Raw genomic sequence first — 113,154 nt, 5'->3', positions numbered from 1 at the left:
ACCCCGCCAGCGCGGGACAGGACGCGGCATCCGCCACCAGCAGCACGCAGCCGCTGTTGGCCAGGATGTGCCGCAGCTGCATGCCGCGCGACGCGGTATTGATGGGCACCACCACCGCGCCCAGCCAGCCGCAGCCCAGCACCACCGACAGGAATTCGATGCGGTTGCCGGCCATGAGGCCGACGCGATCGCCGCGCGCCACGCCGGCCGATGCCAATAGCGCCGCCCAGCGGGCCGCTACGGCCGGCGCCTCGGCATAACGCAACGCGCCACCCGGCGCCTGGGCCCACAGCCGGCCGCCCTGGCGGGCGGCCTGGTCGCGTAGCAGCGACGGCAATGTCAATGCGTGCATGAAGCGTGCTTCCCCTTGTCGAAAGCGGCCGCGGGTCCGTTGCCCCGGCTCGTGAAAATTAGTCTAGGAATCAACTATTTATGTGTCAAATTTATGGGTATTATTTCCTGCATAAATCACACTGATATCAAGGGCAAGCGTGGACTTCGATTTGAATCTCATGCGGGTTTTCCTGACGGTGCTGCATGAACGCAGCGTCACCCGCGCGGCCGAACGGCTGCAGTTGACGCAGCCCGCAGTCAGCTACGCGCTGGGACGCCTGCGCGAGAAATTCGATGACCCCTTGTTCGTGCGCACGCCGGCCGGCATGCAGCCCACGCCGGTGGCGTTTGCGCTGGCCGGCCCGATCGAGCGCGGCATGAACAGCTTTGCCGAAGCCGTCAGCCTGCGCCAGCACTTTGAACCGGCGCGCAGTACGCGGCGGTTCCGCCTGTCGATGTCCGACATCGGCGAAATGGTGTTCCTGCCGCTCTTGATGGAACGCGTGCACGCGCGGGCGCCGCGCCTGCAGATCGAAGTCGTGGAAGTTGCGCTGGAACGCCTGCCCCAGGCCCTGCAAGAGGGTGAAGTCGACCTGGCGATCGGCAACCTGGCCGGACTGGGCCGGCACACGCATCATGCCGACCTGTTCAGCGAGCGCTATGCCTGCATGGGGCGCCGCGGCCATCCGGTGCTGTCCGCGGGCCTGACGCGCGGCCAGTTCAAGCGGCTGGACCACATCCTGGTGGCCTCGCGCGCCAGCGCCCACCGCTTGCTGGACGATGTCCTGGGCGAAGCCGGGCTGCATCGCCAGCCCTACCTGACGCTGCCGCATTTTTCGGCCGCCGCCGAGATCGTGCGCCGTACCGACCTGACGGTGACGCTGCCCTACCGCGCCGCCGTCTGGTTCAACCGCGACGGCGCCTTCGAGATCCGGCCGTTGCCGCTGGCGCTGCCGCCCTTGAGCGTGACGGTGCACTGGCACCCGCGCTTTGAAAGCGATCCGGGTACGCGCTGGCTGCGCCTGCTGGTGGTGGACACGCTGGCGGATCGGCCCGCCGCACCGGCCGACGCCTAGCGTTGGCCGGCCGCGTCCGTCGCCTGATCAACCGCCCTGGCGCCTGTCATCAGGCCCGGGCGCATCGACGATCACAGGGGCCACCGGCATCCCCAGCGCCAGGTGCCGCAGATGCCACACCTGCGACAGCGTACCGCCCCAGAACATGCCGTCGACCAGCCCCGACACACCGCCAAACGCCGCCGAGAACGCAGCGTTCGCAGCCAGCCCGTGGTCTTGCGCCAGCATCGCCATCAGGGCGAACTTGGACAGGAAAGCCAGCACCAGCAGCACCAGGGTCAAGGGCGACCCGGGGCGTTCGATCATCTGCGTGTCCGGGTAATAGGTGGCGCGGCCGGCGCGCGCCCACAGCATCCAGCCGATCACGCCGCCCGCGACAGCGCCCGCCACGAAGGCCTCGTAGGCCGATTGCAGGTCGGTGACTTCACTGTGAATGGACACCAGCACCCAGACCAGGAACAGGATGGGCAAGAGAAAGGTCCGCGCCACCGACATGCGGCGCGGACGCAGCGCGCGTATGCCGCGGTACACCAGCACGGCGAACAGCGCCCATACCCAGGGCGGGGTGCGATGCAGCAGGATGTCGAGGCTCATGTGCGCTCCGAAGGTCGGGGCCGGTGGCGTCATTGATCCCGCCAGTTGAGCAGGAATTTCCTGACAAACGGCTGTGGGGGGTCAGGTCAGGCTTCGGCCAGCGCCATCGCCTGAATCATCAGGTCCAGGTTCTGTACCGCGGCGCCCGACGCGCCCTTGCCCAGGTTGTCGAACACCGCCGTCAGCAGTACCTGCCCGTACGCATCGTTGCCGTACACCGCCAGGCGCAGATTATTGGTGCCATTGAGCACCTGCGGATCCAGGTGCGTATGCGCGGCGGCCTCTTGCTGCGCCACCACCTGCACGTACTGCTGGCCGTCGTAATGGCGCGCCAGGCAGTCGTGCAACTGCTGGGCCGTGACCCCGGCGGGCAACAGGCGCAATTGCAACGGCACGGTCAGCGCGATGCCCTGGCGGAACGAACCGTACGACGGCACGAACACCGGCCGGTGGCTCAAGCCCGCATGGCGCTCGATTTCCGGGGTGTGCTTGTGCGCCAGGCCCAGGCCATAGACCTGAAAGGCCGGGCCGCCCGTCGCGCCCGGCGCCTCGTAGGCGTCGACACTGGCACGGCCGCCGCCCGAATAGCCCGACACCGCCTGCACGGCCAAGGGGTAGTCCGCGGGCACCAAACCAGCCTGCACCAACGGGCGCAACAAGGCGATCGCGCCAGTGGGGTAGCAGCCGGGGTTGCTGACCCGCTTGGCCTGGGCAATGCGCTCGGCCTGGCCCTCGCCCATTTCCGGAAAGCCGTAGACCCAGCCCGCCGTGGTGCGATGGGCCGAACTGGCGTCGATGACGCGCACATCGGGATTGACGATGGACGCCACGGCCTGGCGCGCCGGCTCGTCCGGCAGGCACAGGATGGCGATGTCCGCCGCGTTGATGGCGTCGGCGCGCCGCTGCGGGTCCTTGCGGTCGGCGGCAGGCAGCGTCACCAGGCGCAGGTCGGTGCGGCCTTGCAGCCGTCCATGAATTTGCAGACCGGTGGTGCCCTGGTCGCCGTCGATGAATACAAGGGGGTGGGTCATGAGCGTGGCCATCCTGAAATGCCGGCGCGGCCGGCGGGTCGTCGATAAAGTCCAGAGCCCTCAGGCTCCCGGGTACGTGCTCATCATTGCCCAATGCGCTACATAGTAAAAGTCGAATATCATGACGATTCAATTCAGCTTTACTGAACGTCGTCACCATGCGTGAAATCAACCTGGACCGCCTGCGCACCCTGGTCGCCATTGCCGACCTGGGCTCGTTCGCCGACGCCGCCCGCGCGCTGCATCTGGCCCCGCCCACCGTCAGCCTGCACGTGGCCGACCTGGAAGCGCGCATCGGCGCCCCGCTGCTCACGCGCAAGCGCGGCCAGGTGCGCCCCACGCCCATTGGCGACACCCTGCTGGAACGCGCGCGCCGTCTGCTGGCCGAAGCCGACCAGGCGCTGGACGACGTGCAGCGGCAGGTGCAGGGGCTGGGTGGCCGGGTACGGCTGGGCGCGTCCACCGGCGCCATCGCGCACCTGCTGCCGCAGGCGCTGGAAGCCTTGGGGCGCGACCATCCCGGCATCGACGTGCAGGTGGCCGTGCTGACCTCGCAGGAAACCTTGCAGCAGTTGAATGAAGGCGCGCTGGACGTCGGCCTGGTGGCGCTGCCGCAACCGCCCGTGCCGGGGCTGGTGCTGCGGCCGTGGCGGCGCGATCCCATCATGGCGTTCCTGCCCGCGGGCTGGAAGGCGCCCGCGCGCATCACGCCGGCCTGGCTGGGCGAACGGCCGCTGATTCTCAACGATGCCAGCACGCGGCTGTCGCGCCAGACCGGCGAGTGGTTTGCCGGCGCGGGCCTGAACCCGCGGCCGCGCATCCAGCTGAACTACAACGACGCCATCAAGAGCCTGGTGGCGGCAGGCTACGGCGCCACGCTGCTGCCGCACGAAGCCACCGCGCCGCAGCCGGATCCGCGCATCGCCATGCGGCCGTTGCGCCCGGCGCTGTGGCGGCCGCTGGGCATGGCGCACCGGGCCGGCCAGGTCGAACGCGCCACGCAGCATGTGCTCGATGCCTTGTGGGCGCTGCGCGAAGCGGGTGGCTCGGCGGCGTAACGCTCACCCTTCGCCCTTGCCCGCCACCGCAGGCGCACGCCGGAAGAACGCCGCCCGTTCGCTTTCCTCGCGCAGCCGCCGGGCGCGGCTGCGGAACAGATCCTTGCGGCCCACGATGCCCAGCACCCGGCCGCTGGCGCGATCCAGGATGGGCACGCGGCCCGCGCCCGACAGCGCCATGCGGTCGGCGATCTGGCTGGCCAGTTCTTCCGGATAGCCGTAGACCAACTCGCGGCCTTGCAGCGCCTGCGCCAAGGTCTGCGCCTGCGAGGCCGGGTCCAGCGCCCAGGCCAGGCTGTCGGCGCGCGTCACTTCGCCCACCGCCGCGCCGTCGGCATCCACCACCGGATAGCTGGTGTGCACCGGCTGCGTGTGCGTGAAATGCGCGATGGCCTGCGCCACCGTGAGCATGTCGGGCAGCGTTTGCGCCGGGCTTGTCATGACCTGGCTTGCCCGCAGCAGATCGAACGGATCGACCCGATATTCGCGGTTGATGTGATGGCCGCGGCGCGCGATCTTTTCGGTCAGGATCGACCGGCGCAACAGCAGCACCGTCACGCCGTAGGCAAACACGCAGGCCGCCAGCACCGGCAGCAACGCGCCCAGGTTGCCGGTCAGTTCCACCGCGAACAGCGTGGCCGTGAGCGGCGCGCGCATCGTGCCGCCCATCATCGCGGCCATGCCCACCAGCGCCCAGAAGCCCGGATCGGCCTGCGGCAGCAGCGGCGCGGCCAGGGCGCCCAGCGCGCCGCCAAAGATCAGCAACGGCGCCAGCACCCCGCCCGACGTGCCCGAGCCCAGCGCGATCGCCCAGATCGCCACCTTGACCGCCAACAGCAGCAGCACGGCCTGCATGGGCAGGTCGCCCGCCAGCAGGTGGCGGATGTTGTCGTAACCCACGCCCAGCGCGGCCGGGTCGATCAGCCCGCCGATGCCGATGGCCAGGCCGCCCAGGGCCGGCCACCACATCCAGTGGATCGGCAACTTTTCGAACAGGTCTTCGGCGGCATACACCAGCGACGTCAGCACGCCCGACCCCAGGCCGGCCAGCACGCCCACGGCGGCGCAGGCCACCAGGTGCCATGGCGTGAATGGCAAGGCGCCGGTGAAGGCGAAGATGGGGCCGCCATCCAGCACGAAGGCGCGCGCCACGGCGGCCACCAAGGCGGCCGTGGCCACCGGCAGGAAGCTGCGCGGCTTCCATTCGAACAGCAGCAGTTCCACCGCCAGCAGCACGGCCGCCAGGGGCGTGGCGAAGATGGCCGTCATGCCGGCCGCCGCCCCCGCCACCAGCAGCGTCTTGCGCTCGCCGTCGTTCAGGTGGATGGTCTGCGCCAGCAGCGAGCCGATGGCGCCGCCCGTCATGATGATGGGCCCTTCGGCGCCGAACGGGCCGCCGGTGCCGATGGAGATCGCCGACGACACGGGCTTGAGCACGGCGACCTTGGGTGCAATGCGGCTCTTGCCGATCAGGATGGCTTCCATGGCTTCGGGAATGCCGTGGCCGCGGATCTTTTCGGACCCGTAGCGCGCCATCAAGCCGATGATGAGGCAGCCGATGACGGGGATGGCGACCGACGCCAAGCCCAGGCGCCCGGTCGTGATCGACAAGTCGGCAAACGAGAACAGGCCGTGATAGGCCAGGTTGGTGCACAGCGCGATCAGGCGCAGCAGCACCCAGGCGGCGGCCACGCTGGCCAGGCCCACCGGCAAGGCCAGCGCCATCAGCAGCACGACGCGCCGGTCGGTGGTGAAGTCGCCCAGCCGCAAGGCAGCGCGGGCGGAAGTCGAAACGGGAGGCATGGTTCTTGAGCCAGGAGATTGGGCGCAAGGCCCGGAAACCGGCGCAGGCGTTTTCTGCGCGGCGTTTGCGAAAGATCAAATATATCGTATCACGACATATATTAGAATCGGCCCGTGAAACGATCCCCGCCCCCCGCCCTGCCGTCCGCGTCCGACTACGAATTGCTGGCCGAATTCCGCTACGCGCTGCGCAAGTTCGCCGCCTTCAGCGAAAACGCCGCCGCCAGCCTGGACCTGATGCCGCAACAGCACCAGGCGTTGCTCGCCATCAAGGGCAGCCGCGCCGGCGCCCCCGCGCGCCGTGGCCTGTACGTAGGCGAAATCGCCGATCGCCTGCTGATCCGGCCCCACACAGCGGCTGAACTGGTCAACCGCCTGGAACGGCTGGACCTGGTGCGCCGCGAGCCCGACCCCGAAGACGGCCGCCGCGTGGAAGTGGTGCTGACCGCCAAGGCCGAACGCATCCTGGAAAGCCTGTCGGCCTCGCACCTGGAAGAGCTGCGCGCCATGCGGCCGCTGCTGACCCGCCTGTTGACCCGCATCGACGACGACCCGCCTGCGCGCTGAATTTCTGACCATTACCTGACTCCGTCCAGCCCGCGCCACGTGATAAATTATCGTCCCCCGATATATTTCACGGGGGCAAGGAGAGGGTTTTGGTTGTGGGTATCAAGCGCTGGCTTGGCGCGTTCGCACCGGCGCCGGTCGGCGTCAACGGGCGCGAGAAGCTCTATGGCGCCGTGGGCGCGCTGGTGGGGCTGTTCTGCACCGAATGGGTCGGCCGCCATGCGTTGGGCGTGGCCAGCCCCTGGTTCATCGCGCCGATGGGCGCGTCCGCCGTGCTGCTGTTCGCCGCGCCTGCCAGCCCGCTGGCCCAGCCCTGGTCCATTCTGGCGGGCAATCTGGTGTCGGCGCTGATCGGCGTGTTCTGCGCCCAGCACATCGGCGACCCCGGCCTTGCCGCCGCCACCGCCGTGGCGCTGGCCATCGGCGCCATGTTCTGGCTGCGCTGCCTGCACCCGCCCAGCGGCGCGGTGGCCCTGACCGCCGTGCTGGGCGGCCCGCCCGTGGCCGCGTTGGGCTACGGTTTCGTGCTGTGGCCGGTGGGGCTCAATACCGTCATCCTGCTGTGCATCGCCGTGGTCTTCAACGGCCTGCTCAAGCGCAATTACCCGCGCCGCCATGCCGAGCCGGCCGCCGGCCACCGCACCCGCGACCCCGTTCCCAGCGCGCGGCTGGGCTTTTCGCGCGCCGACCTGGACCAGGCGCTGGCCCAGCGCGGCGAGCTGCTGGACATCAGCAAGGAAGACCTTGAAGACATCGTGCTGGCCGCCGAGCTGCGCGCCAGCACCCGCCGCTTTGGCGACGTGCGTTGCGCCGACATCATGTCGCGCGACGTGGTCACCGTGCAGCGGCACGACCCGCTGGATTACGCCGTGCGCCTGTTCGACAAGCATCGGCTGCAATGGCTGCCGGTGCTGGATTCGTCCGGCCACTACGCCGGCATGCTGGCGCAGGGCGACGTGCTGGCCCGCAAGAGCCGGCCGGCGCCCGTGGTAGCGGCGGGCGGCGCGCCAGCCGACCTGCTGGTGGCCGACTGCATGCGGTCCGAAGTGCCGTTCGCCACGCCGGGCCTGCCCGCCATCGAACTGGCGCGGCCGATGTCCGACCATCTGCATTGCGTGCCGGTGCTGGGCGAAGACCGCACGCTGGTCGGCCTGGTGACCCAGTCCGATCTGGTGGCCGCGCTGTACCAGATGACGGTGTCGGCCGCGGCACAGACCGCGCCGGACCAGGACATCGGCTCTCGGCTGGCGGCCTGAGCGCCCCGCTCAACCCTGCGCGCATGGGCGCGCCGCGCGGGGGGGCGTCGTGTGCGGCCCTCCGTAGCCCTACGGATTCCGGTCCGGATGATCCGCAGGGCATAATTCCAGGCGTGAATCCCCCCTTGCGCCATCGCGCCCTCTTCTACTGGCTGGTGCTGTTCCTGCTTGGCGCCCTTTGGCTCGGCCGCCAGGATTACATCGGCCAATACGACCGTTTTTTCCAGGACACCAGCATCGCCCAGCGCATGCTCAGCCAGAAAACCGGGCAGCACGAAGCCGTGCTGGCCACGCTGTCCGCCCTGTCGCATCCGCCCGCCCCCGAACGCCTGTTTCCCAGCCTGCAACCGGCGATGCCGCAGTTGCAGGGGCTGGGCTACCTGCCTGACGGCGCCTGGGCCGGCAGCACCGACGAACCACCCGGCCTGCGCACCGCGGTCGAGCAGGCCCGCACGCTGGGCCGCCCGGTCGTGCTGCCGCTGGACACGGCCCGTTATTGGCTGGTGGCGCCCTCCAGCTGGAGCCTGCTGGTCGATGCGCGCCACCTGGTCGCCCCGGCCGACCTGCCCGCGGGCCTGGCCAACCTGACCCTGGCGATCGGCCAGGCGCCGCTCACGCTGCTGGCGCGCCAGCCGGACCCCGCCGGCCCGGGCTGGCCGTTGGTACTCGCCAAGCCGCTCGGCGCGGCCAGCCAGCCCTTCATGCTGCACAGCGCGCGCACGCTCACGCCCGCATCGTGGCCCTGGCTGCCGTGGCTGCTGTGGGGCCTGACCAGCGCGCTGCTGGTGGCCGGCGTGACGGCCATGCGCCGTTCGCGCGCCGACGCGCGGCGCCAGCAGGAACAGGCCCGCCTGGCTGCCATGGCGCGCCTGAGCACGCTGGGCGAAATGGCCGCCGGCATCGCCCACGAACTGAACCAGCCCCTGACCGCCATCCTGGCGCAGACCCGCGCCGCGCAACGCCTGCTGGACGACGAAGACGAACGCCCGTCGGTACGCCGCGCCCTGCTTGCCAGCGCCGAGCAGGCCAAGCGCGCCGCCGACATCATCAGCCGCATGCGCGCGCTGGTGCAACCCACCACGCCCAGCCGGCGCGAAGCGCTGGACCCGGACGCGCTGGTGGCCTCGTTGCGCTTTCTGCGCGAGCCCGAACTGGCCCGCCACGGCATCCGCCTGACCTGGCGCAACGCCAGCCCGGGCGCGCGTCCTTTGGGCGACCGCGTGGCGCTGGAACAGATCCTGCACAACCTGGTGCAGAACGCGGCCGATGCCCTGGTGCACACCGCGCCCGAAGGCGCCGGCACCGCCGTAGCGACCGCCCATCCCGCCAGCCGCGCGCCCCGCCCGGCCGCCGACGCCGCGCCCGAAATCACGCTGGAAGGCCGCCTGGAAGGCGACGCCTATGTCTTCACCGTCGGCGACAACGGCCCAGGCATCGCCCCCGACGCGCTGGCGCGCCTGTTCACGCCGTTCTACACCACCCGGGCCCAAGGCATGGGCCTGGGCCTGGCGCTTTGCGAAACGCTGGCCGGTGCCATGGACGGCCGCCTGTCCGCGCACAACCTGCAGCCGTCGGGCGCCTGCTTCACCCTGACCCTGCCATTGGCCAAGGCCCCGGTATGAACGCCCCCGATCATTCCCCGCTGGTCTACCTGGTCGATGACGACGACGCGGTGCGCGATGCGCTGGCGCTGCTGCTGCGCAGCGTAGGCCTGCGCAGCGAAGGCCACGCCGATCCGCAGGCGTTCCTGGCCGGCCTGTCGCAGCACACCATCGGCTGCGTGGTGCTGGACATCCGCATGCCCGGCATCAGCGGGCTGGACGTGCTGGCACGCTTGGCCGACACGTCCGACCTGCCCGTGGTGATGCTGACCGGCCACGCCAACGTCGATCTGTGCCGCCGCGCGTTCAAGGGCGGCGCCATGGAATTCCTGCAAAAGCCGGTGGACGACGACGTTTTTCTGGATGCCGTGCAGGCTGCCGTGCGCACCCACATCGCCAGCCGTGAACGCCTGGCCGTCACCCAGGCCGCGGCCGACCGGCTGGCACGGCTGTCTGCGCGCGAACGCGAGGTGCTCGAACGCGTGGTGCAAGGCCTGAGCAACAAGGAAATCGCACGCGAATTCGACCTGTCGCCGCGCACCGTCGAAACCTACCGCGCCAATGTCTTCGCCAAACTCGAAGCCGACTCGCTGGCGCAACTGATCCGCCAGTACGCCACGCTGCTCGACTAGCCGCGTCGCGGCACGCACCGCACCCTTGCCCGGCCGTCATCAGCCCTGCCCTCCGTAGCGCTACGGAGGCGCCAGCGTAATCGGGCGTATACCGCCGATTCCCCCTTTTGGCCACACTGACTGCTCCTGACTTTCACTCGATAAAAGGACGCAGACATGACCCGCCACACGCTCGCCGCACTGGTTTCCACGCTGGCTTTCACGGGCGCCGCCCACGCCGCCGTGCTCAGCGAAAGCAACATCTCGACCGCCGACGCGCAGAAGCTGGCCACCGCCGCCGTTGCAGCATGCCAGGCCAAGGGCTACAACGTCAGCGCCTCGGTGGTTGACCGCGCCGGCCTGCTCAAGGCCTTCGTGCGCGGCGACAACGCCGGCCCGCACACCATCGAAGCCAGCCGTGCCAAGGCCTTCACGTCCGCCTCCGCCAAGGCGCCGACGCTGGCCATGATGGAAAACGCGCAAAAGAACCCCGGCGCCGCCAACCTGACCGACATCCCCGGCTTCCTGCTGCTGGGCGGCGGCGTGCCCATCAAGGCCGGCGCCAACGTCATCGGCGCCATCGGCGTGGCCGGCGCCCCGGGCGGCAACCTGGACGCGCAATGCGCCGACGCCGTGCTGGAAGAAAACGCCGCGCTGTTCAAGTAAGCCGCGGTCTGTTTTCAACAATGGCGCTCCGGGCCTGAATAGTTATAATAGGAACCATTCCCATTATTCTTTCAGGTCTGGAGTTACCGTGCCGCCCGGCGATCTATCGGCTCCGCATGCCGTCGACACGCTCTACCGCTCCCATCACGCCTGGCTGACTTCGTGGCTACGCCGCCGCCTGCGCGATGACCACGATGCCGCCGACCTGGCCCAGGACACGTTCGTACGCCTGATGGCGGCCCGCGACACGCCGGGCCTGCGCGAGCCCCGCGCCTTCCTGACCCGCATCGCCCACGGCCTGGTGGTCAACCTATGGCGCCGCCGCGAGCTGGAACAGGCTTATCTGCAAGCCCTGGCCCAGCGCCCCGAAGCCACCACGCCATCGCCTGAACGGCGCGCCCTGGTGCTTGAAGCCCTGCTCCAGATCGACGCCATGCTGCACCGCCTGCCGGCGCGCGCCCGCGAGGCCTTCCTGCTGTCGCAACTGGGCGGCCACACCTATGCCGATATCGCCCTGCGCCTGGAGGTGTCCGAGCGCATGGTCAAGAAATACATGTCGCAGGTGATGCTGCAATGCCTGCTGATCGCGGACGGCGTCTGGTGAGGGCCGCGCCGCTGACTGCCGCCCCCGATCGCCACGTGCTGCAAGCCGCGGCCGACTGGTTCGCGCGCCTGGGCGACGAACGCGCCAGCGCCGACGACACCCGCCAGTGGCAGGCCTGGCTGGCCGCCACACCCGAACACCGCCGCGCCTGGGATGCCGTCACGGCCATCAGCGCCCGTTTCGAAGCGGTGGCGGGCCAACCCGCGCTGGATGCCCTGACCCACGCGGGACAAGGGCGGCGCCGCGCCCTGCGCACGCTGATGCTGCTGGCCGGCGCGGGCGGCCTGGGCGCCGCCGCCTGGACCCAACCGGCCACCCGACGCCAATGGGCCGACCTGCGCACCGACGTCGGCCAGACGCGCCAAGCCACCCTGGAAGACGGATCGCGACTGTGGCTGAACACCGCCAGCGCGGTCAACCTGCGCTTTGACGACACGGCGCGCCGCGTGGTGCTGGTGGACGGCGAAACGCTGATCGACACCCATCCGGACACCCGCACGCCGGCGCGCCCTTTTCTCGTGGACCTGGGCTATGCGCAATTGCAGGCGCTGGGCACGCGCTTCGCGGTGCTGCGCGATGGCGGCCGCGCCTGGCTGGACGTGTATGCCGGCGCCGTGCAGATCCAGCCCGCCGACGCCGCCAGCCGCATCGTGCCCGCCGGCACCCGCACCGCATTCTCCGACCGCGCCATTGATGAGTCCCGGCCGCTGCACGCGGCGCGCGACGCCTGGACCCGTGGCGAATTGGTCGCTGACGGCATGCCGCTGGGCCACTTTGCCGCCGAATTGGCGCGCTACCGCCGCGGCTTCGTCACCTGTACGCCCGACATCGCGCAGTTGCCGCTGGTGGGCGTGTTCCCCCTGGCCGACACCGACCGCATTCTGCGTGTCCTGGAAGCCACCCTGCCGGTGCGCGCGCACCGCGTCTTGCCTGGATGGATACGGCTGGAGGCGGCGTAGCACTCGCGTTGGGCACCGCCGGCCGCGATCTTCGCTTGACCCGACGGCCCGGCCTGCGCCGCACCCGCCGCGCGTCTTTTTTGTAACAGCCGTCTTATCGCGGTTCCCCTTTTGCCATCTCGCTTGGCATGCCAGATGTACGCCGCGTTTTGCGCGTCCTGTCGCCAAGGAAATCCATGCACGTCCCCACCCTACGCTCTCCGCTCCTGGTCCGCGCCCTGGCCGCCGCGTTGGCCGCCCCGGCTTTCGCCCTGGCTACCGCGCCGGTCCAGGCCCAGGTCTCTACCGGCTTCCAGGTGTCCGCTGGCCCGCTGTCGCAGGCGCTCAGCCAATTTGCCAGCCAGGCAGGCGTGACGCTGTCGCTGGACGGCCGCCTGGTGGCCGGCAAAGAGAGCGCGGGCCTGTCGGGGCCCTACAGCGTCGACCAGGGCTTTGGCCGTTTGCTGGACGGCACCGGCCTGCGCGCCGAGCGGCGCTCGGACAACGTCTACACCGTGCGGCCGCTCTCATCGGCCGACGACACGGCGCAACTGGACGCGGTGACGGTGGTCGGCGCCTCGGTCCTCAACCCCAGCTACCAGCCTGAGCCGGTCGCGGGCGTCAGCCGCTCGCCGCTCGCGGTGCTGGACCAGCCGCAGGCCGTGAACGTGGTGCCCGCCCAGGTGCTGCGCGACCAGCGCCCGCGCAACCTGGACGACGCGCTGACCAACGTCAGCGGCATCACTCAGGGCAACACGCTGGCCGGCACGCAGGACACGCTGATGAAGCGCGGCTTCGGCGCCAACCGCGACGGTTCGATCATGCACAACGGCATGCCGCTGGTGCAGGGCCGCGGCCTGAACGCGGCCGCCGATTCGGTTGAGGTACTCAAAGGCCCGGCCTCGCTGCTGTACGGCATCATGGACCCCGGCGGCGTCATCAACATCGTCAGCAAGCGGCCGCTGCTCACGCCGTACAACGCCATCACCGTCACCGGTTCCAGCTACGCCCACAGCCGCACCGGCGCAGGCACCACGCTGGATTCCACCGGCCCCATCGGCGACTCGCGCCTGGCCTACCGCCTGGTGGTGGACACCATGAACGAAGACTACTGGCGCGACTTCGGCCGGCGCCGCGACACGCTGGTGGCGCCGTCGCTGGCCTGGTACGGCGAAGACACGCAGATCGTGGCCTCGTACGAACACCGCGACTATCGGTACCCGTTCGATCGCGGCACTGCCCTGGACCCCACCACCGGCAAGCCGCTGGATATCCCGTCGCGCCGGCGCCTGGACGAGCCCTACAACAATATGTGGGGCAGCACCGAGCTGGCGCAGGTCACCGTCGACCAGCGCGTCACCGAGAACTGGAAGGCCCACCTGGGCTACAGCTGGAACCAGGAACGCTACGACGCCAACCAGGTCCGCGTGACCAGCATCGATCCCGCCACGGGCACCCTCAAGCGCAGCAACGACGGCACCCGCGGGGCGCTGTCCACCGACCACTACGTGATCGGCTATGTCGACGGCCGGGTCGACCTGGGCGGGCTGCGCAACGATGTGCAGATCGGCGCCGATTATGAACGCCGCAAGATCTTCCGGTCGGACCTGATCCGCCAGAACCTGTCCAAGCCGTTCAGCTACGTCAACCCCGTCTACGACCTGCAAGACCCGGGCAACACCGTGGTCGCCAGCGACAGCGACCAGACCGACAAGCTGCGCGCCACCTCGTTCTTCCTGCAGGACTCGTTGCATCTGACCGATCGCTGGATCCTGGTGGGCGGCCTGCGCTACCAACACTACGAGCAACTGGCTGGCCGTGGCCGCCCGTTCAACACCAACACCGACATCGAGGGCGGCAAATGGCTGCCGCGCGCCGGCCTGGTCTACAAATGGACGCCCGAAGTCTCGCTGTACGGCAGCTACACCGAATCGCTCAAGCCCACGTCCACCATCGCCCCGCTCACCAGCGGCACCGTGATCGATTCGGGCGTGGCGCCCGAGCAGTCCAAGTCGTGGGAACTGGGCCTGAAATGGGACATGCCGGGGCAGACGACCGGCACGCTGGCGCTGTTCGACATCCGCAAGCGCAACGTGCTGGTGTCGCAATACAACGACGTGACCAAGCTGACCGACTGGCGCACCAGCGGCGCGGCGCGTTCGCGCGGCGTGGAACTGGACGTCAGCGGTTCGCTGTCGGCGCGCTGGGACTTCATGGCCAGCTACGCCTACCTGGATGCCCGCACCACCGACGACCCGCTCTACCAGGGCAACCGCCTGTGGAACGTGGCCCAGCACACCGGGTCGCTGGCGCTGGTCTACAACGCCGGCCAGATCGGCGAAGGCCGCCTGCGCCTGGGCGCCGCCGCGCGCTACGTGGGCACGCGGCCGGGCGATTCGGCCAATTCGTTCGAGTTGCCGGCCTACACGGTGATGAACGCGTTCGCCACCTACGACACGCGCGTGGCCGGGCGCAATGTGCAGTTCCAGCTGAACGTGAACAACCTGTTCGACCGCACCTACTACACGTCCAGCGCCAACCAGTACTTCATTTCCATGGGCGATGCGCGTCAGTTCGTGCTGTCGACCCGGGTGGAGTTCTAAGCATGACGCCGCAACGATATGCCGGCGTTTCGCCGACCGCCACACTCATGGCGCGGGTGGCATCCGGGCTGACGGCCGCCGCCCTTGCCATCCTGGCCGCGCCCGCGCATGCCGACGGCGATCCCATCGTCGCCGAACGCCACGCCACGGTGCTGCCCGGCAGCGGCCACGGCTGGGGTTTTGCCGCGCTGGCGCAGGACGGCCGGCAATTGCTGCTGGCCCGCCGCGAAAACGGCCTGACGATCTGGGACGCGGCACGCCGCGAGATCCTGGCGGACGTCCCCGGCACCGAAGGCGCCAATGCGGCCGTCGCCGTCCCCGGCGCGGACCGGCTCTATGTCGCGGCCATGGACGGCAGCGTCATCGTGATCCGCGCGTCCGACCGACAGGTACTGAAACGCTTGCCCGTTGACAGCGGCAATCTGAACAACGCGCTGTTCGATCCCGCCAGCGGCCAGGTGCTGCTGACCAGCGGCCGCCGCGGAGCCGTGTCGCGGGTGTATCGGCTGGACCCGGCCTGCGACTGCGTGCGCGCCAGCCTGGACCTGCCGGCCGCCAAGCTCGATGCCCCCGCGTTGCTGGGGCCGGGGCGGGTCGCGCTGCCGATGCGCGATGAAGGCCGCATCGCCGTCATCGATCTGCGCCGCATGGCCCTGCGCCAGGTCTGGGAACCGCCGCAATGCCCGCGCCCCAGCGCCCTGGCGGCCGACGCCTCCGGCAAGCGCCTGTTCGTGGCCTGCCGCGGCGCGACGCCGCGCATCTTGAGCCTGGATGCGCAAAGCGGCGCGGTGCTGGCCAGCGCGCCGGCCGGCCGCGACATCAATGCATTGGCCTACGACGGCCGTCGCGGCTGGCTGCTGGCCCCCAGCGGCGCCGACGCCCGGCTGTCGATCTACGACGCCAGCCTCCCGGACGCCTTGCGTCGGCTGGCCTCCATCGGCACCCGTCCCTGGGCTCACAACCTGGCCTACGACGCCGAACGCGGCATTGCATACCTGCCCAGCATGGACGACACCGAGGTGTATCCGGCCGGCGGCGGCGAGGCGCAGCGGCATTTCGCGGCGGACAGCTTCACGGTGACGACGTTGCGGTTGCAAGCGCTGCCCCCGCGAACGATGCCACGTCAAGAGGTGGCCCCATGAATCAGCCGATGACAGCCGCGCAGACGTCCGCGAAAACCGCGCGCTCGCGGCCGCAGAACCGACGCGGGATCTATCTGAAGGCGCTGCGCAAGGCGCATGGCTGGCTGGGCTTGTGGGGCGCGTTGCTGGGCCTGTTGTTCGGGGCCAGCGGCATTCTGCAGAACCACCGCGCGGTCCTCAAGATCGACATGCCCGGGCCTGTGGTCGAGACGCTGCACCTGCAGGCGCCGCCGGACCTGCCCCGCAGTGACGCCGCGGTGGGGCAATGGTTGCAAGCCGCCCTACAGCTGGACAAACCCGTGGAACGCATCCGTAAGGAACCCGCGCAAGACGTGCTCTGGGGCGACGTGACGGCGCGTCAGCCGGAACGTTGGCAGGCGCTGTTTCGAGCGCCCGGCTATCAAGTGCAGGTGGAGTTCTGGCCACAGAGCGGGGTGGCGAGCGCCCGGCGCAGTACGGCCAGTGGGTGGGGGGTGGTGCAGAACTTCCATCGAGCCAACGGGGTCGGCATCGGCTGGGTGTTGTTGTCGGATACGGTGGGCGGCGCGCTGATGGCGCTGAGCCTGACCGGGGTACTGCTATGGACCGAGCTGGAAAAACGCAAGCTTGTCGGGATGCTGATTGCCCTGGCGTCGGTGCTTGCCTGTCTGGCGGCGGCAGGTCTGTCCTGGGGGTGATGGTCCGCGGGCAGGCAGGTCCGCGCATGCCGCGCGGACCGTGCTTACTCGTCTTCGATGCCCAGCTCGCGCAATTTGCGCGTGATGGTGTTGCGGCCGATGCCCAGGCGGGAGGCGGCTTCCACCCGGCGGCCTCGACTGGCGTCCAGGGCGCTTTGAAGCAGGATTTTCTCGAACTGGCGGGTCAGCGTGGCCATGACGGCCGGCTCGCCGCGTTCCAGGCGGTATTGGGCGTCGCGCAGCAAGGAGTCTTGCCAGTTGCGTGGCGGGCCGTCGTCGACTGCGGCGGCGTTGTGCTGGACGACGGTGCCGATGGTCGAGATGCTGCCGCCGGGGTTGGCCAGGCGCACGGGCGTGGCACTGATGGCGGGCGGATGCTCCATGGCGCGGATTTCGGGCGGCAGGTCGGCGCGCTCGACCGTTTGACCGGGGGCCATCACGGTCAGCCAGTGGCAGAAGTTCTCCAATTGGCGAACGTTGCCCGGAAAGTCGAACTTGGTCAGGACAGCCAGGGCCTCCGGCGTCAGCCGCTTGACCGGCACGCCCAGGGCGCGGGCGCTGGCAGCCAGGAAGTGGTTGGCGAGCGCAGGGATGTCTTCGATGCGTTCGCGTAGCGGCGGCAGGCGCAGGCGGATGACGTTCAGGCGGTGGAACAGGTCTTCGCGGAACAGGCCCTGTTCGACGCGTTGTTCGAGCGGCTGGTGGGTGGCGGCGACGATGCGCACGTCGACGCGTACCGGTTGGGCGCCGCCGACGCGATAGAAGCTGCCTTCGGCCAACACGCGCAACAGGCGGGTCTGCAGTTCGATCGGCATGTCGCCGATTTCGTCCAGGAACAGGGTGCCGCCGTGGGCTTCCTCGAAGCGGCCGCGGCGCAGGGTGTTGGCGCCGGTGAAGGCGCCGCGCTCGTGGCCGAAGAGTTCGGCTTCGAGCAGGTCGCGCGGGATGGCCGCGGCGTTCAGGGCGACGAAGGGGCCGCTGGCGCGCACGCCGTGGCCGTGCAGGGCGCGGGCAACGAGCTCCTTGCCGGTGCCGGATTCGCCAGTGATGAGGACGGTGACCTTGGACTGGGCCAGGCGGCCGATGGCGCGAAAGACTTCCTGCATGGCGGTGGATGACGATTGGGTCATCATCCAGCGCTCGTTGTTCTGGGCTTCGCCCTGCCCTTCGGGGCTTTCGGGCTGGGCCGATTCCTGCATGGCGCGCTGGATCAGCGCGACGGCTTCGTTGACGTCAAAGGGTTTGGCCAAATAGTCGAAGGCCCCGCCCTGGAAGGCGGAAACGGTGCTGTCCAGGTCGGCAAAGGCGGTCATGACGATGACCGGCAAGCCGGGATGGCGCTCTTTGAGCTGGCGCAGCAATTCCAGGCCGTTGCCGCCGGGCATGCGGATATCGGACACCAGCGCAACGGGCGTGTCGTGGGCCAGGGCCTCGAGCACGTCGGCCGACTGGGAGAAACTGCGGGTGGGGACACCGGCGCGGGCCAGGGCCTTTTCGAGGACCCAGCGGATGGCCTGGTCGTCGTCGACGATCCATACGGGTTTCATCAGTGTGCGGGCTCCATCGGTAGGACCAGGCGAAACTCGGTACGCCCGGGTCGGGATTCAAATTCGATGATGCCGCCGTGCTGCTGCACGAAGTCCTGGGCCAGGCTCAGGCCCAGTCCGGTGCCGCCGGCACGCGCCGTGACCAGCGGATGGAAAATGCGGTCGCGGATGTGGTCGGGCACGCCCGGGCCGTTGTCGATGATCGACAGCTCAAGGGCCAGGCGGTGTTGGCGGTGCGCCAGCATGACTTGGCGCGCCACGCGGGTGCGCAGGGTGACGACGCCGGGCTCGACGCCAGGGCCTTGCGGCCGCGCGACCAGTTCCTGGGCGGCGTTGCGGGCCACGTTGAGCACGGCCTGCATCAGGCGGGCGGCGTCGCCTTTCAGGTCGGGCATCGACGCGTCGTAGTCACGCACCAGCGTGACGTCGTGGCGGAATTCGGCCTGGATCAGGGCGCAGACGCGCTCGCAGATTTCATGGATGTTGACCGGCCGCGCGTTCAGCGGCACACGTTGCGGACCGCTCAGGCGGTCCACCAGCGCCTGCAGGCGGTCGGCTTCGGAAATGATGACCTGGGTGTATTCGGCCAGGGCCGCGCTGGGCAGCTCGGCTTCCAGCAGTTGCGCGGCGCCGCGCAATCCGCCCAGGGGATTCTTGACTTCATGCGCCAGGTTGCGCAGCAATTCGCGGTGCGCTTCGATCTCGTCGACCAGGCGATGGTTGCGGTCGGCCAGCACGCGCTGTTCGATCTCGCGGGTTTCGATCAGGGCGGGCCAGCGTTGGCCGCTCAGGCCCACCGTGGTCACGGCCACTTCCACGGATTCCGTGGCGCGGCGCAGCGACGCCAGCTGGCGTACGTCGGCATATCGGCCGGCCGCGGCGCGGTCGATGGACGACTGGATATTCTCAGGGTTGTCGAACAGGGTGGCGGCGGAATGGCCGCACAGTTGCTTGCGCGAGCGGCCGAACAGGTCTTCGGCGGCCGCGTTGGCGTATTCGATGTGCCCGCGTTCGTTGACCAGGAAAACGGACGTGGCAAGCAGATCGAGAGCTTCTACATTCATTTTTCAACGTACCCGAATGACTACAGGGGGAAATCGGAACGCGGACCCGGACGGCGCCCGGGGGCGGCGCCCTGCCCGTCCGGCGCAAAGCCGGACGGGGCAAGCCATCGGTCAGCGACCTGGCGGTGCGCGTGGTGTGGGCCCTGGTTGGTTGCCTACATCATCGCGCTCCCCCAGCTACTGCCTCGGAATCAGAGGCTGTAGTACATGTCGAATTCGACCGGGTGCGTGGTCATGCGCAGACGGTTCACATCGCCCATCTTCAGGTCGATGTAGGCGTTGAGCATGTCGTTGCTGAAGACGCCGCCGCGGGTCAGGAACTCGCGGTCGCTGTCCAGGGCTTCCAGCGCTTGTTCCAGCGAGGAGCACACGGTCGGGATCTTGGCGTCTTCTTCCGGCGGCAGGTCGTACAGATTCTTGTCGGCGGGATCGCCGGGGTGAATCTTGTTCTGCACGCCGTCCAGGCCGGCCATCATCAGGGCCGAGAAGGCCAGGTACGGGTTGGCCAGGGGGTCCGGGAAGCGCGCTTCGACGCGGCGGCCCTTCGGGTTGCCGACGTACGGAATGCGGATCGAGGCCGAGCGGTTGCGGGCCGAGTAAGCCAGCTTGACCGGGGCTTCGTAGTGCGGAACCAGGCGCTTGTACGAGTTGGTGCCCGGGTTGGTGATGGCGTTCAGGGCGCGGGCGTGCTTGATGATGCCGCCGATGTAGTACAGCGCGAATTCCGACAGGCCGGCGTAGCCGTTGCCCGCGAACAGGTTCTGGCCATCCTTCCAGATGGATTGGTGCACGTGCATGCCGGAACCGTTGTCGCCAACGATGGGCTTGGGCATGAAGGTGGCGGTCTTGCCGTAGGCGTGGGCCACGTTGTGCACGACGTACTTGACGATCTGGGTCCAGTCGGCGCGTTGCACCAGGGTGCTGAACTTGGTGCCGATTTCCAGCTGGCCGGCGCCGGCGACTTCATGGTGGTGCACTTCGACCGGCACGCCCATCTGTTCCATCAGCAGGCACATTTCCGAACGCATGTCCTGGAACGAGTCGACCGGGGGCACGGGGAAGTAGCCGCCCTTCACAGCGGGACGGTGGCCGGTGTTGCCGCCTTCGAATTCCAGGCCGGTCGACCACGAGGCTTCTTCGGACTTGATCTTGACGAAGGTGCCCGACATGTCGGTGTTCCAGGTCACGCCGTCGAACACGAAGAATTCGGGTTCCGGACCGAAGTAGGCGGTGTCGCCCAGGCCCGAGGCCTTCAGGTAGGCTTCGGCGCGCTTGGCCAGCGAACGCGGGTCGCGGTCATAGCCCTTCAGGTCGGACGGTTCGACCACGTCGCACGACAGGATCAGCGTCGGCTCTTCGCGGAACGGATCCAGGTTGGCGGTCGACAGGTCGGGGATGAGCAGCATGTCGGAGGCTTCGATGCCCTTCCAGCCCGGAATCGACGAACCGTCGAAGGCCTGCCCGCTTTCCAGCTTGTCTTCGTCGATCGCGGTGGTGGGCACGGACACGTGGTGCTCACGGCCAACCGTATCGGTAAAGCGGAAATCCACGAATTTGACTTCGTTATCGGCGATCTGTTTCAGGACGTCTTTCGGGCTTGCCATGTCATCTCCATTAGATAAAAGGGTCGAGGGCTGTGCCGCTCTCGACTGGCATAAAAGAGGGAAGCAATAAGCGTGCCAGGTTCTACCCCCGGGATTGCCCGAGGACTGGCCAGGTCAGGGAAAAATGTAGCACCATTATGGTGCAAAGCATGGGGCACGAATGCCCCATTTTGGTGCCAGACTGCTACAGGAACATTTCCTGCAGGTCATTGAGGAAACGCCAGCCCAGGGGTGTGGCCCGCAGGCGAGTCGGATCGGCGTCCAGCAGGCCCCGTTTCGAGGCTGCCTCCAATTGGTGCGCAATGGCGGCCAGCGACAGGCCGGTGCGTTCGCTGAACATCGTGGTGGCCACGCCGTCCTTCAGCCGCAGCGCGTTCAGCATGAATTCGAAAGGCAGTTCGTCCGGGCCCACCTGGCGGTTTTCCGACAGGTGGCTGCCATCGCGGGCCGCGGCGGCCTGCATCCAGGATTCGGGGCTGCGCAGCCGCGCTTCGCGCACGATGCGGTCGTGGAAAGACAGCTTGCCGTGCGCACCCGGGCCCAGGCCCAGGTAGTCGCCGAATTCCCAGTAATTCATATTGTGGCGGCAGCGCGCGCCGGCCCGGGCGTAGGCGGACACCTCGTAGCGGGCCAGCCCGGCCGCGGCCAGTTCGGCCTCGACCGCGTCCTGCATCGCCGCACTGGTGTCGTCGTCCGGCAGGTCTTCGGGCGGAAACTTGGCGAACACCGTATTGGGCTCCATTGTCAGGTGATAGAGCGACAGATGTTCCGTGCCAAAGCCGATGGCCTGGCGCAGATCGGCCACACAGGCCTGCAGCGTCTGGCCCGGCAAGGCGAACATCATGTCCAGGTTCACGCGCGACGCGGCGCGCTGGGCCATCTCGATGGCGGCGCGGGCCTGGGCCGAATCATGGATGCGGCCCAGCTTCTTCAACTGGGCGTCGTCAAAGCTCTGGATGCCCAACGAAAACCGGGTCACGCCGCTGGCCGCGTAGTCGCGAAAGCGATCGGCCTCGGCGGTGCCGGGGTTGGCTTCCATGGTGATTTCGGCGTCGGGCCACAGGTTCAAACAGGCGCGCAGCATCGCCAGCAGCTCGTCCAGGCCGGCGGCCGACAAGAGGCTGGGCGTGCCCCCGCCAATGAATACCGACACCACCTGGCGGCCCCAGATGGATGGCAGCGCCTGTTCCAGGTCGCTGCGCAGCGCATCAAGATAGGCGCGCTCGGGGATTTCGCCCGGCGCCGCGTGCGAATTGAAGTCGCAATACGGGCATTTGCGCACGCACCAGGGCACGTGCACATAGACCGACAGGGGCGGCAGGCTGGTCAGCGTGGCGCCGGCCGGGGTGACCAGGCGCGTACGCGCGGCGCCCGTGTCGGGGCGGATGGGGATGGTGATGGACATGCGGTGTTCCTGGGCGGGGCGCGCCCGCCTTGCATCAAGCCTGGCTGATCTTGCCCAGCAGTTCGCGCAGGGCGCGGGCGCGGTGGCTGATGGCGTTCTTTTCCTCGGGATCGAGCGAGGCGGCCGTCAGCCCCTGGTCGGGCAGGTAGAAGTGCGGGTCGTAGCCGAAGCCGTTGGCGCCTTCGGGCTGGTCGATGATTTCACCGTGCCACAGCCCTTCGCCGATCAGGGGGCACGGATCGTTTTCGCTGCGCACCAGGGCCAGCACCGCCACGTACCAGGCGCGGCGGTCGGTCACCGACGCCAGCTTGGCCACCAGCAGCGCGTTGTTGGCTTGGTCGGATTTTTCACCGCCATGCAACTTGGCGTAGCGGGCGGAATACACGCCCGGGGCGCCGTCCAGCGCGGCCACGCACAGGCCGGAATCGTCGGCCAGCGCGGGCAGGCCCGTCAGGCGGCTGGCGTGGCGCGCCTTGGTCAGGGCATTTTCGACAAACGTGACGTGCGGCTCTTCGGCCTCGGGCACGCCCAGTTCGCCCTGCGGCACCAGTTCGATGCCCAGGGGCGCGAACAGGGCGGAAAACTCACGCAGCTTGCCGGCATTGTTGGAGGCCAGCACGACGCGGCGCAGGGAATCGGGAATATGGGGGGATGTCATAGGGCCAAATTGTATAGGGCGCGGTCGCGGTTGCAGGCCGCCTGTTACGTGTAACCGCAACAACACAGAAATATTCGATGGTCAATATCACTAATCTTGTCACTGATCGTATCTGAACGCTCCGGCGATGAACCCACCTCAAGCTTTGCCACGGCCGAACGCGGCCGGTGCACCTCCTGTTCCCGGCGGCGCGGCGGCCGCGTCCGTCAGCCTGGCGGGCATTCTGCGCGAACGGCTGCTGCGCCCGCGCTTCCAGCCCGTCATCGACCTGTCCCACAGCCGCATCTACGGCCATGAAAGCCTGATCCGCGGCCCGGTCGACACCGCCCTGCACTTTCCCGACGCCCTGTTCGCCGAAGCCCGCCGCCAGGGCCTGCATCCGCAGCTGGAACTGGCCAGTTTCCGGGCGGGCGCCCAGGGCTTCAACCAGAACGAGACGTCCGGCAAGCTGTTCCTGAACCTGTCGGGCTCGGCGCTGATCCACTACTGGACGCTGTGGGGCGACGAAATGCCGCTGCGCCTGCTCAAGGATTGCACGCTGGCGCCGTCCAACATCATCGTCGAACTCACCGAGCAGGACCCCCTGTCCGAACACATGGCCACGCTGGGCAGCGCCTTTGCCTGCCTGCGTGAATACGGCATGCGCATCGCGCTGGACGACTACGGCGTGGGCAATTCGAACCTGCAGCTGTGGTCCGAGATGCAGCCCGACCTGGTCAAGATCGACCGCTACTTCTTCAATGGCATCGGCCACGACGACCGCAAGCAGAACATGGTGCGCGCCATCCTGAAGGTGGCGCAGTACCTGGGCACCGCCATCGTGGCCGAAGGCATCGAGACCGCCGAAGACCTGGCGGTGGTGCGCGACCTTGAAATCCGCTACGCCCAGGGCTGGCTGCTGGGCCGCCCCGACGAGGCCCTGCTCACCGAACTGACGCCGCCCCTGCGCGATTCGCTGCGGGTGCGCGCGCCGGCCCCGCTGTCGCAGCGCTCGGCCGGCGGCACGGCCGCCAGCCTGCGGGTGGAAGCCCCCGCCGCCCTCCTGACCAAGCACACCAACGACGACGTGCATCGGCTCTTCATCGAACACAAGAGCCAGCATGCCGTGGCCGTGGTGGACGGCGACAACCGCCCGGTCGGCATCATCAACCGGCGCGACTTTTCCGAGCATTACGCCCAGCGCTATACCCGCGAACTGTTCGGCCGCGACGCCTGCTCGACCTTCATGAACGCCGAGCCGGTGCTGGTGGACCTGGACGTGTCCATCGACCAGTTGAGCCACGTGCTGATATCGGAAGACCAGCGCTACCTGATGGACGGCCTGATCATCACCCGCGACGGCCGCTACGACGGCCTGGCCACCGGCGAAACGCTGGTGCGCTCGGTGACCGAAATGCGCATCGAGGCCGCGCGCTACGCCAATCCGCTGACCTCGCTGCCCGGCAACATCCCCATCAGTCGCCACATCGCCACGCTGCTGGACGACGCCGCCGACTTCACCATCTGCTACGGCGACCTGAACAACTTCAAGCCGTTCAACGACGTCTATGGCTACTGGCGCGGCGACGACATGATCATGCTGACCGCCGACGTGATCAAGCGCCACTGCGATCCGCTGCGCGATTTCGTGGGCCATGTCGGCGGCGACGACTTCGTGGTGCTGCTGCGCAGCCCCGACTGGACCGAACGCATCCAGCGCATCATCGCGGAATTCAATGAACGCGCCATCGACCTGTACGACGACCAGGGCCGCCGCAACGGTGGCATCGAAGCCGAAGACCGTTACGGCGTGCCGCGCTTCTTCCCGTTCGTGACGCTGGGTGTCGGCGCGCTGACCGTCACCCCCTCTTTATGCGAGCGCATCCGCCCGGAGGACATCGCGTCGGCCGCTGCCCATGTCAAGCACAAGGTCAAGCATGGGAACCTGTCGCTGGTGTCCGAGCGCTACAGCGGCGGCGCCCTGCCGCAGCTCACTCCCTGACGCCTGCCCGGCGGCGTGCTGCGCCGCCTGGGCGATCTGGAACACCGACACCGCGCGCCGCAGGCCTTGCGCCTGCAATTCCAGCGCGGCGGCCGCGGCGGCGGTCTGCTCCACCATGGCCGCATTTTCCTGGGTCGAGCGTTCGATGTCCGCCACCGCATCATTGACCGACGCGATGCCGGCGGCCTGCTCGGCCGTGGCGCTGGAGATTTCCGCCACGATCTGGGTCACCTTGTCGACCGAGGCCAGCATGTCGCGCATGGTGTCGCCGGCCAGGTTCACCTGGCGCACGCCCACTTGCACCCGCGAGGCCGAATCCTCGATCAGGCCCTTGATTTCCCTGGCGGCCTGCGCGCTGCGCTGAGCCAGCGAGCGCACCTCGCCCGCCACCACCGCAAAGCCCTTGCCCTGCTCGCCCGCGCGGGCGGCTTCCACCGCCGCGTTGAGCGCCAGGATATTGGTCTGGAAGGCAATGCTGTCCACCACGCCCACGATCTCGCCGATGCGGCGCGCGCTGTCGGCAATGCCCTGCATGCTGGTCACGACTTCTTCCACCGCCTGGCCGCCGCGCTGGGCCAGCTGGGTGGCGCTGAGCGCCTGGCGGCTGGCCAGGTCGGCATTGCCCGCCGTCATCTGCACCGTATGCGCCAATTGCGTCATGTTGGCCGCCGCTTCCTGCAGCGAGCCGGCCTGGCGTGCCGTGCGGTCCGACATATCGGCCCCGCCCGCGGCGATCTCGCCCGACCCGGTATGGATTTCCTCGACGCCGTGGCGCACCGAGGCCACCGCCGCCGACAGCCCCGTCTGCATGCGGCGCATGGCCGAATACAGCACGCCGATCTCGTTATCGCCATGCACCGCGATGTTGCCGGTCAGGTCGCCGTCGGCAATGCGGTCGAAATGGGCGCCCGCCTCGTTCAGCGGCCGCAGGATGCGGCGCCGGAACCCCAGGCGGATCAACACCGCCAGCACCAGCACGAAGGCCAGCACGGCCGCCGCCACCACCGTCACCCGCTGCATCGTCTGGCTGGCGCCGGCCACCGCGGCCTGCCCCTGTTCGCGGGCATAGGCCTGGTAGGCGTCCGCCTGCTTCACATAGGCGGCGCCAGTCACCGGCAGCACCTTGTCCACCAGCCGGTTCACCTCGATGCCGTTCCAGCCCTTGATGGCCTTGAACATCGCCGCCAGCGTCTGGTCGGCAAACGCCGCGTTGGCCGCCAGCGCCTGGTCGAACAAGGGCGCGCCCTGCTCGCTGGTGTCCGCATTGGCGCGCAGCCGCGCCAGGCTGGCCGCGGCCTGCTTGAGCAGCCCGTCGGCGTGGGTCAGCGACTGGTCGCGGGCTTCTTCCAGCCCGCCTTCCATGGCCGTCTTGGCGTCGGTCAGCGCGGCGCGCGCCTGGAACAGGCGGCTGGTCATGTCCGACAGGTCGCTGGCGCGCTCGATGCTGCCACGGCCCAGCGCCTCGATATCGGCCCGGTTCTCGCGCAGCACGGCGATCCCGGCCGCCGCCGCCAGCGCAAACAGCGCCACAAACACCGCGAGAATCGCCGAAACCGCCGTCGTCACCCTGAGATTTTTCCGCATATCCATCCGTCTGTTGCATCGCCACATAGGCGTAACGGGCCGATTATGGGGATGCAGTTTGGCAATTTCTTGACACATCCCCGGCCCCGCATGACAAACGGCGGTCACACAAATGCGCTTTTGCGAACAGGAACCCCGTATTAATGAATTGTGAATTGGCAGGCGCGGCCCCTTGCGGCACATTCGATGCTGTACCGATTCATTCATAGACACCGACAACTCCATGCCCGACGCCTCCCACGCCTACCAGGACATCCGCGAAGCCGTGCGCGACCTCTGCGCGCAATTTCCCGCCGAATATTTCCGCAAAGTCGACGAAGAACGCGGCTACCCCGACGCTTTCGTCCGCGCGCTCACCGAAGCCGGCTGGCTGGCCGCCCTGATCCCCCAGGAATACGGCGGTTCGGGCCTGGGCCTGACCGAAGCCTCGGTCATCATGGAAGAAATCAACCGCAGCGGCGGCAATTCGGGCGCCTGCCACGGCCAGATGTACAACATGGGCACGTTGCTGCGCCACGGTTCCGAAGCGCAAAAGCGCGAATACCTGCCGCGCATCGCCGCGGGCGAACTGCGCCTGCAATCCATGGGCGTCACCGAACCCACCACCGGCACCGACACCACCAAAATCAAGACCACCGCCGTGCGCCGCGGCGACCGCTACGTCATCAACGGCCAGAAGGTCTGGATCTCGCGCGTGCAGCATTCCGACCTGATGATCCTGTTGGCGCGCACCACGCCGCTGGACCAGGTCACGCGCAAGTCCGAAGGCATGTCCATCTTCCTGGTCGACCTGCACGAGGCCGTCAAGCACGGCATGTCGATCCGCCCCATTCCCAACATGGTCAACCACGAGACCAACGAGCTGTTCTTCGACGACCTCGAGATTCCCGCCGACAACCTGATCGGCGAGGAAGGCAAGGGTTTCAAGTACATCCTCGACGGCCTGAACGCCGAACGCACCCTGATCGCCGCCGAATGCATCGGCGATGGCTACTGGTTCGTCGACAAGGTCACCGCCTACGCCAAGGAACGCATGGTGTTCGGCCGCCCCATCGGCCAGAACCAGGGCGTGCAATTCCCCATCGCCCGGGCCCACATCAACGTCGAAGCGGCCAGCCTGATGCGTTACGAGGCCTGCCGCCTGTTCGACGCCCACGAGCCCTGCGGCGCCCAGGCCAACATGGCCAAGCTGCTGGCCGCCGACGCGTCCTGGGAAGCGGCCAACGCCTGCCTGCAATTCCATGGCGGCTTCGGCTTTGCCACCGAGTACGACGTCGAACGCAAATTCCGCGAAACCCGCCTGTACCAGGTCGCGCCGATCTCGACCAACCTGATCCTGTCCTACGTCGCCGAACACATCCTGGGCCTGCCCCGCTCCTTCTGACTCCGCCCCTGACCATGCCCGCCGCCACAGACACCCGCCACCTCAGCGCCGAACTCGCCGCGTTCGCGGCCAACCTGCGCTTCGAAGACATCCCCGCCCCGGTGCTGCGCCGCGCCGAAGACCTGCTGCTGGACTGCCTGGCCTCGATCCTGGCCGGCGCGGCTGCCCGTCCCGTACTGGCCATGGACCGCTACGCCGCCGCCATGGGACCGGCTGACGGCCCCAGCGAAATCCTGATCAATCGGCGCCGCACCTCGCCCGTGTTCGCCGCCATGGTCAACGCCGCCGCCGCCCACGTGGTCGAGCAGGACGACGTGCACAACGGGTCGGTGTTCCACCCCGCCGCCGTGGTGTTCCCGCCGGCGCTGGCCGTGGCCCAGGCGCTGGGCAGCTCGGGCCGCGACCTGCTGGTGGCCGCCGTCGCCGGTTACGAGGTCGGCATCCGCGTCGGCGAGTTCCTGGGCCGATCCCACTACAAGATCTTCCACACCACCGGCACCGCCGGCACCCTGGCCGCCGCAGCCACCACCGGCCGCCTGCTGGGCCTGTCGCCCGAGGCCATGCTGCACGCGCTGGGCTCGGCCGGCACCCAGGCCGCCGGCCTGTGGGAATTCCTGCGCGACGCGGCCGACTCCAAGCAACTGCACACCGCCCGCGCCGCCGCCAACGGCATCGCCGCCGCCTACCTGGCCCGCGAAGGCTTCACCGGCGCGCGCCACATCCTGGAAGGCCCGCAGGGCATGGCCGCCGGCATGTCCCGCGACGCCGACCCCTCGCGCCTGACCGACCGCCTGGGCACGCGCTGGGCCCTGGCCGAAACCTCGTTCAAGTTCCACGCCTCGTGCCGCCACACCCATCCCGCGGCCGACGCCTTGCAACAGGTGCTACGCGACCACTCCCTCACCGAAGACGCCATCGACCGCGTCATCGCGCACGTGCACCAGGGTGCGATCGACGTGCTGGGGCCCGTGGTCGACCCGCGCACGGTGCATCAATCCAAGTTTTCAATGGGAACAGTGCTGGGCCTGATCGCCCGCAAGGGCCGCGCCGGCCTGCCGGAATTCGACGGCGCGCTGGACGACCCGGCGGTCGCCGCCTTCCGCGCCCGCGTCACGATGGAACTGGACCCCGAGGTCGACGCCGCCTACCCGCAGCGCTGGATCGGCAAGGTCACGGTGTACACCCGCGATGGCCGCCAGTTGCACGGCCGGGTCGACGAACCCAAGGGCGATCCCGGCAATACCCTGTCGCGCGATGAAATCGAGGCCAAGACGCTCAGCCTGGGCCGTTACGCCGATGCCGCGACCGACGCGGAACTGCGCGGCCTGATCGGCGCGATCTGGAATCTGGAAAAAACGGAACGGATCGGCGCGTTGCTGCCTTGACCGCCAACCGGGCTTGGCATCCCGGGCGTGATGGCTGCGCGCAGGGCTTGAGCCGCCGCAAGTTCAGCGGGACTGCCGCCCACCCGGGCGCAATCCCGCTTCTTGATGCCACCCCTTGATGCGGCTGCTTGATGCCGCGCCTTGATCGCGCCTCTTGCCTCAGCCGCCCAGCGCCGCGCGCTGTTCGCGCACCAGCCCGGCGATGCCGCCTTCGGCCAGCGCCAGCATGGCATCCAGCTCGGCGCGCGTGAACGTGGCGCCTTCGCCCGTGCCCTGCACTTCCACGAACGCGCCGCTGCCGGTCATGATGACGTTCACGTCCGCGTCGCAGGCCGAATCTTCCTGATAGTCCAGGTCCAGCACCGCGCGGCCGTCCACCAGGCCCACTGACACCGCCGCCACCGCGTCGCGGATCGGGTTCACGGCCAGATCGCCGCGCTGCATCAACAAGGCCACGGCATCGGCCGCCGCCACCCAGGCGCCGGTGATGCTGGCGCAACGCGTGCCGCCGTCGGCCTGCAACACGTCGCAGTCCAGGTGCAGCGTGCGTTCGCCCAGCGCCCGCATGTCGAACACCGCGCGCAGGCTGCGCCCGATCAGGCGCTGGATTTCCTGGGTGCGGCCGCTTTGCTTGCCGCGGGCTGCCTCGCGGTCGCCGCGGGTGTGCGTGGCGCGCGGCAGCATCCCGTATTCCGCCGTCACCCAGCCCTCGCCCTTGCCCTTCAGGAATGGCGGCACCTTTTCCAATACGCTGGCGGTGCACAGCACGTGGGTGTTGCCGGCCTTGACCAGCACCGAACCCTCGGCATAGCGCGTGAAGCCGCGCTCCAGGCTGAAGGGCCGCAGTTCGTCGACGGCGCGGCCCGACGGGCGGGCGATGGCATTGGCGGGGGTCATGGGGAAGCTCCAGTCAGATTTGATTGGCGGCATTGTACGGGCAGCGCCCTCGGGACCGATGCCCGCAGCGGCCGCCCGCCGCCGCCCTGCCCCGCGCCCAGTGCCATCTGCGTTTGGAGTATCCTGCGGCGATATACGGGCTGCATATACCCGCCCCCGCCCCGGCGGGCCGGCGGAACCGGCGCGGCCCGGCCCCAAAACAGCAAAAGGAAACCCACACCATGATCCGCAGCATGACCGCCTTCGGCAACGCCCGGGCAGACCTGGAACAAGGCACGCTGGCGCTGGAACTGCGCAGCGTCAACAGCCGTTTCCTGGACCTTTATTTCCGCCTGCCCGACGAACTGCGCCACGTCGAGACGCCGCTGCGCGAACTGCTGACCGCCCAGCTGGCGCGTGGCAAGGTCGAGATCCGGGTGTCTTATACGCGTAACGTCAGCACCGACCTGTCCAAGCTCGAACCCGCCTGGCTCGAGACCCTGGCCGAACAGCTGCAAGCCGCACGCCGCGTGCTGCCCGACATCGCCGCGCCGCGCCTGGTCGAACTGTTCAACTGGCCCGGCCAGCGCGGCAACGACGCGCTCGACCCGCAAGTCTGGGGCGCCGCCTGCCTGCAGGCTGCCCAGGAAGCCCTGAAGCAATTGCAGGACGGCCGCGAACGCGAAGGCGAACGCCTGGCCGGCATGATGCGCGAATGCGCCGACGGCGTCGCGGGCATCGTCGAACTGGTCCAGAACCACCTGCCCCAGCTGCTGGCCGATCACCGCGACAAGCTCGCCTCCAAGCTGCGCGAAAGCGTCGAAACCGCCTTCCCCGGCGGCTTCACCCACATCACGGGCGCCGAGCTGTCCGAACGCCTGTCCCAGGAAGCCAACCTGTTCGCGCTGCGCATCGACGTCGCCGAAGAGCTGTCGCGCCTGCGCTCGCACCTGGAAGAACTGCGCCACCTGCTCACCGACGGCAGCGGCAAGACCGGCGGCAAGAAAAACGCCGGCAGCGCCGGCAAGCGCCTGGACTTCCTGTTCCAGGAAATGAACCGCGAAGCCAACACGCTGGGCTCCAAGGCCGGCAGCATGGAAGTCACCCGCGCCGCCATGGACCTGAAGCTGCTGATCGAACAGATGCGCGAGCAGGCGCAGAACATCGAATAGCGCGGCAGGATTCCCGGTGTGATAAGGTGACGCCGCGGCTATGGGAGTCCTTCCTTCTACCCTCGATACCTAGGGTTCCCGCTTTCCGCATTGCGCCTGCCTTCGGCAGGCGTTTTCACGTGGACTTGCATCATGAATCCGATCTATCTGCGTCGCCGCTGCCGGCTCCTGCTGGGCAAGACACCTCCTGCCGGCAACGGGTCCGACACGCCGCCAGGCCCCGTGACCGCCGTCGAGCTGGCCGCCATCCAGGCGCAAGCCGAAGCGCTGGGCTACCTGTTGTCGGATGCGGTGTTGACTCGCCTGGCGGCGTGGCCGCGGCCGTCCGTGACGCTGGTCGGACGCCAACTGTTGAAGGTCCTGCGCGAAATGACGGGCGCGCATCGCCAGTACCGGCCGCTGTATCCGGATTTTCCGAAACAGGTACAGGACCTGAGCGATGCGCAGCGCTATCTGGATGCCATCACGCACTACGTGACCCTGCGCCGGATGCCCGGCGACGGCTCCGACCGCCCGCCGCTGTTCCATGGGCGCGAGCCGCAGATCATTGAATTGGGCGAGGCCTCCGAATGCGAAGCCATCTTCACCCAGCTGGCCGCGTCGGCCACCTCGCTGTCCGAGACGGATCGCAATGACCTGGCGTGGTACGTGAAGCAATATCGTGCGGACATCTTCCGTTTGATACCGGCGAAGATTCCGTTCAAAGAGACGCTTGCACTGGTCTGCGCCCACCTCATCCGGCACGTGCCGGGCCCCGCCACGGACGCCTTTCTGCATGACCGGCTGGACACCGCCACCGACGTGCTCCGCGTCGCGGTGGCCCTGGCGGACGGCGATGTGTCGCTTGCGTTGCCCACGCGCTTTGCCTCCCTTCCCCGCGCCCGGCGCAAGCAGTTGCTGGCGCTTGTAGAGCGGCACCCCAATGCAGCGCAGGACATGCCGCGCTGGAAAGAGCGCTGGAAGCGCCTGGGCGAAGTGTTGCACCCCGGCGAATACGCCGACCGCTTCCCGGCGACGGCCGCCGCCTTTGCCCAGCTGCGCAGCGGCCGCTCCCCGGCCACCTTCAACAGCGCAATCGAAACCTTGCTGGCCGCCGGCCAGACGGAGGACGCCGCCCAGCGCCTGGCCAGCCGTCCGGGCGAATTCGCGCGCCGGCTGGACCACCTGCTGCGTACCGCGGCAAACCCGCAGTCGGTACTGCAGGGCTTTGCCCATGTCGTCGATCAGGTGCCGACTCCGCTGCTGCTGCAGCTGCACACCCACGCGACGCACCGCGACGCGCCTGCCGCGCTGCGCTCGTTCTACCCCAAGGGCGAAGTGGCCAAGGTATTTGCGATGGCGGACGCCCGCGCGCCGCTGCCCGACGGATCGGCCGCGGCCCTTGGCGACCTGTGCCAGGCCACGCTACTGAAGCGGTTTGCCGCGCTGGCACCGCTGGGCGACTGCTATCTGGACCCGGCGCTGCGCGATCACGGGGTGCCCTTGGCTCAACGCGCCGCGTCGCGCAGCCTGCGCACGCTGGCGCGCGGCAGCAGCCTGCCCTTGCCCGACGCTGGCTTCGTCAGAATGTTCCTCTGGTGGAAGAACGGCCGGGGACGCGCCGATGTCGACCTGTCTGCGGCCATGTTCGGCGCCGACTTCGACTTCATCGACGCGCTGACCTACTACCGCCTTCAGAGCTACGGCGGCTATCACAGCGGCGATATCGTCGATGCGCCGGAGGGCGCGGCTGAATTCATCGACCTGGACTTGGAACGCCTGCGCGGCCGCGGCGTACGCTTCGTCGTCATGGTGCTCAATAGCTACACGGGCCAGCCGTATTGCGACCTGCCCGAGTGCTTCGCCGGATGGATGGCCCGCCATGACGTGAATTCGGGCGAACCCTTCGAACCGCGCACGGTCATGGATCGGGTCGACCTGGCGTCCAATACGATGATCAGCCTGCCGCTGGCGCTGGACCTGCACGCCGGGCGTGTACGCTGGATGGATGTCGCGCTGCGCGAACAGCCCCGGCTGAACAATGTGGCCAACAACCTGTCCGGCGTCTCGCTGATGCTGCGCGCGTTGATGACGCGCCCCCAACCCGACCTGCATACGCTGTTCACGCTGCATGCGCAGGCGCGCGGCCGGATCGTGGACGACCCGCAGGCAGCGCGAACTGTCTTTGGCGTGGACGGGGGAATCACCCCTTTCGACACCGACCGTATCCGCGCGGAATTTCTCGTATAGCGCGCTCGCGCTTCGTCAGCGCGGCGCCGCCTTTATGTCGCGCCTTGACTCAGGCGTTGCGGCCAGAGACTTCACCCGTCGCCGGTTCCCCCCGCAACGCCGAATCCAGGTACGCGCTGCGCGCCCGGGCGTCCGGGAAGGTCATGTCTTTGTAGCTCACGAAGCGCGAGCCCTTGGCCAGTCGGTAGCCCAGCCAGATCAGCAGGAACAGCGGAATACCGATGTACGTGGCGGCGACGCCGCCCCAGTCGATGCGCTGCTCGAGGAAAGCCTGGTAGTTCTGGCCCAGCGTGATGATCAGGCACAGCGCGAACGCGAAGATCGGGCCGAATGGGAAGAACGGCGACACATAGGGCAGATCGGCCAGGTTGCGGCCCTGCTTGACGTAGCCGCGGCGGAATCGGTAGTGGCTGATGGCAATGCCCAGCCAGGCAATGAAGCCCGTCATGCCCGAGGTATTGAGCAGCCAGATGTAGACGGCCTTGGGGCTGAACACGAACGTGAAAAAGCACAGCGCCGCCACCACCGTGGTGGCCACCAGCGCCCACAGCGGCACGCCCGACCGCGACACGCGGCCGAACACGGCCGGCGCCTTGCCGTCGCGCGCCAGGCTGTAGAGCATGCGGGTCGCCGCGTACATGCCGGAATTGCCGGCCGACAGCACCGAGGTCAGCACCACCGCGTTCATGATCGAGGCTGCGGCCAACAAGCCCGCGCGCTCGAAGATCAGGGCAAACGGGCTGACGCTGATGTCGGTGACTTCGTTGCGCAGCAGATGCGGATCGGTGTAGGGAATCAGCAGGCCGATCACCAGGATCGCCGCCACATAGAACAGCAGAATGCGCCAGAACACCTGGCGCACGGCGCGCGGCAGGTTCTTGGCGGGGTCTTTCGATTCACCGGCGGCAATGCCGATGAGTTCGGTGCCCTGGAACGAGAAGCCCACCACCATGGCCACGCCGATCAGCGCCGCGAAACCGCCCGCGAAAGGCGCGTCGCCCACCGTCCAGTTGGCCACGCCGCCGCTTTCGCCGCCACGGATGATGCCCAGCAGCATCATCACGCCCATCGCCACGAAGGCCAGTACCGCCACCACCTTGATCAGGGCGAACCAGAATTCCGCTTCACCGAACCCGCGGGCCGACAAGGCGTTCAGGCCGAAGGTGATCGCCAGGAACAGCGCGCTCCAGTACACCCCGGGCACGTCCGGAAACCAGTACGCCATCACCAGCTGCGCGGCCACCAGGTCCACGGCCACCGTAACCGCCCAGTTGTACCAATAGTTCCAACCCAGCGCGAAGCCGAAGCCCTCTTCCACGTAGCGCGCGCCGTAGGTCGAGAACGAGCCGGACACCGGCATGCTGGCGGCCAGTTCGCCCAGGCTGGTCATCAGGAAATAGACCATCACGCCGATCAGCACGTAGCCCAGCAGCGCGCCGCCGGGGCCGGCCTGCGCGATGGTGGCGCCCGAGGCCACGAACAGGCCCGTGCCGATGGAGCCGCCCACCGCGATCATCGTCAGGTGGCGCGACGACAAGGTGCGGCGCAATTCGGACCGCGCGAGTGTCGCCGCCTGGCCGCCGCTGCGGCGCGAGTCGTGTTCCGATAATGCCAAAGTCGTGTTCCTTCAGAGCGAAAAGACCCCGCCGGCCGGGGGGCAGGGGCTGCGGGTTTTCCCGGCAACGGCGGAGCATAGCGCAACTGCCCCCAGTCGGCGAAATCCCCAGGGAAATATCACTGCAGAAGTTCATTGCACCTGAGATTTGGTTCAATGACGTTCACGGGCCGCCCGGGGCGGCTTCGGTGTTCTCCGGCCTGTTATTGACTTGCCTGGCACGTCGCCATCGATCTTTCTGGCCGTCAGCGTCACGGTGAAAAACTCGAAATCGCAGCGCCAAGGCGGCTATTGGAACGCCGTTTCCATGAAGGTGCGCAGCTTGCGCGAATGCAGCCGCTCGGGCGGCATGTCGCGCAGTCGTTCCAGCGCCCGGATACCGATTTCCAGATGCTGGTTGACCTGCCGGCGATAGAAGGCGCTGGCCATGCCCGGCAGCTTCAACTCGCCATGCAGCGGCTTGTCGGACACGCACAGCAACGTGCCGTAAGGCACGCGGAAGCGGAAACCGTTGGCCGCGATGGTGGCCGATTCCATGTCCAGCGCAATGGCGCGTGACTGCGCGAAGCGCTCGACCAGTTCGACGTGATCGCGCAGTTCCCAGTTGCGGTTGTCGATGGTGGCGACCGTGCCGGTGCGCATGATGCGTTTGAGGTCCCAGCCGGACAGGCCCGCGACTTCCTCCACTGCCTGCTCCAGCGCCACCTGCACTTCGGCCAGGGCCGGCACCGGTACCCAGGTCGGCAGATCGGCATCCAGCACGTGGTCTTCGCGCACATAGCCGTGGGCCAGCACGTAATCGCCCAGCCGCTGCGAATCGCGCAGGCCCGCGCAATGGCCCAGCATCAGCCAGGCATGCGGACGCAGCACGGCGATGTGGTCGGTGATGGTCTTGGCGTTGGATGGCCCCACGCCGATGTTGACCAGCGTGATGCCGGAATGGTCGCCGCGCACCAGGTGGTAGGCCGGCATCTGCGGCAGCCGCTGGCCCTGGCCTTCGTCGGCCGGAGACGATTCGCCGCGCCGGGTGATGCGGTTGCCGGGTTCGACCAGCATCTCGTAGTCTTCGTTGCCGCTGGCCATCAGGGCGCGGGCCCGGGCGCAGAACTCGTCGACGTAGAACTGGTAGTTGGTGAACAGCACGAAATTCTGGAAGTGGCCCGGCGCCGTGGCGGTGTAGTGCTGCAGGCGGTGCAGCGAGTAGTCCACCCGCTGCGCCGTGAAGGGCGCCAGCGGCTTGGGTTCGCCTTCCTTGCCGCGCCACGAACCGTTGACGATCGCGTCATCGGTGACGGCCAGATCGGGCACGTCGAACAGGTCTCGCAAGGGGCGCTTGAGCGCTTCCAGGTGCTCGCCTTCGACATAGGCGCCTTCCGGGAAGGCGAAATGCAGCGGGATCGGGGAATCGGACTCGCCCACCTCGACCGCCACGCGGTGGTTCTGCAGCAATTGGCCCACCTGTTCGATCAGGTAGTCGCGAAACAGGGCCGGCTGGGTGACGGTGGTCTGGTAGATGCCGGGTTCGGCCACGTGGCCGTAGGACAGGCGGGTATCGATCGGGTCGTAGGTTTCGACGAGGATGCGGATGGCCGGGTAGTACGCGCGGGCCCGTTCGCGGCCATTGCCGGGGCCCTTCAGGACTTCACGGAACGCCGACCGCAGGAAGGCCGTGTTGCGCGCGTAGATTTCCACCAGCCGGTCGACCGCCGCCACCGCGTCATGGTAGGGCTCGAAAGGAATCGCCTCGGGCCGGTTCATGGAGGACAGGGGGTGTACTGCGTTCATCATTGAGCTTTACTCCGCTTTCTTATCTATCTTGTTTTAAGCGGCCGCTCTCGGCAATCAAGCCGGAAGAGGCCGATGCCGACGATTATGCACGACCCCGGGGCCGTATGAAGTGTCATATTCGCGCGCGTCTCGATGCGTGGTCACCGCGGCCGGCATCGCCAGCACAATAGAAACAATATATCATTCCGTTTTTCTGTTTTTCACGACCTGGCTGAGCAGCCTGCCTCGCCGTCTTCGCACTCCTGATTCATGCCCCCGGCCCTGCGTCCCTGCCTACGCCGCCCGCACGACATCGCCCGATGGGCGATGCTGTCGTGGCTATGCGCCTGCCTGCTGCTGGCGCCGCTGGGCGGCTTGCGTCACGTGCTGTCGCACCTGGGCGGCGGCCCGGCGCCGGTTCACGGCAGCCTGTCGCTGGCAAGCCTGGACCTTGCCCTCGCCGGCTCGGCCATCGAGCAGGCACCCGGTTCGACCTTCGGGCCCGACGACGCGCACAGCGCCGACAATCTCGGCCACTGCGACCTCTGCCATATCTGGGACCTGCTGGACGCCACCCTGCCCGCGTCATTCCCATTCATTGCCGGTGCGGCCCCGCGCATCGCCCCGGCTCCGTCCACGCCCGGCGGCGCCACGGTGGCCGCCGGCAGCTGGTTCCAATCCCGCGCGCCGCCCGCCGCGGCTTGAAATCCCGTACGCCCGATTTCAACCGCCGCCTCCTTGGCCGGCCTCCAGGATTGCCACCATGCCTTTTGCTGCCTCCCCGGCAGGGACGCGCTTGTCCCTGCGCGCCCTCAATGTTTCGCCGTTGACCGCTGCGTCATCAGCCCGTTCCTTGCGCGCCCGATCTTCATCGGCCCGCGCCCCGCTCGCGCTGACCCCGCTCGCCCTCGCCTGCCTGCTCGCCCTGCCTCACGCCGCCCTCGCCCAGGCCGCCCCGGACACCACCACGCTGTCTCCCGTCGTCATCACCGCCAACCCCCTGGGCAGCGAAGCGCTGGCCTCGCCGTCCACCATCGTGCAGGGCCTGGACCTGGACCTGCGGCGCGGCTCGAACCTGGGCGAAACGCTGAGTGGCCTGCCCGGCGTATCCACCACCACCTACGGTCCGATGGTCGGCCGCCCCATCATCCGCGGCCTGGATGGCGACCGCATCCGCCTCCTGAACAACGGCGTCGGGTCCCTGGACGCCTCGTCGCTGTCGTTCGACCATGCCGTGCCGCAAGACCCGCTGTCGACCAATCGCATCGAGATCCTGCGCGGCCCGGCCGCCCTGCTCTACGGCGGCAACGCCATCGGCGGCGTCGTCAACACCATCGACAATCGCATTCCCACCGAACCCATCGACGGCATCCACGGTGACGTGGCCGGCAGCTACGGCGGCGCCAACAACGACCGCAATGGCGCCGTGCAAGTCGAAGGCGGCGACGGCACCTTCGCCATCCACGCCGACGCCTTCAGCCGCAAGACGGGCGACCTGCGCATTCCCGGCTACGCGCGTTCGTCGCAGCAACGCGCCATCGACGACCCCGATCGCGACCAGCCGCGCGGCAAACTGCCCAACAGCGACGGCCAGGCCAGCGGCGGCGCACTGGGCATGTCCTGGACGAGCGACCGCGGCTATGCCGGCCTGTCCTATAGCGGCTACGACTCCGACTACGGCTCGGTTGCCGAACCGGACGTACGCATCAAGATGCACCAGGAACGCTTCGGCTTCGCCAGCGAGCTGCGCGACCTGGACGGCCTGTTCACCAGCGTCAAATTCAACTTCGCCTACACCGACTACCAGCACAAGGAAATCGAAGACGGAGAAACGGGCACCATCTTCAAGAACCGCGGCTACGAGGCCCGCATCGAGGCGCGCCACGCCGACATCGGCCCGCTGCACGGCGTCGTGGGCCTGCAATTGGGCCAGACGCGTTTCTCGGCGCTGGGCGACGAAGCCCTGGTGCCCACCACGGACACCGACTCGGCCGCCGTGTTCGCGCTTGAGGAATGGAAACTGAACGACCGCCTGACGCTGAGCGCCGGGGCCCGTGCCGACCACACCCGCCTGAACCCGTCAGCCAGCGGTAACGAACGCTTTGACGGCGCCGGCCGCAGCAGCTTCACGGCCGGCAGCTTCTCGCTGGGCGGCATCTACAAGCTGGACAGCGCCTGGTCGGTGGCCGCCAACACCGCCTACACCGAACGCGCGCCGACGTTCTACGAGCTGTACGCCAACGGCCCGCACGAAGCCACGGGCCAATACCTGGTGGGCGACCAGGGCCTGGGCAAGGAACGCGCCTGGTCCGGCGACCTGTCGCTGCGCTACAAGAAGGATGCCGACAAGGCGAGCATCGGCGTGTTCTACAGCCGCTTCTCCAACTACCTTGCTGAAATCAATACCGGCCGCTATCGCAATGACGATGGCGACGTGGTGGCGGCCGGCGACGACGGCGCGCTGCCCGAAGCCCGCTACCAGGGCGTGTCCGCCCGCCTGTACGGCCTGGAAGCCGAAAGCAGCACCCGTGTGCTGCAACGCAATGGCCACAAGCTGGACCTGGGCCTGTCGGGCGACTACACGGTGGCGCGCAACGACGACACCGGCCGCTCGCTGCCACGCATCCCGCCGCTGCGCCTGCGCGTGGCGCTGGATTACGGCTACGGCGCCTACAACGCCGGCGTCAGCGTATCCAAGGCCTTCGCCCAGCACAGCCGCCCTGACAACGACACCGCCACCCCCGGCTACTACAGCCTGGATGCCAACGCCGGCTACCGCTTCAAGGTCGCGGCGGTCCAGTGGCAGGCCTATGTTCGCGGCATCAACCTGACCAACCAGACCATCCGCTACGCCACTTCTGTCCTGCGCGACGTCGCCCCCGAGGGCGGCCGCGCGGTCATGGTCGGGCTGCGCGGCAGTTTCTGACGAGCCAGGTCTGGCACGGATCGGGCGACGCGTCCGCCCGATCCGCGCGCGACAACCCGTCAACCCTGTTTTCGACGGCTGGCCGTTACCTTTTTCCGACCGGGCAACGTAACGGCCGCCCCACCAGAATGCTGCATTGCACTACAAATGTAATGAAACTTTATTCCATTACAATACCGTGGCAGTCAGTGGGGCCTAAGGCCTGCCAACACCGCAAAAACACCGCGCTCGTGTTGGCAGACCCTAGGCTCACCTGCCTCCTTTCCGCCGGCTTGCCCCCACGGCAAAGCCATGCCGCCTACTCCGATTCTTGAAGTGACGTAATGACGCCGCCCACGCGAAAAGCACGATTTGCCTCGTTCCGCATTCCCGCCTTCCTGTCCGCCCCCCTGCTGGCCCTGACGTTCTCCTGGTTACCTGGCGCTGCCCAGGCTTCCCTGCCTTCCGCCGACGCCGCCCGTGGCTCGTTGTCCGGCCTGAGCCTGGCGCACGAACCCACCGTCCCCACCCTGCGCGAACGTGTCGTGCAGGCCGGCCTGGCCGCCATCGGCACGCCCTACAGCTGGGGCGGCGACGATGCCGCCGAAGGCTTCGACTGCAGCGGCCTGGTGCTGTTCGTGTACCGCGAAATCGCGGGCCTGGAACTGCCCCGCACTGCCCGCCAACAGCGCAGCCATGGCGACACGGTGTCCAACAAGCAGCAGCTCAAGCCCGGCGACCTGGTGTTCTTCGCCACCCGCGGCCGCGGCACCACCTCGCACGTGGGCATCTACATCGGCCAGAACAAGTTCGTGCACGCCCCGCGCCGCGGCGCCAAGGTCCGCGTGGACGAAATGAAAAACCCGTACTGGTCCAAGCGCTACGTCGGCGCGCGCAGCTACATCGACATGGCTCAGGGCCAGATGGTCGCTGGCCGATAAAAAAAGCGCCCAAAGGGCGCTTTTTTGCTGCCGCACAAGGTGGCTGCCTAGCCACGCCCCACGAATGGCATGTTGGTGGCCATGATGGTCATGAATTGCACGTTGGCTTCCAGCGGCAGGCGAGCCATGGCGGCGACGGCCTGGGCGACGTGGGCGACGTCCATGCGCGGTTCGACCTTGGTACTGCCGTCGGCCTGCAGGATGCCCGCGGCCATGCGCTCGGTCATCTCGGTGGCGGCATTGCCGATGTCGATCTGGCCGCAAGCGATGTGATACGGGCGGCAATCGAGCGAAATCGACTTGGTCAGGCCCGTCACGGCGTGCTTGGTGGCCGTGTAGGCGATCGAGAACGGACGCGGCGCGTGCGCCGAGATCGAGCCGTTGTTGATGATGCGGCCGCCCTGCGGCGTCTGCGCCTTCATGACGCGGATCGCGGCCTGGGCGCACAGGAACATGCCGGTCAGGTTGGTGTCGACCACCTCGCGCCACAGCGCCACGGGTAGCTCTTCGATCGGCATCGCGGGCGCGCCTCGCCCGGCATTGTTGAACAACACGTCCAGCCGGCCGTATTCGCGTTGCGCGGCATCGAACAGCTCGCGCACCGCCTGCTCGTCGGACACATCGGTCGGCACGACCAACGCCCTGACGCCGTCTTCGCCCGCCGCCGTGCGGGTAGCCTCGAGCGGTTCGCGCCGACGACCCGCCAACACCACGCGATAACCCTGCGCCAGAAACTCCAGCGCCACCGCGCGGCCTATGCCGGTGCCAGCGCCCGTGACCAGGGCAACGCGCGGGGGGTCGATCTCGTTCGAGTGCATGGGATTCTCCTTGTTATCGATCGGCGAAATGCTACCCGAATCGATCTGGCCATGCTGCAAGCGAACGTTCCATCGTTCCCTGTCGGACGCCCTGGCCACGCAAGCAAATGAAACGGCGCGCGCCACATCAATCACGATGCGATGCCCTGATCTGTCACAACCTTTTATATAATTTCTGGAAATTAGCTTATTACTCAAAATCAATAACTGGACGAAGACCTCCTCCATGCCTTTACGGCCCCTGTCTTCATGGCCCCAATCATTGCGGCCCCTGCCTGTCAGTTCGCAGCCGTTTCTTCTACGGTCCTGTACGGTCGCTCGCTAGGCGGGCGCGCTGGCCCTGGGCGCCGCCTACCTGGCCGAGCAGCTCGAAGCCATGGCCAATGGCTCGCGCGGCAGCCCGGTAATGGCACCCGCCGGCCCAGAAGGCCGATTACGTGCGCGGCAGCGAGGTCTACGGGCAGTACTGCGCCGTCTGCCATGGCGACAAGGGCCAGGGCCAGAAGAACGGTACGCATTGGGTCTTCCCGGCGCTGTGGGGCCCGGATTCGTTCAACTGGGGCGCGGGCATGCATCAGATCGGCAACGCCGCCGGCTTCATCAAGGCGAACATGCCGCTGGGCCAGGCCGGCATGCTGAACGACCAGGAAGCCTGGGACGTGGCGTATTTCATGAACGCCCACGAACGCCCGCAGGACCCGCGCTATACCGAATCGGTTGCCAAGACCCGCGCCAAGTATCACGACTCGGACGACTCGCTGTACGGTCTGGAAATCAACGGCCACCTGCTGGGCAGCGACTCGCCCGCGCCGGGCGGCAAACTGGTGCAGGCGGCCGCCAAATAATCCTCGACAGATAATCGGCAGCGCGCCACGCAAAATCGCGCGGCGCGGCGGGTTTTCCCCCTGCCGCGTCGCGCGATTTGCTATCCTTCGGGTCTCAGCATCACACGCACGTCATATTCATGCACGCCAACCCCGGAAATGTCTTCATGGTCGTCGCACCCAGCGGCGCCGGCAAGTCCAGCCTGGTCAAGGCCTTGCTCTCGCAAGATCCCGCCATTCTCCTGTCCGTCTCCTGCACCACCCGCGCCCCGCGCCCTGGCGAAGAAGACGGCCGCGAATACCGCTTCATCGGCGCCGACGAATTCAAGCAGTTGCGCGAAGAACAGCGCCTTCTGGAATGGGCCGAAGTGCATGGCAATTTCTACGGCACCCCGCGTGATCCCATCGACGCCGCCACCCGCGAAGGCCGCGACGTCCTGCTTGAAATCGATTGGCAAGGCGCGCGCCAGGTGCGCCAGCGTTTTCCTGCCGCGATCGGCATTTTCGTGCTGCCGCCGTCCATCGAAGAACTCGAAAGCCGGCTCAAGGCGCGCGGCCAGGATGCCCCGCAAGTCATCGCGCGCCGCCTGATGGCCGCGGGGGGTGAAATCGCCCACGCGCCTGAATGCGAATATGTTATTATTAATCAAGAATTTAGCGTAGCCTTGTCGGAACTGACTCAAATCGTCAGCGCCGCGCGGCTACGTTTTTCGTCTCAGGCCGCCCGCCACGCTGAATTGTTTGCGCAACTCGGCATCCCGGCCGCGCACTGAAACGAATCCGCATTCTCCCTATCCTCCATCAGCACCAGGTGTCCTAATGGCTCGCATTACCGTCGAAGACTGTCTGAATCAGATCCCCAACCGTTTCAAGCTCACGCTGGCCGCCACGTACCGCGCCCGCGAGCTGGCGCAAGGCCATGCCCCGCGCCTGGACAGCAAAGACAAGCCCACGGTCACTGCACTGCGCGAAATCGCGGGCGGCCTAACCGGCGTGGAAATGCTGCGTAAAGTTCCCACCTGATACTCTCCGGGGGGCGGCAAGCATGGCTTTTCCCGGGCTGAAGTACGCTTCATCTGGTCTGCTTGCCGCGCTACGTGCCGGTTCCCGTCTTGGGCGCCGCACGGGCAAGAAAGACAAGAATCCTTCCACGCCAGCCTCCGTCGCCGCGCAAGAAGCGGCTGACGCGACCGCCTCGCCGGTCGCTTCGCTGGCGCCGCTGACCGAAATCATCGGCAGCTATCTCGACAAGAAAGATGTAGAACGCGTTCGCGAAGCCTATCGCTTCGCCGACCAGGCACACCTGGGCCAGTTCCGCGCCAGCGGTTCGCCCTACATCTCGCACCCCATCGCCGTCACCGAAATCTGCGCAGGCTGGAAGCTCGACGTCAACGCGTTGTCCGCTGCCCTGCTGCATGACGTGATGGAAGACCAGGGCATCGCCAAGCACGAGCTGGCCGAAAAATTCGGCCCTGAAGTCGCCGAGCTGGTCGATGGCCTGTCCAAGCTCGACCGCCTGGACTTCGCCACCAAGGCCGAACAACAGGCCGAAAGTTTCCGCAAGATGCTGCTGGCGATGGCACGCGACGTGCGCGTCATTCTCATCAAGCTGGCCGACCGCCTGCACAACATGCGCACGCTGGACGCGGTCAACCCTGAAAAGCGGCGCCGCATCGCCCGCGAAACGCTGGACATCTACGCGCCCATCGCCCATCGGCTGGGCCTGAACCTGCTGTTCCGCGAACTGCAGGACCTGTGCTTTGCGGCCATGTACCCCAACCGCTACCAGGTGCTGTACAAGGCCGTGTTGGCCGCGCGCGGCAACCGCCGCGAGGTCATCGGCAAGATTGCCGATTCCGTGCGCGCCGCGCTGCCGGCCGCTGGCATCGAAGCCGAGGTCACCGGCCGCGAAAAGACGCTGTACGGCGTCTATCGCAAAATGGTCGACCAGAAAAAGTCCTTCTCCGACGTGCTCGACATCTATGGCTTCCGGGTCATCGTGCACACGCTGCCCGAATGCTATCTGGCGCTGGGCACGCTGCACCAGCTGTATCGCCCGGTGCCCGGCAAGTTCAAGGACTACATCGCGATTCCCAAGGTCAACGGCTACCAGTCGCTGCACACCACGCTGGTGGGCCCCTACGGCACGCCGGTGGAATTCCAGTTCCGCACCCGCGACATGCATCACGTGGCCGAAGAAGGCGTGGCCTCGCACTGGCTGTACAAGGGCGCCGACCTGACCCTGAACGACCTGCAAAAGCGCACCCACCAATGGTTGCAGTCGCTGCTGGACATTCAAAGCCAAACGGGCGATTCGGGCGAATTCCTCGAACACGTCAAAGTCGACCTGTTCCCCGACGCAGTCTATGTGTTCACCCCGCGTGGCAAGATCATCTCGCTGCCGCGTGGCGCGACGCCGGTGGACTTCGCCTACGCCATCCATACCGACATCGGCAACCAGGCCGTGGCGGCCAAGGTCAATGGCGAATTCGTGCCGCTGCGCACCGAGCTGAACAGCGGCGACACCGTCGAAATCGTCACCTCGCCCGCGTCGCGTCCCAACGCCCAATGGCTGAACTACGTGCGCACCGGCCGCGCGCGTTCCGAAATCCGCCACTACCTGCGCACGGTCAAGTACGAAGAATCCGTGGCCTTCGGCGAGCGTCTGCTGGGCCAGGCTCTGCAAGAACTGCACATGCCGCTGCCGGCCACCGACGATCCGGCCTGGCAGAAACTGGCGCGCAGCACCGGCGCCAGTTCGCGCGAGGAAATCCTGGCCGACATTGGGCTGGGCAAACGCCTGGCCGCCGTGGTGGCGCGGCGTTTCGCCCCCGAGCATCAATTGGTGGCCACCACCGCGGCCGCGGTGGACGAACTGACCTCGGCCCGCAGCGCGCCCATCCTGATTCAGGGCAACGAAGGCCAGGCGGTGCAGCTGGCACCCTGCTGCGGCCCCCTGCCCGGCGACCCGATCATCGCCGGCATGCGCATGGGCCACGGCCTGGTGGTGCATACCGCCGACTGCCCGGTGGCCATGCGCCAGCGGCTGCGCGAACCCGAACGCTGGATCAACGTGGCGTGGGATACCCACACCGCCAAGCACCTGGCAACCCGCCTGGACATCGTCACCCGCAACGAACGCGGCGTGCTGGGGCGGCTGGCGGCGGAAGTCACCGCAGCCGACGCCAACATCATGCACGTCACGATGCACGACGACGCGGTATCCACGGTATCCCTGCACCTGACCATCCAGGTCGACAGCCGCAAGCACCTGGCTCAGGTCATCCGCGCCATCCGCCACGTGCCGCAAGTGCAGAAGATCGTCCGCGTGAAAGGCTGACGCACACCGGCGCGGGTGAGGCAACCCGCGCCGGTTCTCTCCCCCCCACATTGAATTGCCCACTGGCTACCGCGTGAGTGTGTCGCCCTTGTTCAGGCGCGCCTGAATTGCTTGCGATACGCGCTGGGCGACACCGAGAACGCGGCCGCGAAATGCTGCCGTAGCGACGCCGCCGACCCCACCCCCACCATGCCCGCGATGCGGTCGATGCCATGGTCGCTGGTTTCCAGCAGGCGTTGCGCCGACGCCAGCCGGTGGTTCAGCAGCCACTGCGACACCGTGGCGCCGGTCTGCGCCTTGAAGTGGCGGGTGAAATTGCGGCGGCTCATCTTCGCGCGGTCGGCCAGTTGGTCCAGGCACAAGGGTTCCTGCAAGTGTTCGATGGCCCAATCCAGCGTAGCGCGCAGCCGGTCGCCGCCTTCGGCCTTGTCCGGCAGCGGCTGCTCGATGTATTGCGCCTGGCCGCCCTGGCGCTGCGGCGCCACCACCATGCGGCGCGCGACCCGGTTGGCGATGTCGGCGCCATGATCGCGGCGCAGGAGGTGCAGGCAACAGTCGATGGCCGCCGCGGTGCCGGCAGACGTCAGGATGTCGCCATCGTCCACGTACAGCACGTCCTGGTCCAGCTCGACGCGGGGATAGCGCGCCACGAAATCGGCGGCCCAGACCCAATGGGTGGCGGCGCGGCGGCCATCCAGCATCCCGGCTTCGGCCAGCACGAAGGTGCCCAGGCACAGCCCCGCCATCCGTGCGCCACGCGCATGCGCCGCCCGCAGGGCATCCAGCAGGACTTCAGGCGGACGTTCATCAGGATCGCGCCAGGCCGGTACGATCACCGTGTCGGCCTGCGCCAGCACCGACAGATCATGCGGCACCTCGATGTCGAAGCCGGACATCGTGCTGACCCTGCCCGCCTTCTCGCCACAGACCAGCAGGCGGTAGCGCGGCGCGCCCAGCCGCGCCAGGTCGTCACCGAACACCATGCAAGGCACGGAAAGGTGAAAGGGACTGATGCCGTCAAAGGCCACCACGGCCACGGTATGCATGGAGCAAGACTCGCGAAAGACTCGAATGGCCCAATCCTAGCGCATATTGGCTTTCGGGCCACTTCTACCCACAAGGCCCGCGCCGGATACTGAACGCCTTTTCTGCCCGGCTTCAAGAGCCTGGCTACTTTCCCTAGGAGGCACAGCATGAATCACCCCACCATTCGCACCCTGGCCGGCGCCACGCCGCCCCAATCCCTGGCACCCGCCACCACGGCACTGCTGGTGATCGATTTCCAGGAAGAATATTTCAGCGGCCGCCTGCCGATTCCGGACGGGCTGCGCGCCCTGCGCAATGCGCGCCGGCTGGTCGACCACGCCGACCAGGCGGGCATGGCCGTGATTCATGTGCAGCACGTATTGCCGGCGGGCAGCCCGCTATTCGAGGACGGTGCCAGCGCAGCATTCCACGCCGAACTGCAACCGGGCGCCGGGCACACAGTGGTGCGCAAGACGGCGGTGAGCGCCTTCCCGGGCACGGACCTGGATAGCCGCCTGAAGGCGGCCGGCATCGATACGGTGGTGATCGCGGGCCTGATGACGCACGCCTGCGTGGCAGGCGCCGCCCGCGACGCGGTGCCGCTGGGCTACCAGGTGATCGTGGCCGCAGACGCCTGCGCCACCCGCGACCTGGATACGCCCCATGGCGTCGTACCGCACACCGAATTGCACCGCGCGACGCTGGCCGCGCTGGCGGACACGTTCGGCGACATCATGACCACGGATGAAGTGGTGGCCTTGCCTGGCCGTTGAACCGGAAGCAAGCCAAGACGCGACAAACAGAAGCGCCGGACAAGGTCCGGCGCTTCTGCCCCTTCAGGCCACGTGCTGAAGAAAGTCTTTCAGGCGCTGGCTGGGCGGATTGTCCAGCAGCTCGGCCGGCGGGCCGTCGTGCGCGATCTTGCCTGCGTCGATGAAGATCAGGCGGCTGCCGACCTTGCGCGCGAACTCCATTTCGTGGGTTACCACGACCATGGTCATGCCTTCTTCGGCCAGGTCGCGCATGACCTTGAGCACCTCGTGGCGCAGCTCGGGATCGAGCGCCGACGTGGGCTCGTCGAACAGCATCAGCTTGGGCTTGATGGCCAGCGCCCGCGCGATGGCCACGCGTTGCTGCTGGCCGCCCGACAATTCGCCCGGATAGTGGTTCATGCGTTCGGCCAGCCCGACCTTGGCCAGCAGTTGCTCGGCCAGTTCGCGGGCTTCGTCACGCGCCAGGCCGCGCGTGTGCACCGGGCCGAACATGACGTTCTGCAGCGCCGTCATCTGCGGGAACAAATTGAACTGCTGGAACACCATGCCGGCTTCGCGGCGGATCTCGCGCACCTGCGCGGCGTCGCCCAGCACGCTCAGGCCATCGACCAGCAAGTCGCCATCGTTGATGGTTTCGAGCACGTTGATACAGCGCAGGAAGGTGGACTTGCCGGACCCGGACGGGCCCACCACCACCACGACCTCGCCCGCATCGATATTGAGCGAGATGTCGTTGAGCACCATGGACTCGCCGAAGTGCTTGGTGACGTTATGAAATTCAACCATGCTCATAGTATGCGCATCCTCTTTTCAATCAGGTGCAGGACCAGCGCCATCGTGCCCGTCAGGATCAGGTAGACGATTGCAATCGCGGACCAGATCTCGACCGCGCGGAAGTTGGCGGCCATGATTTCCTGGCCTTGGCGAGTGAGTTCCGCGACGCCGATCACGATGAACAGCGACGAATCCTTAAGGCTGATGATGCACTGGTTGCCCAGCGGCGGAATCATGCGACGAAACGCCACCGGCCCGATGATGTGGAACAGGATCTTGTGAAACGGCAGGCCCATGGCCTGGCCGGCTTCTTTCAAGCCCTTGTGCACGGACAGCAGCGAGCCGCGCACGATTTCCGAGATATAGGCGCCGGAATTGATGATGAGCGTGACGATGGCCGCCCACTCGGCATCCACCCGGATATTGGCCAGCAGCGGCAAGGCGAAATAGATGAACATCACCTGCACCACGATCGGCGTGCCGCGGATGACCGCGACGTACACCTGCGCAATGCCCGACAGGATGGGATGCCCGTAGGCCCGCGTCACGCCGGATAGCGCGCCCAGCAGGAAGCCGCCGAACAGGCCCCAGAAGGTGATCTTGATGGTCATTTGCGTGCCCACCCACAGGTTGGGCAACGCCTCTGTCACTACGTTCCAGTCAAAATCCACAATTACCCCTTAATAGCGTGCAACCGCGCCGCGGCATGAAGCAAATGCCGGGCGGCAAACGGCTCGGGGCCGCCCGCCGGGACCCGGCGCCACCGAAGTGGCGCCCAGGCCCCAGACTGCCGGGCGGCCCCGAATGCAGAATCAATCAAGCTTGAACGATCAGGGCTTCTTGCCGAACCACTTCTCGTAGATGGCGTCGTACTGGCCGTTGGCCTTCAGGGTGGCCAGCGCCTTGTTCACCTGCGGCACGAGGTCGCTGCCCTTGGGGAAAGCGATGCCGTAGAAGTCGCCGCTCTTGAGCGAACCCACCACCTTGACGCGGCCCTTGCCCGCCGTGTTGGCGTAGTACTGGACGTTGGGCGTGTCGTGCACGGCGGCGTCGACGCGGCCGGTGGCCAGTTCGAGGTAGGCGTTATCGATGTTGGGGAACAGTTTCAGCTTGGCGTCCGGCACCTGGGCTTTCAGGTAGTCGACGGTGGCGGTGCCGGTCTTGACGGCAACGGTCTTGCCGGCCAGGGACTTGGCGTCCTTGATGTCGCTGTTCTTGTCGCTGACCAGGATGGCCAGACCGCTTTCGTAGTAGGGATCGGAGAAGTCGATGACCTTCTTGCGGTCGTCGCGGATCGTGATGCCGGCCAACGCGGCGTCGATGTTCTTGGTCTGCAGGCCCGGGATGATGCCGTTGAAGTCCATCGGCTGGAGCTTGTACTTCAGGTTCAGCTCTTTGGCGACGGCGGCCCACAGGTCGATGTCGAAACCGACGTAGGTATTGCCCTGCTTGAACTCGAACGGGACGAAGGCGGTATCGGTGGCCACCACCAATTCCTTGCCTTGGGCGTAAGCGCCGGAAGCGGCGCCGAACATGGCCATGGACAGGCCGACCAAGGCGGCGGCGACTTTGCGTTTAATCATGAAACTCTCCTCTTGGGGACCCATTGGTACCCGGGGTTGTAGTTGGGACATGATGCCGGTCACGCCGGGATCGCCGGAGCAACTTACGGCGAATCTTAACGCATCCGTCCCCACCGCAGAGAGCTTAGAAAAATTACAATCCGCATGACACCCGGAGAATCCCCATGCCCTACAAATATGTACGCATCGCCGGCAATCGCCGCCAGGTCGGCGTCGCCCTGGGCAAGCTCGCCCGGCCGCTGATGGCGGCCTACCTCGAGCAGAACGGCACGTGGGAAGCCCTGCGGCCCTGGCGCGGCCACCGTTACCTGGATCAGCTGGGCCAATTCGCGCGTGACGCCCTGCCGGCCATCTGGGAAGAACTGGAAGGCCTGGCCGAGGGGCTGCGCATGCCGCTGGCCGACGTGCTGCTCTGGAACTGCCGCGGCGACCTGCTGCACAGCAGCACCGGCGACGGCTGCACGTCAGTGGCCCTGAAGGCCGCGGACGGCACCCGCTGGATCGGCCACAACGAAGACGGCGACCCCTATCTGTATGGCCGCTGCCACCTGGTGGACGTGGCGCTGGAAGATGCGCCGGGTTATCTCAGCTTCTATTACCCCGGCTCGCTGCCCGGCCACACCTTTGCCGCCAACCGCGCAGGCCTGGTGCAGACCATCAACAACCTGCGCACGCGCCAGCGCCACCCGGGCGTGCCGCGCATGCTGCTGGCGCGGGCGGTGCTCGATTGCACCACGCTGGACGAGGCCATCGCGCTATTGCGCGACGCCCCGCGTTCGGGCGGTTTTCACCATACGCTGGGGTCGGCCGCCGACCCGCGCATCTTCAGCGCCGAGGTCGCGCCGGGCGGCGCCTCGTTCCTGGAAATCGGCACCCGCTACGGGCATGCCAACCACATGATCCACCAGGAAACCCGGGGCCAGGCGCAAATCATCACGAATTCCTCGCGCACCCGCCAGAACCGCATCGAAGGCACTGTGGATGGCTGGTCGCCGGCCACCGGCGGCGCCGAACTGCTGGCGGCGCTGCACGACGCCAGCGGCGACCTGCCCATCCTGCGCACCGCCAAAGACGATCCGGACGACGAAAACACCCTGGCCACCGCCATTTTCGAGATCCGCGACGACGAAGTGACCCTGCGGGTCTACGACCGCAAGGCGCGCGCCGATATCGCGCTGGACGTCATGACGGACCCCGACGACAAGAAAAAGCCCGATCCCGCATAAGCGGAACCGGGCTGTCGCGGCCCCTGTCGCGTTGGCGATACGGGCCGCGCTCGACGGTGGCGACCGTCCGCGGGATCAGGCTGCGCCGTAGCCGCCGCCCCCGGGCGTTTCCACCACGAACACGTCGCCCGGTTGCAACTGGGCGCTGTCCTGCGGACCCAGTTCCTCGATCGAGCCATCCAGCCGCTCGACGTAGTTGCGGCCCATGGCGGCGGGTTGTCCGCCCGCCAGGCCGAACGGCGCGAAACGGCGGTTGTTCGACAGGATGGCCGCGGTCATGTCTTCCAGGAAGCGGATGCGGCGCACGCCGCCGTCGCCGCCGCGATAGCGCCCCGCCCCGCCCGAGCCATGGCGGATCTCGTACGATTCCAACCGCACCGGGAAACGGAATTCCAGCACTTCGGGGTCCGTCAGGCGCGAGTTGGTCATGTGGGCCTGCACCACGGACGTGCCAGCAAAGCCTTCGTCGTGCGGACCCGCGGCGTCGATCTTCACCGGGCCCGCGCCCGTACCGCCCGAGATGGTCTCGTAGTACTGGTGGCGCGCGTTGCCGAAGGTGAAGTTGTTCATCGTGCCCTGGCTGGAGGCCAGCACGCCCAGCGCGCCGTACAGCGCGTTGACGATGCACATGGACGTTTCGACGTTGCCCGCCACCACGGAAGCCGGAGGGTTCGGACGCAGCATCGAGCCTTCTGGCAGGATGATGGACAGCGGCACCAGGCAACCGTCGTTCAGCGGGATGTCGTCGTTGACCAGGGTGCGGAACACATACAGCACCGCCGCCACGGCGATGGCACCCGGCGCGTTGAAGTTGTTGTCCAGTTGCGGCGACGTGCCGGTGAAGTCCACCACGGCGCTACGCGCCTGGTTGTCCACCCGCACCGCCACCCGGATCACCGCGCCGTTATCCAGCGGGTACTCGTAGCTGCCGTCCTTGAGCACCGAAATCACGCGGCGCACGGCCTCTTCGGCGTTGTCCTGCACGTGGCCCATGTAGGCCCGCACCACGTCCAGCCCGAAGTGGTCGCACATGCGCAGCAATTCCTGCACGCCCTTTTCGTTGGCGGCGATCTGCGCATGCATGTCGGCGATGTTCTGGTCGGGGTTGCGCGCCGGCCAGCGGCCCGAACCCAGGATATCGCGCGCCGCCTGTTCACGGAATTCACCGCCCTTGACCAGCTGGAAGTTCGTGAACAGCACGCCTTCGTCTTCCACCGTCTTGGAATCCGGCGGCATCGAGCCCGGCGTGGTGCCGCCGATGTCGGCGTGGTGGCCGCGCGAACCGACGTAGAACAGGATCTCGCTGCCCTTGCGGTCGAACACCGGGGTAATGACCGTGACGTCCGGCAAGTGGGTGCCGCCGTGGTACGGGTCGTTGACCACATAGGCGTCGCCCGGCTGCATGCGGCCGGCGTTGGCGTTCATGACCGTGCGCACCGATTCGCCCATGGACCCCAGGTGCACCGGCATGTGCGGTGCATTGGCGATCAGGCGCGCCTTGGCGTCGAAAATGGCGCACGAGAAATCCAGGCGTTCCTTGATGTTGACCGAGTACGCCGTGTTCTGCAGGCGGTAGCCCATCTGCTCGGCGATCGACATGAAGAGGTTGTTGAAGACCTCCAGCATCACCGGGTCGGCCTGGGTGCCGATGGCGCGGCGCTGCGGACGGGCCTCGACGCGGCGGATCACGAAGTGATCCTGCGCCGTCAGCTCGGCCTGCCAGCCGGGTTCGACGACCGTGGTCTGGTTGGGCTCTGAGATGATGGCGGGGCCCGCCACCACGTCGCCGCCCGCCATGTCTTCACGCACGTACAGGGGCGTGTCGCGCCAGGCGCCGCCGCTGTACATCCGCACCGTGCGGCGCGCGGCCAGCGCGCTGTCGCGGGTGCGCGACGCGGGCGTTTCGGTCACGCGTTCGCCGCCGCCCGTGGCTTCGACCGAAATGGTCTCGACCACCAGCTCGCGGTTGGGCATCAGGAAGGAATAACGCTGGCGATAGGCGGCCTCGAAATCGCGGCGTGCCTGTTCCAGGTCACCATAGGCGACTTCCAGCGCGGTATCCGTGCCGCGGTACTTCAGATGCAGGCGGCGCTGCACGCTGATGTCGCTGTCGGCGACGTGCTGACGGCGCAGTTCACCCACGGCCTGGCTGGCCAACGCGTCCAGTTCGCCTGCAAGTTCACGCATCAGGTCGGCATCGAGCACCTTTTCAACCGTTTTCTGGCGCATGTCGGTCTGGTCGGCCAGGCCCATGCCGTAGGCGGACAGCACGCCGCCCAGCGGATGCGCGAACACGGTGGTCATGCCCAGGGCGTCGGCCACCAGGCAGGCATGCTGCCCCCCCGCGCCGCCGAACACCGTCAAGGCGTATTCCGTAACGTCGTGGCCGCGCTGCACCGAGATGCGCTTGATGGCCTCGGCCATGTTGCCCACGGCGATTTCCAGGAAGCCTTCGGCCAGTTGCTCGGGCGACATGTCGCGCCCGGTGGCCGCGCGCACCTCGTCGGCCATGGCGGCAAAGCGTTGCGCCACGGCGTCGCGATCCAGCGGTTCGTTGGCCTCGGGGCCGAACACCTTGGGGAAGAAGTCCGGCTGGATCTTGCCCAGCAGCACGTTGCAGTCGGTCACGGCAAGCGGACCGCCGCGGCGGTAGCAGGCCGGGCCGGGGTTGGCGCCCGCCGAATCCGGGCCGACGCGCAGGCGCGCGCCGTCGAAATGCAGGATCGAGCCGCCGCCGGCCGCCACGGTATGGATGCTCATCATCGGGGCGCGCATGCGCACGCCGGCCACCTGGGTTTCGAACTCGCGTTCGAATTCGCCCGCGTAGTGCGAGACGTCGGTGGACGTGCCGCCCATGTCAAAGCCGATGATCTTGTCGAAGCCGGCCTGTTCGCTGGTGCGAACCATGCCGACGATGCCGCCGGCAGGACCCGACAGAATCGCGTCCTTGCCGCGGAAGCGATGCGCGTCGGTCAGGCCGCCGCTGGACTGCATGAACATCAGGCGGATGCCGGGCAATTCGCCGGCCACCTGGTCCACGTAGCGCTTGAGTATGGGCGACAGGTAGGCGTCGACCACGGTGGTGTCGCCACGCGAGACGTACTTGATCAGCGGACTGACCTCGTGCGAGGCCGACACCTGCGTAAAGCCCACTTCGCGGGCGATGCGGGCGGCGCGCTGCTCGTGCCCGGCGGCGTGCCAGGCGTGCATGAACACGATCGCCACGGCGCGGATGCCGCTGTCGAACGCGGCCTGCATGTCGCGGCGCAGGCCGGCTTCGTCCAGGTCGCGGATCACTTCGCCGTCGGCGGCGACGCGCTCGTCGGCCTCGACCACGCTTTCGTACAGCATTTCCGGCAGCACGACGTTGCGGTCGAACAGGCGCGGACGGTTCTGGTAGGCAATCCGCAAGCCATCACGGAAACCGCGGGTGGTGACCAGCAGCGTGCGTTCGCCCTTGCGTTCGAGCAAGGCGTTGGTGGCCACGGTGGTGCCCATCTTCACGCACTCGACCTGCTCGGTCGGCACCGGCTGCCCGGGCGCGATGCCCAGCAGCTTGCGGATGCCCGCCACGGCGGCGTCGCGGTACTGCTCGGGATTTTCCGACAGCATCTTCGCGGTGGTGGTCGAGCCATCGGGGCGGCGCGCCACGATGTCGGTGAAGGTGCCCCCACGATCAATCCAGAATTGCCACTTCATAAGTATCCTCGGGTACGGGAAGCCGCCGCGGCGCAGGCGTCACGGCGGGTTGCAGGTGCGGGGGCTGGCCCCGCGTATCGGTTATAGGGAGGTCGCCGCGCGTGCGGCCTGGTCGTACAGGCCGGACAGCGCGCGCAGGGTGTGCGCCAGCTGGCGGCTGAATTCCAGGCCGCCCCCGCCCGGCGCATCCAGACCGGCGGTGAGGCATTGCTCGCGGATTTCGCCGTAGCGCTTGATGATGGCCGCGCCTTCGGGCGTGACGCTGTAGAACACTTCCTTGCTGGCGCGCTCGCCCTTGACCACGCCCAGGCGGTCCAGCTTCTTGAGCGCGTAATTGACGATGTGCGTGTCTTCGACGTTGAGCGTGAAGCAGATGTCGGCCAGCTTCTTGGGACGCTGGCGGTGGAACACGTGGTGAAACACCATGACGTCGGTAGGGGTCAGGTCCGGCAGGCCTGCCGCCGCCATGCAGCGCACCGTCCAGCGGTCAAAGGCGTGGCTGGCGATCATCAGGCCGAATTCGACTTCGGACAGATCGGGCGCGCTGCCCCCGGCCAAGTGGGCCGACGAGGCAATCAACGTGGAGGTCATAGAGGCCAGGCTACAAGTTTATCTGTGCGAAATACTAATAATTTATCTATATTTCATCAATAAAAAATAAATCAGGGACGCAAAAAATCCCTCGTTTCGAGGGAATACCCTGAGAGGAAAGCGCAGTGCAGACGCGCTTTCCTGTCCTGCAAGCGCGCTACGGCGCGTCCCATCCGGCCGGCAAGTGCGCACGGATCAGCGAGCCGGCAATCGAGATGCGCGCCGCGATGTCAGGCATCGGGTCGCCCGGCCCGAACCAGCGCGCGTCGGCGATCTCGTCTTCCTGCACCCGGATGTCTCCGGACACGTAGTCGGCGGTGTAGGCCACCATCAGCGAATGCGGAAACGGCCAGGACTGGCTGCCGAAGTACTTCAGGTTGCCGACCTTCAGGCCCACTTCTTCGAAGACCTCGCGATGCACCGTCTGCTCGATGCTTTCGCCCGGCTCGACGAAGCCAGCCAGCGCCGTATAGCGCGACGCCGCGTTGGTGGTGTGACGGGCCAGCAGGATGCTGTCGCCCTTGCGGATCAGCACCATCATCGCGGGAGAAATGCGCGGATAGGCCGAAAAGCCGCAGGCCGGGCAACGCTGGCAGAACTCGCCGGCCACGCGCACCGTGGCGGTGCCGCAGGCGCCACAGAAACGGTGCGTGCGCGCCCATTCCGCGATCTGGTAGGCACGGCCGGCCAGCGCCATGCGTTCGTCGTCGAACACGCCAAACAGCGAGCGCAGCTTCTTGAAGGCAAAGCCGAGCGGGGGCTCGACGCCCGGCTCGACATGGATGGTGCGGGCCGGCGAATCCGGCGCGGCCCAGACCGGTTGCAGCCCCTCGGCCGCCACGCCCGCGCGGACACAGGCGTCCAGGTCGGGCAACACGCTGGACGCTTCTTCGACCAGCAACTCATCACGACGGAAAACGAAATTCACACAAGCCTCTGCGGCACGATTCGACGTTGGAATCTTAGAAGAAAAACAGACCTTGCGACGCGCTGCGGCATGACCGCGCCCGCAATGCTTGAATCTTCAATCATTGTGGCGCGGCCGGCCTAGGAATTACCCGTAAATGCGTGTTTACAGGAACTTTGTGACTGCACGGCAACATAGAATGGCACGGCTTTTCAGCAACGCGTCATAAGCGCTCGCTCTTTTTTCGCAATGCCTACCGGGCAAGCACCGACTTGCCACCATTCGCAAAGAAGGACCACCCCATGTTCAAGAAAATCTCGCTGCTGACCGGCAGCATCCTCCTGGCGTTCAGCGCGGGCGCACAGGCTCAAACCAAATGGGACCTGCCCAGCGCCTACCCGGCCAGCAACTTCCACGTCGAGAACCTGACCGGCTTCATCAAGGACGTGGACACGCTGTCCGAAGGCAAGCTGAAGATCACGCTGCACAACAACGCCTCGCTGTACAAGGCGCCGGAAATCAAGCGCGCCGTGCAAGGCAACCAGGCGCAGATCGGCGAGATTCTCCTGACCAACTTCGCCAACGAAGACCCGATCTACGAACTGGACGGCCTGCCCTTCCTGGCCACTGGCTACGACGCGTCCTTCAAGCTGTACCAGGCGCAGAAGCCGTTTCTTGAAAAGAAGCTGAACTCGCAGGGCATGACGCTGCTGTACGCCGTGGCATGGCCGCCCCAGGGCATCTTCGCCAACAAGGACATCAAGCAGATCAGCGACATGAAGGGCCTGAAGTGGCGCGCCTACAGCCCGGTGACGGCCAAGATCGCCGAACTGGTCGGCGCCCAGCCCGTGACCGTGCAGCAAGCCGAACTGGCACAGGCCCTGGCCACCGGCGTGATCGACTCGTACATGTCCTCGGCCTCGACCGGCTACGACACCAAAACGTACGAGTACATCAAGAAGTTCTACGACACCCAGGCCTGGCTGCCCAAGAATGCCGTGATCGTGAACAAGAAGGCCTTCGAGGCGCTGGACCCGGCCACGCAGGAAGCCCTGAAGAAGGCCGGTGCGCAGGCCGAGGAACGCGGCTGGAAGCTGTCGCAGGAAAAGAACAAGTGGTACCAGGAAGAGCTGGCCAAGAACGGCATGGAAACCATCAAGCCGACGGTCGAGCTCAAGGAAGGCCTGTCGGTCATCGGCAAGCGCATGCTTGACGACTGGCTCAAGAAGGCGGGCGCGGACGGCCAGGCCATGATCGACGCCTACAAGAAGCAGTAATCGACACCATGCGCCGCTTTCTAGATGGTCTTTACGGCGCGGCCGGCCTGTTGGCCGGCCTGTGCACGATCGGCGTGCTGGTGTCGGTGCTGGCCGCGATCGTCGCGCGCCAGCTCGGCCTGAACATACCCGGCACGGATGCCTATGCCGGGTATTTCATGGCCGCCGCCGGTTTCCTGGCGCTGGCCAGCACGTTCAAGCACGGCGAACACATCCGCGTCACGCTGCTGCTCAATTCGCTGTCGCCCGCCGGCAGCCGCCGCCTGGACATTTTCGCGCTGGCGATGGGCTGCCTGCTGGCCGCCGCGTTCGCCTTCTTCAGCATCAAGCTGGCCTACGACTCGTGGCAATTCAACGACATTTCCACGTCCAACGACGCCACGCCGCTGTGGATTCCGCAGCTGAGCATGGCCGTGGGCACGGTGCTGTTCCTGGTCGCCCTGCTCGATGAGCTGGTTCGCCGTTCACGCGGCCTGGCCGCCGCCACTTCGCAGCAAACCCATGAATGAACTTCTCGTCATTACCTTATTGGTCGTCTCGATCTTTGCGCTGCTGGGCTGCGGCGTCTGGGTCGGCCTGACGCTGGCGGGCACCGCCTGGATCGGCATGGAGATCTTCTCCAGCCGTCCTGCCGGCGACGCGATGGCCGTCACCATCTGGGGCGCCTCGTCCAGCTGGACCCTGACCGCCCTGCCCCTGTTCCTGTGGATGGGTGAAATCCTGTTCCGCACCCGACTGTCCGAAGACCTGTTCAAGGGCCTGGCGCCGTGGCTGAACCGCCTGCCCGGCCGGCTGCTGCACACCAACGTCATCGGCTGCGCGATCTTCGCGGCGGTATCGGGGTCGTCGGCCGCCACCTGCGCCACGGTCGGCAAGATGACCATTCCCGAGCTGACCCGCCGCGGCTACCCCGAGGAGAAGATCCTGGGCACGCTGTCGGGCGCGGGCACACTGGGCCTGCTGATCCCGCCCTCGATCATCATGATCGTCTATGGCGTGGCGGCGGACGTGTCCATCGCCAAGCTGTTCATCGCGGGCATCGTGCCGGGCATCTTGCTGGCCCTGTTGTTCATGGGCTACATCGCCTGGTGGGCGATCCGCAATCCTGGCCAGGTGCCGGCGGCCGACCCCGGCCTGACGTTCATGGAAAAGCTGTCGCGCTCGCGCCACCTGATTCCCGTGATGCTCTTGATCGGCGCCGTGCTCGGCTCGATCTACACCGGCATCGCCACGGCCACCGAGGCCGCGGCGGTGGGCGTGGTGGGCGCGCTGATCCTGTCGGCCTTGCAGGGGTCGCTGAACCGCGGCACCTTCATGCAATCGCTGCTGGGCGCCACCCGGCTGTACTGCATGATCGCGCTGATCCTGGCCGGTGCGCAGTTCCTGACGCTGGCCATGGGTTATATCGGCCTGCCACGGGCGCTGGCCGAATGGATCGGCGCACTGGGCCTGTCGCAGTTCGGGCTGATCATGGCGCTGATGGTGTTCTTCATCGTCCTGGGCTGCTTCCTGGACGGCATTTCGATTGTCGTGCTGACGATGGGCGTGCTGCTGCCCACGGTGCAGGCCGCCGGCATCGACCTGATCTGGTTCGGCATCTTCATCGTTTTCGTTGTGGAAATGGCACAGATCACCCCACCGGTGGGCTTCAACCTGTTCGTGCTGTCCGGCATGAGCGGACGCGAACTGCCCTATATCGCGCGCGCCTCGCTGCCGATGTTCTTCCTGATGATCCTGGCCGTGCTGCTGCTCTATGCCATCCCGGGCATCGCCACATGGCTGCCTTTGCACATGACGCTGTAAGCGACTCCGCATCCACCCAAAACCCCGTTCTTGCAACGGGGTTTTTTTGGGACAATCACAGGATTGTTTCAACAATCGTCTTTTTTGGAATTCTGTAAACCCAGGGAAAACGCCAAAAAGATAAAACAACAACACAACCCGTAACTTTTTTAGAATCCCCGTGGCGTTCTGGTTGCGCACCAAGATGGCGCATGAACGCACAAACGGCCAACGCTCCGGACCCGCGCCAACCCTGGCGTCGGTGCGACGGCCCAGCTCCAGGCGAACCGCCAGGCGCGACCCGCCGAGTCACAAGCCCGGCTCACGCTAAGAACAGAAACATCTAGGAGAAGCCTTCGTGAAACGCATCACCCTCTCTCTCGCTGCAGCCGGCCTCGGCCTTGCCGCCGGCGCCGCTTCGGCGGAAACCAGCGTGACCCTGTACGGTATCGCCGACGTCAGCATGCGCTACGTCAACACCAGCTCCGGTTCGACCGGCGTGGACGGCAGCCGCATCTCGATGGAAAACGGCGCTATCTCGAACAGCCGCTGGGGCCTGCGCGGCTCGGAAGACCTGGGCGACGGCAACCGCGCCTTCTTCCGCCTGGAGCAAGGCTTCAACGTGCAGAACGGTCGCGGTTCCGACACCAGCAAGACCTTCAACCGCCTGGCCTACGTCGGCCTGGACGGCGGCAAGATCGGCGCGCTGACCCTGGGTCTGCAAAACACGGTGATCCAGGACCTGATGGCGGACTACTTCGATCCGCTGACCGTCGGTAACTACAACGAAAACTCGTGGCTGCCCGCCGCCATGGGTCGCGTGCGCAACAACAACACTGTGCGCTACTCGAACACGCTCGGCGACCTGAACGTCATCGCGTCGTGGGCCAACGGCGACCGTTGGGACGACAAGAAGGCTGGCCAGCAAATGGGCATCAGCCTGCGCTACACCGCCGGCCAGCTCGGCCTGGGCGGCGCGTTCATGAAGACGTACCAAGGCACCGATTCCGACCTGCGCCAGCAAGTCTGGAACCTGAGCGCCTCGTACCAGTTCGAAAGCGCCAAGATCTTCGCCGGCTACTTCAACGGCCGTGACCAGACCGGTTGGGTCAACGCCGTCATGGGTGGCACCACCACCGCCCAGCTCGACCGCAAGGACAACGGCTACTTCGCCGGCGTGACCTGGCAAGCGACCCCGCGCTGGGCCATCACCGGCGCCGCCTACTACGACCAAAGCAAGAACGTGGTCGAAGACGGCGACAAGGGCAAGCGCTACGCCCTGGTGGCCGTGGCCGAGTACTCGCTGTCCAAGCGCACCCAGGTGTACGGCACCGTCGACTACAACAAGGTCAACGATGCCGTCACCGGCGAAATCGCCGGCCGCACCAGCCAGATCGGCGCGGGCGTGGGCATCCGCCACATTTTCTAAGTCCTTCATCGGACTCAAGGCCTGCCCCCGGCCGCATAGTGAAAAGCCCATCGCGCGAGCGATGGGCTTTTTTTCGTCTGGGGCCAGGTTGGCGGGCCAAGTTCCGGGTTGGAGCCCCGGCTACATCCCCAGATACGCGCGGCGCACCTCGTCCGACGCCGCCAACTCGGCCGCGTCGCCCGACAGCGCGATGCGCGCGCTTTGCATCACGTAGGCGCGCGCCGCCACTTCCAGCGCCTGCGCCATGTTCTGCTCGACCAGCAGCACCGACAGGCCGTCGTCGCGATTCAACGCGGCCAGGGCGTCGAAGACCTGCTCGACCAGCAAGGGCGACAGGCCCAGGCTGGGCTCGTCGATCAGCAGCAATCGCGGGCCGCTCATCAGCGCGCGGCCGATGGCCAGCATCTGCCGTTCGCCGCCGGACATGGTGCCCGCCAATTGCTCGCGCCGCTCCTTCAGGCGCGGGAACAAGGCGTAGACCTTCTCCAGCCGCTCCTGGTAGATGCGTTCGTCGCGTACCGTGTAGGCCCCCAGCCGCAGGTTCTGCTCGACCGGTTGGCGCGCAAATACCCGCGCGCCTTCCGGAATCATCGCGATGCCCTGCTTGACCAACTGGTCCGGCGGGGTGCCCGTGATGTCGCGCCCTTCGAAGACCACCCGGCCTTCCTTGGGCTTGACCGAGCCGATGATGGCCAGCAAGGTGCTGGACTTGCCCGCGCCGTTGGCGCCCAGCAGCGCGGCGATCTCGCCCGGGCGCACTTCCAGGGACACGCCGCGCACGGCCTGCACGCCGCCATAGGCCACGCTCAGGTTCTCTACCTTCAACATCACTTCAGGCACGGTGCTTTCTCCCCAGATAGGCTTCGATCACGGCGGGATTGCGCACGATGTCCTGCGGCGCGCCTTCGGCAATCATCTGGCCGAAGTTCAGCACCAGCACCCGCTGGGCCAACCGCATCACCACTTCCAGCACGTGCTCGACGATGATCAGCGTGACGCCCGCGGCATGAATGCCGCGCAGGATCTCGGCCAGCGCGATGGCCTCGGCCGGATTCAGGCCGCCGGCCACTTCATCCAGCAGCAACATGCGCGGCTCGGTCGCCAGCGCGCGTGCCAGCTCGACCCGCTTCTGCCCGGCCACGTTCAGTTCGGCGGCCAGCGTGTTGGCGCGGTCGGCCAGGCCAACCAGCTCCAGCACCTTGGCGGACGCACGGCGCGCATCGGGCAGCCGGGGATGGCGCAGCAAGGCGCCGACCATGGCGTTCTCCAGCACCGTCATCTGGCCGAAGCTGCGCGGGATCTGGTACGTGCGTACCAGGCCCATCGCGGCGACCTGTTCCGGACGGCGGCCGATCATCGATTCGCCCCCGAATGTCACCGTGCCGGAGGTGGGCTCGTGATGGCCCACCAGGCCGTTGAACAACGTGCTCTTGCCCGCCCCATTGGGACCGATGATGGCCACGATCTCGCCCGCCTCGACGGACAGCGAGATATCCTTGTTGGCGACCAGGCCGCCGAAGCGCTTGGTCAGGTCCTTAACGTCCAGCAGAGCCACGGCGCCTCCTCAATGTCACCAGACCGCCTGGCAGGAACAGGGTGACGAGCAGAATCGCCAGCCCGAAAATCAGCAGGTCCAGGCCCAGGCCCGAACTGCCCCACAGCACGCGCGTGCCTTCCGACAACGGCAACAGCACCGCCGCGCCCAGCCACGGGCCGACCAGCGTGCCCACGCCGCCCAGGATGGCCACCAGCACCACCTGCACCGACATGGTCAGGCTGAACATCGATTCCGGATCGATGAAGCCCACATACATCGCGAAGAAACCGCCCCAGACCCCGGTCATGCCCGCCGACAGCACGAACGCCAGCATCTTGTAGCGGTCGGCCGGCACGCCCAGGCTGCGCGAGGCGGCTTCGTCGCCGTTGATCGCGCGCCAATAGAAGCCTGTCTTGGAATGCACCAGGAAGTACGTGGCGCAGAACGTCAGGAACGCCAGTCCCACCGCGATCCAGTAGTACGGCACCTTGCTGCGAAACAGCAGCATCCAGGCCGCATCGCCGATGGGCGCTTCCAGCCCGACGGCGCCGCCCGCCCATTCCCAGTTGATCAGCAACAGCAAGCCGATCTGCAAGAGCGCGATGGTGGCCATGGCGAAATAGTGGCCGGACAGGCGCAAGGTCGGCCCGCCCACCAGCCAGGCCAACGCGGCGCTGATCAAGCCGCCCAGCGGGATGCCCAGGAGCGGCGTGAGCTTCAGGTGGTGCAGCAGCAGCAAGGTGGTGTAGCCACCCACGCCCACGAACACGCTATGGCCAAAGGAAATTCGCCCCAGGAAGCCGCCCACCAGGTTCCAGCACGCACCCAGCGCGCCGAACATGATGGCCAGCAGCAGCACCTGCAAGGTGAACGAGTCGGTCACCGCCAGCGGCACCGCCGCCAGCAGGACCGCCACGCCCAGGGCCACGGCTACCGGCCATTTCGGCACGCCCGAGGACGCGCCATCGATTTTCTGTGTCGTCGTCATGTCACCACCGCCCGAACAGGCCGCGCGGCCGGTACCAGAGAACCAGAATGAACAGGATGAACACGCTGACGGTCTTCAAGGCGGGCGCCACGAAGTAGCCCGTCATTGCCTCGATGATGCCGATCAGGATGCCCGCGATGAACGCGCCCGGCAGCGAACCGAAGCCGCCCATGCACACCGCCACGAAGGCCAGCAGGCCGAACACCGTGCCCACCGACGGAAACACATAGAAGAAGGTGGTCAGCAGCGCGCCGGCAAGACCCACCGCGGCGCTGCCCAGCATCCAGACCTGGGCGTTGACCCGGTCCGGTGAAATGCCCACCAGCGCCGCCACCTGGCGGTCTTCGGCGACCGCCTGCAGGGCATGGCCCCAGCGGGTGCGATACACCAGAATGAACAGGGCCGCGATCACCACCAGCGCGATCAGGCCGGTCACCACTTGCGGACGGCCCAGCGAGATGCCCGCCAGCGTCACGCTGCCGGACACCATCGTGTCGGGCAGGCTGCGGTAGTCGGGGCTGAAGGCGATGAAGGCCAGCTGGCGCAGCACCAGGCCCAGCCCGAAGGTGGCCAGGATGACCGCCATGGCCGGGCCTTTCTGCAAGCGCTTGATGATCAGCGCATAGGTCAGGAAACCGACGAAGGCGAGGATGATGGCCACCAGCGGCGCGGATAGCGTGGGGTCGATATGCCCCAGGGTATAGAGCCAATAGGCGGCATACATGCCGAGCATCAGAAATTCGCCATGGGCGAAGTTGATGACGTCGGTGATGCCCCAGATCAGCGCCAGCCCCACCGCTACCGCGGCATAGATCAGGCCGTTGAACAGGCCTGCCGAGAGAGCTTCAAACATGGAGTTGCTCCTGTGGCGGGCCCCCGCGGCCCGCCACGGCTGATGATTACTTCCAGGAGAACGGCAGCGTGGGCAGCGTCTTGTCGGTGCGGTACTTTTCCGGCCAGACCGTCTGGTAAGACGCGCCCTTCAGTTCCAGGATCAGGCCCGAACCCTTGGTGTTCTGGCCCTTGTCGTCGAACTTCACGCCGGCCCAGGGCATGGCCACTTGCGCCTCGCCCAGGTCGGTGGCTGCCAGCGCCTTGCGGATCGCTTCCGGATCGGTGGAACCGGCGCGGTTGATGGCGTCGGCCAGCACCAGCACGCCCTGCATCGAACGGGCGTTGTTGCCATTCAGGTCCTTGCCGGTCTTGGCCTTGTACATGTCGTTGATCTTCTTCAGCCCGGCCTTGGCGGCGGCAACGTCGTTGCCCCACACGTCGCGCGTCAGCACGCCCTGCACCTGCGGGCCCACTTCCTGCACGAAGCGCGAATCGATGAAGCCGGCGTCGTTGGCCAGCAACACGGGCGGCGCGTACTTGCTTTCGCGCATGGTGCGCACGAACAGCATGGCGTCCGACGTGTAGCTGGCGAAGATCGCCACGTCGGCCTTGGCCGCGGCCAGCTTCTGCACTTCGGCCGTCACCGAGGCCGAACCGGCGCTATAGGCGATATTCGCCACCACTTCGCGCTTGTACTGCTTGGCGAACTTTTCGACGGCCTTGTAGGTGTTGACGCCGAAGTCGGTGTTCTCGTACACCACGGCGATCTTGGCCGTCGGCGTGCCCTTGATGGTGTCCAGGAACTGCATCATGTTTTCGACGAAGGTATCGTCGTTGGGCGAGGTGCGGAAGAACCACTTGTAGCCGCGTTCGGTCAGGTCCGGGCTGCTGGATTCACCGTTCAGGTAGGGAATGCCGCGCTGCTCGGCGATGCGGCTGGCGGTTTTGGTCACGGCGGATTGGTAGGCGCCGGTCAGGGCCACCACTTTTTCCTGGTCGATCAGGCGCTGCGCATCGGCCAGGCCCACTTCGGGCTTGCCCTGCGAATCGCCGAACACCACTTCGATCTTGGCCCCGCCCAACGCCGGCAGGCCGGCGCCCGCGGCCAGCGGAATGCCCTCGAGCTCGGGATGCGGGTTATTGATGATATCCACGGCCAACTCCACCGCGGCCTTGATCTCGGCGCCGGTGGACGCCAGCGCGCCGGACAAGGGATAGATCGCGCCGATCTTGACGGTCTTGACCTGCGCCTGGGCGGCAAGCGGCGCTGCCGCCAACATCGCCAGACTCGCGGCGACACCCGCAATGAGCTTCATCTTCATTACCAGACTCCTGGAAAAATTCCACTGTGAAAGCAATGCAATGTGCGGGGCCCGCGGCCCCGGGCCCGGCGGTTCCGGGCTTGCGGCAACCCGCCACCCTCCGGCATGCCGGAAGGCGGTGGGCCCTGAACTTCTGTCGCCTTTTCCCCTTGTCCTTTAATGGATCGTTCTGGAGGCAAAACCAAAGCTGCTTGGCGCGCCCGGCTGGCGGGCGCCTGTGATGCGGACTGCTGACTCGTGCGTGAAGGTGAAGATTCCTGTCGGTGACCCTGTTTCTAGCGCGTTTGTGCTGACGGAATACTGAGCAATGCCTGGCCGGCCTGCGCCTACAGGATGGCCATGCGGCTGTTGATCAGGTCGGTGACCAGCATGTGGCCCGGCGCGTGGGTGATGCAGAATTCGGGGCGCACGGCGGCCACGACCGATTGCGGTGTCACGCCGCAAGCCCAGAATACGGGCAGTTCGCCCGGACGCACGTCTACCGCGTCACCATAATCCGGCCGGTTGATGTCGGCAATCCCGATCAACTCGGGATCGCCGATGTGCACCGGCGCGCCGTGTACCGAGGGAAAACGTGAAGTCACCTGGATAGCGCGAATGGCGTCGGCGGCCTTGAGCGGGCGCATCGAAACCACCAGCGGGCCGCCAAAGGCGCCGGCCGCCTGCGTCGGGATATTGGTGCGGTACATCGGCACGTTGCAGCCCTGTTCGATGTGGCGCACGGGCAGGCCGTTGTCCAGCATTGCCTCTTCGAACGAGAACGAACAGCCAATGAGGAACGACACCAGATCGTCGCGCCAGATGTCGCGCACATCGGTGGGCTCGGCCACCAGTTCGCCGTTCTGCCAGACGCGGTAGCGCGGGATGTCGGTACGGATGTCGATGTCGTGGCCCAATTCGGGCAAGGCGGGGTCGCCAGGCCCGGACATGGCCAGCAAGGGGCAAGGCTTGGGATTACGTTGGCAGAAATGCAGGAAATCGGCCGCCAGCGCACGCGGCAGGATCGCCAGGTTGGCCTGCACGTGACCCGGCGCGAGGTTCGCGGTGGGCCCGGTCAGTTTGCCGCTGCGGGCGTCGAGCCGGGCGCGGCGCGCCAGTTCGATGCTGTTGCGGGCCGCCGAATCGAATGCCATGTCTATTCCCCTTGCGTCAGTATTGGTATGGGGACATTGCACAGGAACTCGGCGCCAGCGTCTAATCACATGTTGCGATAGACCCCGATCAAAATTCCTTATCAGGGTTTTGCCGGATGGCGCAGCGCCTCTTCGCGCGCAATCTGCTGCGCGGCTTCGGCGACCGCGCGCGGCACCTGGCTGTCCGGCCCCTGCATCCAGCAGGCGGTGTAGTGCAGCGGCGGCAAGGCCGGCGCCTTGACGTCCAGCAGCCGCAATTCACCTTGCACCAGTTCTTTCTGCAGGATCACCGGCGCGATGACGGCCGTGCCGATGCCGTCCAGCGCCATCCGCACGATCACGCTCAGGGCCGAACTGCCGTACATGCGGGGCGACTCCACCCCGGCTTGAAGCATCAGCTGGCGTACCGCGCGGTGCGGGTCGGTAGTCGATGAATACGTGATGACGGGCCATTGCGCCAATCGCTTCAGGCTGATGGGCAGGCGCCCCACTTTCAGCTTGGGGCTGGCGACCCAGCTGAGCGGGTAATTGCACAAGTACAGGTTCTCGACCCGCGGCTCTTCCATGGGGCCCAGCAGGAACGCCAGGTCGATCTGGCGCGAGGCCAGCTGGGTCTTGAGCATGGTGGTGGTGTCCACCTGGATTTCGACCATCAGCGCCGGATAGGCGTCGTGCAGGTACTCCATCAGGGTGGGCAGCCAGGTGTGCACGATGGTCTCGGACACGCCCAGGCGCAGCGTGCCGCTCATGATGCTCTGGGCGCGGGCGGCTTCCTGCATGTCGCGCCGCAGCTGCAGCATGCGTTCGGCGTGCGACAGCAGTTCGCGCCCCTTGCCGGTGAGCTTGATGCCGCGCACGTCACGGTCGAACAGGCGGATGCCCAGATCGGATTCCAGCGACGCGATGCGCTGGGATATGGCCGGCTGGGTGGCATTGAGCTTTTCGGCGGCCGCGCGGAAACCGCCCAGCGTGGCCACCCAGAAAAACGTCTCGATATTGCGCAGGTCGATCATGCAGCCAGCTTGCCGCGTATCCCAGCGCGTGTCCAGCCGTTGGCGGGGCCGCCATGGCCCCGCCGCGGCCTCAACGCCCGGCCAGCAGGTCTTCGACCGCCAGGCCGATGGCCAGGATGCGGCGGTCGGCGCCATTGCTGCCGGCGATCATCAGGCCGACCGGCGCCGTGCCGTCGGCGTGGCAAGGCAGCGACAGCGCGCAACCATCCAGGAAATTGATCAGGGTGGGATTGCGCAGGATCAGGCCGTTGGCGGCGTAATAGGCTTCGTCCGAGGCGGCCAGGTCGGCCACGGGCGGAGCCACGATGGGCGTGGTGGGCATGATCAGGGCGTCGTAGCCGGCGATGCGGCGGTCCACCGCGGCCACCCAGGCTTCGCGCGCATCGAGCAGGTCCAGGTAGTCGGCCGCGCTCATGTCCTTGCCGCGCAGGATGCGCGAGACCACGCGGGGGTCGTAGCGCTTGCCGGCCCGTTCGATCAGGCCGCGATGCCAGGCCCAGGCCTCGGCGGCCGTGAAGCCGCCCTTGGCATTGATGTTGGCCAGCTCGGCGAATTCGGGGATGGCGATCTCGTCGACCAGCGCGCCGGCCTCGACCAGGCGGGCCACGGTACGGGCGAAGGTGTCGGACACGTGCTTGTCCATGGCGTCCAGCGCCAGCGTCTTGGGCACCGCCAGGCGCAGGCCACGCAGCGGCAGCGCCTCGGGCACGGGGCCGCCGTCGCCCGACAGGATGGCGTCCAGCTCGGCGCAGCAGCGTACGCTGGCCGCAATGGGGCCGATGGAATCCAGGTTGGCCGACAGCGGCAGCACGCCTTCCATCGACACGCGCCAGGCGCTGGGCTTGAAGCCGGTCAGGCCGCACAGCGCGGCCGGAATGCGCACGGAGCCGCCCGTGTCCGACCCGATGGCCGCCACGGCCATGCCGTCGGCCACCGACACGGCCGCGCCCGACGATGAACCGCCAGGAATGCGGCCGGTGGCGCGGTCCCAGGGGTTCAGCGGGGTGCCGTAGTGCGGGTTGATGCCCAGGCCCGAATAGGCGAATTCGGTCATGTTGGTGCGGCCGATGATGACGGCGCCCGCGGCGATCAGGCGCTGCACGACCTCGGCGTTGGCATCGGCGGCCGGTTCACCTTCGCGCGCCACCGAGCCTGCCATCGTGGTTTCCCCTTCGATGTCGAACAGGTCCTTGACGCTGATCGGCAGGCCTTCCACGGCCGAGCGGACGATGCCGGCGGCGCGCAACGTGTCGGACGCGCGGGCCTGGGCCAGGGCCGATTCGGCGTACAGGCGGGTGAAGGCGCGCGCGCCCTCGCCCGCCGGATCGGCGGCGCGGGCCAGCGCGGCCTCGGTCAGTTGCACGGAAGTGGCGCGGCCGTCGCTCAGGGCTGCCGTCAAGTCGTTCAGGGTCGCAAGCATAAGGTTCCAGGTGCCGCCGGGCGGCGTGATGAATACGGACGGAAATAACACTGGCGCACCCCGCCGGGGCGCGCCCTGCCTGTCAAGACGATAGCCGGGGGTCAGGCCACCACGGGCAAGCTTTCGACATGATAACGGTGGCGCAGGCTGCGTTGGCGACGCGGATCATGCAGCTCCATGGTGAACTCGGCCGCGGCGCGGATGCCGCCGATGGCGCCCACCGTGCCGCAGGTCATGCCGGCGCCTTCGGGCAGCACGGCGGCCCCGCCCGTGTAACCGGCGATCAGTTCCTGCGGCGTGCGCAGCGAGGCCAGCGGGCCTTCCTGGTACAGCACCTGTTCGCCGTTCTCCACGATCCACGAGCGGATGATCAGTTCGTCCCAGTAGTCGGCCACGTCGGCCAGACGCCAGGCGCTGCCGGCCACCGGCTTGACGCAGACCTGCTTGGACATGGCCACGCTGACCGTCTCCAGCTTGCGGTCGGTGTGGTCGGACGCGATGCTCACGTACATCTCGCCGCCGGCCGCGAACACGAAAGTCTCGACCTCACCGGACGAATCGCCGCCCAGCGCCTGCACGCGCTCGCCCTGGGTCAGCTGGTTTTCCGCGATGCGGTAGTACAGCGGCACGCTGCTGGGGCGCGGCACACCGATGGCGGCCAGCTCTTCGATATGGTGCTCGATCGCGGCCCTATCGCGTCCGGCCCAGCCGGCCACGATGAGGGTGTTGACGTCCACCTCGATCTGGCGGGGAACGTCGGCTTGAATCTGGAATACGGCTTTCATGACTATCCTGCGAATGGAAAAAGAAGGGAAACGGGCACGGCGCCTGGCCGCGCCCCGGGCAATGCGGAGCCGGTGCTAGCCGAACACCCGCGGCAGCCACAAAGCCAGGTCCGGCCAGAACGACAGCAGCGCCAGCATCACGAACATCGCGGCCACGAACGGCAGGCTGCCGACGATCACCGCGCTCATCGAACCGCTCTTGCGCAGGCTTTGCACCACGAACAGGTTCAGGCCCACCGGTGGCGTGATCAGCGCGGCCTCGACCAGGATGATGATGATGATGCCCAGCCAGATGGGGTCGTACCCCAGCGCGATCATGATGGGCGCCACGATGGGAATGGTCGTGATCATCATGGACAGGGTCTCCATGAAGCAGCCCAGCACCAGGTAGAACACGATCACGATCAGCAGCATCCAGCCCGGCGACAGCCCCAGGCCGGTGATCGACTGCGTCAGCGCGTCGGTCAGGCCGGTGGCGGACATGACGAAGTTCAGGAAGCTGGCGGCGACCACGATCAGCATGATCATCGCGGTCGAACGCATGGTGCCTTCCATCGCTTCGCGCAGCATCGTCCAGGTCAGCCGGCGGAACCAGGCGGCCAGGATCAGCGCACCCAGCACGCCCAGCGCGGCGGCTTCGGTGGGCGTGGCCAGGCCCGCGTAGATCGATCCCACCACCAGCAGGAAGATGCCCATGGGCGGCGCCAGGTGCACCAGGCTGGCGAAGCGTTCGCCCCAGGTGGCCTGGATCTTCTTGCCGCCCCAGGACGGCTTGGCCACGCAGGCCACCACCACGGTCAGCATGAACAGTGCCGCCATGGCAAACCCCGGGATGATGCCGGCCAGGTACAGCTTGGGCACCGACGAATTGGTCAGCACCCCGTAGATCACCAGGTTGATGGACGGCGGAATCAGGATGCCCAGCGTGCCCCCGGCCGCCAGGCTGCCCAGGAACAGCGGCTCGTTGTAGCCATACTTGCGGATCTGCGGAATCGCCACGGTGCCCACGGTGGCGGCCGTGGCCACGCTGGACCCGGACGTGGCCGAGAACAGCGTGGATGCGCCGATGTTGGCGTGCATCAGGCCGCCAGGCAGCCAGGACAGCCACAGGCTCATCGCGCCGTACATGCGCTCGGCGAACCCGGCGCGCAGCAGCACCTCGCCCAGCATGATGAACAGCGGAATGGCCACCAGCAGGAATTCGTTGTTCGTGCTCCACGAGATTTCGCCGATCGCACGCGACAGCGGCAGCATGGAAAACAGCGGGTCCAGGATCAGGCCCAGCACGCCCAGGGCGGCGCCCACGGGAATGGACAGGCCGATCAGCACCAGCAGCAGAGTCAGGGCGGTGGCGATCATGCTGCGGCTCCCTTGACCATGCGTTCACCGGCGGCGGCTTCCTCGTCGGCCTCTTCCTGCGCCGAACGCACGCCGCAGATCTCCTTGACCAGCGCCAGGTCGCCCGTCACCAAAGCCGCCGACGCACGCGCCAGCATCAAGGCCACGGTCACGCACATCCAGGCCAGCCCCAGCAGCCACAGCCCTTGCGGGATCCACAGCGGCGTGGCCAGCGGCGTATTGGCCGCGGACTTCTGCGCCCAGGAGGTCTGCACCACTTCGAAGGCGTAGTACGTCAGGAACACCATGAAGACCGCCAAGGCCACCATGGAAAGCCAGTCCAGCAGTGCGGACACGCGCACCGGCAACATCTGGTAGAGCACGTCCACGCGCACGTTGGCGCGTTGCAGCGTGGCGAAGGCCAGTGCCCACGACGTGCTGATGGCGAAGGCGTAGCTGGACAATTCGTCCGCGCCGCCGGTGTTGAAGCCCAGGAATTTGCGGGCCAGGACGTCAAAGGAAATGAGCAGGACGCTGGCGACGGTCAGCGCGCCGCCCGCCCATACCGCCGCGCGCGAGAAACTCTCGGCGCGCCGCAGCAGCCCGCCCAGCAGGCGGAGGTGTTCGGATCGGGTCATGGGAAGAACCTGTTGCGGCCGGATTCGGCCTGGATGAAGATGACGGGCGCGCCGCCACGGCGGCGCGCCCCGGCGCTTACTTGCTCGCCGTCACACCCAGCGTCTTGCCGACGGTGGCGTTGAAGTCCTTGACGCATTGCGCCGAGCAGCGGGCGGCCCACTTGGGTAGCACGGCTTCCTGCGTGACCTTCTTGAGCAAGGCGCGGTCGGCGTCGGACGGCTGCACCAGCACCATCTTGCCCTTGACCGGGAACGGGCACGCGGCAGCCCCCGTGTTGCAGTCATAGCCTTCCTGGGTCTGGCGCGCCGCGGCGTCCCAGATATTGTCGACCAGCGTCTTCACGTTGGCCTGCAGGAACGTGCGGACGTTGGGGTCGAGCTTGTCCCAGGCCTTCTGGTTGACGGCGTGGATCTGCTGGTTCCAGTTGATGGGCAACGCCACCAGATGGGTCGACACTTCGTACCATTTGGCCGAATAGCCCGACAGCGAACCCGTGATGGCGCAATCGACCACCTTGTTCTGCAGCGCCGGCACCACTTCGCCGAACGCCATCGTGACGCTGGAGCCGCCCAGCGCCTCGACGAACTCGGCCGTCGTGCGACTGCTGGTGCGGACCTTCTTGCCCTTGATGTCGGCCAGCCCCTTGATCTCGGCATTGCAGAACAACACCTGCGCCGGATAGGTCGAAATGCCCAGCAGCTTGACGTTATTACCTTCGCCATACAGGCGGGCATACACCGGTTCGAACGCGTTGGTCACGGCGCGGGCCGTCTGCACGTCGGGCGCCAGGCCGGCCAGGTCGATGGCCTCGTTGATGGGGTTGTCGCTGGCGAAGTACGACAGCGTCGCGGTACCGAACTCGACCACGCCCGTCGACATCAGGCGCAGCAGCTCCGGGCCTTTCAGGCCCATTTCGTTGAAGCCCTTGATGTCCGCCGTCACCTGGCCCTTGGACTGTTCCGGCACGGTCTTGGTCCAGAACGGCTTTTCGTAGTCGTTATAGGCGGTCAGGTTGGACAGGCCGCCCACGACCTTCAGGTGGGTCTTGGGCAGGTCCTGCGCCTGGGCGGCGCCGGCGAGCAGACTGGCGGCGATGGCGGCTAAAACAAGCGACTTCTTCATGGACTGAAACTCCTAGCTGGCGGGATGGTCTGCCGCGCGCAGGTCCCCGTTACCCTGATCGCACGCGGATAGGAATCGAAACGTCAGAGGAGTGATGGCTTTCCCCCGCACTGTGTATCCAGGCTTTTTCTGATCTGCCGCCATTGCAGCGTCAGGGACGCGCAGCGTCCAATCGTATGTTGCGATGTGGGGGTATAAATAATTCTTGGGTCTCGCCGCCGCCGTCCCGGCTGCAATCCGCAAAGCCAATACCCATGCGGGTTTGCAGCCGATTCGGACTGTCGGACGTAAACATGCATAGGCCGCCATTCACATCGGCCGCGCTGCGCCCTTCGGGGAAAACACCTAGGCGGGAATGCTGTCTCCGGCCTGCGCCGCGACCTTCTGCGCCATCTGCGCAATGAGCCTGACCGCGTGGCTGTCCGGGCCTTGCACCCAGGTCGCGGTGAAGCTCAATTCGGGCAGCGGGTCGGCATCCACCTGCAGGATGCGCAGCTCGCCGCGAGCCAGTTCCTTGCCCAGGAATACCGGCGCGATGACGCTGGTGCCGATGCCGTCCTGGGTCATGCGCACCACCATCGACATGGACGCGCTGCCATACATGCGCGGCGACGTGACGCCGCCACGGGTCAACATGTCGCGCACCACGCGGTAAGGCGCGCTGTTGGAAGGATAGGTGATGACAGGCAGCCGGCCGATGCGTTCCAGCGTGAGCGGCTCCGGGCCCAGGTCGAGCAGCGGACTGGCGACCCAGGCCAGCGGATAGGTGCACAGCGGCAGGTTCTCGACCCGCGCCTCGAGCACCGGCCCCATCAGGAAGGCCAGGTCGATCTGCCGCGCCATCAGGTGCGAGCGCAGCACGTGGGTCGTGTCGACCTCGATTTCCAGCACCAGCGCGGGGTACGTGGTGTGCACCAGTTCGATCAGCGTGGGCAGCCAGGTCTGCACGATGGTTTCGGCCACGCCGATGCGCACGGTGCCGGTCATGACGTTCTGCGCGCGGGCCGCCTCGAACATGTCACGCCGCACCTGCAGCATGCGTTCGGCGTGCGACAGCAGTTCGTGGCCCTTGCCCGTCAGCTTGACGCCGCGGGCGTCGCGTTCAAACAATCGCACGCCCAGATCCGCCTCGAGCGAGGCGATGCGTTGCGACACCGCCGGCTGCGTGGTGTTGAGCTTGTCCGCGGCCGCGCGGAAACTGCCCAGCGTGGCCACCCAAAAAAATGTTTCTATGTTGCGTAGTTCGATCATGAGCCTTTTCCCCCGGCGCGATGAGCGTATCATGTCAGCCGCCCCGGGGCCTCGCCCGCGGCCCCATTGCGCACAAGGAGTCTGTCCATGTCCCCGGCCGATACCGGTCGCCCGCGTCGCGGCGCCCCTGCCGCCAGCGGTCCGCTCGTCGGCATCCTGCTGCTGGTGGCGTCGATGTGGACGCTGTCGTGCCTGGATGCCAGCGGCAAATGGGTCATGAATGCCGGGGTGCCGCTGCTGGTGCTGTCGTGGTTCCGTTATGCGGTGCACCTGGTGCTGGTGCTGGCGCTGGTGCTGCCCACCCGCGGGGCGGGCATCCTGCGCAGCAAGAAGCCGCGCGAACAGATCCTGCGCGGCGGCTCGATGTTCCTGGCCACGCTGATGTTCTTCACCACCCTCAGCTACATCCCCCAGGCCGAAGCCACGGCCATCAATTTCCTGGCGCCACTGCTGGTGCTGTCGCTGGCCCCGTGGATACTGAAAGAACCTGCCCGTCTGTCGCGCTTCGTCGCGGCCGGCATCGCCTTCATCGGCGTGGTCATCGTGATCCGCCCGGGCGGCGGCCTGCATCCGGTGGGCACGATCTTCGGCCTGATCACGGCCTGTTGCTTTGCCGCCCAGTTCATCGCCACGCGGCGCGTGGCGGGCGATGACCCCTTCACCTCGCTGATCTGGAGCGGCGCGGTGGGCACCGGCTGCCTGACGCTGGCCCTGCCCTTCATCCTGCCCCCCGCCCTGCCGGTGCTGCAGGCGCTGACGCCGCTGGACTGGACCCTGCTGATTTCCACCGGCGTCACCGGCGGCCTGGGGCACCTGTTCCAGATCGCTGCCTACCGCCGCGCCCCGGCCTCCACGCTGGCCCCCTTCATCTACCTGCAGATCATCAGCGCCACCACGGTGGGCTGGCTGGTCTGGGATCACTTTCCCGACCCGCTGACCTGGCTGGGCATCGCCATCATCTGCGCCAGCGGCATCGGCATCGGCCTGGTCGAATGGCGCCGCGGCCGCGCCCTGGCGGCTGCCGCCGCGGCGGCCGACGCCCGCTAACCCACTCCCGTACAATGCTCGGCGCTTGCCGCCTGCAGGGCGGCAGGCCTTCCCGGCATTCCCAGAACGAGGTCTACATGATCATCAAACCCCGCGTGCGCGGCTTCATCTGCGTCACGACCCATCCCGTCGGCTGCGAGGCCAACGTCAAGAATCAGATCGACTACGTGCGCGCCCAGGGTCCGATTGCCGGGGGGCCCAAGCGCGTGCTGGTGATCGGCGCGTCCACCGGCTACGGTCTGGCCGCTCGCATCAGCGCGGCCTTCGGTTGCGGCGCCCAGACCCTGGGGGTGTTCTTCGAGCGGCCCGGCGACGCGGCCAAGGCAGGCACGCCGGGCTGGTACAACAGCGCCGCTTTCGACAAGTTCGCCAGCGCCGAAGGGCTGTACGCCAAGAGCATCAACGGCGACGCGTTTTCCGACGCCATCAAGGCCCAGACCATTGCCGCCATCAAGGCCGACCTGGGCCAGGTCGACCAGGTGATCTACAGCCTGGCCGCGCCGCGCCGCACGCATCCCAAGACCGGCGAAGTCTTCAGCTCGACCCTCAAGCCGATCGGCCACGCCGTGAACCTGCGCGGGCTGGATACCGACAAGGAAGTCATCAAGGAATCGGTGCTGGAACCGGCCACCCAGGCCGAGATCGACGGCACCGTGGCCGTGATGGGCGGCGACGACTGGCAACTGTGGATCGACGCGCTGCTCGAGGCCGGCGTGCTGGCCGAAGGCGCCACCACCACCGCCTTCACCTATCTGGGTGAAAAGATCACCCACGACATCTACTGGAACGGCTCGATCGGCGCGGCCAAGAAAGACCTGGACCAGAAGGTGCTGGACATCCGCGCCAAGCTGGCCGCGCGTGGCGGCGACGCCCGTGTATCGGTGCTCAAGGCCGTTGTGACGCAGGCCAGTTCGGCGATCCCGATGATGCCGCTGTACCTGTCGCTGCTGTTCAAGGTAATGAAGCAGCACGGCACCCATGAAGGCTGCATCGAACAGGTCTACGGCCTGTATCGCGACAGCCTGTGCGGCGATGCGCCCATCCTGGACGCCGAAGGCCGCCTGCGCGCCGACTACAAGGAACTGGACCCGGCCGTGCAGGCCCAGGTGCAGGCCCTGTGGCACCAGGTCACTGACGGCAATCTTTACGAACTGACTGACTTTGCCGGCTACAAGCAGGAATTCCTGCGCCTGTTCGGCTTCGAGATCGAGGGCGTGGACTACCAGGCCGACGTCAACCCGGACGTGAAGATTCCTGGCTTGATCACGGCCTGAGCCTGCGATCCCGCCCACGGTCCGTGGGCGGGGCATGCAAGGGCTGGCGATGGGGGACTGGTTAATGGGCGCTGGCTATTGGTAGGTCAGCGTCACGACCTGGCCATATTGCAGCGGCCGGCCCTGGGCATCGGCCCGCAGCACCAGCGTGCGGGTGCTGACGCTGACCTTGGACGCCTGCCAGGCGGCGGGATCGGTCGCAGCCAGCCCGGCCGGCACCGGACAACGCGCCAGTGCTGTCGGCGCCTGTGGCGGCCCGGCGACCTGCACCCGGCAATCGGCCGGCTCGGTGATCATGCCCTGGAAGTGGATGGTGCCGCCGGACGGCGCCGCCAACGCGGCAGCGGGGACCAAGGCACAGGAAACAAGCAACGCACGGACGGATCGAGAAATGGCCATGTCATTTCCTTCGCGCTAGCGAGCAAGGAAAGACGGTATGCCCTTCCTTCTCTGTTTACGGCGTTTTCGAAGAAAGCTTTAATCCGTTGCCGGCAACAATGCCGGGCACCGTCTTGCGCAGGCTGCGGTCACGCCGTAAATCCGTGGGGTCGCGGCTAGATTACATCCGCAGATCGCGCGGTTTCAATGCTTATTCTGCGGCGAACAGACGCAGCAGTTGATCCACGCCGCCGGTGTCGATGGCGACCTTGGCTTGCTGGCGCACCGCGGGCTTGGCATGGTAGGCGACGGATAGTCCGGCGGTACGCAGCATCGGCAGGTCGTTGGCGCCGTCACCCACCGCAATCGCCTGTTCCGGGCCCACACCCAGCGCCGCGCACACCTCCAGCAACTTGCGGCGTTTTTCCTCGCCGTCGCACAGGTCGCCCCAGGGTTGCGGCAGCAGCCGCCCGGTCAGGCGGCCGTCTTCGATTTCGAGCACGTTGGCGCGCACGTCGTCCAACCCCAGGCGCACCCGCAGCCGGTCGGTGAAGCAGGTGAAGCCGCCCGTCACCAGCAGGCAGAACAGGCCCGCGGCCTTGCACGCGGCGATCAGGGTTTCGACGCCGGGATTGAGCCGCAGGCGCTGTTCGTAGACCTCGTCCAGCCCCGCCTGCGGCATGCCCGCCAGCAACGCCACACGCTCGCGCAGGCTCTGCTTGTAGTCGGTGATCTCGCCGCGCATGGCCGCTTCGGTCAACGCGGCCACCTCGGCCTTCTTGCCCATCAGGTCGGCCATCTCGTCAAGGGTCTCGATGGCGATCAGGGTCGAGTCCATATCGAACGCAATGACCTTGTAGTCGGACAGCGAAAGCGGCGGCGTGATGCCGCGCCAGTGCAGGCCGGCGGCGTCGGGGAAAGCTTGCATGGAAGTGGGTCCTTGGATAAGTCGGGTCGAGGATGAACGGGGTGCGAACGGCTATTGCCCAGGCAGCGGATGGCCGGCCTCGCGGCCCAGCCAGTCGATGAAATGCCGCGCCGCCGCGGCCGCAGACCCTTCCTGGCGGTACAGCGCATGCACGCCGGCGTTGGGCAGGCGCGGTTCGAGAAACACGGGCCGCAGCCGGTCCGCCTGCAGGTCGTCCTGCAGCAGGCACCATGGCGCCAGCGCTATGCCCAGGTCATTCATGGCGGCCTGCATGCACAGGAACTGATGGTCGAATACCGGTCCGGGCAATTGCGCCGGCACGTCCACCTTGGCCAGCGCGAACCAGCGCGGCCAGTGATCCATGCCGCCCGCCACCTTCAAGAGCGGATGACGCAGGCAATCGGCGGGCGCGGCCAGCCGATTGCGCTCGATGAAGCGCGGCGACGCCACCGGCACGTGAAAATCATCCAGGCAATGCACGCACGCCATCTCGGGATGCGCCAGGTAGCCGTGGCGGATCAGCACGTCGCTGCCCGCGTCGTCGCCGCGATCCAGGAACGAACGGCCCTGGGTGCTCAACTGCACGTCCACGCCGGGATGCCGCGCCTGGAACGCCGACAGGCGCGGAATCAGCCATTTCATGGTCAGGGATGGCGTGGCGCTGACGCGCAGCATGCCGCCGTAGCTGGGCGAACGCAGCTTGGCCGTGGCCACGGCGATACGCTCCAGGCTGGCCTGGACCTCGGGGAAATACGCCTGCGCACAGGGCAGCAGCGTGACACCGCGCGCCTCGCGCGCGAACAGCGGCTGGCCCACGTAGTCTTCGAGAATGCGTATCTGCTGGCTGACCGCGCTGTGCGTGATGCTCAGCTCGTCGGCCGCCGCGGTGAAACTGCGCAGGCGCGCCGCGGCCTCGAACACCCGCAAGGCCTTCAGCGGCGGCAGGCTCTGGCCCGCCATCTCAGGCGACGCCCGCCCGCGCGCCGCGACGGCGCAAGGCTCTGCTGCTCTTTCCCACGTTTTCCCTTGTCATCTATTTTTTTGCCCGGCGCATTGCAATGCACCCTCGCTATGAGCCGCATTCTAGGGGATTGCGGCGCCCCCGACCTCTTAGAAAATCTAACGACTCGCCTTAAAAAACGCTGCTGGTGGCGGGCGATGGGCCTGCCTATGATGCCGTCAATCACAGGCAGGAACCTCACATGGCATCCATCACGGTAGACGGCATCATCAAGACCTTCGGCGGCCAGCAAGTGCTGCGCAACCTGTCGCTGCACATTCCCGACGGCGCGTTCTATACACTGCTGGGCCCCAGCGGCTGCGGCAAGACCACCCTGCTGCGCTGCATTGCCGGCTTCTACGCACCCGATGGCGGCCGCCTGCTGTTCGATCAGGACGACGTCACCCACGTGTCCGCCCACCGCCGCGACATCGGCATGGTGTTCCAGGATTACGCGCTGTTTCCGGACAAGAGCGCCTTCGACAACGTCGCCTATGGCCTGCGAGCCCGCGGCGTGGCGCGTGCGGAAACCACCCGCCGCGTCAACGAGGCGCTGGACAAGGTGGGTCTGCTGGCCTTGGCCGACCGCTACCCGGCCCAGATGAGCGGCGGCCAGCGCCAGCGCGTGGCGCTGGCGCGCGCCCTGGTGATCCGGCCGCGGGTGCTGCTGATGGATGAGCCGCTCTCGAACCTGGACGCCAAGATGCGCCTGCAGATGCGCGACGTCATCCTGGACCTGGTGCGCGAAGCCGGCATCACCACCGTGTTCGTCACGCACGACCAGGAAGAAGCGCTGGCCATGTCCGACCGCATCGCCATCATGGACAGCGGCAACATCGCCCAGCTGGGCACGCCGGAAGAGCTTTACGGTACGCCCGTCAATGCCTACGTGGCAGACTTCATCGGCTCGGCCAACGTGATCCCGGTGCCCGCCCGCGCAGGCCTGGCCGGCGCCCCGGCCGGCCACGTGCGCTACGAGCTGTGCGGACTGGGCTTTGACGGCACCCTTGGTGGCGCCGACCTGGCCGACCGCGCCGTGCTGATCGCCCGCCCCGAGGAACTGGCCCTGATGGCGCCGGCGCCCTATGTGCCGAACACGCTGCCCGGCAAGGTGCTGCGGCGCCAGTACCTGGGCTTCAAGACCGCCTACCGCATCGAACTGCAGAACGGTTCGGAAATCCGCGTGGAACTGCACGCGGGCAACATGGTGGCGCAGTTCCAGCCCGGCGAATCGGTGCAGGTGCTGATTCCCGCCGACAGCCGCGTCGTGAACGCCTGAGGACGCCCGCGCCATGAAGATCAAATGGTGGCCCTGGGGCATCCTGACCGCAATCAGCCTGGCGCTGTTGCTGTTTTTCGTGCTGTATCCGCTTGGCGTGCTGTTCAGCAACAGCATCACCGGCCAGGACGGCGGCTTTTCGCTGGAAGGTTTCAAGGCCCTGTTGGCCGACTCGCAATACCTGGAGGCCTTCGGCAACACGCTGGTGCTGGGCCTGGCGGTCACCACCTGCACCATCCTGGTGGGCGTGCCGTTCGCCTACATGGTGGCGCGCTACGACTTCCCGCTCAAGAACCTGGTGGCCATCCTGCCGGTGCTGACCATCGTGATTCCCGAGATCATCGTGGGCCAGTCGTGGCTGCTGATCCTGGGCAACAACGGCATCCTGACCAACCTGCTGGGCGATGCGGGCATCTCACTGCCGTCGTTCTACGGCTGGACGGGCATGGTGTTCTCGATGACGCTGGTGTATTACACCTACATCTACCTGGGCGTATTGGCCGCGCTGCGCGGCTTTGACGGCCAGCTGGAAGAGGCCGGCCTCAGCCTGGGCACGCCGCCTTTCATGACCAAGCTGCGCGTGCTGGTGCCGGTGCTGCTGCCCGCGGTGCTGGTGAACGCGCTGGTGGTGTTCACCCTGGTGGTGGGCAACTTCGCGCTGGCGATGCTGCTGGGCAGCCGCGTGCCGCTGCTGTCGGTCATGACCTACAACACCTTCGTCAGCGAAATGGGCGGCAGCCCCACGCTGCAAAGCGCCATGTCGGTCGTGTCCATCGCCATCGTCGCCATCGTGCTGTTCATCCAGAAACGCGTGGTCGAACGCAAGGTCTACACCATGACGCAGGGCCGCGCGCCGGTCGCGCGGCGGGTGCGCTCGTGGACCGCGCTGCTCTACACGGGCGGCGTCGGCCTGGTGATCCTGGTGTCGATGCTGCCGCTCATCATCGTCTTCGTGGCCGCGTTCACCGAGACCAGCGGGCCGGTGATGCAATGGGGCTCGTGGTCCCTGGCCAGCATGCAGCGGGCCTTGCACGGCGCGCCGGAACCCATCCTGAATTCGTTGAAGTTCGCCTCGCTGGCCACCGTGACGGGCGTGGCCTTCGCGGTGCTGGTCAGCTACCTGACCATCAAGAAGCGCAGCGCCTTCACGCAGGTGCTGGACTACATCGTGGTGCTGCCGCTGACCATCTCGGGCACGGTGCTGGGCATTGCGCTGGTGCAGACCTTCAACACCGGCTGGCTGGTGCTGGCGGGCACGTCCGGCATCATGGTGCTGTGCTATGCCGTGCGGCGCCTGCCGTTCGCGGTGCGCAACGCCTCGTCCGTGCTGTTCAACATTCCCGATTCCATCGAAGAAGCCTCGATCAGCCTGGGCGTATCGCCGCTGATGACCTTCTTCAAGGTGATCCTGCCCGCCATGAAGGCCTCGATCATCTCGGCCGCCATCCTGATGTGGCTGACCACGATTTCCGAGCTGTCGGCGTCCATCGTGGCCTACAGCGGCGGCCTGGAAACCATGCCCATCGCCATTTTCCGGCAGGTCGACGGCGGCCGCCTGGGCATGGCCTCGGCCTACGGCGCCGCGCTGGTCACGGTGATCGTGCTGCCCATCATCGTGTCGGTCAAGGCGTTCCGCATCAAGCTGTTCTCCGGCAAATAACCCACACCCACCAAAGGCGACCCATGCACCTCAAACACCTCCTGCAAACCGGCCTGTTGGCCGCCACCCTGGCCTCGGGCGCCCTGCACGCCCAGAACGTGGTCCTGTACTCGTCCAACAACACCGAAACCATCGAAACCGCGCTGGACGCCGTCAAGGCCAAGTCGCCCAAGCTGAACGTGCAACCGGTCACCGGCGGCACGGGCACGATGATGAAGCGCATCGAGGCCGAAGCGCAGAACCCGCGCGGCGACCTGTTCTGGAGCGGCGGTTTCGGCACGCTGGGCGCCTACCGCCAGCACCTGCAACCCTACCGTTCGCCCGACCTGGACAAGATTCCCGCTGAATTTCGCGGCCCGGACGACCTGTGGGTGGGCACCAACGTGCACATCATGGTGCTGATGGTCAACGAACGCCAGTTGAAGGGCCTGCCGGCCCCGGCCACCTGGTCCGACCTGATGCAGCCGCAATGGAAGGGCAAGTTCGCCATCACCGATCCGTCCAAGAGCGGCACGGCCTACATGCTGGTCTATGGCCTGTACAAGCAGTTCGGCCAGGAAGGCCTGGACAAGATCGCCGCCAACGCCGTGGTCACGGCGTCGTCGGGCACCACCTACAAGGGCGTGGCCGCAGGCGAATACGCGGTGGGCATGACGCTGGAATACGCCGCCCAGGAATACGTGGCCGGCGGCCAGAAGGAAATCAAGCTGGTGTACCCGTCCGAAGGCAGCTACCTGGCGCCCGAAGGCATGTTCATCATCAAGGGCGCCAAGAACCTGGACGCCGCCAAGGCGCTGTACGACGGCCTGCTCAGCAAGGAAGCTCAGGAAGCGCAGCTGGTGAAGAACTTCCGTCGCCCCACCCGCACCGACATCGCGGTGGCCAGCCTGACCACCCTGCCCGACTTCAATAGCATCAAGATCTTCCCGGTCAGCCAGGATGCGGCGGCCAAGGAATACGAAGCCGTGGTGACGGCCTGGAACCAGGCGGTGGCCAAGGCCAAGTAAGCGCGCCCCTACTGGACCATGCGCCCGGCCGCCAGCACCAGCTGACGGGCGCAGCGCGCGGCCAGTTGCGGATCGTGGGTCACCAGCACCAGGGTGGTGCCGTGCTCCCGGTGCAGGTCGAACATCAGGTCGATCACCGTCACGCCGGTCGCGGCATCCAGGCTGCCGGTGGGTTCGTCCGCGAACAGCAGATCCGGCTGCACCACGAAGGCGCGCGCCAGCGACACGCGCTGCTGCTCGCCGCCCGACAGGGTGCGCGGATAATGATGCAGCCGCGCGCCCAGGCCGACCCGTTCCAGCATGGCCTGCGCGGCCTCGCGGGCCGGTTGGCCGGCCAGTTCCAAAGGCAGCATCACGTTTTCCAGCGCCGTCAGGTTCGGTAGCAGCTGAAACGACTGGAACACGAACCCCACATGATTGGCGCGCAGGCGCGCCCGGCCGTCCTCGTCGAGCGAGAACAGGTCCTGCCCGGCCAGGCGCACGCTGCCCGAGCTGGGAACATCCAGGCCCGCCAGCAGTCCCAACAAGGTGGACTTGCCCGAACCGGAGCTGCCAGTGATGGCCACGGCGCTGCCCGCCTGCACCGTAAAATCGATGTCTTCCAGGATAGACAGCGTCCCGCCGGCATCGGCTACCCGCTTGCCCAGCCCTTTCACCTCGATCGAATTCTTGCTATCCATGCGCCTATTTCCCCGTCTGCTACTTACGTCCGTCCTTGCGAGCGCCCTGTTGGCGCCCGCCCACGCTCAGACCACCGCCGCGGCGCAGGGTTCCGCACTGCGCACCGTGTTGGTGGTGGGCGACAGCCTGGCCGCCGAATATGGCATCAAGCGCGGCACCGGCTGGGTGCCGCTGCTGTCCGCCCGGCTTTCCGAACAATACCCGAAGTACAAGGTCGTGAATGCCAGCATCAGCGGCGACACCACCAGCGGCGGCGTCGCCCGCCTGCCCGCGCTGCTGCGCCAGCATGAGCCTGCCGTGGTGGTGCTGGAACTGGGCTCGAACGACGCCCTGCGCGGCCTGCCCCTGAACATGACCGAGCAGAACCTGCGCACCATGGCGCAAACGGCCCGCAAGGCCGAGGCCCAGGTGGTCATCGTGGGCATGCAGATTCCGCCCAACTACGGCCGCGACTACACCCAGCGCTTTGCCCAGGTGTTTCCCACGGTCGCCAAAGACGAAAACGCCCGGCTCGTGCCCTTCCTGATGGAAGGCATTGCAACGAACCGGGCGATGTTCCAGGCCGACGGCATCCATCCGAACGAGGATGCGCAGGGCCAATTGCTGGATAACGTGTGGCCGGTATTGCGGCCGCTATTGCAGTAAACCAGCAACGGCGGCGCAACGGCGGCGCAACTTCAGGCCTAGCCCGCGGCGCCATCACGACGCCGCGGCGTGGCGCAAGCCTCAGCCTGCGGCCTGTTGGGACGGGTCGCCGCGGATGACGTCGGCGGCGGCCGGCAGCACCTGCACCTTGTACTCTTCGCGCAGCATGCGCACCAGGGCTTCGTTCTCGGCCTGGCCCCAGGCGCCCGACAACTGCTGTGCCAGGCGTTCCTTGTCTGCCGCGTCGACCGTGCCGGCATCGACCTTTTCCAGGCGCACCAGCGTGTAGTCGGCGCCCGACTGCACGCCCGTGTAGGCCGGCAGCTTGGACGCCGGCAGGCGCATCACGGCATCCAGCACCGGGCGCGGCAGGTTCTTGGGATCCTGGCGCGACACCACCAGGGGGCCGCCAAAGCCTTCCGGCGTTGCCGCCGGGCTGGCCTGGTCGGCCGCCAGCGCGGCTTCGCCGGCCTTCTTGGCGGCTTCGGCCGAACGCTCGTCCAGCAGTTTGGCGCGGATGGAATCGCTGACCTTGTCCAGCGGCGGAATGTGGGCGGGCTCAACCGCGGCCACGCGCACCGCCATCATCGTGTCGGGCGACAGCTCGATCACGCCGGAATTCTGCTTTTCACGCAGCACGTCGGGCGAGAACACCACCTGGCGCACGCGCGGGTTGTCCAGCAGCGCGGCATCCGGGCTGTCGACAGCGGAACCCGGGCCTGCCTGGTCGGCGGGCAACAGGCCTTCGCGAGTGACGCCCGAGGCGGTGCGCAGCTTCAGGCCCACCGCGTCGGCGGCCGGCTGCAGGCTGTCGCGCTGGTCGTAGACCTGCTTGTTCAGCTGGCTGGCCATTTCCGAGAAACGGATGGCGGCCAATTGCTTGCGCACTTCGGCGGTGATCTGTTCCTTGACCTCGGCCAGCGGCTTGATCGCAGCCGGCTGGATTTCGGTGACCTTGACCACGTGGAAGCCGGACGGGCTTTCCACCACGCCGGACACCTGGTCCTTGGTTTGGCCGAACACGGCCTTTTCCAGCGGACCGGACAGCATGCCCGGCGCCAGCCAGCCCAGGTCGCCGCCATTGGCGGCCGAACCGGCGTCCTGAGAATTCTTGCGAGCCAGATCGGCGAACTTGGCCGGATCGGCGGCAGCCTGTTTGGCCAGGTCTTCGGCCTTGGCGCGGGCGGCCTTGCGCGCATCTTCCGAGGCGCCCGCGGGCACTTCGATCATGATGTGGCTGGCGCGGCGGCGCTCGGGTTGGCCAAAGCGGGTCTTGTTCTGCTCGTAGTACGAGGCCAGGTCTTCGTCCTTGACCTGCACGCCCTGCGTGGCGGCGGCTTCGTCCAGCACCAGGTATTGCACCTGCACCTGCTCGGGAATCTGCAGCTGCTGCTTGTTGGCGTCGTACCAGGTCTGGATGTCGGCCGGCGTGACGGTCACTTGCGAGCGGAAATCGGCCGCCGTGAAACGGCGCAACTGCACCGTGCGTTGCTGCGTCAGCGCGGTTTCCAGCGTGGCCACGACCTCACCGGGCGCGCGGGCCGACTGGCCGACGGGCTCGAGCACGCGGGCCACGGCCAGGTCGCGGCGCAGGCCGGCCTCGAACGACGTGGGCGACATGCCCTGCGCGGCCAGCACCTGGCGATAGCGTTCCGGCGAGAAACGGCCGTTGTCCTGGACTTCCGGGATCGCGGCGATGGTGTTGCGCAGCGTTTCGTCGGACACCGAGAAACGGTTGTCGACCGCCACGTTGGCCAGGAGGCGTTGATTGATCAGCTGGTTCAGCAGGCTTTCGCGCAGTGCCGGCGTATCGATCACCACGGGGTCGAACTGGGCACCCAGGCGTTGGCGGAATTGCTCCAGCTGGTTGCGGTGCGCCTGGTCGAACTCGGCGCGGGAAATCGGCTGGCCGGCGACGGTTGCCAATTCAGGCTCGCGGCGCATGAAGCTGTCATAGCCTTGAATCCCGACGAGGAAGAAGGAAGGCACAATCAGAAGCAGCAGGATGAACTGCATCCAGCGCCGATGGCTGCGAATAAATTCGAACATGGAATCCCTGTTGCCGCACTCGGGAGGAGACTTCCGCCCGGGCCGCACGAAAACGCATAAAAAAAGGCGAATCTCATTCGCCCCATTCCCATACCGGTCAAACCGGGTCAGCGGGCGGATTTTAGCATTTCTCATTCGTCCCGCAGCGCCCGATTCTAACGCGTCTCTTGCCATCCCGCCCGCCTGCCCGCGGCGGCCTTGCCGGCCCCTTCCGACCCCATGGAAGCCCGCGCCCGTCAACTCGGGAAACCCCCGTTTTCGCCCCCGGCCCGCCCCCGTATCGTGAAATCCCCCTCTACGCCTAGGTGACCCTCCATGCCGTTCCCGCTCCCCCGTCCCCACATCTTGCGCGCCGCCGTCGTCCTGGCCTTCCTGGGTGGCGCCCATGCCGCCCGGGCCGCTCCCGTCGCCGCAGTGCACGAAGCCGCCCAGGGGCAGAAGCAGGGCATGCTCGACACCATGCGCGACCTGGTCAACATCGAATCGGGCAGCAAAGACGTCGAAGGCGTGGAACGCATCGCCGCCCTCATCGGCGACCGCCTCAAGGCGCTGGGCGGCAAGGTCGACATCATCAAGCCCACCGACATCTTCCGCCTGGACGACACCCCCGAACATGTCGGCCCCATGGTCCACGCTGAATTCAAGGGCAGCGGCCAGAAGAAGATCATGCTGATCGCCCACATGGACACCGTCTATCGCAACGGCATGCTGCGCGACCAGCCCTTCCGAATCGACGGCGAACGCGCCTACGGCCTGGGCATCGCCGACGACAAGCACGGCGTCGCCACCATCCTGCACACCCTGGCCCTGCTGCAGAAAATGGACTTCAAGGACTACGGCGTCATCACCGTCCTCATCAACGGCGACGAAGAAATCAGCTCACCCGGCGCCCGCGACACCATCACCCGCCTGGGCGCCGACCAGGACGCCGTCTTCTCCTTCGAAGGCGGCGGCACCGAGCCCCGCCTGACCCTGGCCACCAGCGGTATCGGCGCGGCCTACCTCAACGTGCAGGGCAAGACCTCCCACGCCGGCGCCCGCCCCGAAGGCGGCGTCAACGCCCTCTACGAACTCGCCCACCAGCTGCTGCAACTGGACAAACTGTCCAAACCCGATGAGGGCCTGAAACTGAACTGGACCGTCGCCCAGGCCGGCACCAACCGCAACGTCATTCCCGGCCAGGCCACCGCCCAGGCCGACGCCCGCGCCCTGAAAGTCTCCGACTTCGACGCCCTCTCGCGCACCCTGCAGGAACGCGTGCAGAAAAAGCTGCTGCCCGACGCCAAGGTCACCGTCAAATTCGAAGTGCGCCGCCCCCCACTGGAAGCCACCCCCGCGTCCCGCGCCCTGGCCAACCACGGCGTCGCCATCTACAAAGAACTCGACCTGCCCATGAAAGTCATCGACCGCGCCAGCGGCGGCGGCACCGACGCCGCCTTCGCCGCCCTCAAGGCCCGCGGCCCCGTGATCGAAGGCATGGGCCTGTCCGGCTTCGGCGCCCACTCCAACGACGCCGAATACATCCAGATCAACTCCATCGTCCCCCGCCTCTACCTGGCCGCCCGCATGATCATGGACATCTCGCAGGACAAGGCGCCGCTGAAGTAACGCCGCGCACGTAAGGTCTACGCACGCCAGTTGGCGCTTGCCCCAACCGCGCGTGGTTAATCCCAAACGCGAGCGGCGTCGGGGCGGTGGGGCCGGGGCGGGGCGTGTAGCGGCGCGCGCGGCGGAATCCGCAGGAGTCGCCGCAGGCGACGACGAGGATGAGCACGCGCTGTCCGGCGCCCGCGCGCCGGACAAGCCGCGTAGCCCCGCCCCGGCCCCACCGCCCCGACGCCGCGCCAAAAGAACCCAACTCCCCCCATCAACCAAGAACCCACCACTAAAGAAGGAGTATCCTTGCAACCTATCCAAAAGCACCGATAAAGCAACAAAAGAAATGACAGCAAAACTCCCCACCTGGCCCTATTCCCGTCATATCGCCCACCGCGGCGGCGGCCGCCTGGCGCCGGAGAACACCCTGGCCGCCATGCGCACAGGCGCCGACCACGGCTTCACCATTTTCGAATACGACGTCAAGCTCAGCAGCGACAACATCCTCGTCCTCATGCATGACGACGACGTCGACCGCACCTCCAACGGCCACGGCCCCGCCGCCGCCAAGACCTTCAGCGAACTCGCCCAGCTCGACTTCGGCAGCTGGCATTCCGCCCGCTATGCCGGCGAGCCCCTGCCCACCTTCGCCGCCGTCGCCCGCTACACCGTCGCCAACGGCATTGCCAGCAACGTCGAAATCAAGCCCTGCCCCGGCCGCGAAGCCGAAACCGGCGCCGCCGTCGCCCTGGCCGCCCGCGAACTGTGGAAAGACGCCGCCGTGCCGCCCCTGCTGTCTTCGTTTGCCGAAGAAGCCCTGCAGGCCGCCCTGGAAGTCGCCCCCGAACTGCCGCGCGCCCTGCTCGTTGAAAAAGTGCCCGCCGATTGGCTCGACCGCCTGGTCAAGTACGACTGCGTCGCCCTGAACATCAACCAGAAAGACGCCACCCGCGAACTGATCGACGCCGTGCACGCCGCCGGCTACCGCATCGCCGCCTGGACCGTCAACGACCCCGCGCGCGCCCAGCTGCTGCTCGACTGGGGCATCGACGGCATCTTCACCGACGAACTGGCCGCCATCGCGCCGGCCGCTTCCGCTTAAGGCGCCCGCCCCGTGTTCAGCTATCGCCACGCCTTCCACGCCGGCAACCACGCCGACGTTCTCAAGCACGCCATCCTGGTCCACACCCTGGACTACTTCAATCGCAAGGATGCGCCGTACTGGGTCGTCGACACCCATGCCGGCGCCGGCCTCTACAGCCTGGACAGCGACTGGGCCGCCAAGACGTCCGAATTCGCAGACGGCATCGGCCGCCTCTGGGAACGCGACGACCTGCCGCCCCTGTTGGCCGACTACGTCGCCCGCATCCGCGCGTTCAACACCAACGGCCGTTTGAAGCGCTACCCCGGTTCGCCTTGGCTCACCCTGGATGCCCTGCGCCCGTCCGATCGCCTGCGCCTGTTCGAAATGCACCCCACCGAGATCGACGCGCTGGTCGTCAACCTCGAACACCAGGGCCGCACCGCCCAGCGCCAGACCACCATCTACGGCGACGACGGCTTCGAGGGCGTCAAGGCCCTGCTGCCGCCGCCCACGCGCCGCGGCATGGTCCTGATCGACCCTTCCTACGAAGACAAGAACGACTACCGCCGCACCCTGATCACCGTCAAGGAATGCATCAAGCGCTTTGCCACCGGCACCTTTGCCGTCTGGTATCCACTGGTGCAGCGGCGCGAAGCCAGCGAAATGGCGCGCCACTTCGAGAACCTGAAGGTCAAGAGCTGGCTGCATGCCACCCTGACCGTCAAGAAGGCCACCATCGACGGCTACGGCCTGCATGGCAGCGGCATGTTCCTGGTCAACCCGCCCTGGACGCTGCACGACGCCCTGAAACAGGCCATGCCCTACCTGGCCCGCGAACTGGCCCAGGACGACCGCGCCAGCTTCACGCTGCAATACCGCGAAAATCCGTTCCCGGTGCCCAAGAAGCAGTCTGACGACTGATTCCGGGCCAGCGTCCGGAATGGATCGGCTCCGGATGCGCGGCAAACAACAAGGGCTGCCTTTCGGGCAGCCCTTGTTGTTTTGCACTCGCAGCGATTACGCCGTGGCGTCTTCCGTTTCGACCTGGCGCAGCGCTTCCTGCGCGCGCGCCAGCTTGGCCGCGGCATCGCGCAGCGCCGTGCGCAGGCCTTCCTCGATGACGGGATGGTAGAACGGCATTTCCAGCATGCGCGCCACCGTCAGTTCCTGCTGCACGGCCCAGGCCAGCAGATGGCCGATATGTTCGGCGCTGGGACCCACCATTTCCGCGCCCAGGAAGCGGCCCGTCGCGATATCCGCATACACGTGCAGCAGGCCGCGGTTCTTCAGCATCACCCGCGAACGGCCCTGGTCGCTGAAATCCACCTCGCCCGTGACGAACGTGCCCGGGGTCAGGCGGCCATGGCCCTCCCCCGCCAGCGCGATCTGCGGGTCCGAGAACACCACCGCCAGCGGCGCGCGGCGCAAGCCCTGGCGCACGTCGGGATAACGGGCTGCGTTCTCGCCCGCGATGCGGCCTTCGTCGGCGGCTTCGTGCAGCAGCGGGGCATCGGCGTTGGCATCACCGGCGATGAAGATGGCCGAGTCGCCCGCCTGCATCGTTTCACGGTCGAACAGCGGCACGCCCTGCGCATTCAATTGCAGCGAGGTGTTCTCCAGCCCCAGGCCGTCCACGTTTGGACGGCGGCCGGTGGCCACCAGCGCGTAATCGAAACGCTCGGTGCGCTCGCTGTTGTCCAGCGCCACGTAGCGCACTTCCACTTCGTCGCCCACGCGCTGGGTTTCCAGCACCCGGGCATCCGGGTCCAGATAGAACTCGCGCTGGAAGATCTTGCGGGCGCTGTGGCGTACTTGCGGGTCGCTGATGCCGCCCAGGCTGCCGCTGACGCCGAACACGCGCACCTCTACACCCAATCGCGCCAGCGCCTGGCCCAGTTCCAGCCCGATCACCCCCGGGCCGAACACGGCCACGCGGCGCGGCAAGTCGTCCCAGGCGAACACGTCGTCATTCAGCACCAGGCGATCCCCCAACCCGCGGAACGGCGGCGGCACCGCCGGCCGGGAACCCGTCGCGATCACCACGCGGGATGCGTGGATCTCGGTATGGTCGTCCACCCGCAGCACCGTATCGGACACAAAGCGGGCGTAGCCGCGAATCTTGTCTTCAGCCGGAATATTCTCGACGCCTTCCAGCACGAAGCCGACGAAGCGGTCGCGTTCGCGCTTGACGCGGTCCATCACGGCCACGCCGTCCACGGCGATCTCGCCCTGCACATGCACGCCGAACGGCTCGGTGTGGGCGGCGTTGTGGGCCGCTTCGGCCGCGGCGATCAGCAGCTTGGACGGCATGCAGCCGACGCGGGCGCAGGTGGTGCCATAGGGGCCGCCTTCGATCAGCAGCGCGCGCTTGCCCGCGGCCTTCGCGGCGCGGTAGGCGGCCAGGCCGGCGGTGCCGGCGCCAAGAACGGCGATATCGGTGTGCAGAGTCTTCATCTATCAGGTCCCCCGGTTATCACGTGGAGCAATGGTTTCAAAGGCGGATTCCGCCTTGTTGCGCACCCTCGGGACGAACGTCGTCCCGCCGCCCCGACAAGGGGCCGCACGAAGATGCGAAGCAAGGGAAACCGGCGCGCCGGACCGCGCAAGGCGGCCCGGCGGCGGGAAGCGGCGTGGTGCCGCTTCCCCGCCAGCAATCAGGCTGATTCAGGCGAAGTGCGCCTTCAGGTCTTCCAGGCCGCCGATCAGCGCGCCGTTGATGAACACCTGGGGAGCGGTGCCCTTGCCGGACACGGCGCCGATCACACGGCCACGGACCTTGTTTTCCAGCGGGATCTCGATCGGGGCGTAGCCCTTGCTGTCCAGAAGCGCCTTGGCTTCGACGCAGAACGGGCAGCCCGGCTTGGAGAACACGACCACCTGGTCGGGCTTCTTGGCCGACGGGGCGAAGTGCGCCAGCATGGTGTCGGCGTCCGACACTTCAAACGGGTCGCCTTCCTTTTCCGGCTCGATGAACATCTTCTGGACCACGCCGTCCTTGACCAGCATGGAATAGCGCCAGCTGCGCTTGCCGAAGCCCAGGTCGCTCTTGTCGACCAGCATGCCCATGCCTTCGGTGAATTCACCGTTGCCGTCGGGCAGCAACGTGATGTTGGCCGATTCCTGGTCCTTGGCCCATTCGTTCATGACGAAGGTGTCGTTGACGGACACGCAGACGATGCTGTCGACGCCGGCTTCGAAGAAGGCCGGAGCCAGTTCGTTGTAGCGCGGCAGGTGGGTGGACGAGCAGGTCGGCGTGAACGCGCCGGGAAGCGAAAAGACCACGACCGTCTTGTTCTTGAACAGGTCGTCGGACGTGAGCTTTTTCCAGGTGTTGCCCTCACGGACGGGGAACGTTACGTTGGGAACACGTTGGCCTTCACGGTTTTGCAGCATTCAATCTCTCCTTGGGTAGCGGGGTTTGTTTAACCACCATGGAAAGAATGATAAATCCGATCTATCAATTATTCAAATTTAATAAATTTACTTGATCGATAGATTTTAGCAATTATCAAATAACCGCCGCCAGATGTTTTCTATCATAACTTCTGGCGGCGGACAGGCCTCAGACGCGCTGCGGCTCGTAGCCGGCGTCGCGGATGGCGGCCTCGACCTTGTCGGCCTGGTCCGTGCCGCTGACGGTCACGCGGTGGCTGGGCAGGTCCACGGCTACCGTGGCGCCAGGCGCGGCCGCATTGACCGCGCCGGTGATGGTCTTGACGCAATGGCCGCAGGTCATGTCGGGGACTTGGAATTCGATGCTCATGCTGTTCTCCATTTCAGGTTGGCTGCGCGGATGGCTTCCCGCAAGCTTGAACCCAGCTTAAACCTTCCCATTATAGGAAGGTCAAGCGTAGAATAAACCTTGACCTTCCCATCATGGGAAGGATGACACTGTGGGTTCACTCCCCACCGAGACTGCCATGAGCGCTGCCATCCCTGCCCCATCCGTCGAGCTGGAACTTGCCATCGAAGGCATGACCTGCGCGTCCTGCGTGAAGCGCGTGGAAAAGGCCTTGACCCGCGTGCCGGGCGTGGCCCAGGCCCAAGTCAACCTGGCCACCGAGCGCGCCCTGGTCGCTTATGACCCGCAGGCCGCCCAACCCGACGCCCTGGTCGAAGCCGTCGTGAAGATGGGCTACGAGGCCCGCCCCATCGTGGCCCAGGACGATCACGCCGAACGCCAATCCGAAGCCCGCGACGCCGAAGCGCGGCGCCTGCAGCACGCCTTCATCGCGGCGCTGGTGCTGACATTGCCCGTGTTCGTGCTGGAAATGGGCTCGCACCTGATTCCCGCCCTGCACCACTGGGTGCTGGGCACCATCGGCCAGCAGAACAGCTGGCTGCTGCAATTCGTGCTGACCACGGCCGTGCTGGCCTGGCCGGGCCGCCACTTCTTCAGCAAGGGCCTGACCGCGCTGTGGCGCCGCGCCCCGGAAATGAACTCGCTGGTGGCGCTGGGCGCAGGCGCGGCGTGGGGCTATTCGGTCGTGGCGACCTTTGCGCCCGACTGGCTGCCCGAAGCCGCCCGCAACGTCTATTACGAGGCCGCCGCCGTCATCGTCACGCTGATCTTGCTCGGCCGCACGCTGGAAGCCCGCGCCAAGGGCAAGACCGGCGCCGCCATCAAGCGGCTCATCGGCCTGCAGCCGCGCACCGCGCGCGTGCTGCGCGATGGCCAGTCGCAGGACGTCGAGATCGAACAGGTGCGCCGTGGCGATCTGGTGCTGGTGCGCCCTGGCGAAAAGATTCCACTGGACGGCGAGATCATCGAAGGCAGTTCGTATGTCGACGAATCGATGCTGACCGGCGAACCGGTGCCCGTCGAAAAGCAACCGGGCATGCAGGCCACCGGCGGCACGCTCAATACGTCTGGCAGCTTCACGCTGCGCGTCACCCACACCGGCGCGGACACCATGCTGGCCCGCATCATCCGCATGGTCGAAGCGGCCCAGGGCGCGCGCCTGCCCATCCAGGCACTGGTTGACCAGGTCACTGCCTGGTTCGTGCCGGCCGTGATGGCGGCCGCGCTGCTGACCTTCCTGGCCTGGTTCTTCCTGGGGCCGACGCCGGCCCTGTCGCATGCGTTGGTCAACGCGGTGGCGGTGCTGATCATCGCCTGCCCTTGCGCCATGGGCCTGGCCACGCCCACGTCCATCATGGTGGGCACGGGCCGCGCCGCCGAAATGGGCGTGCTGTTCCGCCAGGGCGATGCCTTGCAGACGCTGCGCGACGTGAACGTGGTGGCGTTCGACAAGACCGGCACGCTGACGCTGGGCAAGCCCACCCTGACCGAACTTGAACCGGCCGCCGGCTACCGCGGCGAAGACGTGCTGCGGTGGGTGGCGTCGGTGCAGGCGCGGTCCGAGCACCCGATTGCACTGGCCATCGTCAATGCCGCAGCCGAGCGCAAGCTGGCGCTGCTGCCCGCCGACGGCTTTGCCGCCATCACCGGCGCGGGTGTCGAGGCGACCGTGGCGGGCAAGCGCGTGCTGGCCGGCGCCGCCCGCCTGATGGCCGAGCGCGGCGTGGACGTCAGCGCCTTCGGCCAGCGCGCCGAAAGCTGGGGCAATGAAGGCAAGACGCCCATCTATGTGGCCATCGACGGCCAGGCCGCCGCCATGATCGCCGTGACCGACCCCATCAAGCCGTCGGCCGTGGACGCCATTGCCGCCTTGCATGCGCAGGGCCTGAAGACGGCCATGATCACCGGCGACAACCGCCACACGGCGCAGGCCGTGGCGCGGCAGTTGGGCATCGATGAAGTGCGCGCCGAGGTCCTGCCCGACGGCAAGGTCGAGGCGATCACCGCGCTGCGGGCGGGCGGGCGCAAGGTGGCCTTCGTGGGCGATGGCATCAACGATGCCCCTGCCCTGGCCGCGGCCGATACCGGCATTGCCATCGGCACGGGCACCGACGTCGCCATCGAAGCGGCCTCGGTGGTGCTGATGGCCGACGACCTGCACGGCGTGCCCAATGCCATCGCGCTCAGCCGCGCGACGCTGGCCAACATTCGTCAGAACCTGTTCTGGGCCTTTGCCTACAACGCCGCGCTGATTCCGTTGGCGGCGGGCGCGCTGTATCCGGCTTTCGGACTGTCCTTGTCGCCCATTTTCGCGGCCGGCGCGATGGCGCTGTCCAGCGTGTTCGTGCTGGGTAATGCGCTGCGGCTCAAAGCCTTTCGGCCGCGCGCGGCCCACTGACCCTTATCCCTTCAAAGAGGCCATTCCATGAATATCGGACAAGCCGCGCAAGCGTCGGGCATCTCGGCCAAGATGATCCGCTACTACGAGAGCATCGGCCTGATCGGCCCGGCGCTGCGCAAGGATTCGGGCTACCGCGTCTATAGCGAAAACGACCTGCACACGCTGCGCTTCGTGCGCCGGGCGCGCGACCTGGGGTTCTCGGTCGAGCAGATGAACGGGCTGCTGGCCCTGTGGAAAGACCGCAGCCGTGCCAGCGCCGACGTAAAACGCATTGCGCTGGAACACGTCGAGGAGCTGGAACGCAAGGCCTGCGCCCTGCGCGACATGGCGGCCACGCTCAAGCACCTGGCGCAGCATTGCCATGGCGATGACCGGCCTGACTGCCCGATCCTGGAGAACCTGGGCGGGCCGCGCCAGGTCGGATAGCGGCGTTTTCGGTGGACGTGGCCGGCCTTGCAAAAGCGCAGCCACAAAGCAAGGCGGCCCCGAAGGGCCGCCTTTTTCACATCAGGCCTGATCCGGCCGGGTGGCCGCGGTCTGGGCCATTTCGGTCTGGGCCATTTCGGTCTGGGCCATTTCGGTCTGGGGCGCTTCGGTCTGGGGCGCTTCGGCCCGGGCGGCTTCAGCCTCGGCCGCGACGCGCGCATGGTACGCGTCGGTGGCGGCCTGCTTGGCCACCTTCTTTTCGGCGGCGGCAGCAGCCTTTTCGGCTTCCGCCGCCATCGTCTCGGCCGCCTGCTGGATGGCGCGCAAGCGCGCGTTTTCCTGCACCTGCAACACGCCCGCGGCATCCAGCGATTCGAACACCGCGATGGATTCCACGTGACCGGTGTGCGGGAACATGTTGATGACGCCGGCGCTCTTGAGCAGGTAGCCGCCCTCGTGCACCAGAATGGACGCATCGCGCGCCAGCGTGGCCGGGTTACAGGACACGTAGACGATGCGGCGCGGCCGCTCTTGCGGCGTCAGCTGCGCCAGCGCCTGCGACACGGCATGGGCGCCTTCGCGCGGCGGGTCGATCAGCATGCGGTCGAAGAACCCCAGGCTGCGCAGCCAGTGCGCGTCGACTTCGAACAGGTTCAGGGTCGAGAAGCTGGTGCGATCGGCCAGGCCATGGCGCGCGGCGGCGTCGAAGGCCCGGTCGGTCAGCGCCTTGCTGCCTTCCACGCCCACGGCTTCGCGGGCCTGGGTGGCCAGCGGCAGCGTGAAGTTGCCCAGCCCGCAGAACAGGTCGGCCACGCGGTCGGTGGGTTGCACCTCCAGCAACTTGAGCGCGCGCGATACCATGGCGCGGTTGATGGCGTGGTTGACCTGCGTGAAGTCGGTGGGCCGATACGGCATGCGCAGGCCGAATTCGGGCATGGTGTAGGCCAGCGCGTCACCGTGTTCGCGCACCAGCGGGTGCACGGTGTCCGGGCCCTTGGGCTGCAGCCACCACTGTACGTTGTGCTGGTCGGCAAAGGCATGCAGCACGGCGATGTCGTTGTCGGTCAGGGGCAGCAGGTGGCGCAGCACCAGCGCGGTGACGCCGTCGCCCAGCGACACTTCCACCTGGGGCAGGCGGTCGGGCGCGGACATCGACGCGATCATGGCGCGCAGCGGCATCAGCAGGTCGCTGACGTGGCGCGGCAGCACATGGCATTCGCGCATGTCGGCCACGTAGCTGCTCTTGCGTTCGTGAAAGCCCACCAGCACGCCGCCTTTCTTGGGCACCACGCGCACCGACAGGCGGGCGCGGTAGCGGTAGCCCCAGGTCGGGCCTTGCAGCGGCGCCAGGATGCGCGCCGGGCGCAGCTTGCCCACGTGCCAGAAGGTGTCTTCCAGCGAACGCTGCTTGATCGCCACCTGGGTGCTGGGTTCCAGGTGCTGCATGGCACAGCCGCCACAGACGCCGAAATGGGGGCAACGCGGCACGACCCGCTGCGACGAAGGCCGCCGCACTTCGTCCACGCGCGCGATTTCATAGGACGGCTTGCGGCGCACGGTGACCGCCGTGACCTGCTCGCCCGGCAAGGCCCCTTCCACGAATATGACTTTGCCATCGCGGCGGGCAATGCCCCGGGCTTCCAGATCCAGGGATTCGATACTCAAAACGTCAGACATCTCACGCAGTCCAGATTTACACGCAACCCGGCATTGTAAAAGGAATCAGGCCGGCTGCCGTAGCGGTGTCCGGGCGGCCTGGCCACGCAGGCCCGCAGCCGCCGCCAGGGCCGCCGCCGCCCCCGCCAGCGGCAGCCAGGCCAGGCCGCCCGCGGCGATCACCCCGCTGCCCAGCGCCCCGCCCAACGCGGTGCCCAGATTGAATGAGGCGATGTTCAGGCCCGCGGCGGCCGCGGTGGACGCTGGCACATAGCGCCGGGCCAGGGTCAGGAGCCGCAGGGTCAGCAGCGTGACGATGGCGAAGAAGCACAGGCCCAGCATCCCGGCCAGCGCGGCCACGGCAATCGGCGCATGCCGCAGCAAATACAACCCCGCCAGATTCAGTGCCAGCGCCGCCAGGGCCCACTGCGCGCTGCGGTCGGGCTGGGCGGCGTCGGCCAGCCAGCCGCCCAGCAGATTGCCGCCGATCGAGCACAGGCCGAACAGCAGCATCGCCAGGCTGAGCCAGCGGATGTCCGCCCCGGCCACCTGGAGCAGAAAGGGGGAAATGAAGGTGAAGAACGAAAACGTGGCCACGCTGACCAGCGCGCCGACGCCCGCCGTCATCAGCAACTGCGGGTGCCCCAAGGCCCGCAATGCCGCCGCCGCACCGGCGCCAGGCGCGTCTGTCGAGCGCGCCGGCATCAACGCCAGCAGCCCGCCCGCCCCCAACAGCCCCAGCCCCGCCATCGCCAGGAACACGGCCCGCCACGACCACACACTGCCCAGGTAGGTGCCCAGCGGCACGCCGGCCGCCAGCGCGAGCGTCAGGCCCAGCCATACCACCGAGAGCGCCCTGCCCGCCCGCGCCGGCCCCGCCAGACGCGTCGCGGCATCCGAGGCCACCGCCATGAAGACGCCGTGCGCCAGGCCCACCACGAAGCGCATCGCCAGCAGGCCGGCCAAGGTAGACGACAGGCTGATGAGGACGCTGCCGACCATCAAGACGGCCATCGCCAGGCCCAGGGTGCGGCGGTCTTGCCAGCGCGCGGCCAGGGCCGTCAGGAAAGGCGCGCCGATGGCCGCGCCAAAGGCGTAGGCGGCAATCGCCGTGCCGACCGCCTCGACGCGGGCGTGCAAATCGTCGGCCATGGCCGACACCAGGCCGGCCACCACGAATTCGGACAGGCCGAAGGCAAAGGTGCAAAGGGAAAAGACATAGACGGCGACCGGCATGGCGGATCCAGGGCGAAGGCCCGGTGGTGAGCAATGCCTGGCAGCTTAGGGATGGCCGCCTGGTTCGTAAAATATCTTATTTATCGCTCAATAAGACCTTTTGCGTCTTACTCCGGCAGGGTTATCCGCCTGGCCGAAGCCCCCCCTGCCTGATGCCCCGACCTCACAGCGGCATGGCGTCTCGCACCGCCTCGACGAAGCGGTCCCGCACTGGCGACATGCGTGCGTGGTTCCACGCCATCAGCAAGTCCAGGTGCAGCAGGTCGGCCGGCGCATCCGCGGCCAGCGGCTTGAACACGATGTCGCGGCGGCCCGGCACGGCCAACGAGGCCGGCAACAAGGCAATGCCGAATCCCGCGGCCACCAGCGCCACCAGGGTCTGCAATTGGCGACCATGCTGCACCACCCGGGGTGCAAAACCCGCTGTCTGGCACAGTTGCACCAGTTGGTCATGAAAGCCCTGCCCCAACGCCCGCGGCGACGCCACGAAGGCCTCGTCGGCCAGGTCTGCCAGCGCGACCCGCGCCAGGCCGGACAGCGGGTGGCCCGACGGCAGCGCCACCGCAATCGGTTCACGCAGGATCGTGTGGAAGCTCAAATCCAGCGTGGTGGTGCCCGGGGTGCGCAGAAAGCCGACGTCGGCCGCGCCGCTTTCCAGGGCCGCCACCTGCTCGCGCGTGGACGCCTCGCGCAAGGTGAACGCCACGGCCGGCGCCGCCGCACGAAAATCGCGCAGGGCCCGCAGCAACGCTTCATAGGGCGTGATGTTGATGAAGGTCAGCGTCAGGTGCCCGTCGATGCCTTGCGACACCCGGCGGGTGTGCGCCACGCCCTCTTCCAGCGACGCCAGCGTGCGCCGCGCGGAATCCAGGAAGGCGCTGCCCGCGGGCGTCAATGCCACGCTGCGGTTGTTGCGTTCGAACAGCGGCGCGCCGACCTCGGCTTCCAGCCGGCGTATCGCCTGGCTGAGCGGCGGCTGGGCCATGTGCAGGCGCTCTGCCGCGCGGTTGAAGTGCAGCTCCTCGGCAACCGCGATGAATTGGCGTAGCAGGCGGGTTTCGATCATTGAGATGGCAAACGTCTTATTGGCACCTCGACAGTATATTTTTTATCTGTTCACCCTAAAAAAGGGGGGACTTGCCGGAGACGGCCCATCAGGCAGTCTCCATCAAGCCCCCCAAAAGCCGGCGCCGGTCAGGGCGCCGCCACGGATAGATGGGAAATCAGAACGAGCGCGACACCGAGAACACCGCGCCCAGGCGGCCTGACGGATGGCCGTACTTGGTCGGCAGCCAGTTGTCCTTGCTGGCGCCCACCGCCGCCAGGCCCAGCACCCAGCCCTTCAGGTCCTTGGTGACGCCCAGCTTGTAGTCGACGTAGCCGCTGATGGAATCGCCGTCCATGTTCACCTGGTTCTTCAGCTTCTGATAGCCGACGTGCCCGACCAGGCCCCAGCCGTCGCCCAGGTCGAAGTTGGCGGTGCCGTCCAGGTACCAGGTGCCCTTGCTGTCCGGCGTGCTGAAGAAGTCGCTGGGCGTGTACGAGTACTTGAGGGTGTAGTTGGCGTAGGTGCCGGCCAGGTACAGGTCGGTGTTGTTGTAGTTGCCGCCCTTGGGCGAGCTGGAACCCGGGTAGTAGTAGTGCAGCACGCCGGCATCCAGCGTGAAGCCCCCGCCCACGTCGCCCTTCCAGCCGCCGTAGAAGTCCATTTCCAGGTTGCCGTCGGTGAAGACGAAGTTGGACACATTCGAGTTCCAGTTGCCCAGGTAGAAGCCGGAACTATGGGTCAGGTCGATGCCCAGTTGCGCGGCCGGACGGAAGTCCGTCTGCGAATAGCCGCGGAAACGGTAGTCGCTGGCGATCGTGGCATTGCCGCTGAGCGAAAAACCGCCGCCCAGGTCGGTAGGTTCGGCCTGCGCCGTCGCAGCAAAACAAGCGGCAAGCACAGCGGGCAAGGCTAGCAACGTCTTCTTCATGGTGCGGTGTCCTGATCGGATTTAACGAGGAGGAGGACGGCCAGAGGCGCATCCGTCAGACCGGTCTTGCAACGGCGGGTAACCGGGTCTCTTTCCTTCAAGCAAGGTCCGTGCCAGGTTTCAATTGCGTGTCGAACGGCTGGCGGCGCGCTGAAAGCGCATGGCGCGCGCACCGCATTGGTGCGCCGTGGCGCGCACGCAGGCAGTAGTGCATCAAAGTGGGGCCTGCGGGCCGGGCCAACACGCGGGCAAAAAGAAACCCCGGCATGCGCTCGGCAGGCCGGGGGTGGGAACCGCATCCTCGTTCAGGGGATGGTCGGGCGCCGCGCACCCGACGGCGAGAGCCGCAGGTGCGTCGTCGGCGCGAGGGTGGCGTCAGAAGCGCCGGGTTGGCTGCGCTGACTTAGTTGGCAGCGGGGGGCGCCGGCGGCGGGGGCACCGCGCCCGGGGCATTGGCCGGGCCCTTGCCATGACGGCCTTCCATCTTGGCATGACGTTCCTGCATCTTGGCCTGGCGTTCCTTGACCAGTTGGGTCACCTGGGCGCGCTGGGCGTCGTTCAGGCTATCCCACACAGCCAGCCATTGGTCGCGCACCTGCTTGGCCTGCGAACCGAATTGTTCGCGCGATTTGTCGGTCTGGTCGACCAGGGCATGCGGGTCGAGCTTGCCGGCGTCCAGCTGCGCCTTGAGCAGGTCGTGGCGTTGGCCGCCCGACGTGCGCATGGCGTCGCGCAGGCCGCGTTGGCCGTCTTGCGCCGTCTTGAGCAGGGCTTGCTGCTTGTCGTCCAGCTTGAGCTGGTCGACTTGCGCCTTGGACACGGGGCCCAGGCCCGGGATCCACAGGCCGTCGCGCATGCCCTTGTGGAAACCGCCACCGTGGCGGCCTTCGTGCATCGCAGCGGGCCCGCCATCGGCAGGCGGCGCCGCCATCACGGTGCCGGCCAGCAAACCGCCCGAGGCGGCGACCATGGCCAGAGCAGCCAAGTTGGAGCGGATAGCGAATCGGGACATGTAGGTCTCCTGAAAGTGAAGAAAGCGAGGCCATTGTGCGATCCGCCCGGTTTCATCCGGGTTTCGCCCGCGCAAGCTATGTTTCAGTCGATTGCGTCTGCCCAGACGTGCAAACGGAGCCCGCGGGCTCCGTTTTCCTGCAACGCGAAGGCGTGCGATTCAGTTGGCGTCCCATGCCGCCAGGTATTCCTTCCAGTGCGGCGCATCGCTGGCCGACAGCGTGTCGCGAACCAGCGCGATTTCGGCGTCGTAGGCGGTGTGGTCGAGCTCGCCGCGCAGGAAGCGAAAGCGGCAATACACCAGCCAGGTGTTGACCACGTCGGTTTCGCAATAGGCGCGCACTTCGTCGGCGCGGCCGCTGCTCCAGGCTTCCCAGACCTTGCTGCCGTCCATGCCCAGCTTGCCGGGAAAGCCGCACAGCTTGGCCAGTTCGTCGAGCGGCGCGTTGGCGCGGCCGTTGTACTTGGCCAGCACGTCCATCAGGTCCAGGTGGCGATTGTGATAGCGCGAGATGTAGTTGTTGAACTTGAAATCGCGGTCTTCTTCGCCCATGTCCCAGTACCGCGGCGCGGGCACGCCCTGGATCAGGCTGCGATAGTGCAGCACCGGCAGGTCAAAGCCCGAGCCATTCCAGCTGACCAGCTTGGGCGTGTAGCGTTCGATGGTCTTGAAAAAGCCCGCCAGCAAGGCGGCTTCGGGGTCGTCGGCCTGGCCCAGCGTCTTGACGCGAAAGCCCTGGTCGTCGCGAAACACGCAACCCACCACCGCGACCTTGTGCAGGTGCAGCGGCAGGAAGTCATGGCCCACGGCTTCACGGCGGGCCGTGAGCGCACGTTCGACGACTTCCTGGTCGGGCACGTCGGCGCCCCAGCCGTTCAGCTTGCGCAGACCATCCGCATCGGGAATGGTTTCAAGGTCGAAAACCAGGGTGGGCGTCATTTGGTGGGCAGGTACTGCATCGGGTCCACGGGCGTGCCTTGGCGGCGGATCTCGAAATGCAGGCGCGGCGACGTAGTGTCGCTTTGGCCGATTTCGGCGATCTTGGCGCCGCGCTTGACGTCCTGGCCGGTCTTCACGAGCAGCGTGCGGTTATGCGCATAGGCCGTGATGAAGCCGTTCTGGTGGTTCACGATGATCAGGTTGCCCAGGCCGCGCACGCCGTTGCCGCTGTACATGACCTTGCCATCCGCCGCAGCGGTGACCGGGTCGCCCAGCGCGCCGGCGATGTCGATGCCTTTGCTGTTGTTGTTGAAGCCCTGCATGATCTGGCCGCCGGCCGGCCAGGCCCAGTTGATGACGCTGGCATCGGCCGCACGTGCAACAGGCTTAGTTTCAGTGGGCGTGGTGGCGGCCGGCGTGGGCGGCGGCAACGAGGCCACGGCGGTGCCGGACGTATCGCCCGGCTGGTCCAGCGGACGCGGCTGCGCCTTGGCGCTGGCGATGGGCGCGGGTTGCGCCACGCCGCCCGAGCCACCGGACATCTTCAGCACCTGCCCGACCGAAATCTGGTTGGGGTCGCTGAGGTTGTTCCAGCGCTTGACGCTTTCGATGTCCACGTTGTTGGCGCGGGCGATCTTGTAGAGGGTGTCGCCCGGCTTGACGACATAGCTGCCACCGGGTTGCGCCGAGGCGGACGGCTGTCCGCCGGCAAGGTCGACGACCGGGGCGCGGGTACCTTTTGATGCGCAGCCGGCCAGGATGGCCAGGCTGAGAACACCGGCCACGAAAATCGGGCGGCGCAGGCGCGTCATGGACACGCCCATGGTCAGATCGGTCAGTTGCAACTGCCCGTTGAGCATACGTTTCTCCTGTTTGCTCAAGATTGTATTCCGGCACGTAGCGGCACAAAGCGCACGGCCTCTAATTCAGTACGTTTCCAGCTGGCCGCGCCGGTGCGTTCGATGAGCACCAGGCGCTGGTTCGAGCCCCCTTCGGGAGCGATCAGGCGCCCCCCCGGCGCGAGCTGCGAGAGCAACGCTTGCGGGATGGCCAAGCCAGCGGCAGCCACAACGATAGCATCGAACGGCGCCACGCCGGGCAGGCCCAGCATGCCGTCGCCGTAGATCAGGCGGATGCGCGTGGTGAGCCGCAAGGCGCGCAGATGCTCGCGCGCCAGCTCGTAGAGTCCGCGGATGCGTTCGATCGAATGGACCTCGCGCACGAACTGCGCCAGCACCGCGGCCTGATAGCCGCAGCCGGCGCCGACTTCCAGCACGCGGGTGGGCGTGCGGTCTTCGCAGACGGCGGCGATCATGCGGGCCACCACCCACGGTTGCGAAATGGTTTGCGAATGGCCGATGGGCAGCGCCGCGTCTTCATAGGCGCGGCTGGCCAGCGCTTCGTCGACGAACAGGTGGCGCGGCACCACCGCCATGGCGTTGAGCACGCGCTCGTCGGTGGCGCCCTGGCTGCGCAGGCGCTGCACCATGGCCTGGCGCAGGCGGTCGGAATTGAGCCCCAGGTTGCCGCCCGCGGCGGGCGTGGGCGTCTTGGCCTGGCTTTGCAGGGTGGCGGCCGACACCCGGGTGTTGCTGTTGGCGGGCGTGACGCCCGGGCTGAGCCGGCCGGAATCGTAGCGGACCGGGCTGGGCCGCCCGGGCACCGCCTGCGAGACGTCCGGCTGGCTTATGCGTCGACGCATAGCGGCTCCGCCCAGGTCCGGATCTCGTCGAGCTGGCTGTGCTGGGTCAGGTCGAGCCGCAAGGGCGTGACCGACACCATGCCCTGCGCCACCGCATGAAAGTCGGTACCCGGCGTGGCATCGGCGGCCTGCCCCACCGGACCGATCCAGTAGACCGGATCGCCGTATGGCGTGGTGGTGCGCACCACCGGCTGCGACGGATGGCGCTTGCCCAGACGCGTGACCTGGAAGCCATGCATGTCGTCAAAGCGGCGGCTGGGGATATTGACGTTCAGCAGCACTGGGGCGGCCAGGGGCTGGGCCAATTGGCGTTCGACCACCAGACGCGCGGCGCGGGCGGCCGATTCGATGTGTTCCCAGCCCTTTTCAGCCAGCGAGAAGGCGATGGACGGGATGCCGAACAGGTAGCCTTCGCTGGCGGCGGCCACGGTGCCCGAATAGAGGGTGTCGTCGCCCATGTTGGCGCCGTTGTTGATGCCGGACACGACCAGGTCGGGGCGGGTGTCCATCAGGCCGGTCAGGGCCACGTGGACGCAGTCGGACGGGGTGCCGTTGACGGCGATGAAGCCGTTGGAAGCCGTGCGTACCGACAGCGGACGGTTCAGCGTCAGGGAATTGGACGCGCCGCTGTGGTTGGTCTCGGGCGCGACGACGGTAAGGTCGCCCAGGCCCTGCAGCGCCGCTACCAGCGCCTCGAGGCCGGGGGCCGAATAACCATCATCGTTCGAAACCAGAATTCGCATTGTGCATCCGAAAGAAAATAAAACGCGGGTGAACCGGCTGGATTGTACCGTCCGCAGGCGGCGCCCGGATGGCCCCGCGCCAATCTGTCCCGCTTTGCCCGATCGATAACCCGAATCCGGCCCGGCCAGCCGGCGAGGTAGAATCCGCAGCCATCAAGATCCACAACATCACAACGACAACGGACACTCACCCCCTATGGCGATCACCGAACCCTCCCTGGCGTTCACCGCGGCGCTCATCCTGCTGGCCTACCTAATCGGCTCCGTGCCCTTCGCCGTGGTGGTCAGCAAGCTCATGGGGCTGCAGGACCCCCGCAGCTACGGTTCGAAGAACCCGGGCGCCACCAATGTGCTGCGTACCGGCAACAAGACTGCCGCCGCGCTGACGTTGCTGGGTGACGCGGCCAAGGGCTGGTTCGCCGTGTGGCTGGCCGAGAAGCTGGCGCCCGGCATTGCGCCCTGGCCGCTGGCGGCCGTCGTCGTGGCGGCCTTCCTGGGCCATCTGTACCCGATTTTCCTGGGGTTCAAGGGCGGCAAGGGCGTGGCCACTGCCCTGGGCGTGCTGGTCGCGATCCAGCCCTGGCTGGCGGTCGCCACCGCGGCCACCTGGCTGATCATTGCCATCTTCTTCCGCTATTCGTCGCTGGCTTCGCTGGTGGCGGCCTTTTTCGCCCCGGTCTATTACGTCTTCGGGTCCGGCATGGCCTGGTACGCCCAGCCCGCCCTGGGCGTGGCGCTGGCGGTCATTGGCGTGCTGTTGTTCTACCGCCACCGCGCCAACATCACGCGCCTGGTGCAGGGCACCGAAAGCCGCATCGGCGGCGGCAAGAAAAAGTAAGTCGTGGCATCCGGGCGCCCCCGAGCGGGCGGCCCAGCCTGTCGTCCTGACAGGCGTCCCTGACCGGCCGTCCTGACCGGCCGTCCAAACCGGCTGTCCTGACCGGCCGTCCCTTCCCCCACCGCGCGCTTCAGGCGATGTCCGCCAGGTCCCAGCGCGGCCGGATCGTGAACGAATGCGCATCCGGGTCCAGCGTCACCAGCCCCGCCTTGACCCGTTCGGCCGCCGCGAAGGCGATCATCGCGCCGTTGTCGGTACACAACGCCAGCGGCGGAAAATAGGCCTGCGCCTTCAGGGGCTTGAGGGCTGCGGCCAGCTTGGCGCGCAGCAACTGGTTCGCGCCCACGCCACCTGCCACCACCAACCGGCGCAGTCCGGTCTGCTTCAAGGCGCGGATCGACTTGGCGGCCAGCACTTCCACGATGGCGGCCTGGGTGGCCGCGGCCAGGTCGGCGCGGGTCTGGTCGTCCAGCGCGCCGGTCTGCTGCTCGGCCGCCTTCACCCGGGTCAGCACGGCGGTCTTCAGGCCACTGAAGCTGAAATCCAGGTCGCCGCTATGCAACATGGGCCGCGGCAGGTCGAACCGGCTGGCATCGCCGCTGGCGGCCAGGCGGGCCAGCGCCGGGCCGCCGGGGTAGCCCAGGCCCATCAGCTTGGCCGACTTGTCGAAGGCCTCGCCCGCGGCGTCGTCCAGGGTCTCGCCCAGCAATTCATAGCGCCCCACCCCGTCGACCCGCATCAGCTGCGTATGGCCACCAGACACCAGCAGCGCCACGAAGGGGAATTCGGGCCGCGGGTCGGCCAGCATCGGCGACAGCAGGTGGCCTTCCAGGTGATGAATGGGAATGGCGGGCAAGTGGCGCGACCAGGCGAACGACTGCGCCACGCTGGCGCCCACCAGCAGCGCGCCGGCCAGGCCCGGGCCGGCGGTATAGGCCACCGCGTCGATGTCGGACATGGCCAGGCCGGCCTCTTCCAGCACCTGGCGGGTCAGCGGGACCACGCGGCGGATGTGGTCGCGCGAGGCGAGTTCAGGCACCACGCCCCCGTATTCCTGGTGCATGGCGATCTGGGTGTGCAGGGCATGCGCGAGCAAGCCGCGTTCCGTACAGACGGCTGCGACGCCCGTTTCATCGCAGGAGCTTTCAAAGCCGAGAATAATCATGGCGGCAGAGTTTACAACTGATGCGAAAATACGCCCGTTTACAAATATTCGAGGGCGCCCACGCCCTCACCCGACAACCTGAGCCTGCAAGCACCCTGGGGATAAGAATGCTGGAGAAGCTATTCAAGCTGCGTGAACACGGCACGACCGCGAGAACCGAAATCGTGGCCGGCCTGACGACATTCCTGACCATGTCGTACATCATCTTCGTGAACCCGGACATCCTGTCGTCCACCGGCATGGACCGCAGCGCCGTGTTCGTGGCCACCTGCCTGGCCGCCGCGCTGGGTTCGCTGGTGATGGCGCTGATCGCCAACTGGCCGATCGGCATGGCGCCCGGCATGGGCCTGAATGCGTTCTTCGCGTTCACCGTCGTCAAGACCATGGGCTACACCTGGGAACAGGCGCTGGGCGCCGTGTTCATCTCGGGCGTGATCTTCCTGATCCTGACCATCTCCGGCATCCGGGTCTGGCTGGTCAAGGGCATTCCGCATTCGCTGCGCAGCGCCATCGCCGCAGGCATCGGGCTGTTCCTGGCCATTATCGCGCTGTCCAGCGCCGGCATCGTGGTGGCGCACCCCGCCACCAAGGTCACCCTGGGCGACCTGACCGCGCCGGGGCCGCTGTTCGCCATCCTGGGCTTTTTCATCATCGCCTCGCTGGACGCGCTGCGCGTGCGCGGCGCGATCCTGATCGGCATCCTGGTGGTCACCGTGCTGTCCATGGCGCTGGGCCACAACGAGTTCAAGGGCATCTTCGCCGCGCCGCCCAGCCTGGCGCCGACGCTGTTCAAGATGGACATCCTGGGCGCGCTGCACACCGGTTTCGTGCACGTCATCCTGGTGTTCGTGCTGGTCGAGGTGTTCGACGCCACCGGCACGCTGGTCGGCGTGGCCAAGCGCGCGGGCCTGATGCCCGAAGGCCGCCCCAACCGCCTGGGCCGCGCCCTGTTCGCAGACAGCACCGCCATCGTGGCCGGCTCGATGCTGGGCACCAGCAGCACCACTGCCTACGTCGAAAGCGCCTCGGGCGTGCAGGCCGGCGGCCGCACCGGCCTGACCGCGCTGGTCGTGGCCCTGCTGTTCCTGGCCGCACTGTTCATTTCGCCGCTGGCCGGCGCCGTGCCCGCCTACGCCACCGCACCCGCCCTGCTCTACGTGGCCGGCCTGATGATGCGCGAACTGATCGACATCGACTGGAACGACGTCTGCGAAGCCACGCCGGCCGCGCTGACCGCCCTGGTCATGCCGTTCACGTATTCCATCGCCAACGGCATCGCCTTCGGTTTCATCAGCTACGTGGTGCTCAAGACGGCCACGGGCCGCGTGCGCGACGTGCATCCGGCGACCTGGCTGGTGGCGATCCTGTTCGTGATCCGCTACGCATTCTTCCCGGAATAAGCACGTAGCGCCGATAACAGCCGCCGCGGCCCGACGCAGGGCCGCGGCGGCTTTTTCATGGCGCGCAGATCACGCCCATACCCGCTTGAGCAAGAGCGCGGCCCAATACATGCCCAGCCCGAACACCGCATGCGTGGTCACGCTGCGCAGGCAGTTTTTCAGCGGCGTCGGCGTGCGCGACGAAGCGAATCCCGCGCCCAGGGCCGGCTGCATCACGAACAGCGGAACCGCCACGGTCACGGTGCCCACGATCAGGGCCGGCGATACGGTGGGCACCGCCAGCCATTGCACCCCGAAAATGCCCACCAGCAACGCCGCGAATGCGATACCCACCGCGTAGTGAATGGCCCAGCCCAGCGGCGCTTCGCCCGTGATCGGCTCGGCCCGGCCGATGCTGGCATGCGTGAACCGGCCCCGGGGCAGATGCCCCGCCCACCGCCCGACCAACGCGTAATTGAGCGTGGGCATGCCCAGGCCCTTCTGGATCAACGACCACACGTCCATGACCACCGTTGCGCCGACGCCGACCAGAATCACCTTCACAACCTCGTCCATCCCTGCCATGCCCATTCCTTTTCCGTTGATGAAGCCAACTCAAGCAGGCATGATAGAAGTTGAAGTCAACTTCAAGTCAATGGGTAAGGCATGGACATTTCCGAAGTCGCCCGGCGCACGGGCATGGCGGCCTCTACGCTGCGGTTTTATGAGAAACAAGGCCTGATCTCGGCGACCAGCCCGGCCGGCCAGCGGCGGCGCTTTGCGCCGGACGTGCTGGACCAGTTGGCGCTGATCGCACTGGGCCAGGCCGGCGGCCTGTCGCTGGAGGAAATCCGCGCGATGCTGTCGCCCAGCGGCGCGGTGCAGGTCGACAGGCAGGTGCTGCTGGCCAAGGCCGACGACATCGACGCCACCATCAAGCGCCTGCGGGCGATGAGCCAGGGGCTGCGCCATGCCGCACAGTGCCCTGCCCCCCATCACGCGCAATGCCCCAACTTCCAGCGCTTGCTCAAGGCGGCGGCGAAAGGCCGCCTGAAGCAGCACGCAACGGCCGCCCCCGGCAGACCGAAGCCGAAGGCCGCAACGCGTTCGGCGCTATGACGCGGCGGTCCACACGGCCAGCTCGTAGCCGTCGAGGTCGGTGAACTGGAACCGGCGCCCGCCAGGAAAGCCGAACACCTCGCGGCTGATGCGGCCGCCCGCCGCCTCGACGCGCCGTTGCGCATCGGCCAAGTCGTCGGCATACAGAATCACCAGCGGGCCGCCGGGGCGCACGGGCTCGCCCGTGGTGAAGCCGCCGGTCAGGCGGCCATCGGTGAACTCGGTGTAGGTCGGGCCGTAGTCGGTAAACGTCCAGCCAAACGCATCGCCGTAGAAGCGCTTGCTGCGCGCGATGTCGGCGACGTTGAATTCGATGTTGTCGATCTGATGGTTCTTGCCGGCGGCGCTCATACGGGTCTCCTGCGGAAAATGAGGGGAACCCGGATGATCCTCGAAATGGCGCGCCGCGTCTTGAACAAAACGGCCAGGCCCGCGCCCGGCGCTTGCCGCGACAGGCCGACGAAGCGTTGCAAGCGCGGGATGCGTGACCACGATACCGGTACGGCTGCCCTGCCTGTCCGCCTGGCGGAACAATCGCCGCCATTGACTTTTGCTATCAACCCGCCCATCCGCATGGTTGCTGGCGGACACGGTTGAATTCGCCGATACACTCCCCATGTATATAGGACTATGGAGTCAACTTTGCGTCTCTACCCGATGGTTTCTTCCTGTGCCGCCTTCTGCGCCGAGCGTCGCGCATGAGCACCCTGGCCCGCATTCCCTTTTCGGTGCTGGACCTGGCCCCGATCGTGCAAGGCCGCGATGCCGCCGATGCTTTCCGCAACAGCGTCGCGGTGGCGCAGCACGTCGAACGCCTGGGCTACAAGCGCTTCTGGCTGGCCGAGCACCACAACATCAACGGCGTGGCCAGCAGCGCCACGGCGGTGCTGATCGGCCATATCGCCTCGCACACGAAGACCCTGCGTGTCGGCTCGGGCGGCGTGATGCTGCCCAACCATGCGCCGCTGATCATCGCCGAGCAGTTCGGCACGCTCGAAACCCTGTACCCCGGCCGTATCGACCTGGGCCTGGGCCGCGCGCCCGGCAGCGATGGCGCTACGCAGCATGCGCTGCGCCGCGGTCCGCGCAGCGGCCTGGAATTTCCGGCGCTGGTCGAAGAGCTGCGCGGCTTCCTGGCGGCGTCGCGGCCCGGCCAACCGGTGCGCGCCATTCCCGGAGAAGGGCTGGACATTCCCATCTGGCTGCTGGGCTCCAGCGATTTCAGCGCTCGCCTGGCCGCCGAACTGGGCCTGCCGTTCTCGTTCGCCGGCCACTTCTCACCGGAAGGCATGGCCGCGATGCGGCTGTACCGCCACCTGTTCAAGCCGTCGGAAACGCTGGCCCGCCCCTACGCCATGATCGGCGTGCCGGTGGTGGCTGCCGAGACCGACGAAGCCGCCCGGCGCCAGGCCACCACGCAGCAGCTCAAGTTCCTGTCGCTGGTGCGCGGCCACCGCCTGCAGCTGCAGCCGCCAGTGGACAGCATGGAAGGGCTGTGGAACGAATGGGAGCGCGAGGCGGTCAATCAACGTCTGGGCGCGGCCATCGTGGGCGGCCCCGACACCGTCAAAGGCAGGCTCGAAGCCCTGGTTGCCGAAACCGAAGCCGATGAAGTCATGATCGTGTCCGACTTCTACGATATTGCCGACCGCCTGCGTTCGTTCGAGATCGTCGCGTCGATCAAAGCCTGACGCCAACCATTGCGACGCGACCGGTCCCCGCTCTACTATGGGCTTGCGGGTACCGGCAAGACCGCGTCGCCAAATCAGCTCCGGGGCAGGCAACCCCCGGATCTCTGACACCGACTTTTTTGCGCCGCGCCAGCGGCAAGGATTCCAAAATGAGTATTGTTGAACTCACCAAAGACAGCTTCCAGGAAGCCATTACGCCGGACGGCACCCTGATCGTGGACTTCTGGGCGCCCTGGTGCGGCCCGTGCCGCGGGTTCGCGCCCGTTTTCGAGCAAGCCGCCACCGAGCATCCGGACGTGATGTTCGCCAAAGTGAACACCGACGTCGAACAGGAACTGGCCGGCGCGCTGGGCATCCGCTCGATCCCGACGCTGATGGTCTTCCGTGAAAAGGTCCTCTTGTTCTCGCAACCCGGCGCCTTGTCGGGCGGACAGCTCAACGAGCTGCTGGCCAAGATCAAGGAAGTGGACATGGAAAAGGTCCACCAGGAAATCGCGGCGGCCCAAGACAGCCAGGACGCGTAAAGCACAAGGGCCCGCCAGGGCCCTTGTTGCATTCAGCCCAAAACTTCCCACGCCGCGCGGCCGCGCGTGATGTTGGCGGCCGTGCTTTCCAGTTCGGCTACCGCCACGCGCGGCACCGTGAAGCGCAGCGTCACGCCGTCCTGGGTGAAGTCTTCCTGCTGTATCGATGCCCCGGCCTGCGCCAGCCGCGACTTCAGCAGCGGCAGTTCGGCAAAGCCGCAATGGCATGAGAGGGTGGCCAGGTCCACCACTTCGGTGCGCGGACCGTTGCGCAGGCAATTGGCGGCGCAGCCGCCATAGGCGCGCACCAGGCCGCCCGCCCCCAGCTTGACCCCGCCGAACCAGCGCACCACCAGCACCGCCACGCGGTCCATGTCCTGCCCTTCGATGGCTTGCAGGATCGGCCGGCCCGCGGTGCCGCCCGGTTCGCCATCGTCATTGAAGCGGTATTCCTGCCCGATGCGATAGGCCCAGCAGTTGTGGGTAGCCTCGGGGTCGCTGTGCGCCGCGAAAAAGTGCATGGCCTCGTCGACGCTGGCAACGGGTGCGGCGTGGGCGGCAAAGCGGCTTTTCTTGATGTCTTCCTGGTGGGAACAGGCGGCGGTCAGCGTGTACGTCATAGCCCGGCATTGTAAGTGCTGGCGGGGGCCGGACAGGCGCTGGCGAGCAGGACGTCAGCCGTGGCAGTCGGCCACTTCCTGGTCCAGGTAGACGTCGAACGCCACGTCACGCGCCCACTTGGCGGGCAGCGCCTTCCAGGCGCCGGCGCGCGACCACTCACGCATGCGTTCGCCCAGCCAAGCCTGCGCCGCCGCGTCGGCGGCGGGCAGCAGCCAGACCCGCTCGTGGCGTGCGCCATCGGCGGCCAGCGTGGCCGAGAATTTCTTCCATTCGGGAAAGCGCATCAGCGGTTCCCACACGGCATCGTCCACCAGGCCGATGTCGCAGCTGCCCTCGCGCACGGCCACCAGCGCATCGGACGGCACCCGATAGGTGCGCACCACGGCGCCCCAACCTTGCGCCAGGGCCTGCGCCCCCACGGCAGCCTCGGCCACGCAGACGCTGCGCCCGCGCGCATCCGACGGTTGGCGCATGGCGGTATCGCTGCGGATGACGGCCTTGGGACGCGCGGCATAGCCCGTGGGCAACGCCGCCACGCCCGCGGGCAAGGGCGCCGCAGGCTGGCTGCGGTCGGCCAGCACGACGTCTACCTCGCCGGCGGCCAGCAGGCGCGCGGCATCGGTCGGCGCTACCTGGCGCAGGCTGAACGGCAGGTCCAGGTCCTGCGCCAGCTTTTCCGCCATGGCGATGTCCAGCCCGTCTGGCGTGCGGATCTTGGCGCCGGCGACCGGTGCGGGCGCCAGGTACGGCACGCCCACGACCAGTTCGCCGCGCTGGCGTGCCGATGCCAGACCGTCGGCCGGCGTGGCGCTGGCGGCAGCGGTGACGCACGCCACCAGGCCGGCGGCCAGCAATGCCAGGGGAAAGCGGCGCGTCATCCCTGCCCTCACACGTATTGGTAGCGCAGCAGCCGGTGCTTCAGGCGCTCGAGCACGAACTGGTCGATCACCGCGGCCAGCACGGCAATGACCAGGATGTTGGTCATGACGCCGGTCATGTCGGCGATCTCGCCCGAATACGCCAGCGAACGGCCCAGGCCCTTGCCGAAGCCGATCAGCATTTCGGCCGAGATCAGCGCGCGCCACGCATTGCCGAACGCCAGCTGCGCGCCGGTAATCAGTTCGGGCATCACGGCCGGCAGGTAGACCCGCTTGACCAGGCCCCACGGCGTCGCGCCCATGACGCGGG

The 113,154-nt window shown here is 67.1% G+C and carries 101 protein-coding genes and 2 pseudogenes (2 of these 103 running past the window's edge); 46 read left to right on the top strand and 57 right to left on the bottom strand.

The window, feature by feature from the left end:
* On the bottom strand, positions 1–352 hold the start of the coding sequence (locus tag AC3WMR_RS11145; RefSeq protein WP_492263138.1) for an ATP-dependent acyl-CoA ligase. It extends 1,289 nt beyond the left edge of the window; 352 of the gene's 1,641 nt are visible here — the first part of the coding sequence; it begins with the start codon at positions 350–352; its stop codon lies off the left edge, out of view.
* 160 nt (positions 353–512) lie between these two features.
* On the opposite strand from AC3WMR_RS11145, the gene AC3WMR_RS11140 reads away from it, so the two are divergent.
* Positions 513–1,409 (top strand): LysR family transcriptional regulator, encoded by an 897-nt coding sequence (locus AC3WMR_RS11140; RefSeq protein WP_492263137.1) that lies wholly within the window; start codon positions 513–515, stop codon positions 1,407–1,409.
* A gap of 27 nt (positions 1,410–1,436) precedes the next feature.
* Here AC3WMR_RS11140 and AC3WMR_RS11135 read toward each other — a convergent pair whose 3' ends face one another.
* Positions 1,437–2,003 carry a DUF6622 family protein gene (locus AC3WMR_RS11135; protein ID WP_492263136.1) on the bottom strand — a complete coding sequence of 189 codons (567 nt, stop codon included), beginning with the start codon at positions 2,001–2,003 and terminating at the stop codon, positions 1,437–1,439.
* Positions 2,004–2,089: 86 nt separating this feature from the next.
* A complete protein-coding gene (gene argC, locus AC3WMR_RS11130) occupies positions 2,090–3,034 on the bottom strand; it encodes an N-acetyl-gamma-glutamyl-phosphate reductase (RefSeq protein WP_492263135.1) in 945 nt (314 codons plus the stop codon).
* A 158-nt stretch (positions 3,035–3,192) separates the two neighbouring features.
* Between argC and AC3WMR_RS11125 the strand changes: the two genes are divergently transcribed.
* Positions 3,193–4,092, top strand: coding sequence for a LysR family transcriptional regulator (locus AC3WMR_RS11125; protein ID WP_492263134.1), 900 nt, complete (start codon positions 3,193–3,195; stop codon positions 4,090–4,092).
* A gap of 3 nt (positions 4,093–4,095) precedes the next feature.
* On the opposite strand, the gene AC3WMR_RS11120 is transcribed toward AC3WMR_RS11125, so the two are convergent.
* Positions 4,096–5,895: a chloride channel protein gene (locus AC3WMR_RS11120; RefSeq protein ID WP_492263133.1), complete on the bottom strand. Its 1,800-nt coding sequence runs from the start codon at positions 5,893–5,895 to the stop codon at positions 4,096–4,098.
* A 114-nt stretch (positions 5,896–6,009) separates the two neighbouring features.
* Here AC3WMR_RS11120 and AC3WMR_RS11115 point away from each other — a divergent pair, with 114 nt between their 5' ends.
* The 10 genes from AC3WMR_RS11115 to AC3WMR_RS11070 all read left to right on the top strand — a co-directional run bounded on the left by AC3WMR_RS11115 (position 6,010) and on the right by AC3WMR_RS11070 (position 16,560).
* Positions 6,010–6,462 carry a MarR family winged helix-turn-helix transcriptional regulator gene (locus tag AC3WMR_RS11115; protein WP_492263132.1) on the top strand — a complete coding sequence of 151 codons (453 nt, stop codon included), beginning with the start codon at positions 6,010–6,012 and terminating at the stop codon, positions 6,460–6,462.
* An 89-nt stretch (positions 6,463–6,551) separates the two neighbouring features.
* Positions 6,552–7,718, top strand: a complete 1,167-nt coding sequence (locus AC3WMR_RS11110; protein WP_492263131.1) for an HPP family protein — start codon at positions 6,552–6,554, stop codon at positions 7,716–7,718.
* A gap of 113 nt (positions 7,719–7,831) precedes the next feature.
* Positions 7,832–9,340, top strand: coding sequence for a sensor histidine kinase (locus AC3WMR_RS11105; RefSeq protein WP_492263130.1), 1,509 nt, complete (start codon positions 7,832–7,834; stop codon positions 9,338–9,340).
* Positions 9,337–9,951 (top strand): response regulator transcription factor, encoded by a 615-nt coding sequence (locus AC3WMR_RS11100; protein WP_492263129.1) that lies wholly within the window; start codon positions 9,337–9,339, stop codon positions 9,949–9,951. Before AC3WMR_RS11105 ends, AC3WMR_RS11100 begins: the two co-directional genes overlap by 4 nt.
* A gap of 156 nt (positions 9,952–10,107) precedes the next feature.
* Positions 10,108–10,596 carry a GlcG/HbpS family heme-binding protein gene (locus AC3WMR_RS11095; protein WP_025136506.1) on the top strand — a complete coding sequence of 163 codons (489 nt, stop codon included), beginning with the start codon at positions 10,108–10,110 and terminating at the stop codon, positions 10,594–10,596.
* 88 nt (positions 10,597–10,684) lie between these two features.
* Positions 10,685–11,200 (top strand): sigma-70 family RNA polymerase sigma factor, encoded by a 516-nt coding sequence (locus AC3WMR_RS11090; RefSeq protein ID WP_025136505.1) that lies wholly within the window; start codon positions 10,685–10,687, stop codon positions 11,198–11,200.
* Entirely contained in the window at positions 11,170–12,159 is a 990-nt protein-coding gene (locus AC3WMR_RS11085) for a FecR domain-containing protein (protein ID WP_492263128.1), read from the top strand. The genes AC3WMR_RS11090 and AC3WMR_RS11085 overlap by 31 nt, the downstream gene beginning before the upstream one ends.
* A 176-nt stretch (positions 12,160–12,335) precedes the next feature.
* Positions 12,336–14,741, top strand: coding sequence for a TonB-dependent siderophore receptor (locus AC3WMR_RS11080; RefSeq protein WP_492263127.1), 2,406 nt, complete (start codon positions 12,336–12,338; stop codon positions 14,739–14,741).
* 2 nt (positions 14,742–14,743) lie between these two features.
* On the top strand, positions 14,744–15,883 hold the full coding sequence (locus AC3WMR_RS11075; RefSeq protein ID WP_492263126.1) for a WD40 repeat domain-containing protein: 1,140 nt from the start codon (positions 14,744–14,746) through the stop codon (positions 15,881–15,883).
* Complete coding sequence (locus tag AC3WMR_RS11070) at positions 15,880–16,560, top strand: PepSY-associated TM helix domain-containing protein (protein WP_492263125.1); 681 nt, start codon at positions 15,880–15,882, stop codon at positions 16,558–16,560. The genes AC3WMR_RS11075 and AC3WMR_RS11070 overlap by 4 nt, the downstream gene beginning before the upstream one ends.
* A 44-nt stretch (positions 16,561–16,604) precedes the next feature.
* On the opposite strand, the gene ntrC is transcribed toward AC3WMR_RS11070, so the two are convergent.
* The 5 genes from ntrC to rdgB form a co-directional block, all read right to left on the bottom strand.
* Positions 16,605–18,107, bottom strand: coding sequence for a nitrogen regulation protein NR(I) (gene ntrC, locus AC3WMR_RS11065; protein ID WP_492263124.1), 1,503 nt, complete (start codon positions 18,105–18,107; stop codon positions 16,605–16,607).
* On the bottom strand, positions 18,107–19,171 hold the full coding sequence (gene glnL / locus AC3WMR_RS11060; RefSeq protein ID WP_025136499.1) for a nitrogen regulation protein NR(II): 1,065 nt from the start codon (positions 19,169–19,171) through the stop codon (positions 18,107–18,109). The genes ntrC and glnL overlap by 1 nt, the downstream gene beginning before the upstream one ends.
* A gap of 191 nt (positions 19,172–19,362) precedes the next feature.
* A complete protein-coding gene (gene glnA, locus AC3WMR_RS11055) occupies positions 19,363–20,775 on the bottom strand; it encodes a type I glutamate--ammonia ligase (RefSeq protein WP_025136498.1) in 1,413 nt (470 codons plus the stop codon).
* Between the two features lie 184 nt (positions 20,776–20,959).
* A complete protein-coding gene (hemW, locus tag AC3WMR_RS11050) occupies positions 20,960–22,180 on the bottom strand; it encodes a radical SAM family heme chaperone HemW (RefSeq protein ID WP_492263123.1) in 1,221 nt (406 codons plus the stop codon).
* A 34-nt stretch (positions 22,181–22,214) separates the two neighbouring features.
* A complete protein-coding gene (gene rdgB / locus AC3WMR_RS11045; protein ID WP_492263122.1) occupies positions 22,215–22,838 on the bottom strand; it encodes an RdgB/HAM1 family non-canonical purine NTP pyrophosphatase in 624 nt (207 codons plus the stop codon).
* 127 nt (positions 22,839–22,965) lie between these two features.
* Between rdgB and AC3WMR_RS11040 the strand changes: the two genes are divergently transcribed.
* Complete coding sequence (locus tag AC3WMR_RS11040) at positions 22,966–24,819, top strand: EAL domain-containing protein (RefSeq protein ID WP_492263121.1); 1,854 nt, start codon at positions 22,966–22,968, stop codon at positions 24,817–24,819.
* Between the two features lie 150 nt (positions 24,820–24,969).
* Here AC3WMR_RS11040 and AC3WMR_RS11035 read toward each other — a convergent pair.
* Positions 24,970–26,403, bottom strand: a pseudogene (locus AC3WMR_RS11035) (methyl-accepting chemotaxis protein); the annotation flags it as partial.
* A 223-nt stretch (positions 26,404–26,626) separates the two neighbouring features.
* On the opposite strand from AC3WMR_RS11035, the gene AC3WMR_RS11030 reads away from it, so the two are divergent.
* Positions 26,627–27,787: an acyl-CoA dehydrogenase family protein gene (locus AC3WMR_RS11030; protein WP_492263120.1), complete on the top strand. Its 1,161-nt coding sequence runs from the start codon at positions 26,627–26,629 to the stop codon at positions 27,785–27,787.
* Positions 27,788–27,795: 8 nt separating this feature from the next.
* Positions 27,796–29,172, top strand: a complete 1,377-nt coding sequence (locus AC3WMR_RS11025) for an MmgE/PrpD family protein (RefSeq protein ID WP_492263310.1) — start codon at positions 27,796–27,798, stop codon at positions 29,170–29,172.
* 159 nt (positions 29,173–29,331) lie between these two features.
* Here AC3WMR_RS11025 and rph read toward each other — a convergent pair whose 3' ends face one another.
* Positions 29,332–30,069: a ribonuclease PH gene (gene rph, locus AC3WMR_RS11020; RefSeq protein ID WP_199167955.1), complete on the bottom strand. Its 738-nt coding sequence runs from the start codon at positions 30,067–30,069 to the stop codon at positions 29,332–29,334.
* 221 nt (positions 30,070–30,290) lie between these two features.
* Here rph and AC3WMR_RS11015 point away from each other — a divergent pair, with 221 nt between their 5' ends.
* Positions 30,291–31,220, top strand: a complete 930-nt coding sequence (locus AC3WMR_RS11015) for a YicC/YloC family endoribonuclease (protein ID WP_492263119.1) — start codon at positions 30,291–30,293, stop codon at positions 31,218–31,220.
* 132 nt (positions 31,221–31,352) lie between these two features.
* Positions 31,353–33,449 (top strand): TerD family protein, encoded by a 2,097-nt coding sequence (locus AC3WMR_RS11010; protein ID WP_492263118.1) that lies wholly within the window; start codon positions 31,353–31,355, stop codon positions 33,447–33,449.
* Between the two features lie 49 nt (positions 33,450–33,498).
* Here the strand turns inward: AC3WMR_RS11010 and AC3WMR_RS11005 are convergent, their stop codons facing one another.
* The gene (locus AC3WMR_RS11005; protein ID WP_492263117.1) at positions 33,499–35,064 is read right to left on the bottom strand and encodes an amino acid permease; all 1,566 of its coding nucleotides are present in this window, start codon (positions 35,062–35,064) and stop codon (positions 33,499–33,501) included.
* Positions 35,065–35,352: 288 nt separating this feature from the next.
* Positions 35,353–36,852: an AMP nucleosidase gene (locus tag AC3WMR_RS11000; RefSeq protein WP_492263116.1), complete on the bottom strand. Its 1,500-nt coding sequence runs from the start codon at positions 36,850–36,852 to the stop codon at positions 35,353–35,355.
* Between the two features lie 306 nt (positions 36,853–37,158).
* Here AC3WMR_RS11000 and AC3WMR_RS10995 point away from each other — a divergent pair, with 306 nt between their 5' ends.
* The 3 genes from AC3WMR_RS10995 to AC3WMR_RS10985 all read left to right on the top strand — a co-directional run bounded on the left by AC3WMR_RS10995 (position 37,159) and on the right by AC3WMR_RS10985 (position 40,677).
* Positions 37,159–37,536 (top strand): hypothetical protein, encoded by a 378-nt coding sequence (locus tag AC3WMR_RS10995; protein ID WP_492263115.1) that lies wholly within the window; start codon positions 37,159–37,161, stop codon positions 37,534–37,536.
* 58 nt (positions 37,537–37,594) lie between these two features.
* Positions 37,595–39,757 carry a TonB-dependent receptor gene (locus AC3WMR_RS10990; RefSeq protein ID WP_492263114.1) on the top strand — a complete coding sequence of 721 codons (2,163 nt, stop codon included), beginning with the start codon at positions 37,595–37,597 and terminating at the stop codon, positions 39,755–39,757.
* A gap of 323 nt (positions 39,758–40,080) precedes the next feature.
* Positions 40,081–40,677 carry a C40 family peptidase gene (locus AC3WMR_RS10985; protein WP_492263113.1) on the top strand — a complete coding sequence of 199 codons (597 nt, stop codon included), beginning with the start codon at positions 40,081–40,083 and terminating at the stop codon, positions 40,675–40,677.
* A gap of 47 nt (positions 40,678–40,724) precedes the next feature.
* Here AC3WMR_RS10985 and AC3WMR_RS10980 read toward each other — a convergent pair whose 3' ends face one another.
* Positions 40,725–41,495 carry an SDR family oxidoreductase gene (locus AC3WMR_RS10980; RefSeq protein ID WP_492263112.1) on the bottom strand — a complete coding sequence of 257 codons (771 nt, stop codon included), beginning with the start codon at positions 41,493–41,495 and terminating at the stop codon, positions 40,725–40,727.
* 416 nt (positions 41,496–41,911) lie between these two features.
* Here AC3WMR_RS10980 and AC3WMR_RS10975 point away from each other — a divergent pair.
* The 4 genes and pseudogenes from AC3WMR_RS10975 to AC3WMR_RS10960 all read left to right on the top strand — a co-directional run.
* Positions 41,912–42,340: pseudogene (locus AC3WMR_RS10975) on the top strand (c-type cytochrome); the annotation flags it as partial.
* Between the two features lie 119 nt (positions 42,341–42,459).
* Positions 42,460–43,092, top strand: coding sequence for a guanylate kinase (gene gmk / locus AC3WMR_RS10970; RefSeq protein ID WP_025136481.1), 633 nt, complete (start codon positions 42,460–42,462; stop codon positions 43,090–43,092).
* Positions 43,093–43,138: 46 nt separating this feature from the next.
* Positions 43,139–43,342: a DNA-directed RNA polymerase subunit omega gene (rpoZ, locus tag AC3WMR_RS10965; protein ID WP_006219679.1), complete on the top strand. Its 204-nt coding sequence runs from the start codon at positions 43,139–43,141 to the stop codon at positions 43,340–43,342.
* Between the two features lie 22 nt (positions 43,343–43,364).
* On the top strand, positions 43,365–45,659 hold the full coding sequence (locus AC3WMR_RS10960) for a RelA/SpoT family protein (RefSeq protein WP_025136480.1): 2,295 nt from the start codon (positions 43,365–43,367) through the stop codon (positions 45,657–45,659).
* Between the two features lie 92 nt (positions 45,660–45,751).
* Here the strand turns inward: AC3WMR_RS10960 and AC3WMR_RS10955 are convergent, their stop codons facing one another.
* Positions 45,752–46,705 carry a GlxA family transcriptional regulator gene (locus AC3WMR_RS10955; RefSeq protein WP_492263111.1) on the bottom strand — a complete coding sequence of 318 codons (954 nt, stop codon included), beginning with the start codon at positions 46,703–46,705 and terminating at the stop codon, positions 45,752–45,754.
* A 147-nt stretch (positions 46,706–46,852) separates the two neighbouring features.
* Here AC3WMR_RS10955 and AC3WMR_RS10950 point away from each other — a divergent pair, with 147 nt between their 5' ends.
* Positions 46,853–47,458, top strand: a complete 606-nt coding sequence (locus AC3WMR_RS10950; protein WP_492263110.1) for a cysteine hydrolase family protein — start codon at positions 46,853–46,855, stop codon at positions 47,456–47,458.
* Between the two features lie 63 nt (positions 47,459–47,521).
* Here AC3WMR_RS10950 and glnQ read toward each other — a convergent pair whose 3' ends face one another.
* The 3 genes from glnQ to glnH form a co-directional block, all read right to left on the bottom strand.
* Complete coding sequence (gene glnQ / locus AC3WMR_RS10945; RefSeq protein WP_492263109.1) at positions 47,522–48,250, bottom strand: glutamine ABC transporter ATP-binding protein GlnQ; 729 nt, start codon at positions 48,248–48,250, stop codon at positions 47,522–47,524.
* Positions 48,247–48,903, bottom strand: a complete 657-nt coding sequence (gene glnP, locus AC3WMR_RS10940) for a glutamine ABC transporter permease GlnP (protein ID WP_025136478.1) — start codon at positions 48,901–48,903, stop codon at positions 48,247–48,249. The genes glnQ and glnP overlap by 4 nt, the downstream gene beginning before the upstream one ends.
* Positions 48,904–49,062: 159 nt before the next feature.
* Positions 49,063–49,815, bottom strand: coding sequence for a glutamine ABC transporter substrate-binding protein GlnH (glnH, locus tag AC3WMR_RS10935; protein ID WP_025136477.1), 753 nt, complete (start codon positions 49,813–49,815; stop codon positions 49,063–49,065).
* 164 nt (positions 49,816–49,979) lie between these two features.
* Between glnH and AC3WMR_RS10930 the strand changes: the two genes are divergently transcribed.
* On the top strand, positions 49,980–51,041 hold the full coding sequence (locus tag AC3WMR_RS10930) for a C45 family autoproteolytic acyltransferase/hydrolase (RefSeq protein ID WP_492263108.1): 1,062 nt from the start codon (positions 49,980–49,982) through the stop codon (positions 51,039–51,041).
* Positions 51,042–51,116: 75 nt separating this feature from the next.
* On the opposite strand, the gene AC3WMR_RS10925 is transcribed toward AC3WMR_RS10930, so the two are convergent.
* The 3 genes from AC3WMR_RS10925 to nudC all read right to left on the bottom strand — a co-directional run bounded on the left by AC3WMR_RS10925 (position 51,117) and on the right by nudC (position 56,259).
* Positions 51,117–54,740, bottom strand: a complete 3,624-nt coding sequence (locus AC3WMR_RS10925; RefSeq protein ID WP_175193734.1) for a hydantoinase B/oxoprolinase family protein — start codon at positions 54,738–54,740, stop codon at positions 51,117–51,119.
* A gap of 81 nt (positions 54,741–54,821) precedes the next feature.
* Entirely contained in the window at positions 54,822–55,331 is a 510-nt protein-coding gene (locus AC3WMR_RS10920) for a winged helix DNA-binding protein (RefSeq protein WP_006388202.1), read from the bottom strand.
* 157 nt (positions 55,332–55,488) lie between these two features.
* Positions 55,489–56,259 (bottom strand): NAD(+) diphosphatase, encoded by a 771-nt coding sequence (nudC, locus tag AC3WMR_RS10915; protein WP_492263107.1) that lies wholly within the window; start codon positions 56,257–56,259, stop codon positions 55,489–55,491.
* 281 nt (positions 56,260–56,540) lie between these two features.
* On the opposite strand from nudC, the gene AC3WMR_RS10910 reads away from it, so the two are divergent.
* The 4 genes from AC3WMR_RS10910 (at position 56,541) to AC3WMR_RS10895 (ending at position 60,726) form a co-directional block, all read left to right on the top strand.
* Positions 56,541–57,515 carry a TRAP transporter substrate-binding protein gene (locus AC3WMR_RS10910; protein WP_492263106.1) on the top strand — a complete coding sequence of 325 codons (975 nt, stop codon included), beginning with the start codon at positions 56,541–56,543 and terminating at the stop codon, positions 57,513–57,515.
* 8 nt (positions 57,516–57,523) lie between these two features.
* Positions 57,524–58,024, top strand: a complete 501-nt coding sequence (locus tag AC3WMR_RS10905; protein ID WP_492263105.1) for a TRAP transporter small permease — start codon at positions 57,524–57,526, stop codon at positions 58,022–58,024.
* A complete protein-coding gene (locus tag AC3WMR_RS10900; RefSeq protein WP_492263104.1) occupies positions 58,017–59,318 on the top strand; it encodes a TRAP transporter large permease in 1,302 nt (433 codons plus the stop codon). Before AC3WMR_RS10905 ends, AC3WMR_RS10900 begins: the two co-directional genes overlap by 8 nt.
* Before the next feature lie 337 nt (positions 59,319–59,655).
* Entirely contained in the window at positions 59,656–60,726 is a 1,071-nt protein-coding gene (locus AC3WMR_RS10895; protein ID WP_263915583.1) for a porin, read from the top strand.
* Positions 60,727–60,846: 120 nt separating this feature from the next.
* On the opposite strand, the gene AC3WMR_RS10890 is transcribed toward AC3WMR_RS10895, so the two are convergent.
* The 13 genes from AC3WMR_RS10890 to AC3WMR_RS10830 form a co-directional block, all read right to left on the bottom strand.
* Entirely contained in the window at positions 60,847–61,554 is a 708-nt protein-coding gene (locus AC3WMR_RS10890; protein ID WP_025136469.1) for an ABC transporter ATP-binding protein, read from the bottom strand.
* Between the two features lie 4 nt (positions 61,555–61,558).
* Positions 61,559–62,281 (bottom strand): ABC transporter ATP-binding protein, encoded by a 723-nt coding sequence (locus tag AC3WMR_RS10885; RefSeq protein ID WP_199166736.1) that lies wholly within the window; start codon positions 62,279–62,281, stop codon positions 61,559–61,561.
* On the bottom strand, positions 62,262–63,251 hold the full coding sequence (locus AC3WMR_RS10880) for a branched-chain amino acid ABC transporter permease (RefSeq protein WP_175193741.1): 990 nt from the start codon (positions 63,249–63,251) through the stop codon (positions 62,262–62,264). Before AC3WMR_RS10880 ends, AC3WMR_RS10885 begins: the two co-directional genes overlap by 20 nt.
* Position 63,252: 1 nt before the next feature.
* The gene (locus AC3WMR_RS10875) at positions 63,253–64,104 is read right to left on the bottom strand and encodes a branched-chain amino acid ABC transporter permease (RefSeq protein WP_492263103.1); all 852 of its coding nucleotides are present in this window, start codon (positions 64,102–64,104) and stop codon (positions 63,253–63,255) included.
* A gap of 46 nt (positions 64,105–64,150) precedes the next feature.
* Entirely contained in the window at positions 64,151–65,407 is a 1,257-nt protein-coding gene (locus AC3WMR_RS10870) for an ABC transporter substrate-binding protein (protein WP_492263102.1), read from the bottom strand.
* A gap of 326 nt (positions 65,408–65,733) precedes the next feature.
* A complete protein-coding gene (locus AC3WMR_RS10865) occupies positions 65,734–66,540 on the bottom strand; it encodes a putative hydro-lyase (RefSeq protein WP_492263101.1) in 807 nt (268 codons plus the stop codon).
* A gap of 101 nt (positions 66,541–66,641) precedes the next feature.
* Positions 66,642–67,553, bottom strand: a complete 912-nt coding sequence (locus tag AC3WMR_RS10860; protein WP_492263100.1) for a LysR family transcriptional regulator — start codon at positions 67,551–67,553, stop codon at positions 66,642–66,644.
* 70 nt (positions 67,554–67,623) lie between these two features.
* Positions 67,624–68,973, bottom strand: a complete 1,350-nt coding sequence (locus tag AC3WMR_RS10855) for an amidase (protein ID WP_492263099.1) — start codon at positions 68,971–68,973, stop codon at positions 67,624–67,626.
* A 101-nt stretch (positions 68,974–69,074) separates the two neighbouring features.
* On the bottom strand, positions 69,075–69,758 hold the full coding sequence (locus tag AC3WMR_RS10850) for a DUF2848 domain-containing protein (protein WP_492263098.1): 684 nt from the start codon (positions 69,756–69,758) through the stop codon (positions 69,075–69,077).
* A gap of 75 nt (positions 69,759–69,833) precedes the next feature.
* Positions 69,834–71,117 carry a TRAP transporter large permease gene (locus tag AC3WMR_RS10845; RefSeq protein ID WP_492263097.1) on the bottom strand — a complete coding sequence of 428 codons (1,284 nt, stop codon included), beginning with the start codon at positions 71,115–71,117 and terminating at the stop codon, positions 69,834–69,836.
* On the bottom strand, positions 71,114–71,734 hold the full coding sequence (locus AC3WMR_RS10840) for a TRAP transporter small permease subunit (protein ID WP_492263096.1): 621 nt from the start codon (positions 71,732–71,734) through the stop codon (positions 71,114–71,116). The genes AC3WMR_RS10845 and AC3WMR_RS10840 overlap by 4 nt, the downstream gene beginning before the upstream one ends.
* A gap of 76 nt (positions 71,735–71,810) precedes the next feature.
* On the bottom strand, positions 71,811–72,857 hold the full coding sequence (locus tag AC3WMR_RS10835; protein ID WP_175218157.1) for a TRAP transporter substrate-binding protein: 1,047 nt from the start codon (positions 72,855–72,857) through the stop codon (positions 71,811–71,813).
* Positions 72,858–73,202: 345 nt separating this feature from the next.
* Positions 73,203–74,108, bottom strand: a complete 906-nt coding sequence (locus tag AC3WMR_RS10830) for a LysR family transcriptional regulator (protein ID WP_492263095.1) — start codon at positions 74,106–74,108, stop codon at positions 73,203–73,205.
* A gap of 87 nt (positions 74,109–74,195) precedes the next feature.
* Here AC3WMR_RS10830 and AC3WMR_RS10825 point away from each other — a divergent pair, with 87 nt between their 5' ends.
* Together AC3WMR_RS10825 and fabV are read left to right on the top strand one after the other, a co-directional pair.
* A complete protein-coding gene (locus AC3WMR_RS10825) occupies positions 74,196–75,155 on the top strand; it encodes a DMT family transporter (protein ID WP_492263094.1) in 960 nt (319 codons plus the stop codon).
* 77 nt (positions 75,156–75,232) lie between these two features.
* On the top strand, positions 75,233–76,429 hold the full coding sequence (fabV, locus tag AC3WMR_RS10820) for an enoyl-ACP reductase FabV (protein WP_492263093.1): 1,197 nt from the start codon (positions 75,233–75,235) through the stop codon (positions 76,427–76,429).
* A gap of 75 nt (positions 76,430–76,504) precedes the next feature.
* Here fabV and AC3WMR_RS10815 read toward each other — a convergent pair whose 3' ends face one another.
* The 3 genes from AC3WMR_RS10815 to AC3WMR_RS10805 all read right to left on the bottom strand — a co-directional run bounded on the left by AC3WMR_RS10815 (position 76,505) and on the right by AC3WMR_RS10805 (position 78,695).
* A complete protein-coding gene (locus tag AC3WMR_RS10815) occupies positions 76,505–76,828 on the bottom strand; it encodes a hypothetical protein (RefSeq protein WP_492263092.1) in 324 nt (107 codons plus the stop codon).
* Positions 76,829–77,018: 190 nt separating this feature from the next.
* Positions 77,019–77,735 carry a phosphoserine phosphatase SerB gene (gene serB / locus AC3WMR_RS10810; protein WP_492263091.1) on the bottom strand — a complete coding sequence of 239 codons (717 nt, stop codon included), beginning with the start codon at positions 77,733–77,735 and terminating at the stop codon, positions 77,019–77,021.
* A gap of 51 nt (positions 77,736–77,786) precedes the next feature.
* Entirely contained in the window at positions 77,787–78,695 is a 909-nt protein-coding gene (locus tag AC3WMR_RS10805; protein ID WP_492263090.1) for a LysR substrate-binding domain-containing protein, read from the bottom strand.
* A gap of 242 nt (positions 78,696–78,937) precedes the next feature.
* On the opposite strand from AC3WMR_RS10805, the gene AC3WMR_RS10800 reads away from it, so the two are divergent.
* The 3 genes from AC3WMR_RS10800 to AC3WMR_RS10790 are packed head-to-tail and all read left to right on the top strand — an operon-like array spanning position 78,938 to position 82,681.
* On the top strand, positions 78,938–80,014 hold the full coding sequence (locus tag AC3WMR_RS10800) for an ABC transporter ATP-binding protein (protein ID WP_492263089.1): 1,077 nt from the start codon (positions 78,938–78,940) through the stop codon (positions 80,012–80,014).
* 13 nt (positions 80,015–80,027) lie between these two features.
* Positions 80,028–81,674 carry an ABC transporter permease gene (locus tag AC3WMR_RS10795; protein WP_492263088.1) on the top strand — a complete coding sequence of 549 codons (1,647 nt, stop codon included), beginning with the start codon at positions 80,028–80,030 and terminating at the stop codon, positions 81,672–81,674.
* A gap of 23 nt (positions 81,675–81,697) precedes the next feature.
* A complete protein-coding gene (locus AC3WMR_RS10790) occupies positions 81,698–82,681 on the top strand; it encodes an ABC transporter substrate-binding protein (protein ID WP_492263087.1) in 984 nt (327 codons plus the stop codon).
* A gap of 8 nt (positions 82,682–82,689) precedes the next feature.
* Here the strand turns inward: AC3WMR_RS10790 and AC3WMR_RS10785 are convergent, their stop codons facing one another.
* Positions 82,690–83,361 (bottom strand): ABC transporter ATP-binding protein, encoded by a 672-nt coding sequence (locus tag AC3WMR_RS10785; protein WP_492263086.1) that lies wholly within the window; start codon positions 83,359–83,361, stop codon positions 82,690–82,692.
* On the opposite strand from AC3WMR_RS10785, the gene AC3WMR_RS10780 reads away from it, so the two are divergent.
* Entirely contained in the window at positions 83,360–84,007 is a 648-nt protein-coding gene (locus AC3WMR_RS10780) for an arylesterase (protein WP_492263085.1), read from the top strand. The genes AC3WMR_RS10785 and AC3WMR_RS10780 overlap by 2 nt on opposite strands.
* A gap of 81 nt (positions 84,008–84,088) precedes the next feature.
* Here the strand turns inward: AC3WMR_RS10780 and AC3WMR_RS10775 are convergent, their stop codons facing one another.
* Positions 84,089–86,056 carry a SurA N-terminal domain-containing protein gene (locus AC3WMR_RS10775; RefSeq protein ID WP_492263084.1) on the bottom strand — a complete coding sequence of 656 codons (1,968 nt, stop codon included), beginning with the start codon at positions 86,054–86,056 and terminating at the stop codon, positions 84,089–84,091.
* A gap of 315 nt (positions 86,057–86,371) precedes the next feature.
* Here AC3WMR_RS10775 and AC3WMR_RS10770 point away from each other — a divergent pair, with 315 nt between their 5' ends.
* From AC3WMR_RS10770 to AC3WMR_RS10760, 3 genes are all read left to right on the top strand, one after another.
* On the top strand, positions 86,372–87,664 hold the full coding sequence (locus tag AC3WMR_RS10770) for a M20/M25/M40 family metallo-hydrolase (RefSeq protein ID WP_492263083.1): 1,293 nt from the start codon (positions 86,372–86,374) through the stop codon (positions 87,662–87,664).
* A gap of 334 nt (positions 87,665–87,998) precedes the next feature.
* On the top strand, positions 87,999–88,754 hold the full coding sequence (gene ugpQ / locus AC3WMR_RS10765; protein ID WP_492263082.1) for a glycerophosphodiester phosphodiesterase: 756 nt from the start codon (positions 87,999–88,001) through the stop codon (positions 88,752–88,754).
* 12 nt (positions 88,755–88,766) lie between these two features.
* On the top strand, positions 88,767–89,657 hold the full coding sequence (locus AC3WMR_RS10760) for a 23S rRNA (adenine(2030)-N(6))-methyltransferase RlmJ (RefSeq protein WP_025136443.1): 891 nt from the start codon (positions 88,767–88,769) through the stop codon (positions 89,655–89,657).
* 96 nt (positions 89,658–89,753) lie between these two features.
* Here the strand turns inward: AC3WMR_RS10760 and AC3WMR_RS10755 are convergent, their stop codons facing one another.
* From AC3WMR_RS10755 to AC3WMR_RS10745, 3 genes are all read right to left on the bottom strand, one after another.
* On the bottom strand, positions 89,754–91,190 hold the full coding sequence (locus AC3WMR_RS10755) for a dihydrolipoyl dehydrogenase (protein ID WP_492263081.1): 1,437 nt from the start codon (positions 91,188–91,190) through the stop codon (positions 89,754–89,756).
* Positions 91,191–91,400: 210 nt separating this feature from the next.
* Complete coding sequence (locus tag AC3WMR_RS10750) at positions 91,401–92,129, bottom strand: glutathione peroxidase (RefSeq protein WP_025136439.1); 729 nt, start codon at positions 92,127–92,129, stop codon at positions 91,401–91,403.
* 169 nt (positions 92,130–92,298) lie between these two features.
* A complete protein-coding gene (locus AC3WMR_RS10745) occupies positions 92,299–92,499 on the bottom strand; it encodes a heavy-metal-associated domain-containing protein (protein ID WP_175193763.1) in 201 nt (66 codons plus the stop codon).
* 157 nt (positions 92,500–92,656) lie between these two features.
* Here AC3WMR_RS10745 and AC3WMR_RS10740 point away from each other — a divergent pair, with 157 nt between their 5' ends.
* The gene (locus AC3WMR_RS10740; RefSeq protein ID WP_492263080.1) at positions 92,657–94,936 is read left to right on the top strand and encodes a heavy metal translocating P-type ATPase; all 2,280 of its coding nucleotides are present in this window, start codon (positions 92,657–92,659) and stop codon (positions 94,934–94,936) included.
* Positions 94,937–94,963: 27 nt separating this feature from the next.
* Positions 94,964–95,365 (top strand): Cu(I)-responsive transcriptional regulator, encoded by a 402-nt coding sequence (cueR, locus tag AC3WMR_RS10735; RefSeq protein WP_175193765.1) that lies wholly within the window; start codon positions 94,964–94,966, stop codon positions 95,363–95,365.
* 81 nt (positions 95,366–95,446) lie between these two features.
* On the opposite strand, the gene rlmD is transcribed toward cueR, so the two are convergent.
* The 9 genes from rlmD to surE form a co-directional block, all read right to left on the bottom strand.
* Positions 95,447–97,042 carry a 23S rRNA (uracil(1939)-C(5))-methyltransferase RlmD gene (gene rlmD, locus AC3WMR_RS10730; RefSeq protein ID WP_492263079.1) on the bottom strand — a complete coding sequence of 532 codons (1,596 nt, stop codon included), beginning with the start codon at positions 97,040–97,042 and terminating at the stop codon, positions 95,447–95,449.
* Between the two features lie 45 nt (positions 97,043–97,087).
* Entirely contained in the window at positions 97,088–98,257 is a 1,170-nt protein-coding gene (locus tag AC3WMR_RS10725) for an MFS transporter (RefSeq protein WP_492263078.1), read from the bottom strand.
* 163 nt (positions 98,258–98,420) lie between these two features.
* Positions 98,421–99,323, bottom strand: a complete 903-nt coding sequence (locus AC3WMR_RS10720) for a LysR substrate-binding domain-containing protein (protein WP_492263077.1) — start codon at positions 99,321–99,323, stop codon at positions 98,421–98,423.
* A 157-nt stretch (positions 99,324–99,480) separates the two neighbouring features.
* Positions 99,481–100,233, bottom strand: coding sequence for a TorF family putative porin (locus tag AC3WMR_RS10715; protein ID WP_025136434.1), 753 nt, complete (start codon positions 100,231–100,233; stop codon positions 99,481–99,483).
* Positions 100,234–100,636: 403 nt separating this feature from the next.
* A complete protein-coding gene (locus tag AC3WMR_RS10710) occupies positions 100,637–101,245 on the bottom strand; it encodes a hypothetical protein (protein ID WP_492263076.1) in 609 nt (202 codons plus the stop codon).
* 159 nt (positions 101,246–101,404) lie between these two features.
* Positions 101,405–102,184, bottom strand: coding sequence for a 3'-5' exonuclease (locus tag AC3WMR_RS10705; RefSeq protein WP_492263075.1), 780 nt, complete (start codon positions 102,182–102,184; stop codon positions 101,405–101,407).
* Positions 102,181–103,044, bottom strand: coding sequence for a peptidoglycan DD-metalloendopeptidase family protein (locus AC3WMR_RS10700; protein WP_492263074.1), 864 nt, complete (start codon positions 103,042–103,044; stop codon positions 102,181–102,183). Before AC3WMR_RS10700 ends, AC3WMR_RS10705 begins: the two co-directional genes overlap by 4 nt.
* 17 nt (positions 103,045–103,061) lie before the next feature.
* Positions 103,062–103,886, bottom strand: a complete 825-nt coding sequence (locus AC3WMR_RS10695; protein ID WP_492263073.1) for a protein-L-isoaspartate(D-aspartate) O-methyltransferase — start codon at positions 103,884–103,886, stop codon at positions 103,062–103,064.
* Complete coding sequence (surE, locus tag AC3WMR_RS10690) at positions 103,871–104,629, bottom strand: 5'/3'-nucleotidase SurE (protein ID WP_175193768.1); 759 nt, start codon at positions 104,627–104,629, stop codon at positions 103,871–103,873. Before surE ends, AC3WMR_RS10695 begins: the two co-directional genes overlap by 16 nt.
* A 196-nt stretch (positions 104,630–104,825) precedes the next feature.
* Between surE and plsY the strand changes: the two genes are divergently transcribed.
* Positions 104,826–105,467 (top strand): glycerol-3-phosphate 1-O-acyltransferase PlsY, encoded by a 642-nt coding sequence (gene plsY / locus AC3WMR_RS10685; RefSeq protein WP_025136428.1) that lies wholly within the window; start codon positions 104,826–104,828, stop codon positions 105,465–105,467.
* Between the two features lie 130 nt (positions 105,468–105,597).
* Here plsY and tsaD read toward each other — a convergent pair whose 3' ends face one another.
* Positions 105,598–106,632: a tRNA (adenosine(37)-N6)-threonylcarbamoyltransferase complex transferase subunit TsaD gene (gene tsaD / locus AC3WMR_RS10680; RefSeq protein WP_492263072.1), complete on the bottom strand. Its 1,035-nt coding sequence runs from the start codon at positions 106,630–106,632 to the stop codon at positions 105,598–105,600.
* Between the two features lie 107 nt (positions 106,633–106,739).
* On the opposite strand from tsaD, the gene AC3WMR_RS10675 reads away from it, so the two are divergent.
* Entirely contained in the window at positions 106,740–108,032 is a 1,293-nt protein-coding gene (locus AC3WMR_RS10675) for an NCS2 family permease (protein WP_025136426.1), read from the top strand.
* 69 nt (positions 108,033–108,101) lie between these two features.
* On the opposite strand, the gene AC3WMR_RS10670 is transcribed toward AC3WMR_RS10675, so the two are convergent.
* Positions 108,102–108,596, bottom strand: a complete 495-nt coding sequence (locus tag AC3WMR_RS10670; protein ID WP_492263071.1) for a DUF2938 domain-containing protein — start codon at positions 108,594–108,596, stop codon at positions 108,102–108,104.
* A gap of 81 nt (positions 108,597–108,677) precedes the next feature.
* On the opposite strand from AC3WMR_RS10670, the gene AC3WMR_RS10665 reads away from it, so the two are divergent.
* Positions 108,678–109,130 carry a helix-turn-helix domain-containing protein gene (locus tag AC3WMR_RS10665; protein ID WP_492263070.1) on the top strand — a complete coding sequence of 151 codons (453 nt, stop codon included), beginning with the start codon at positions 108,678–108,680 and terminating at the stop codon, positions 109,128–109,130.
* Here AC3WMR_RS10665 and AC3WMR_RS10660 read toward each other — a convergent pair.
* Positions 109,125–109,481 (bottom strand): VOC family protein, encoded by a 357-nt coding sequence (locus AC3WMR_RS10660; RefSeq protein WP_025136423.1) that lies wholly within the window; start codon positions 109,479–109,481, stop codon positions 109,125–109,127. The two genes, AC3WMR_RS10665 and AC3WMR_RS10660, sit on opposite strands and share 6 nt — an antisense overlap.
* Before the next feature lie 347 nt (positions 109,482–109,828).
* Here AC3WMR_RS10660 and AC3WMR_RS10655 point away from each other — a divergent pair, with 347 nt between their 5' ends.
* Both AC3WMR_RS10655 and AC3WMR_RS10650 read left to right on the top strand, forming a co-directional pair.
* Positions 109,829–110,821: an LLM class flavin-dependent oxidoreductase gene (locus AC3WMR_RS10655; protein ID WP_492263069.1), complete on the top strand. Its 993-nt coding sequence runs from the start codon at positions 109,829–109,831 to the stop codon at positions 110,819–110,821.
* Positions 110,822–110,970: 149 nt separating this feature from the next.
* Positions 110,971–111,345: a thioredoxin family protein gene (locus AC3WMR_RS10650; RefSeq protein ID WP_492263068.1), complete on the top strand. Its 375-nt coding sequence runs from the start codon at positions 110,971–110,973 to the stop codon at positions 111,343–111,345.
* Between the two features lie 32 nt (positions 111,346–111,377).
* Here AC3WMR_RS10650 and AC3WMR_RS10645 read toward each other — a convergent pair whose 3' ends face one another.
* The 3 genes in view from AC3WMR_RS10645 to AC3WMR_RS10635 are tightly spaced (at most 54 nt apart) and all read right to left on the bottom strand, a layout consistent with a single transcriptional unit that may run on beyond the window.
* Positions 111,378–111,965 carry an IMPACT family protein gene (locus AC3WMR_RS10645; protein ID WP_492263067.1) on the bottom strand — a complete coding sequence of 196 codons (588 nt, stop codon included), beginning with the start codon at positions 111,963–111,965 and terminating at the stop codon, positions 111,378–111,380.
* A 54-nt stretch (positions 111,966–112,019) separates the two neighbouring features.
* Entirely contained in the window at positions 112,020–112,844 is an 825-nt protein-coding gene (locus AC3WMR_RS10640; RefSeq protein ID WP_492263066.1) for a type 2 periplasmic-binding domain-containing protein, read from the bottom strand.
* Positions 112,845–112,852: 8 nt separating this feature from the next.
* Positions 112,853–113,154 carry the 3' end of an ABC transporter permease gene (locus AC3WMR_RS10635; protein WP_175193778.1) on the bottom strand. It continues 472 nt past the right edge of the window, so 302 of the gene's 774 nt are visible here — the last part of the coding sequence; its start codon lies off the right edge, out of view; it ends in the stop codon at positions 112,853–112,855.

Source organism: Achromobacter sp. FW305-C-28, from assembly GCF_058783235.1.
This window is presented reverse-complemented; position numbering and strand designations above follow the sequence as displayed.

Bases quoted from the DNA above. Each gene is read 5' to 3' on its own strand.
- AC3WMR_RS11140 (WP_492263137.1), top strand. From the start codon at position 513: ATGCGGGTTTTCCTGACGGTGCTGCATGAACGCAGCGTCACCCGCGCG.
- AC3WMR_RS11135 (WP_492263136.1), bottom strand. From the start codon at position 2,003: ATGAGCCTCGACATCCTGCTGCATCGCACCCCGCCCTGGGTATGGGCG.
- argC (WP_492263135.1), bottom strand. From the start codon at position 3,034: ATGACCCACCCCCTTGTATTCATCGACGGCGACCAGGGCACCACCGGT.
- AC3WMR_RS11125 (WP_492263134.1), top strand. From the start codon at position 3,193: ATGCGTGAAATCAACCTGGACCGCCTGCGCACCCTGGTCGCCATTGCC.
- AC3WMR_RS11120 (WP_492263133.1), bottom strand. From the start codon at position 5,895: ATGCCTCCCGTTTCGACTTCCGCCCGCGCTGCCTTGCGGCTGGGCGAC.
- AC3WMR_RS11100 (WP_492263129.1), top strand. From the start codon at position 9,337: ATGAACGCCCCCGATCATTCCCCGCTGGTCTACCTGGTCGATGACGAC.
- AC3WMR_RS11095 (WP_025136506.1), top strand. From the start codon at position 10,108: ATGACCCGCCACACGCTCGCCGCACTGGTTTCCACGCTGGCTTTCACG.
- AC3WMR_RS11085 (WP_492263128.1), top strand. From the start codon at position 11,170: ATGCCTGCTGATCGCGGACGGCGTCTGGTGAGGGCCGCGCCGCTGACT.
- AC3WMR_RS11080 (WP_492263127.1), top strand. From the start codon at position 12,336: ATGCACGTCCCCACCCTACGCTCTCCGCTCCTGGTCCGCGCCCTGGCC.
- AC3WMR_RS11075 (WP_492263126.1), top strand. From the start codon at position 14,744: ATGACGCCGCAACGATATGCCGGCGTTTCGCCGACCGCCACACTCATG.
- AC3WMR_RS11070 (WP_492263125.1), top strand. From the start codon at position 15,880: ATGAATCAGCCGATGACAGCCGCGCAGACGTCCGCGAAAACCGCGCGC.
- ntrC (WP_492263124.1), bottom strand. From the start codon at position 18,107: ATGAAACCCGTATGGATCGTCGACGACGACCAGGCCATCCGCTGGGTC.
- glnL (WP_025136499.1), bottom strand. From the start codon at position 19,171: ATGAATGTAGAAGCTCTCGATCTGCTTGCCACGTCCGTTTTCCTGGTC.
- glnA (WP_025136498.1), bottom strand. From the start codon at position 20,775: ATGGCAAGCCCGAAAGACGTCCTGAAACAGATCGCCGATAACGAAGTC.
- hemW (WP_492263123.1), bottom strand. From the start codon at position 22,180: ATGTCCATCACCATCCCCATCCGCCCCGACACGGGCGCCGCGCGTACG.
- rdgB (WP_492263122.1), bottom strand. From the start codon at position 22,838: ATGACATCCCCCCATATTCCCGATTCCCTGCGCCGCGTCGTGCTGGCC.
- AC3WMR_RS11040 (WP_492263121.1), top strand. From the start codon at position 22,966: ATGAACCCACCTCAAGCTTTGCCACGGCCGAACGCGGCCGGTGCACCT.
- AC3WMR_RS11030 (WP_492263120.1), top strand. From the start codon at position 26,627: ATGCCCGACGCCTCCCACGCCTACCAGGACATCCGCGAAGCCGTGCGC.
- rph (WP_199167955.1), bottom strand. From the start codon at position 30,069: ATGACCCCCGCCAATGCCATCGCCCGCCCGTCGGGCCGCGCCGTCGAC.
- AC3WMR_RS11015 (WP_492263119.1), top strand. From the start codon at position 30,291: ATGATCCGCAGCATGACCGCCTTCGGCAACGCCCGGGCAGACCTGGAA.
- AC3WMR_RS11010 (WP_492263118.1), top strand. From the start codon at position 31,353: ATGAATCCGATCTATCTGCGTCGCCGCTGCCGGCTCCTGCTGGGCAAG.
- AC3WMR_RS11000 (WP_492263116.1), bottom strand. From the start codon at position 36,852: ATGATGAACGCAGTACACCCCCTGTCCTCCATGAACCGGCCCGAGGCG.
- AC3WMR_RS10995 (WP_492263115.1), top strand. From the start codon at position 37,159: ATGCTGTCGTGGCTATGCGCCTGCCTGCTGCTGGCGCCGCTGGGCGGC.
- AC3WMR_RS10990 (WP_492263114.1), top strand. From the start codon at position 37,595: ATGCCTTTTGCTGCCTCCCCGGCAGGGACGCGCTTGTCCCTGCGCGCC.
- AC3WMR_RS10985 (WP_492263113.1), top strand. From the start codon at position 40,081: ATGACGCCGCCCACGCGAAAAGCACGATTTGCCTCGTTCCGCATTCCC.
- AC3WMR_RS10980 (WP_492263112.1), bottom strand. From the start codon at position 41,495: ATGCACTCGAACGAGATCGACCCCCCGCGCGTTGCCCTGGTCACGGGC.
- gmk (WP_025136481.1), top strand. From the start codon at position 42,460: ATGCACGCCAACCCCGGAAATGTCTTCATGGTCGTCGCACCCAGCGGC.
- rpoZ (WP_006219679.1), top strand. From the start codon at position 43,139: ATGGCTCGCATTACCGTCGAAGACTGTCTGAATCAGATCCCCAACCGT.
- AC3WMR_RS10960 (WP_025136480.1), top strand. From the start codon at position 43,365: ATGGCTTTTCCCGGGCTGAAGTACGCTTCATCTGGTCTGCTTGCCGCG.
- AC3WMR_RS10955 (WP_492263111.1), bottom strand. From the start codon at position 46,705: ATGCATACCGTGGCCGTGGTGGCCTTTGACGGCATCAGTCCCTTTCAC.
- AC3WMR_RS10950 (WP_492263110.1), top strand. From the start codon at position 46,853: ATGAATCACCCCACCATTCGCACCCTGGCCGGCGCCACGCCGCCCCAA.
- glnQ (WP_492263109.1), bottom strand. From the start codon at position 48,250: ATGAGCATGGTTGAATTTCATAACGTCACCAAGCACTTCGGCGAGTCC.
- glnH (WP_025136477.1), bottom strand. From the start codon at position 49,815: ATGATTAAACGCAAAGTCGCCGCCGCCTTGGTCGGCCTGTCCATGGCC.
- AC3WMR_RS10930 (WP_492263108.1), top strand. From the start codon at position 49,980: ATGCCCTACAAATATGTACGCATCGCCGGCAATCGCCGCCAGGTCGGC.
- AC3WMR_RS10925 (WP_175193734.1), bottom strand. From the start codon at position 54,740: ATGAAGTGGCAATTCTGGATTGATCGTGGGGGCACCTTCACCGACATC.
- AC3WMR_RS10920 (WP_006388202.1), bottom strand. From the start codon at position 55,331: ATGACCTCCACGTTGATTGCCTCGTCGGCCCACTTGGCCGGGGGCAGC.
- AC3WMR_RS10910 (WP_492263106.1), top strand. From the start codon at position 56,541: ATGTTCAAGAAAATCTCGCTGCTGACCGGCAGCATCCTCCTGGCGTTC.
- AC3WMR_RS10905 (WP_492263105.1), top strand. From the start codon at position 57,524: ATGCGCCGCTTTCTAGATGGTCTTTACGGCGCGGCCGGCCTGTTGGCC.
- AC3WMR_RS10900 (WP_492263104.1), top strand. From the start codon at position 58,017: ATGAATGAACTTCTCGTCATTACCTTATTGGTCGTCTCGATCTTTGCG.
- AC3WMR_RS10890 (WP_025136469.1), bottom strand. From the start codon at position 61,554: ATGTTGAAGGTAGAGAACCTGAGCGTGGCCTATGGCGGCGTGCAGGCC.
- AC3WMR_RS10880 (WP_175193741.1), bottom strand. From the start codon at position 63,251: ATGACGACGACACAGAAAATCGATGGCGCGTCCTCGGGCGTGCCGAAA.
- AC3WMR_RS10875 (WP_492263103.1), bottom strand. From the start codon at position 64,104: ATGTTTGAAGCTCTCTCGGCAGGCCTGTTCAACGGCCTGATCTATGCC.
- AC3WMR_RS10870 (WP_492263102.1), bottom strand. From the start codon at position 65,407: ATGAAGATGAAGCTCATTGCGGGTGTCGCCGCGAGTCTGGCGATGTTG.
- AC3WMR_RS10865 (WP_492263101.1), bottom strand. From the start codon at position 66,540: ATGGCATTCGATTCGGCGGCCCGCAACAGCATCGAACTGGCGCGCCGC.
- AC3WMR_RS10860 (WP_492263100.1), bottom strand. From the start codon at position 67,553: ATGATCGACCTGCGCAATATCGAGACGTTTTTCTGGGTGGCCACGCTG.
- AC3WMR_RS10855 (WP_492263099.1), bottom strand. From the start codon at position 68,973: ATGCTTGCGACCCTGAACGACTTGACGGCAGCCCTGAGCGACGGCCGC.
- AC3WMR_RS10850 (WP_492263098.1), bottom strand. From the start codon at position 69,758: ATGAAAGCCGTATTCCAGATTCAAGCCGACGTTCCCCGCCAGATCGAG.
- AC3WMR_RS10845 (WP_492263097.1), bottom strand. From the start codon at position 71,117: ATGATCGCCACCGCCCTGACTCTGCTGCTGGTGCTGATCGGCCTGTCC.
- AC3WMR_RS10840 (WP_492263096.1), bottom strand. From the start codon at position 71,734: ATGACCCGATCCGAACACCTCCGCCTGCTGGGCGGGCTGCTGCGGCGC.
- AC3WMR_RS10835 (WP_175218157.1), bottom strand. From the start codon at position 72,857: ATGAAGAAGTCGCTTGTTTTAGCCGCCATCGCCGCCAGTCTGCTCGCC.
- AC3WMR_RS10830 (WP_492263095.1), bottom strand. From the start codon at position 74,108: ATGATCGAACTACGCAACATAGAAACATTTTTTTGGGTGGCCACGCTG.
- AC3WMR_RS10825 (WP_492263094.1), top strand. From the start codon at position 74,196: ATGTCCCCGGCCGATACCGGTCGCCCGCGTCGCGGCGCCCCTGCCGCC.
- fabV (WP_492263093.1), top strand. From the start codon at position 75,233: ATGATCATCAAACCCCGCGTGCGCGGCTTCATCTGCGTCACGACCCAT.
- AC3WMR_RS10815 (WP_492263092.1), bottom strand. From the start codon at position 76,828: ATGGCCATTTCTCGATCCGTCCGTGCGTTGCTTGTTTCCTGTGCCTTG.
- serB (WP_492263091.1), bottom strand. From the start codon at position 77,735: ATGCAAGCTTTCCCCGACGCCGCCGGCCTGCACTGGCGCGGCATCACG.
- AC3WMR_RS10805 (WP_492263090.1), bottom strand. From the start codon at position 78,695: ATGGCGGGCCAGAGCCTGCCGCCGCTGAAGGCCTTGCGGGTGTTCGAG.
- AC3WMR_RS10800 (WP_492263089.1), top strand. From the start codon at position 78,938: ATGGCATCCATCACGGTAGACGGCATCATCAAGACCTTCGGCGGCCAG.
- AC3WMR_RS10795 (WP_492263088.1), top strand. From the start codon at position 80,028: ATGAAGATCAAATGGTGGCCCTGGGGCATCCTGACCGCAATCAGCCTG.
- AC3WMR_RS10790 (WP_492263087.1), top strand. From the start codon at position 81,698: ATGCACCTCAAACACCTCCTGCAAACCGGCCTGTTGGCCGCCACCCTG.
- AC3WMR_RS10780 (WP_492263085.1), top strand. From the start codon at position 83,360: ATGCGCCTATTTCCCCGTCTGCTACTTACGTCCGTCCTTGCGAGCGCC.
- AC3WMR_RS10785 (WP_492263086.1), bottom strand. From the start codon at position 83,361: ATGGATAGCAAGAATTCGATCGAGGTGAAAGGGCTGGGCAAGCGGGTA.
- AC3WMR_RS10775 (WP_492263084.1), bottom strand. From the start codon at position 86,056: ATGTTCGAATTTATTCGCAGCCATCGGCGCTGGATGCAGTTCATCCTG.
- AC3WMR_RS10770 (WP_492263083.1), top strand. From the start codon at position 86,372: ATGCCGTTCCCGCTCCCCCGTCCCCACATCTTGCGCGCCGCCGTCGTC.
- ugpQ (WP_492263082.1), top strand. From the start codon at position 87,999: ATGACAGCAAAACTCCCCACCTGGCCCTATTCCCGTCATATCGCCCAC.
- AC3WMR_RS10755 (WP_492263081.1), bottom strand. From the start codon at position 91,190: ATGAAGACTCTGCACACCGATATCGCCGTTCTTGGCGCCGGCACCGCC.
- AC3WMR_RS10750 (WP_025136439.1), bottom strand. From the start codon at position 92,129: ATGCTGCAAAACCGTGAAGGCCAACGTGTTCCCAACGTAACGTTCCCC.
- AC3WMR_RS10745 (WP_175193763.1), bottom strand. From the start codon at position 92,499: ATGAGCATCGAATTCCAAGTCCCCGACATGACCTGCGGCCATTGCGTC.
- AC3WMR_RS10740 (WP_492263080.1), top strand. From the start codon at position 92,657: ATGAGCGCTGCCATCCCTGCCCCATCCGTCGAGCTGGAACTTGCCATC.
- cueR (WP_175193765.1), top strand. From the start codon at position 94,964: ATGAATATCGGACAAGCCGCGCAAGCGTCGGGCATCTCGGCCAAGATG.
- rlmD (WP_492263079.1), bottom strand. From the start codon at position 97,042: ATGTCTGACGTTTTGAGTATCGAATCCCTGGATCTGGAAGCCCGGGGC.
- AC3WMR_RS10725 (WP_492263078.1), bottom strand. From the start codon at position 98,257: ATGCCGGTCGCCGTCTATGTCTTTTCCCTTTGCACCTTTGCCTTCGGC.
- AC3WMR_RS10720 (WP_492263077.1), bottom strand. From the start codon at position 99,323: ATGATCGAAACCCGCCTGCTACGCCAATTCATCGCGGTTGCCGAGGAG.
- AC3WMR_RS10715 (WP_025136434.1), bottom strand. From the start codon at position 100,233: ATGAAGAAGACGTTGCTAGCCTTGCCCGCTGTGCTTGCCGCTTGTTTT.
- AC3WMR_RS10710 (WP_492263076.1), bottom strand. From the start codon at position 101,245: ATGTCCCGATTCGCTATCCGCTCCAACTTGGCTGCTCTGGCCATGGTC.
- AC3WMR_RS10705 (WP_492263075.1), bottom strand. From the start codon at position 102,184: ATGACGCCCACCCTGGTTTTCGACCTTGAAACCATTCCCGATGCGGAT.
- AC3WMR_RS10700 (WP_492263074.1), bottom strand. From the start codon at position 103,044: ATGCTCAACGGGCAGTTGCAACTGACCGATCTGACCATGGGCGTGTCC.
- AC3WMR_RS10695 (WP_492263073.1), bottom strand. From the start codon at position 103,886: ATGCGTCGACGCATAAGCCAGCCGGACGTCTCGCAGGCGGTGCCCGGG.
- surE (WP_175193768.1), bottom strand. From the start codon at position 104,629: ATGCGAATTCTGGTTTCGAACGATGATGGTTATTCGGCCCCCGGCCTC.
- plsY (WP_025136428.1), top strand. From the start codon at position 104,826: ATGGCGATCACCGAACCCTCCCTGGCGTTCACCGCGGCGCTCATCCTG.
- tsaD (WP_492263072.1), bottom strand. From the start codon at position 106,632: ATGATTATTCTCGGCTTTGAAAGCTCCTGCGATGAAACGGGCGTCGCA.
- AC3WMR_RS10675 (WP_025136426.1), top strand. From the start codon at position 106,740: ATGCTGGAGAAGCTATTCAAGCTGCGTGAACACGGCACGACCGCGAGA.
- AC3WMR_RS10670 (WP_492263071.1), bottom strand. From the start codon at position 108,596: ATGGCAGGGATGGACGAGGTTGTGAAGGTGATTCTGGTCGGCGTCGGC.
- AC3WMR_RS10665 (WP_492263070.1), top strand. From the start codon at position 108,678: ATGGACATTTCCGAAGTCGCCCGGCGCACGGGCATGGCGGCCTCTACG.
- AC3WMR_RS10660 (WP_025136423.1), bottom strand. From the start codon at position 109,481: ATGAGCGCCGCCGGCAAGAACCATCAGATCGACAACATCGAATTCAAC.
- AC3WMR_RS10655 (WP_492263069.1), top strand. From the start codon at position 109,829: ATGAGCACCCTGGCCCGCATTCCCTTTTCGGTGCTGGACCTGGCCCCG.
- AC3WMR_RS10650 (WP_492263068.1), top strand. From the start codon at position 110,971: ATGAGTATTGTTGAACTCACCAAAGACAGCTTCCAGGAAGCCATTACG.
- AC3WMR_RS10645 (WP_492263067.1), bottom strand. From the start codon at position 111,965: ATGACGTACACGCTGACCGCCGCCTGTTCCCACCAGGAAGACATCAAG.
- AC3WMR_RS10640 (WP_492263066.1), bottom strand. From the start codon at position 112,844: ATGACGCGCCGCTTTCCCCTGGCATTGCTGGCCGCCGGCCTGGTGGCG.